The sequence below is a fragment of the Dorea sp. AM10-31 genome (assembly GCF_003435815.1).
Taxonomy (GTDB): Bacteria; Bacillota; Clostridia; order Lachnospirales; family Lachnospiraceae; genus Dorea_D; species Dorea_D hominis.
The window spans coordinates 1-115,343 of the sequence record NZ_QTUV01000001.1 but is presented as its reverse complement, the minus strand read 5'-3'; the positions used below and the strand labels follow the sequence as shown (position 1 = coordinate 115,343).

The window sequence follows — 115,343 nt, the reverse complement described above, 5'->3', positions numbered from 1 at the left end:
ATGAGGATAATCTCTGCAATATGTACACAGCACTTGGTGAAAAGGCATTGTGTAAGACGTGTAAGCGTTATCCAAGGCATATTGAAGAATTTGAGGGTGTCAGGGAAATGACGCTCTCTGTGTCATGCCCGGAAGTGGCAAAAATCCTGCTACAAAGAAAAGAACCGGTGCAGTTTCTGATTCATGAAGATGAGAAAGAAGAGTGCTGGGATGATGCATTTGATCCATTTTTATATTCCCTTCTGGCAGATGCAAGAACAATGATGATACGGATCCTGCAGAACCGTGAACTGTCATTAAATCTGCGCACCGGACTTGTGCTTGCAATCGCCCATGACCTGCAGATCCGGATTCAGAAGCAGGAAATATTTGACGGAGAAATGGTACTGGAAAAATACCGGACAGAAAAAGCAATGGATTATATAAAAGGACAGATCGCTAAGCTTTATACAGAAGAAGAGAAGCATAGGTTCTATGAATTTATGACAGAAACTTTCCGGGATCAGTACCGGTTAGAGAGACTTCGAGATAACTGGGAACCACATCTTTTGGAAGCAGAACAGTGGCTGTATGGAAAAGGTGAGGCTCACTACTATGAGCTTAGGAATGCGTTTGAAGGATGGATGGCAGAGAAGATGCCGGAATTTGAGATACAGAAAGAACAGCTTCTTGTGTATTTCTTAAGTACTTATCTGTGTGGTGCGGTTTATGATGGACATGCATATTCCAAGGCGCAGATGGCGGTTGTAAGTGTACTGCTTATGCAGGAAATTCTGATGGCGCAGTGGATAAAGAATGAAAAAGAGTTGTATTTTGAAGATCTTGTTGATACGGTATACCGCTTTTCAAGAGAACTGGAACATTCCGATCCGAATCTCAACCTGATGGAGCGTTTGATGAGTGAAAGACCGGTGCCGTGGTTTGCAAAGAAAGCTGCAGAAGAATAGAGTATAAATAAAGTTAGGAAGATAAGTAAATTGATAAATTGTTTATTTGTAGGTTTAGGTGGATTTATCGGAGCAGTCTGCCGTTATCTGATCGGTCTGCTTCCGGTTCAAAGTGAGAGCGGATTTCCATATAAGACGTTTTTGATTAATGTGGCAGGAGCTTTCCTGATCGGCTGCATTGCAACTTGTGCAGGAAAGCATCCGTCAGTGAATCCTCAGCTTGTGTTATTTCTGAAAGTTGGAATCTGCGGAGGATTTACGACATTTTCTACGTTTGCTTTTGAAACAACGGATCTGTTTCAGAGCGGACACACAGTGACAGCACTTGTATATGCCGTGCTGAGTGTAGTATCAGGCGTTCTGGCTGTGTTTGCCTCCCAGCTTCTGCTTCACTAGGAAGAAGAGACCGAGGAAAGATACAAGCAGTTCGGAGATCGGAAATGACATCCAGACACCGGTCATACCGAGAATATTTGCAAGTAATATAGATAACGGAACGATAATGAGCAGTCCGCGAGCCAGGGAAATGACCTGCGCCGGGACTGCTTTTTCAATGGATGTAAAGTAAAAGGAAAGCACGATATTGAATCCGGCAAACAGGATGCCGGCAAAATAAATGCGAAGTCCTTTTACGGCGATCTGCTGCAGAAGCGGGTTCTGTTCACTGTTAAATGCAGTGGTGATACCATCTGCGCCAAATAAAATTCCTGCATAAATAGTAACAGAAAGTGCCGCCATCAGAAAGAGTCCGTAGCGTCTGTATTGTAATGCATGCTGCCGTTCGCCGCGTCCATAGGCATGACTGATAAGTGGCTGGGTTCCCTGTCCGATACCAGTGAAAATGGCGATGACAACGAGAATGAGATTCGCAATCACACCATAGGCTGCAACAGCCGTATTTCCTTCAAGGCGCAGCATTAACATATTAAATACGATCATAACAACACCGGATGAAACTTCGGTTACGAGGGAAGAAAAACCAAGTGCAAGTGTCGAACCTGTAAGTGAAGCGGACAGTCCGGTACGGACAAAATGAAATTGATTTTTCCTGCGGATACGGTAAATGGACTGGATGAGCATACCGAAGAGTGGAGAACATCCGGTTGCAAGTACCGCTCCGAAGATTCCCATATGAAGCAGAAAAATAAAAATATAATCAAACAGGATGTTGGCAAGGCTGCCACCGACCATTGCATACATGGCGAGATGTGGAGCACCGTCATTGCGGACGAATGCCAGAAATACTTCATTAAATATAAATGCCGGAGCAAAGAGAAGAATGATACGCAGGTAGGTATACGTCATATCAAAGACTTCTGCATTGGCTCCAAGGATTCTTGCCAGGGGAGCAGCAAAAACAAGTCCCACACAGAAGAAAAATGTGGAAAATAAAGTGGCAAGAAGAATTGTATGTGTAAAAAATTTATTTGCATGGGCTGTCTTTCCCTGACTTTTGCTTACCGTATAGCGTGTTGCTCCGCCAAGACCGAGCATGAGTGCGCAGCCGTGGAGAAAATTATAGGCAGGAACTGCAAGGTTCAAAGCAGTCAGACCATCAGCGCCGACACCATTTGCGATAAAGAAAGTGTCAGCCAGTATATAGAGTGAAATTCCGAACATGCCAAGCACATTCAGACTGGCATAGCGGATAAACTGTCCGAAGATAGTAGGTGAAGTTTTAGTTACCTGCATAGTAATGTCCTTTCTGGTTAAATTACGGAAGTATGTATATCGTTCATTTTTGTGAATGTTTATAATGCTTATATTATATGTGTATATGTTCCTGCGGATTGCTCGTATTCTATACGTTTACAATCCACAAGAGTATAACAGAACAAAAATCTGTTGTCCAGAAGATTACACGGAGAAGAACTTGTAAATGAAACAACAGTAAATTATAATGATATCAGAGTTAAAAGATCTGAACCCATGTGAGCTTATATATAAGCGGGACAGGATCTCCCGGAAAGTGAGGAGTCAGCTTATGAAAATGAGAAAATGGATAATATCTGTACTGGCAGTGCTTCTCGTAATTGCGCTGGCAGGATGCGCGATAAAAGAAGAAAAAGCGAAACCAAAAAAAGCGCCAGAACCACTGGTGATCAATACAAAAGATAAGAAAAAAGATTACAGTGACAAAGAAGCAAAAGCCGCAGAAGCTGCAAAGAAAGCAAAAGAGGAACAGGCGAAGAAGGAACGTGCAAAGAAAAAGCAGGAAAAAAAGCGCCAGATGAATGGTAAACTTGTAGTGATCGATGCAGGGCATCAGGCGCGTGGCAACAATGAACAGGAGCCGGTGGGACCGGGAGCATCTCAGACAAAAGCTAAAGTTGCATCGGGAACAAGTGGTGTTTCCACAGGAAAACCAGAGTATCAGTTAACTTTAGAAGTTTCAAAGAAACTAAAAAATATACTGGAAGTGCGTGGGTATAATGTGAAGATGGTGCGCACAACGAATGATGTAAATATTTCCAATGCGGAGCGTGCAGAGGTGGCGAACAATGCGAATGCAGATGCATTTATCCGTGTTCATGCAAACGGAGCAGAGAACAGCAGTGCGAATGGAATGATGACGATCTGTCAGACGGCATCTAATCAATATAATGGCAGCCTGTATAAGCAGAGCAAGGCATTGTCAGAGGCAATTCTGGACGGTGCAGTGAAAACAACCGGAGCAAAGAGAGAACGAGTATGGGAGACAGATTCCATGAGCGGTGTGAACTGGGCAAAAGTGCCTGTGACGATTGTTGAGATTGGATATATGACGAATCCGGCGGAAGATCAGAAGATGTCTCAGGCAGACTATCAGAAGAAGATTGCATCCGGGATTGCAGATGGGGTGGATCATTATTTCGGAAAATAACTGCAGAGATAAATTTGCAAAATCTCTGTAAGATGGGTATAATGGGAAAGATTGTGAATACAGTCATTACTGAGTAAAAATAAGGGAAGAACAGGCAGGAGGAAGCGGAAAAATGGGAGCATTATTTTTCGATATAGATGATACGCTCTTAAGTGGTGTTACGAAGAAAGTTCCGGAGAGTGCACTGGAGGGAATCCGGAAAGTCAAAGAGAATGGGCATAAAGTACTGATTAATACAGGGCGGACGATATGCAGCGTTCCGCCGATTATTAAAAAGCTTGATGTAGATGGATTTTTATGTGGATGCGGAACCTATCTGATTTATAGGAATGAGGTGCTTTTTGAGAGCCATATATCTATTGAAGAAGGAAATCGTTATATAGATCTGATGAAAAAGTATCACATTGAAGGATTTCTGGAAGGAACGGATGACATGTATTTCTCAGAACGGGTAAGTCAGTGTGAACCCGTGGAAAGTACACGGAGATATATGGCGTCCATGGGGCTTGGCAGAGAGACAAGCATGGAGAAGAAGAATTTTGAATACGATAAATTATTGATCCATATTAATAAGAAAGATCCGAACTGCAGATATCAGGAATTTTTTGCATCGATTGAAGATGGCATAGATATCATTGATCGATTAAATGGGATGTATGAACTGGTGCAGAAAGGATATTCCAAAGCAACAGCGATTGAATTTATGAGACAGCATCTGGGACTTACGAAGGACGAGGTGTATGTGTTCGGCGACAGCAGCAACGATCAGTCTATGTTTGAATATGCAAAACATTCCATTGCAATGAAGAAGCACGATCCGGTGTTAGATCCATATACAGAGTATGTGACAGATACCGTTGAAAATGATGGTGTATACAAAGCAATGCAGCATTATGGTCTGATCTAAAGAAATAAAGAAGCAGATAGTAGAAAGAAGGTTGAAAACGTGGGTGAGCGTTTGACAGAAAGTGATGTATCCAAGATCAAAGAAGAGATTGAATACCGCAAACTGGTTGTGCGTAAGAAAGAACTGGAAGCGGTAAAAGAGGCAAGAGCACAGGGCGATCTGAGTGAGAATTTTGAATACAAGGCAGCAAAGCAGGACAAGAACCGGAATGAAAGTCGTATCCGTTATCTGGAACGTATGCTCAAACATGCGCAGATTGTTTCTGATGAGTCGAAAGCGGATGAAGTTGGCATTAATAATACAGTAGAAGTATATTTTGAAGAGGATGATGAGACAGAGACTTACCGGCTTGTGACAAGTGTGCGTGGCAATTCGCTGCAGGGACTGATCAGTATTGAATCACCACTTGGAAAAGCGATTCAGGGACATAAAGTTGGTGACCGTGTGTTTGTAAATACGAACGGTAATGCCGGTTATTATGTCAAGATCCAGAAGATTGAGAATACAACAGATGATTCGCAGGATTCGCTGAGAAAATATTAATATAAGCCATTTAACATGATGTTGAGGTTAAAAGATGCTATACGAATTGTTCCGTACTTCGTAGTTTTAGGCTTTTGATCCTGGCACCTTAACATATAAAGGAAAAGAGAGGGCAAAATATGAAACGAGAAAAATTCGGATCGCGTCTGGGATTCATTCTTGTATCTGCAGGATGTGCGATCGGTATTGGCAATGTATGGAAGTTTCCATACTTGTGTGGACAGATGGGAGGAGCAGCATTTATTCTGATTTATCTGGTATTCCTGTTGATCATGGGAGTGCCGGTTATGATCTGCGAGTTCGCCATCGGCCGCGGCAGTCATTTCAGTGTCGCCGCAGCATTTGAAAAACTGGAGCCGGAAGGAACAAGATGGCATATTTCCAAATGGATCGGCATTCTGGGAAGCTATCTGTTGATGATGTTTTATACGAGTGTAGGCGGATGGATGATGTATTACTGCTTCCGCAGCATACGTGGTGATTTTGTCGGAAACAGTGCAGAGGAAGTCGGTGCAAAATTCACAAAGATGCTTGCTGATGCGCCCAATATGGCATTCTGGACGATACTGATCTGTGTGATCGGATTTGCAATCTGCTGGTTTGGTATTCAGAATGGAATTGAAAAAGTATCAAAAGTTATGATGTCGGTATTGATGGTACTGATGATCATTCTTGCAGTACATTCTGTTTTCTTAAAAGGAGCCGGAGCCGGAATCCGTTTTTATCTGATTCCGGATTTCCGGAAAATGGCAGAAATTGGAATTGGAAATGTTATTTTCGGGGCGATGAGTCAGGCGTTCTTTACATTATCAATTGGTATTGGTGCTATGATGATTTTCGGAAGTTATCTGGAACGTAACCGGAGCCTTGCAGGAGAAGCACTCAGCATTACAGGACTGGATACATTCGTTGCACTGATGGCAGGATTCATTATTATCCCTGCATGTTTTGCATTTGGCATTGAACCGGGTGCAGGTCCGAGTCTGATATTTATTACCATTCCGAATATTTTTTCGCAGATGCTGGGTGGACAGGTATGGGGAGCGTTATTCTTCCTGTTTTTGACGTTTGCAGCATTTACAACGCTGGTAGCAGTATTTGAAAATATTATTTCTTTTGATATGGATCTGTTCCACTGGTCCAGAAAGAAAAGCGTAATTGTCAGTGCAATTTTGATTATTATACTGAGTATGCCATGTGTTCTTGGCTTCAATATTCTTTCTGGTATCCAGCCGCTAGGCGAAGGAAGTACAATTATGGATCTGGAAGATTTTATTGTTTCCAATAACTTCCTGCCACTTGGAAGTCTTGGCTATCTTCTCTTCTGTACGAGAGAGAATGGATGGGGCTGGGAGAAATTCCTGGAAGAAGCGAATACCGGAGAAGGAATCGGCTTCCCGAAGGGATTAAAAGGCTATGTAGGCTACGTGATTCCACTTCTTATCATCATTATTTATCTGAAAGGATATTATGATAAATTCAGCCCGCTTGGTACAACAACACTTGTAATCTGGATGGCAGTAGCTGTTCTGCTTCTTGGATTCGTGCTTTACTGTGCAGGTGGGAAAAAGAAAGAAAAGAATAAATAGAAATTAAAAGGTTTCTAATGAAATAATTTTACATAAAAGGAGGGCAACATATGAAATACCAGATTGTAGGCGATACCTTGCCGGCAGTTATCTGTCAGTTAGAACCTGGCGAGAAGATGATCACGGAAGGCGGCGGAATGTCCTGGATGTCTCCGAATATGCTTATGGAGACAACGTCGAATGGCGGTATTGGGAGTATGATAGGAAGAATGTTTTCCGGCGAGAAGGCATTTCAGAATGTTTATACCGCACAGGGAGGAGAAGGAATGATCGCATTTGCATCCTGCTTCCCGGGATCGATTCGTGCATTTGAAATCGCACCGGGACAGGAAATGATTTTACAGAAAAGTGCATTTTTGGCAGGCGAAGTCGGTATTGAAATGTCGGTATTCTTCAACAAAAAACTGGGAACCGGCTTTTTCGGTGGTGAAGGCTTTATCATGCAGAGGATCAGCGGACAGGGAACCGTATTTGCAGAATTTGACGGACATGTCGTGGAGTATGAACTTGCACCGGGACAGCAGATTGTTGTAGATACCGGCCATCTGGCTGCAATGACAGCAAGCTGCCAGATGGACATTCGAAGTGTGCCGGGCGTTAAGAATATGCTGTTTGGAGGCGAGGGCATATTTAATACAATTATTACCGGACCGGGACGTGTATGGTTACAGACTATGCCGATTAGTAATGTGGCAGGTGTATTGAGACCGTATATGCCGAGCGGAGATTAAAGTGAATGAAGAAACTTTTCTGTTACGGGGGACGGGGCTTTTCTAGAAAAGCCCCGTCCCCCTTTAACGTTTTCACAAAATAAACATATCTTTTCCACATTTTCTTCAAGCTTTCTTCTTATACTGTTACAAATATTGAACAGTATAAGGAGGATATGTATTTTGATCGAAGTGAAAAATCTGACCAAATGCTATGGAAAGCATCTGGCTGTAGATAACTTAAGCTTCACGGTACAGGAAGGGCAGATATATGGCTTCCTGGGACCGAACGGAGCCGGAAAATCTACGACTATGAATATTATGACGGGATATCTTGGCGCTACAAAAGGAGAGGTGCTGATCAACGGGCATGACATTTTAAAAGAGCCGGAAGAAGCAAAAAGCTGTATCGGATATCTGCCGGAGCAGCCACCGCTTTATATGGAAATGACAGTTCTTGAATATCTGACGTTCGCAGCGGAACTTAAGAAAATTCCGAAGGCGGAAAGAGAATCACAGATTCTGCGCGTAATGAGACTTACGAAATTAGATCCGGTAAAAGAACGGCTCATTCACAATTTATCCAAAGGATATAAACAGAGAGTTGGTCTGGCACAGGCAATTTTAGGATTCCCGGAGATCATCATTCTGGATGAGCCTACCGTTGGTCTTGATCCGAAACAGATTATTGAGATCCGTGAACTGATCCGTACGTTGGCAAAGAAACATACGGTAATTTTAAGTTCCCACATTCTGGCGGAAATCCGTGAAGTGTGCGATCATATTATGATCATTGCAGGCGGACACCTGGTGGCAAGTGATACACCGGAGAATCTGGAAAATCTGATGAGCGGCACCGGACATGTTGCGCTGGAGACAAAAGCTTCCAAGGAGCAGATGGAAGTGGTTTTAAAATCTGTTCCGGAGATCAGCTCTGTAAAATATGAAGAAACGGATGAGCATACAACACTGGCTTATATAGAGAGCAAAGACGGTACAGATCTGCGGGAGAAACTTTTCTATACATTTGCAGATGCAAGGATTCCGCTCCTTACACTAAGGCTGAACAAATCATCTCTGGAGGATATCTTCCTTGAGCTGACGCAGGGTGGTAAAAAACAGAAAGAGGCAGAGAAAAAATTAGCCGGTAAGGAGGAACAGAAGTAATGAGTGCAATTTATAAAAGAGAGTTGAAATCATACTTTCATTCGATGATCGGCTATGTATTTATTGCATTTCTGATCGCATTTACAGGAGTTTATTTTATGGCATATAACCTGAATTATGGATATCCATATTTCTCTTATGTGCTGTCCGGAGTTCTGATCGTATTTGTTATTGCAATTCCGGTGCTCACGATGAGAAGTTTTGCCGAAGAACGCAAAAGCCGTACAGACCAGATGCTATTAACAGCTCCGGTCAGCCTGTTTCAGGTCGTTATAGGAAAATATCTTGCAATGGTAACAATCCTGGCAATTCCATGTGCAGTATATCTGATTTTCCCACTGATCATTAAGACACAGGGAACGGCATATATACTGGCAGATGATATGGCGATTCTCGTATTTTTCCTGCTGGGCTGCACGTACATATCTGTCGGAATGTTTGTTTCGGCACTGACAGAAAGCCAGATTATTGCAGCGATTGGTTCGGTTGGAATCCTGCTTCTTCAATATCTGTGGAACGGAATTATGGATCTTCTTCCGACTTCTGCAGTCACAAATGTGATTGGAATCGGCGTTCTTTTAACACTGATTGTTCTTGCTATCTGGCATATGACAAAAAATATTGTGATCGTCGGAGGTCTGGAAGTGATCGTACTTGCTGGATGTGGGATTACTTACGCAGTAAAGTCAAGCATTTTTGAAAGCGCATTAAATACATTTTTCAGTAAATTTTATCTGGCAGGAACTCTTGATGACATTGTTTCCAATCATCTGGTAGATGTAAGTGGAATCATTATGTATTTTTCGCTTACAGCTGTTTTCATTTTCCTTACGATGCAGATGATACAGAAAAGACGTTGGAGTTAGGAGGGCAATATGTTAGAGAAAATAAAAAATACATTTAAAAATGTATCTTCCAGAAACGGAAGTTACAGTGTCGGAATGATTGCACTGGTTGTAGCAATTGTTGTCGTCGTAAATCTGATTGCGGGACAATTGCCTGAAAATGTAAAAAGCATTGATGTCAGTGATAAGAAAATCTATCAGATTTCAAAAACGAGTAAAAAGATCCTGAACAAACTAGATTCAGACATTACATTTACAGTCTATGCACAGAAAAAATCTACCGATGACAGAATCAAAGCGTTTCTGAAAAAATATGCAGCGCTTTCAGATAAGATTACTGTGAAATGGGTAGATCCGGTACTGCATCCGGGAGAACTGACAAAAAATAATGTGGAAGAGAATATGATTCTTGTATCGGATAAGAAAACGAAAAAGACAACGACGGTTTCGTTCAGTGATATCATTGTGACGGATGAGTATTCCTATTATACAACCGGCAGCAGTACGGAGTCTGAGTTTGACGGAGAAGGACAGCTTACCAGTGCAGTCAATTATGTGACAAGCGATACGCAGAAAAAGATTTACTACACGACCGGACATGGAGAAGGAACATTTTCTACATCGGTTACAGACCTTCTTGGAAAGAGTAACATTAAGCAGGAAGAACTGAATCTTGTTATGAAGAATAAAATACCGGATGACTGCGATTTGTTATTTATCTATGCGCCGACGAAAGATCTGACAAAAGATGAAGTAAAACTTCTGAACAATTACATGGACAATGGTGGGAAAATCTACGTTGTTCTCGGTGATGCGGATAAAGCACAGCCGAATCTTAAGAGTTTCCTGAAGAAATATGGTATTCAGGAAGTGAGTGGATACATCGCAGATACGCAGAGAAGCTATCAGGGAAATTATTATTATATCTTCCCGGAACTTACAGCAACAGGGGATCTGGCAAATGGCTTAAGTTCAGACATGGTTCTGCTTGTCAATGCGCATGGATTGAAAGTCTCTGATCCGGAAGATGATACTGTGACAACAACAGAATTTATGAAAACATCATCTTCGGGTTATGCAATAAGTGACAATGATCAGAAGCAGGGAACATATACACTCGGAGTTGTAGCAGAAAAATCAAAAAATGGTTCCGATGATTCAGACGGAGAAACAGACAGTTCAGATATAGCAGATACCGGAAGACTGACTGTAGTGTCTTCCGACAGCCTGATCAATCCGGATGTTACAGATAATATGTCCACACTGGAAAATCTGGATCTGTTTATGAATACAGTCACAGCAAACTATGACGATGTAGAGAATGTTTCAATCAAGGCAAAGAGTCTGCAGGTTACATATAATACGGTACACCATGCCGGAATTATCAGCCTGTTCATCATATTTGGAATTCCTGTGCTGATCCTCGTATATGGATTCATACAGTGGATGAAGAGAAGAAAAGCGTAAAAAGGATTTCAAAGAAAAGAGGGCATGTATGAAACAGAAAAAGAGAATGTTACTGCTTGTAGGAATTCTGGTTGTCCTTTGCGGCGCATATGGCGGAATCAAGGCATGGAACAATCAGATGAAGACGCAGAAGGCGGCAAAGAAAAAAGCACAGACCGTGCAGATCATAGATGCAGATGACCTGACAAAGATCAGTTATAAAAAAGGAAATAAAAATATGACTTTTGTCAAGAAAAATGATACCTGGGTGTATGAAAAAGATAAGACCATCAAATTAACCCAGAGTGCTGTTGAGCAGATTACAGGTACTGTGGAAAGTCTGACAGCAGAGCAGAAACTGGATGCTCCAGATGCGTTGGAGGATTATGGACTTGCGGATCCGGCATATAAAGTATCTTATGAGACAGCTTCCGGAGAAAAAGGAACGCTCGATATCGGTAATAATGTTGGAGAAGATTACTATGCGAAAATCGAAGAAGAAGATACAGTGTATACGATTGGAAGTACACTGGTAGAAAACTTACAGTTTCAGCTATCTTCCTTTGTGAGTCTGGATACTGTGCCGTCCATCAGCAGCGGCAATCTGAAAAAAGTTGCAGTTACGAAAAATGAAACGACAAAGACATACGATGATGAAGATGATCTGGCACAGCTTGCCGGAGGATTCGGAACGATTACGCTGACTGACTGTGCAGATTACCATGTGACAGATAAGACACTTGGCAAATATGGTTTGGAAATTGACAAACGGACAACAGCAACCGCTACATACAAAGATTCTTCATCCGGAAAGAAGAAAACGTACAGTGTTTACATTGGAAAAACAGACAAAGACGGAGAAAACCGGTATGTGATGCCGGAAAATTCAAAAATCGTATACAAAGTCAGCAAAGACGTTATTACAAATATGATTACAGTTTCAGATTCAGATAATTAAATTTTACTGGAAAAAAGACGACCTTCTATTTATAATGTATATGATACCAGAGTCCTAAGGTCTTAAGCCACATGAGCTTGTTCATAATTGGGAAGATTGTGAGAGTGCGCAGCACGGAATAATCTACGGGTATCATATAGCTATGAGAAAGTTATGGGAGGTATGTCTTGTGAGACACAATACACCGGACACGATTAAGCGTGCAGAGCGGTTTCAGATTATTTTAATAGGTGAAGGAATATTAGTTGGAGCAATCGCAGGACTGATTGTACTTTTGTACCGGATCTGTCTGGAATATGCGGGAAAATGGTTAAAGCAGATCCTCGCATATGCGTCAGGCAATCCGGTGCGGATGGCAGGATGGTTTGCGGTGCTCCTTTTGCTTGCCTGGATCGTGGCAAAACTGGTACAGTTTGAGCCGATGATATCCGGAAGCGGAATCCCTCAGCTTGAGGGCGAGATGGTAGGAAAATTAGATCAGACCTGGTGGCGTGTGATGCCGGCAAAGTTCCTCGGCGGCTTCTTATGCCTGCTTGGAGGACTGGCACTTGGAAGAGAAGGCCCATCGATCCAGCTTGGCGCCATGGTAGGAAAAGGGGTATCCAGAGGGCTTGACAGAGGAAAGACCGAAGAGAAGTTTTTATTGACCTGTGGAGCCAGTGCAGGACTTTCAGCAGCGTTTCATGCACCTCTTGCAGGAGTCATGTTTTCACTGGAAGAAGTCCATAAGAACTTTTCCGTATCGGTACTCGTATCCGTAATGTCTGCGTCGCTGACGGCAGATTTCTTATGTTCAAATGTGCTGGGAGTAAGTTCCGTGTTCCAGTTTGATATCTTGCATGCACTGCCAATTCATTCCTATGGAATGATCGTGGCACTTGGAGTGATACTTGGCGTGCTGGGTGCATTTTATAACTGGTTTACTTTGAAATCACAGGAAATCTATAATAAAGCAACGCTTTTACGACCGGAAGTGAAAGTCATGATTCCGTTCGTATGTGCCGGTATTCTTGGATTTACCGCTCCGGATCTTCTGGGAAGCGGACACGCTCTGATTGAATATCTTACAAACAGTGATGTGATGCTTAAGAGCGTTTTGTTTCTCCTGATCGGAAGATTCATCTTCTCAGCAGTAAGTTTTGGATCAGGAGCACCGGGAGGCATTTTCTTCCCGTTACTTGTCATCGGAGGCTATATCGGAGGCGCTTTTGCAACGATCAGTGTGCAGTATTTCGGACTGAATCCAATGTATATCAATAATTTTGTACTTCTGGCAATGGCAGGATATTTTGCCGCAATTGTGCGGGCGCCTCTGACAGGGATTATTCTTATTTTTGAAATGACCGGTTCCTTAAGTCAGATGCTGTCGTTATCGGTTGTATCCATTGTGGCTTATGTTGTAGCAATACTGATGAAGTCAAAACCGATTTATGAAAGTCTGCTGGAGCGTCTCCTGCAAAAGCGTGGAGAGTCTGTGACGGATGAGACCGGCGAAAAGGTACTTGCGAACTTTGTTGTGAAACAGGGATCTTCGATTGAAGAAGAACTGATCAGGGATGTGAAATGGCCGGATAACTGTTTGCTTGTAGCAATACAGCGAGGTACAGATGAGATTATTCCGAAAGGAAAGACAAAACTTCAGGCAGGAGATTTGATTGTAACGATGACAGACGAACGTGATATGGGAGTCATACATGAGAAGATGGAGGCGCTTTGTCAGGAACGATTTTGAAATTTTTTGATTTGGTACTTGCAATTTAAAAAATCCTGTGCTACCATAAACATAGTTTTTAAACAACAAAGCGATGAAGGAGACTCTGTTCTTGTGGAATTAACAGGAAGGAAGCACCGCCGACTGAGAGTGCATCTGAAGGAAGCAGAACAATAGGGAACACTCTGGAGCAGATCTGTTGAACGTCGGCAGGAGATTACCGGATGTAGATTATTAGGCAGATACGTAAGGCACACGTTACGTGCAAGAGATAAGTTCAAAGGCGAGCTTAATGCGGGTGGTACCGCGGATAACAAGTTTATATCCGTCCCGGAATACAAGTATGTATTCTGGGACGTTTTTTAGTACCGGAGGTTCGAAAGAATCTCTTTTTTTATTTATCAAAAAGATTTTTAGTGATAAATAAAATGGCTCTGCGAGGACGCACACTATTTTACCAAAAAGGATACCAAGGGAGGTCTGAATGATGGAATTTATGACAGGAGTAAAGAAAAAAGAGACAAAAGAAATTACAGAGTTACTTACCGGATGCGCAGAAGGAGAGGTTGTAAAAATCAATGGAGCTGTTCATGTCATTCGTGATATGGGAACCGTAGCCTTTGTGATCCTTCGTAAAAGAGAAGGACTTCTGCAGTGTGTATATGAGAAAGAAACTGCAGAATTTGATATAAAAATGATCAAAGAGGCAGCAACACTGGAAGTGACAGGTGTTTTAAAGCAGAATGAGAAAGCACCAAACGGAATCGAGATTACAATGCAGAAAGTGGAAATTTTAAGTGAGCCGGAGGCAGAGATGATGCCGCTTGCAATTTCCAAATGGAAATTGAATACTTCACTGGAAGCAAAATTAAATTACCGCTCCATTGCCCTTAGAAATATCAGAGAGCGTGCAAAATTCCGAATTCAGGAAGGACTTACAAGAGCATTCCGCGATTTTCTTTACAGCCAGGAATTTACAGAGATCCATACACCGAAGATTGGAGCAAAAGGAGCTGAAGGAGGAGCGAATATTTTCAAATTGGAATATTTCCACAGACCTGCAGTGCTGGCACAGAGCCCGCAGTTTTACAAACAGATGATGGTAGGTGTATTTGACCGTGTATTCGAGACAGCACCGGTATTTCGTGCAGAAAAACACAACACAAAAAGACATTTAAATGAATATACCAGTCTTGATTTTGAGATGGGATATATTGATGGATTCGAAGATATCATGGCAATGGAAACCGGGTATTTACAGTATGCAATGAAACTTTTGCAGAAAGAATATGCGAAAGAACTGAAAATCCTTGGAGTAGAACTTCCGGATGTATCCAGAATCCCGGCAGTCCGTTTCCACGATATTAAAGAAATCGTATCGGAAAAATATGGACATAAGATGCGTAATCCGTTCGATTTAGAGCCGGAGGAGGAGCAGCTGATCGGAAAATATGCAAAAGAAGAGTGGGGCAGTGATTTTGTGTTTGTAACTCATTATCCATCCAAAAAGCGTCCATTCTATGCAATGGATGATCCGGAAGATTCGAAATATACATTAAGTTTTGACCTGTTGTTTAAAGGACTTGAGATTACAACAGGCGGTCAGAGAATCCATGATTATCAGAAACTGATAGAAAAGATAGAAGCAAGAGGTATGGAGACAGATGGAATGGATCAGTATCTTGCAACCTTCAGACATGGAATGCCGCCACATGGTGGAATTGGAATCGGACTGGAACGACTGACGATGCAGCTCATCGGGGAAGACAATGTACGCGAGACTACGCTATTTCCAAGAGATTTAAGCAGACTGGAACCATAAAGAAATAGAAAATAGAAAGATGAAAAGGGGACAAAATTATGGCAAATCAGATCACAGATGAGACAATCGAATATGTCGGAATACTGGCAAAGCTGGAATTAAGCGATGCAGAGAAGGAAGAAGCAAAAAAAGATATGGAAAAAATGCTGGATTACATTGATACATTAAATGAGCTGGATACAGACGGAGTAGAACCGATGTCCCATGTATTTCCGGTGCATAACGTATTCCGTGAGGATGTTGTGACAAATGGTGACGGAAGCGCAGATACGCTTGCCAATGCACCACTTGCAAAAGACCAGAGCTTTAAAGTACCAAAGACAATCGGATAGTTTTCTGAAAAGAAAAAAGAGAGGAGAACGAAGGCATGGATATCACAAGTATGACAGCCGTTGAGATCGGAAAGAAAATAAAAGCAAAAGAAATAACAGTGGCAGATGCAGTAGAAGCAGCCATTGCACAGATAGAACGCGTAGAAGAGAATGTACATAGTTTTGTGCGGATTGATAAAGAAGGTGCAAGAAAACGTGCAGAAGAAGTACAGAAAATGATTAATGACGGTACACTTACCGGACCATTAGCCGGTGTTCCGGTGGCGATCAAAGATAATTTATGTACGAAGGGTGTGGAGACGACCTGCAGCTCTAAGATTCTGGAAGGTTTCAAACCAACCTTTACAGCGGAAGCAGTTGTAAATCTGGAAAAAGCAGGAGCTGTGATCCTTGGAAAGACAAATATGGATGAATTTGCCATGGGAAGTACGACAGAGACTTCTTATTATGGAGAAACAAAGAATCCATGGAATCTGGAACATGTTCCGGGCGGTTCATCAGGAGGTTCCTGTGCGGCAGTTGCGGCAGGAGAATGTGCATATGCACTTGGATCTGATACAGGAGGTTCCATCCGTCAGCCAAGTTCTTTCTGTGGAGTTGTTGGAATCAAGCCAACCTATGGAACGGTATCCCGTTATGGACTGATCGCATATGGCTCTTCGCTGGATCAGATCGGACCGATCGCAAAAGATGTCACAGACTGTGCGACAATTCTGGAGACCATTGCCTCTCATGACAGCAAAGATAGTACTTCTATTGCAAGAGAATCGTATGATTTCACAGAAGGACTGGTTGCTGAGGTAAAAGGAATGAAGATTGGCGTGCCGAGAGATTATTTCACAGAAGGTCTGGATCCGGAAGTCAAAGAACAGATTTTAAAAGCGGTCAAAGTGCTGGAAGAAAAAGGTGCGGTTGTGGAAGAATTTGACTTAAGCCTTGTACAGTATGCAATTCCGGCTTATTACGTCATTGCATCTGCAGAAGCAAGCTCGAACTTATCCCGGTTTGATGGTGTGAAATACGGATACCGTACTTCGGAATATGAAGGACTTCACAATATGTATAAAAAGACAAGATCCGAAGGCTTCGGACCGGAAGTAAAACGCAGAATTATGCTTGGATCATTTGTATTAAGTTCCGGATATTATGATGCTTATTATTTGAAAGCACTCCGGACAAAGGCGCTGATCAAAAAAGCATTTGACAAAGCATTTGCATCTTATGATGCGATCATTGCACCGGCAGCACCGACAACAGCACCGAAACTTGGAGAGAGCCTAAGTGATCCTTTGAAAATGTATCTGGGAGATATTTACACGATCGCAGTCAATCTGGCAGGACTTCCGGGAATTACGATTCCGGTCGGAAAAGATTCAAAAGGTCTTCCGGTTGGTATGCAGATCATCGGAGACTGCTTCCAGGAGAAGAAAATCATCCGTGCAGCCTATACATTTGAACAGACAAAATCATATGAGGCACCGGAACTTGCGAAAGGAGACAGATAGAGATGGCAAAACAATATGAAACAGTCATTGGACTGGAGGTTCACGTAGAACTTGCAACGAAAACAAAAATCTTCTGCTCCTGCAGTACACAGTTCGGAGGAGCACCAAATACACATACCTGTCCGGTCTGCACCGGTATGCCGGGATCTCTTCCGGTTCTGAATAAGCAGGTTGTTGAATATGCAATGGCAATCGGACTTGCAACAAACTGTGATATTACCCAGGTATGCAAATTTGACCGCAAAAATTATTTTTACCCGGACAACCCACAGAACTATCAGATTTCCCAGCTGTATCTTCCAATTGCAAGAAATGGATATGTAGAGATCGAAGTGGCAGGACAGAAGAAAAAAGTCCGTATCCATGAAATGCATATGGAGGAAGATGCCGGAAAACTGATCCACGATGAATGGGATGACACGTCACTGGTTGATTACAACCGAAGTGGCGTACCACTTGTGGAAATCGTATCGGAACCGGATATGCGCTCAGCGGATGAAGTGATTGCTTATCTGGAAAAACTGCGTACCATCGTACAGTATCTTGGCGCATCTGACTGTAAATTACAGGAAGGATCCATGAGAGCGGACGTCAACTTATCGGTGCGGGAAGTTGGTGCAGCAGAATTTGGCACAAGAACAGAGATGAAGAACCTGAACTCTTTTAAAGCTATCGCAAGAGCTATTGAAGGGGAAAGAGAGCGCCAGATTGAACTGATCGAAGAAGGGAAACAGGTTGTGCAGGAAACAAGAAGATGGGATGACAACAAAGAATCATCGCATGCTATGCGTTCAAAAGAGGATGCACAGGATTATCGCTATTTCCCGGAACCGGATCTTGTGCCGATCATTATCAGTGATGAATGGATTCAGAAAGTAAAAGACCGGCAGCCGGAACTTCGTTCTGAAAAGCTGGAGCGATATAAAAAAGAATATGATATTCCGCAGTATGATGCGGAGATTCTGACAAACTCTAAACATATGGCAGATATCTTTGAAGAGGCAGCAGCTATCTGTGGAAAACCGAAGAAAGTTTCCAACTGGCTGATGGTAGAGACGATGCGTCTTCTGAAAGAAAATGGAATGGAACCGGAAGACATTGATTTTGCACCAGAGAATCTTGCGGCTTTAGTAGAACTGACAGAAGCAGGAACGATCAACAGTTCAGTTGCAAAAGAAGTATTTGAGAAAATTTTTGCAGAGGACATAGATCCGAAAGCTTATGTAGAGGAGCACGGGCTGAAAACTGTAAATGATGATGGAGCATTGGAAGAAGTGTTAAAGAAAGTGATTGCAGACAATCCGCAGGCAGTAGCTGATTATCAGGGAGGCAAGAAAAAAGCGCTTGGAGCATTGGTCGGACAGACGATGAAAACGATGAGAGGAAAAGCGGATCCAGTAGCAATTAACAAGAAACTGCAGGAAATGTTATAGACAAAATCTTTACAGCATATTTCCTTTTGTGCTAAAATTGTATGATAACGGAGTAATTCGTGGTAAAAAGACAAAAAATTAACAAAAAAGAGATCATTACAGGCAAAAGGAGAAGGCTATGGGAGGATTTTTTGGAGTTGCATCAAAGCAGGATTGTGTGCTGGAGTTATTTTATGGAGTAGACTATCATTCTCATCTGGGAACAAGAAGAGGTGGAATGGCTACTTTTGGAGAAGACGGATTTTACCGTTCTATTCATAATATTGAAAATTCACCGTTCCGTACAAAATTTGACAGAGATGTCGGAGAGATGAAAGGAACACTTGGAATTGGCTGTATTTCGGATTTTGAACCGCAGCCATTACTGATCCAGTCAAAATTAGGAAGCTTTGCGATTACAACAGTTGGAAAGATTAACAATTATGAAGAGCTTTTAAATGAGTTGTATGAGAGTGCACATTCCCATTTCCATGAGATGACAAATGGACAGGTGAATGCGACGGAACTGGTTGCGGCGCTAATCTGTGAGAAAGAGACAATTCTGGAAGGTATCCAGTATGTGCAGGAACGTGTAGATGGTTCGATGACGCTGCTTCTGATGACAGAGAAAGGAATTTATGCAGCGAGAGACCGCTATGGAAGAACACCTCTGGTAGTTGGAGCAAAAGACGATGCGTATTGTGTTTCGTTCGAAAGTCATGCCTATATTAACCTTGGATATAAGGATTATAAAGAATTAGGTCCGGGAGAAATTGTTTTTGTTACCGCAAGTGGTGTGGAGACATTGAAAGCGCCGGGAAAAGATATGAAGATCTGTTCTTTCCTCTGGGTATATTATGGATATCCGACATCTGCATACGAAGGTGTGAATGTAGAAGAGATGCGTTATAAATGTGGAAGTATGCTTGCAAAACGTGATGGGGATTCGGTACATCCGGATATTGTTGCAGGAGTTCCGGATTCCGGAATTGCACATGCGATCGGATATGCCAATGAATCCGGTATCCCATATGCAAGACCATTTATCAAATATACACCGACATGGCCGCGTTCTTTCATGCCGACGAATCAGAGTCAGAGAAATCTGATCGCGAGAATGAAACTGATTCCGGTCCATGCGTTAATTGAAGGAAAGAAGTTGCTTCTGATCGATGATTCCATTGTAAGAGGAACACAGCTTCGAGAAACAACAGAGTTTCTTTATAGAAGCGGAGCGAAGGAAGTGCATGTCCGTCCGGCATGTCCACCATTGTTATATGGATGTAAATATCTGAACTTCTCCAGATCAAAATCAGAGATGGAACTGATCACAAGACGTGTGATCCGTGAAAGAGAAGGAGATGACTGCCCACAGGAGATCCTGGATGAATATGCAGATCCGACAACAGAGCGTTATGTACAGATGATTGAAGATATCCGCAAGCTGCAGAATTTTACATCCCTGCGCTATCACAGACTGGACGATCTTCTTGATTCAATTGGAATTGATCCGTGCAAGATTTGTACATATTGTTTTAACGGAAAAGAATAAAGGAAGATACAATAAAATCCCCAGATAGCAAAATCTGTTATCCGGGGATTTTATTATTGTATATTGATTGCTAATTCTGGACGCTCTGTCTGGAATCAGTTATAATTAATGTATAAATTACCGCGGAGGTGTATGATGTCTGCATTTGTTACATTAGAAGATGTAAAGAAAAGTTACCACATGGGAGAAGTGGAAATCCTTGCGGCAGCAGGGATGGATTTTACAATTGAAAAAGGAGAATTTGCAGTAGTTGTAGGTCCCAGTGGAGCGGGTAAGACAACCGTGCTTAATATCCTTGGAGGCATGGATACAGCGACTTCCGGCAATGTCTGGGTGGATGGTGAGAATATTGCCACTTATAAGGCAAAGAAACTGACGGCATACCGGAGAGATGATATCGGTTTTGTATTTCAGTTTTATAATCTGATTCCGAATCTGACAGCACTGGAGAATGTAGAGCTGGCGCTTCAGATCTGTAAAAATCCGATGGATGCCAGAGAAGTGCTGGAAGAAGTCGGACTAGGAGAACGGACAGACAATTTCCCGGCGCAGTTATCCGGTGGAGAACAGCAGCGTGTATCCATTGCAAGAGCACTTGCAAAGAATCCGAAACTGCTGCTTTGTGATGAACCGACGGGAGCGCTGGACTACAATACAGGTAAATCTATTTTAAAATTATTACAGGATACCTGCCGGAAAAAAGGCATGACAGTGATCCTGATCACGCACAATCAGGCGATTGCACCGATGGCAGACCGTGTGATCAAGATCAAGAACGGAAAAGTTGCAGAGATTGTGGAAAATAAGAATCCGGTATCAGTAGATACGATAGAGTGGTAGAAGAGTATGAAAGTAACGCACAAAGATTTTCTAATGGAATTAAAGAAAAGCCCGGGAAGATTCCTTTCTATGCTGTTTATCGTAGCATTGGGAGTTGCTTTTTTCTCCGGTATCCGTGCATCGGAACCGTCCATGCGTGTGACCGGGGATGCTTATTTTGACGGCGCAGATCTGATGGATGTGAAAGCAGTCAGTACACTTGGAATTACCGGGGAAGACATACAGGTATTTAACGAGGCAGATACGATAGAAAAGGCAGAGGGCGCATACAGTGCAGATGTACTGAGCGATACAAAAGATGACCAGTTTGTACTGCATATGATGACGCTTCCAAAGAATATGAACAAAGTGACTGTATCTAAAGGGCGTATGCCAGAGAAGGCAGGAGAATGTCTGGCGGATGAAGAGATGGATTACAAGATCGGCGACCGTATTGTTGTAAAGTCCGGGACGGATGATCCGCTTTCGGATACATTAACGACAGATACGTATACGGTAGTTGGAATTGGTAACAGCCCGTGCTATATTTCTTTTAACCGTGGCAGTACAACGATCGGCAAAGGAACGATAGATGGATTTCTCGTAGTAAGCGAGGATACCTTTGCGCTAGATACTTATACAGAGGCGTGTATGCAGGTAAAGGGTACAAAAACACTGACTGCATATACGGATGCATATGAGAAAAAAGTGGAAAAAGCAACGGATCAAATCGAAACATTGGGAAAAAAACGCGGCAGAATCCGAAGGCAGGAATTAGTTGATGAAGCAAATGATAAGATTGCAAAAGCAGAGAAGAAGTTAGAAAAAGGCAAAAAGACGTCCGGTGAAAAATTAAAAAAAGCGGAAAAGAAGATCAAAGACGGAGAAAAGAAACTTTCGGCTGGAAAGAAAGAATTAGCGGATGGCAGACAGAAACTTGTCAATGCCAGGAAAACACTGAAAGCAAAAGAAAAAGAACTGGATCAGGGAGAAAAAGAATACCGCGCAGGGAAAGCACAGTTAAGAGCCGGCAGACAGAAATTAAAAAAAGGCTGGAGTGAATATCGCGCAAATGAAGCGCAGTATGAGCAGATGTCAGCCCAGATGGCGGGGATAGAAGCGGCGACATCACAGCTTGCCGAGGCAAAAGCCAAGCTGGAAGCCGGAAAAAAGGAACTTGAGGCGTCCGAAGCAAAACTTACTGCAAGTGAGAGAAAACTTGCAAAAGCAAAATCGAAGCTTAAGTCCGGACGAAAGCAGATAAAGAATGCTTACAGGGAAATTTTGGAACAGGAAAAGAAGCTTACAAAAGGAGAGCAGGAGTTTACTGAGAGTGAAAAGAAATTAGAAAAAGCGAAAGCCAGCTACAAAAAAGGTAAAAAAGAAGCACAGGAGAAGATCAAAAAAGCAGAGAAAAAAGTATCCGATGCGAAAAAGAAGGTTGCGGATATCCCAAAAGCAAAATGGTATATCGCAGACCGGAATGACTTGCCGGAGTATACAGGCTATGGTGAGAATGCGGATCGGATGCGAGCAATCGGAAAAGTCTTCCCGGTGATTTTTTTCCTCGTAGCAGCGCTTATTAGTCTGACCAATATGACGCGAATGGTAGAAGAACAGAGAACACAGATCGGAACGATGAAAGCGCTTGGATATGGAAAAGCAGCAATTGCGTCAAAATATATCGGCTATGCATTGCTTGCTTCGGCGATTGGAAGCGTTATGGGATTTTTGATCGGTGAAAAGATCTTCCCGTTTATTATCATATATGCATACGGAATTATGTATTTACATATACCGGAGATCCTGATTCCGTATCACTGGGGCTATGCAGCGTTTGCTTCAGGTGTGGCAGTAGCATGCACATTGCTTGCAACGATAGAAGCCTGCTACCGGGAGCTGGGAGGAACACCGGCTGTGCTGATGCGCCCGCCGGCACCGAAGATTGGAAGAAGAGTCTTCCTGGAACGAATTGGATTTCTATGGAAACATTTAAGTTTTACTTGGAAGTCTACCGTCCGTAATCTGATGCGGTATAAGAAACGTTTTTTCATGACAATATTTGGAATTGGCGGCTGTATGGCATTGATGCTCGTCGGATTTGGACTCCGGGATTCCATCTTCGAGATTGCCGACTTACAGTACAGCGAGATTCAGTATTACGATGGAAGTGTCTATTTAAAAGAGAATCTGACGGAAAAAGAAATCGATAATCTGGATGATTTCCTTACAAAAGACTCGGATGTGATTCGTCATATGAAAGCGAAGATGCAATCCGTAACACTTGCAAAAGGAAAGAAAAAGCGGGCGACATATGAGTGCGTGTTTGGTGAGCCGGAAGATGTCAGAGACTACGTGCATTTCAGAGACAGAAGAAGCCATACGCCTTATAAACTGACAGACGATGGAGCAATTATCAGTGAGAAGACGGCGAAGCTTTTAAATGCGAAGGCAGGCGATACGATCCGGATTAAGGACGAGGAAAATGGAGATAAAAAAGTAAAGATCCTAAAAATCTGTGAGAATTACATGGGGCATTATCTCTATCTGACACCTGCCTGCTATGAGAAGATCTATGGCGAGAAGCTGGAGTATAACTGTTTCTTATTTACGATACGTGATGGATATTCCCAGAAACAGAAGGAAGATGCAGGAAAGAAGATACTGGCAAGGAAAGAAGTGTTGAATGTCAGTTATATGCATGAGATCAGAGAACAGCTTGATGATATGCTGAAAAGCCTGAATCTTGTTATTGTAGTACTGATTATTTCAGCAGGTATGCTTGCATTTGTCGTACTTTATAATCTGAATAACATTAATATTGCTGAGAGACAGAGAGAGCTTGCAACACTGAAAGTACTTGGATTTTATGATCAGGAAGTAGGAGCTTATGTGTATCGTGAGAATCTGATCCTGACGCTTATAGGAGCGGGTGTAGGAATTGGGATCGGAAGGATTCTGCATCTGTTTATCATCCAGACAGTAGAAGTGGATGCGGCAATGTTCGGACGCAATATCAATCCGCCGAGTTATCTGTACAGTTTCCTGTTTACGGTACTGTTTTCAATCATTATAAATGGTGTGATGTATTTTAAACTCCGCAAGATTGATATGGTAGAATCACTGAAAAGTGTGGAATAAAGATAAAAGCAGCATAATTTATAAAAACTTTATAAAGTTCAAAGAATTATTAGCACTCTGTTTAAAAGAGTGCTAATTTTCTGTTGACTTTTGAAAATGAGAGGCTTATTATATCCTTTAGAGAAGAATGGCGGGGAATCCGCATGATAAAAAATAGAAATAGGAGTGATTAAAATGGCAGCAAAAAAAGGTAGTTTATCGATCAGCAGTGAAAATATTTTCCCGATTATTAAAAAATGGGTATATTCCGATCATGATATTTTCGTTCGTGAGATGGTATCCAATGGGTGCGATGCGATCACAAAATTAAAAAAACTGGATATGATGGGAGAGTATCAGCTTCCGGATGGATATAAACCAAAGATTACTGTAGAAGTAAACCCGGAAGAGAAGACTTTGAAATTTACAGATAACGGTGTTGGAATGACAGCTGATGAAGTGGAAGAGTATATTACACAGATTGCATTTTCCGGAGCAACACAGTTTCTTGAGAAGTATAAGGACAAGACAACAGAAGACGATATGATCGGACATTTCGGTCTTGGATTCTATTCTGCATTTATGGTAGCAGACGCAGTGCATATTGATACTTTATCTTATAAAGAAGGCGCAAAACCGGTACATTGGGTAAGCGAAGGCGGCACAGAGTATGAGATGGAAGAGGGAACGAAGACAGAAATCGGTTCCACAATGACACTGTATCTGAACGAGGACAGCCTGGAGTTTGCAAATGAATATCGTGTCAGAGAAGTACTCGAGAAATATTGTTCATTCATGCCGGTAGAGATTTTCCTTTCAAAAGAAGGAGCAGAACCGGAATATGAGACTATCGATGAGGCAGATCTTAAAGAGGATGATGTTGTCGTAGAGCACATTCACGAAGAAGCCAAGATGGAAGAAAAAGAAAATGAGAACGGCGAGAAAGAAATGGTAGAGACAGAGCCGGCAAAAGAGAAAGTCAAGATTGAGAAGCGTCCGGTTTCTTTAAGCGATATACATCCACTGTGGACAAAACATCCAAATGAGTGTTCCGATGAAGATTATCAGGAATTTTACCGCAAAGTATTTCTGGATTACAAAGAGCCACTGTTCTGGATCCATTTGAATATGGATTATCCATTTAACTTGAAAGGTATTCTGTATTTCCCGAGAATCAATACAGAGTATGAATCCGTAGAAGGAACGATCAAGTTGTATAACAATCAAGTATTTATCGCTGATAATATTAAAGAAGTAATTCCAGAATTCCTGATGGTATTAAAAGGAGTTATCGACTGTCCGGATCTGCCACTTAACGTATCCAGAAGCGCTCTGCAGAATGATGGATTTGTAAATAAGATTTCTGAGTACATTTCCAAGAAAGTTGCAGATAAACTTGCCGGAATGTGTAAGACAAAGAGAGACGAGTATGAGAAATACTGGGACAGCATCAGCCCATTTATCAAATTCGGCTGCTTAAAAGATGAGAAGTTCTGTGACAAGATGAAAGATGCAATCCTGTTCAAGAACCTGGATCACAAATATCTGACGCTGAAAGACTGTATCGAAGAGAATGGCGGAGAAGTCGTAGAGCCGAACGATAAGAAAGAAGAAAATGGTGACGATAACAAAGTCGAAGAGATCAAGACAACCATCTACTATGTAACGGATGAGATCCAGCAGAGTCAGTACATCAACATGTTTAAGAATCAGGGACAGGATGCCGTAATTCTCGGACATAACATTGATTCTCCGTTCATCACACAGTTGGAGCAGAGAAATCCTACGATCCGCTTCCAGAGAATTGATGCAGATGTAACAGATACTGCAAAAGAAGAAGTTGCCGAAGAAGATCAGGAAACATTTAAGAAAACTTCTGACAGCCTGATCGAGATCTTCCGCAAGGAACTTGGAAACGATAAACTGGATGTGAAGATTGCCAAATTAAAAGACGAGAATGTAGCTTCCATGATCACTTTATCCGAGCAGAGCCGTCGTATGCAGGAAATGATGAAGATGTACGGTATGAATGACATGGGCATGGATCTTGGTGGAGAGAGTACTTTAATCCTGAATGCAAATCATCCACTTGTACAGTATGTTGTAGACCATGCAGACAGCGAGAATACAAGTGTGATCTGCAAACAGCTTTATGACTTGGCAATGCTTGCACACAAACCGCTGAATCCAGAAGAAATGACAGCATTTGTCAAGAGAAGCAATGAGATTATGATGTTGCTGACAAAATAATGAATGGTCAGATTTTGGAAGAAAAGCCAATAAAGATAAATAAAAGAAAATAAGATTAAAGTGCCGGGGAAGCAGGAATGTAAGATGATGTTCTGCTTTCCCGGTACTTTGATGCTGTGAAAATTTTTTATTATAATAGTCTGCACAATTCTGTCCTATATTCGCATATTGTGAAGTTTACACAGAGACTGACGTATCGAGATCACTTTCCAGCAAAAAAGAGCGGACATACTGATCCCACGCGTGTTCCAGAGACTTGTCCAGAGTGAAAGTGCGAAGTGAAGTCCCTGTAATGCAGTGAAGATCTGTACCGTCATAATGGAAATTCAGATACAGCCCCTGGATATCCCCGGCAGTGAATCCGGTAAGTTGCTCTTTCTTTAAAAAGGCATCAAAATGGGATGGAGCCAGAGAAAGGACAATCTTGAAATTCAAAGGGGTACGCTGACCGCGGATGATACGGAAGCAGTGTTCGCGCACATCTTTCCAACGGGCATGTGTCTCAGCCGGTTGTTCATCAAAAAAGTCTTTCTGTAAAAATCCATCTATTGTAAATCTGTTAAATGTTGTAATATCCGCTTCGATAAAGGAAAATTTGTCGAATGTTTCTTTGAGAAGCAGGTGTGACATAGAGACTTTCGCCTTGAGAGATAAAGTAATCATAGAAATCTCCTTTCTGAACTTTTATTATAACAAGAAAATGGAAATAATTCATCAAAAAGCATAAGAAATGCTCTCTTTTTTTTTGAATACAAATGTGGTATAATAAGTGTTTAGATTAGAAGTGGTATGCAAAAAATGAACGGGGTATGGGAATATGATCAGACTGAATAAATACCTCAGTGCAGCGGGAATCTGCTCAAGAAGAGAGGCAGACCGGCTCATTGAAAGCGGACGCGTTACTGTAGACGGAAAACGTGCAGTACCAGGCATGCATGTGTCCGAAAATCAGATTGTAAAAGTCGGTAAGAAGACGGTTCATACGGGCAATGAAAGAATCGTACTTGCAGTGAACAAACCGGTTGGAATTATCTGCACAGAGGACAGACGGACGAAGAATAATATTATCCGTTTTCTGGATTATCCACAACGGATTACTTACGCAGGAAGACTGGACAAAGATTCGGAAGGTCTTCTTATTATGACGAATGACGGAGATCTCATCAACCGTATGATGCGTGCAAGATATGCACATGAGAAAGAATACAAAGTAACAGTGGACAGACCGCTTACAGATGCTTTTATCCGGGAAATGTCGGAAGGCGTGCACATTACAGACAAAGAGAAGAAGCTGGATGCAGTAACAAGACCTTGTAAAGTAACAAAGATTGGGAAATATACATTTTCCATTGTTCTCACACAGGGGCTGAACAGACAGATCCGCAGGATGTGCAGTGCACTTGGATATGAAGTGAAGAAGCTGGTACGTACCAGAATCATGAATATAGAACTGAAAGATCTAAAGACAGGAGCTACTCGAAAATTAACAGATCAGGAGTTAAAAGAACTATATGAGCAGACAGAAACAGGAACGAATGCAGGAGCTGGTAACGCTTCTGAACCGCGCAGCTAAAGCTTATTATCAGGATGCGCAGGAGATTATGAGCAATCTGGAATACGACAGGTTGTATGATGAGCTGACAAAGCTGGAAGCGGAATTGGGGATTACTTTATCCGACAGCCCGACCGTGAATGTCGGTTATGAAGTATTGAGTGAACTGCCAAAAGAGCGGCATGAAAGTCCGATGCTTTCGCTTGATAAGACAAAAGAAGTTGAAGATCTGAAACGTTTTGTCGGTGACCAGAAAGCAATGATGTCCTGGAAGATGGACGGGCTGACGATCGTTCTGACATACAGAGACGGTACGCTTTTTAAAGCCGTAACAAGAGGCAATGGGGAAGTCGGAGAAGTTATCACGAACAATGCCCGCGTATTCAAAAATATTCCGCTTAAGATCAGCTATCAGGGCGAACTGCTTCTCCGTGGAGAAGCAATTATAGGATATAAGGATTTTGAAAAAATAAATGAAGAGATCGCAGATATCGATGCACGTTACAAAAATCCACGTAATTTGTGCAGTGGTTCTGTAAGACAGTTGAATAACGAGATTACAGCGAAGAGAAACGTCCGGTTTTATGCATTTACATTAGTACAGGCAGATGGTGTGGATTTCCATAATTCCAGAGAGAAACAGATGGATTGGCTGAGAGAACAGGGCTTTGAAGTTGTGGAACACGTCATGGTGACAAGAGATCAAGTAGAAGATGCTGTGGCAGAATTTTCCCGGAAAATCGTGGACAATGATTTCCCATCGGATGGACTGGTACTTGTTTATGACGATATTGCATACGGAAGATCGCTGGGAAGAACAGCGAAGTTCCCACGCGATTCCTATGCATTTAAATGGGCAGATGAGCAGGTGCGCACGAAGCTTCTGGAGATTGAGTGGAGTCCGTCGAGAACAGGACTTATCAATCCGGTGGCAATCTTTGAACCGGTAGAACTGGAGGGCACAACAGTCAGCCGTGCCAGTGTGCACAATATCAGTATTATGGAAGAGCTGGAACTGGGGATTGGCGATGAGATTGAAGTTTACAAAGCGAATATGATCATTCCACAGATCGCAGAGAATTTGACGAGAAGTGGCGTGCGTGATATTCCGGAAGTCTGTCCGGTCTGTGGCGGTAAGACAGAGATCCGCCAGGTGAGCAATGCAAAAGCACTTTATTGTACGAATCCGGAGTGTCAGGCAAAGCATATTAAATCGTTCTCTTTATTTGTAAGCAGGGATGCGTTGAATATTGAGGGATTATCAGAATCCACGCTGGAGAAATTCATAGACAGAGGATATGTAAAGGAATTTGCGGATTTGTTTCATCTGGATCGTTACGAAGAAGAAATCAAAGAAATGGAAGGTTTCGGCGAGAAATCTTTTAATAATCTTAAGGCAAGTGTGGAAAAAGCGAGAGAGACAACACTTCCGCAGGTGTTATATGGTCTTGGAATTGCCAATGTAGGACTGTCCAATGCGAAAGTTATCTGCAAAGAATTTAAAAATGATTTGGATGCCATGCTGCATGCAGATGCGGAACAGTTAAGTGAGATTTCAGGTATCGGAGCTGTGATCGCAGGAACATTTACGGCATATTTCCAGAATCCGGCACATGTAGGACAGCTTAAGAATCTGCTTGGAGAACTGAAAATTCACGCAGAAGAAGGAGAAGCAAAAGAGCAGATCTTTGGAGGCGTTAATTTTGTCATTACAGGCAGTGTTACACATTTTGCAAATCGTAAAGAAGTGAAAGAATTAATCGAAAGTCTCGGAGGAAAAGTAACCGGATCGGTGACTTCCAAGACGAATTATCTTATTAATAATGATATTACATCTACATCGTCGAAGAATAAAAAGGCAAATGAACTGGGAATTCCGATCATCTCAGAAGAGATGTTTCTTGAAATGCTGGACGGTCGGCAGGCAGGGGAATAACCATACACGATAGGTTGAAACAACAGATACAAATATAGATATAGAAAGGAAGAGACAATGCCAGATCAGAATAATAATAATGAATTTGAAGAACAGAAAGAAGAAGTAGAAAAAGTGGAAACTTCCGGTGTGGAATCTACAAAGGAAGATTCCGACGATGATTATGAGAAAATCTGCTTTATCTGCAGACGTCCGGAAAGTGTAGCAGGAAAGATGATCGAACTGCCGAATCATATCTGTGTGTGCAACGACTGCATGCAGAAGAGTTTTGATGCAATGAACAGCGGACAGATCGACTACAGTCAGCTTATGAACATGCCGGGTGTTCAGGTTATGAACATGGCAGATCTGGAAAATATGATTCCGAAACAGCAGAAAGTGAAGAAGAAAAAAGAAGGCGAAGAGCGTACTCCGCTTGTAGATATCAATAATCTTCCAGCACCACATAAGATCAAAGCCAAGCTGGACGAGTATGTAGTCGGACAGGAGTACGCCAAAAAAGCAATGTCTGTAGCAGTTTACAATCATTACAAACGTGTGGCAACCGATACGATGGATGATATCGAGATCGAGAAATCCAACATGTTGATGATCGGACCTACAGGTTCCGGTAAGACATATCTTGTAAAGACACTGGCACGGATTCTGGATGTGCCGCTTGCAATTACAGATGCAACTTCCCTGACGGAAGCAGGATACATAGGTGATGATATTGAGAGTGTCGTTTCAAAACTGCTTGCAGCAGCGGATAATGATGTGGAAAAGGCAGAGCAGGGAATTATTTTCATTGATGAGATCGATAAGATCGCCAAGAAGAAAAATTCCAGCCAGAGAGATGTCAGCGGTGAGTCTGTGCAGCAGGGAATGTTAAAACTGTTAGAGGGCAGTGACGTGGAAGTTCCGGTTGGTGCAAACAGCAAGAATGCTATGGTGCCACTGACTACGATCAATACAAAGAACATTCTCTTTATCTGTGGAGGAGCTTTCCCGGATTTGGAGAATATTATCAAAGAACGTCTGACAAAACAGTCTTCCATCGGTTTCGGAGCAGATCTGAAAGACCGTTTTAATGGGGATAAAGATCTTCTGTCGAAAGTAACAACAGAAGATTTAAGAAGCTTTGGTATGATTCCGGAGTTTTTAGGACGTCTGCCAATCGTATTTACCTTAAAAGGATTAGATAAAGATATGTATATCAAGATCTTAAAAGAGCCAAAGAATGCGATATTGAAACAGTATCAGAAGCTACTTGCTCTCGATGAGGTGGATCTGGAATTTGATGAAGGTGCACTGGAGGCAATTGCGGAAAAAGCAATGAAAAAGGATACCGGTGCCAGAGCACTCCGTGCGATCATCGAAGAATTTATGCTGGATATCATGTATGAGATTCCAAAAGATGACAGTATCGGGCGCGTTGTCATCACCAAAGCATATATTGAAGGTAACGGAGGACCTGTCATTACATTAAGAGGACAGGATGTACCCCGGTTATCATAAAGAAAGCCGAAGTATTTTCGACGAAAAAAACAACAAAAGGATGAGACAAAGGAGGAAATGAAAAATGGAAACAATCATCCCAGCATGGCTTTGCATCCCATTTGCAGGACTGCTTCTGTGCATTGCGGTTATGCCGCTTGTGAAAGCTACCTGGTGGGAGAAGAACCAGCCATTGGTTGTAGCTATGTGGTCACTGTTATTTGTGATTCCATATGCAGTGAAGTATGGAGTAGGGGATTCTGTAGAGACCGTATTAGAATGTGTACTCAATGATTACCTTACATTTATTATTCTGCTGTTTGGATTATTCTGTGTAGCAGGAAATATTACACTGGAGGGAGATTTCGCAGGATCACCGAGACTTAATGTCGCGGTACTTGCATTCGGAACACTTCTTTCCAGCTGTATCGGTACGACAGGAGCCAGTATGCTGCTTGTAAGACCGGTACTGAAAATGAACGCATGGAGAAGAAACAAACGCCAGCTTATGGTATTCTTTATCTTTCTGGTATCGAATATGGGAGGGTGCTTAACACCAATCGGTGATCCACCGCTTCTGATGGGCTTTATGCGAGGCGTACCATTTTTCTGGAGCTTACATTTATTACCGATACTGTTATTTAATATGGTAATTATATTGAGTATATTTTATTTTATGGACAGACGTGCATACCGGAAAGATATTGCAAGAGGTCTGAAACCGGATATCAGTAAACCGGGAACAGATTTTCGGATTTCCGGACTGCACAATGTTATTTTCCTTGTGATGATCGTTGCAGCCGTCATCTTAAGCGGAACACTTCCGAATATGCCGATGTTCCAGGATGCATCCGGAAATGTACGCGGACTTCACATTTTCCGTGAAGTAACATTAACTTATCCGGCAATCATAGAGATTGTCATTATCTTACTGGCAGCTTATCTGTCCTTTAAGACGACAGACGAGTCGATCCGTACGAAGAACCATTTTACATGGGGAGCAATCCAGGAAGTTGCAGTTCTGTTTGTAGGAATCTTCATTACTATGCAGCCTGCACTGATGCTTCTGAAATCTTACGGACCGAACCTTGGAATTACCAAACCGTTCCAGATGTTCTGGGCAACCGGAGCACTGTCAAGCTTCCTGGATAATACACCGACTTATCTGGTATTCCTGACAACAGCGGGTACGCTTGGATTTACAAAAGGTATGGTAACATCCGTAGGTACGATTTCTGTGAAAATGTTGACTGCAATTTCCTGCGGTGCAGTATTTATGGGAGCAAATACTTACATTGGAAATGCACCGAACTTCATGGTGAAGTCCATTTCTGATGAAAACGGTGTGCGTATGCCATCGTTCTTTGGATATATTATATGGTCACTGTTGTTCTTAGTTCCGGTATTCATTATCGACATGCTGGTATTCTTTATATAGGAGGTGCAGATTATGGAAGAGAATCAGAAGAAATGCTATGAGATTGCAGAACGTATCTATGATCTGGACGTAAAAGTATATGAAAGTGTGGGATCTGCACTTGGACGAACCTTTACGGATGACCGACAGACCTGTGTGGAGAATCTGACCAGATTAATGACGCTGCGTCCACAGGGACATCTGCTTCGAAGTGAGCTGGCACTGATCAGCAACATGGCAAGGACGATCAAAGACGAAGAAGTAAAAGCAGAAGTTATGACGGAGTATGATGCGATCTTGAAAGCAGTCGCAGAACTTCCGGACGGCTTTGGAAAAGTAGATATCCTGAATAAAAAACGTGCAAAACTGAATACAGCGCGCACGAAGAAAAAGTTTAAGAAGGGCGATCATCTTGTGATCTGTATCGGAAGAACACAGGGAAGCGCCGGAAATGATATTGGTTTCGCATTGGCAGATGCACTACACATTAATTATTATGATGTAGAGATCCTGCAGGAAGTATTAAAACGTCTGGATGTGACAAATGATGCGAAAGTCAGTGGCGATAAGGATCAGGACGGACTGATTGAAGACAAATATCAGAAAAATTTCGGTGAAGCCAAAGGATTGAAACAGAAATTACATGATTTTAATCGCTATCATGGACTGAATAAGGACGATGCAATTTTCTTTAACCAGAGCGATCTTCTCTGCAAGATGGCAAAAGAAGAAGACTTTGTTGTTATGGGACGCTGTGCGGATGTAATTCTTGCAAATAACCATATCCCACATATCAGTATTTTTATTACGGCGCCATTTGAACAGCGCGTAAAGAGATACATGGAGATCAACAATTTAAGTCTGAAACAGGCTGTTCATGAACTTAAGAAGATGGACAAAAAGCACAGGAAATATTTCCAGTTTTACAGTGGTGTAAAATGGGGAGACGCAGAGAATTACGATATCTGCTTTAACAGTGCAAGTTATGGAATTGAGGATTCGGTAGAGATCATTGAGCGTATGTTGAATAAGATTCCGGGTGTATCATGGAATAAGAAAGAGGCATAACGTTTCAGACTATATGGTGTCATAAAAATGACAGGCATAGAAAAAGAAAACTGTCTCATATACTTAGAAAAAAGTATATGAGGCAGTTTTTTATGAATAAAATGACATGCCGAGAGAAGATCCTATCCCAGGATTACTGGGATTTTATACTTCCGGGAGACCGGGGGAAAATGGCAGATAATATACCGGAGAATTCATACTGCAGGCAGCAGATGGATTTTGGCTATGAGAGTGTTTCGGTAGATAAAAGCTTGCTGTCCCCACTTAACATAGAAGAATACTGGTATAATTCCATTCCGAACTGTTATACACTTCTGGACAGTACAGGAACAAATAATGATGCATTAAACAGTGCAGGAATCCTGCAGGTGCAGAATTATCCAACACTCCGGCTGATGGGAGAGGGAGTTATGATCGGATTTCTGGATACTGGAATCGACTATCGGAATCCGGTGTTTCAAAATATTGATGGAAGCACCAGAATTGCCGGACTCTGGGATCAGACCATTCAGACGGGCAATGCGCCGAAGGCATTTGATTACGGAAGTGAATATAGAGAAGAAACATTAAATGAAGCATTGCGTTCGGAAGATCCACTGTCGATTGTTCCAACCACTGATACGAATGGACATGGAACTTATCTTGCAAGCATTGCTGCCGGAAATGCCGATGTAAATACACAGTTTCTTGGGGCGGCGCCAGAAGCAATCTTAGGAATTGTAAAATTAAAAGAAGCGAAGAATTATCTCCGGGATTTTTACTTGATCCGGGAGGATGCCGTCTGTTATCAGGAAAATGATATTATGGCGGGGCTTAAATATCTGAATGACCTTGCTGAAAATGAAGGTCTTCCGCTCGTACTGTGCATTGCGCTTGGAACGAATTTTGGCGGTCATAATGGAACGACACTATTATCGCGGATTCTGGATCAGTATGCACTTCAATTAAACAGGAGTGTTGTGATTGGTGGTGGAAATGAAGCTGCCATGCGCCATCATTTTTCTTATACAATTTCAGAAAAAATGTCACAGCCAGTCACAGCAGAGATTCGGGTTGGGAGTGGGATCAATGGATTTGTCGCAGAACTCTGGACGAAGCTTCCGATGGTTGTTACGATTGTGCTCATTTCCCCGTCCGGTGAGCGGACGAGGCAGGTGGCGTTCCGGCAGGGCTACCGCTATAATTTTGTATTTACCTTTGAACGGACAGAAGTTATGGTGGAATACAGGCTGTTGCTGGAAAATAACGATTCTCAGCTTCTATTTATGCAATTTAAAAATCCGGTTGCAGGAATCTGGAAAATAGAGATCGAATCCGCGACAGATGCAGGAGGTGAAGTGCATTTGTGGCTTCCGGTGCAGGAGTTTTTAGAAGGAGAAGTGTATTTTCTGGAAGCGAATCCGGATGTCACGCTGACAGAGCCGGGAAGCACAGAAAATGCAATGACAGTGGCGTATTATAACAGTGTGGATAATGCGGTTGATATTAATTCGGGAAGAGGTTATACTAGAAGTAATCTCATAAAGCCGGATTTTACAGCTCCGGGGGTGCGTATTACAGGTGCATCAGGGGAAGACCGGTGGGTTACAAGAAGTGGCTCTAGTGCCGGAACTGCAGTGGCAGCAGGTGCGGCGGCGCTGCTTACCGAATGGATACTGGAACAGCCGGGAGCGAAAGGCGTGAATTCCAGCCAGATCCGCAACATTATCATTCTGGGAGCGGAGAATCTTCCGGAGATGGAGCGACCGAACCGGCAGTGGGGATATGGAAAGATGGATGTCTATCATTCATTGGATACTTTACGAAGACTATAGAAAACGAAGGAGAATGACTTATGGTAGATTTTTTTGAAGATTTAGGAAGAAAGATATCCGATGTTGCAAATGATATTGGAAAGAAGACAGAGGACACGATTGAAATACAGAAACTGAAAAGTGATATGCGCACTCTGCGTCGTGCAAACGACAGAGATCTTATGGATATGGGACGTATGGTTTATGACAAATTTGTACAGGGGGAGATTTCCGACCTTGATTATGTTGCAGTATGTGAATCCATTGAAAAACGTGACGAAGAGATGAAGAAGATTGCAGAGGAGATTCAGCATATCAAAGGAGTTTTATAATGGGAAAGTTTGCAGCCGGTGGTATATTTGCCGGACTTCTTGGAATCGATCAGGCGGTGAAGCAGTATATAGAAGAAAATTATGATGAAGAACGGGAAGAGAAGACGAAGATTCCCGGAGTGCTTCTTAGGAAGTTTTACAACAAAGGGCTGATCTTCAGTAGTTTTGAAAAACATTCGGGACTGCCTTTGAAAGTGTCTTTGATCGGAACAGGAGTTATATTTCTGGCAGATGTGAAGGTATTTTTCTGTAAGGGGAGAAAGCTTTGCAAAGCAGGACTTACGCTTGTAACAGCAGGTGCCATCAGCAATACATATGACCGGATCATGAAAGGTGCAGTTGTGGATTATATTGGCTACGACGGAAAGCATAAGTTGCTTAGAAGCCTGACTGCGAATCTTGCCGATTTCTACGTAGTGATCGGGATTATGCTGGCACAGCTTGGACGTGGAAAGCGATAGGACAATTTCATAGATTTTAAAAGAATGTTATAAAGTACCGTTTTTGATTGTTATTTATAGTAGAACAGTGAAAACGGTACTTTATGTTTTAATGTCACGCAATCAGAATGGGATTAGCAGAGCGTATCCTGCTTGGTGTATAAAAAGACCATACTTCATATGAAGTATGGTCTTTCACTGAACACTTATTTTAGATATTTGAGCTGTCTACTTGACAGGGTGCATACCATAACTGCCGGAGCAGTTTAAATCTTCATATTATACGTTTATTTCTGGTTTTCATTTACTTCCTGCATTTTCATAGCACGAACTTTTAACGGCAGTCCGAACAGGTTGATGAATCCGTCAGCGTCATGGTGATCATACAGATCTCCGGTAGTGAAGCTTGCAAGAGATTCATTATACAGAGAGTATGGAGAAGTTGTTCCGGCTTTGATGATATTTCCTTTGTAAAGTTTGAACTTCACTTCACCAGTTACATATTCCTGTGTGCTCTCAATAAATGCCTGGATTGCTTCACGCAGTGGTGTAAACCATTTTCCTTCGTATACAACCTGGGATAATTTCTTAGCCATCTGCTCTTTTACTTCGTATGTAGCACGGTCTAAGATCAGCTCTTCTAACTGCTGGTGTGCTTCGTAAAGGATTGTTCCACCAGGAGTCTCATATACACCACGGGATTTCATACCAACGACACGGTTCTCAACGATATCAATGATTCCGATACCATGTTTTCCACCGAGTTCATTCAGTTTGCGGATGATGTCAGAAACTTTCATAGCCTCTCCGTTGATTGTCTTCGGAACACCTTTTTCAAATGTCATTGTAACATATTCGCCTTTGTCTGGAGCTTTCTCAGGTGTAACACCTAATACAAGCATGTCGTCATAGTTTGGCTCGCATGCAGGATCTTCCAGTTCCAGTCCTTCGTGGCTGATGTGCCATAAGTTACGGTCACGACTGTAGCTGTGGCTGGCGTCGAATGGAAGGTCGATTCCGTGTGCTTTACAATAAGCAAGCTCGTCTTCACGGGACTGCATTGTCCAGATGTCTGTCATTCTCCATGGAGCGATGATCTTGATGTCCGGAGCCAGAGCACGGATACTTAACTCAAAACGGATCTGGTCATTTCCTTTACCGGTAGCACCGTGGCAGATAGCAACAGCACCTTCTTTACGTGCAATCTCAACCAGCTTTTTAGAAATTGCCGGACGAGCCATAGCAGTACCAATCAGATATTTGTCTTCGTAAACAGCATTTGCCTGAACACAAGGAACGATGTAGTTGTCAGCAAAATCATCTACGATATCTTCAATATATAATTTGGAAGCGCCTGACATTTTAGCTCTCTCTTCCAGTCCGTCCAGCTCTTCTCCCTGTCCACAGTCTACGCAGCAACAGATAACTTCATAACCGAAAGTCTCTTTTAACCACGGAATAACTGCTGTTGTGTCAAGTCCACCTGAATAGGCAAGTACTACTTTTTCTTTCATATGTATATCCTCCTGAAATGTATTTTTATAAAATGCTTAATTATTTGCGATTGCAAAGTTAACTATACACTATATGTTATAAATATGCAAGGAAAAAATAGAAAATACTTGCATATTATACATGTTAGCTGTATAATTATTCACATACTAATGAAAAAGGGACAGGGGGATTTCAGTTTGGGACGGGGATTTTCTAAAAAAGCCCCGTCCCAAACTGGACAACTCCCGAAAATGGGTTTACTATAAAAAACACGAATGTTCAACTAGTAAGTATAAAAATACATCAGGAGGATGACGTATATGATTAAGGTGGGAATTATCGGAGCAACCGGATATGCCGGAGGCGAACTTGTGAGAATTTTATCTGCACATAAGGATGCGCAGATTGTATGGTATGGCTCCAGAAGTTATATAGATCAGAAATATGCAGATGTGTATCGCAACATGTTTGAGATCGTAGACGCAAAATGTCTGGATGATAATATGGAAGAACTTGCAAAGCAGGCAGATGTAATCTTTACGGCAACGCCGCAGGGTTTCTGTGCTTCGATGATGTCAGAGGAGATTTTGGCCCAGACAAAGATCATTGACTTGAGTGCAGATTACCGGATCAAGGATGTAGCTACTTATGAAAAATGGTATGGAATCGCACATAAGAGTCCACAGTTTATTAAGGAAGCAGTATACGGACTGTGTGAGATCAACCGTGAAGATGTGAAGGGCGCAAGACTGGTAGCGAATCCGGGATGTTATACAACATGTTCGATCCTGACAGCGTATCCGCTGGCAAAAGAAGGAATCATTGATATGAATACTTTGATCGTAGACGCCAAATCCGGTACGTCCGGAGCAGGAAGAGGGGCGAAGGTTCCGAATCTCTTCTGTGAAGTCAATGAGAACATGAAAGCATACGGTGTGGCAAGCCACAGACATACACCGGAGATTGAAGAGCAGTTAGGCTATGCATCCGGAGAAGAAGTGCTGATCAATTTCACACCGCATCTTGTGCCGATGAACCGCGGAATCCTTGCCACAGAGTATGCAACACTGAAAAAAGAAGTGACATATGAAGAGGTTAAAGCAATTTATGATAAATATTATAAAGATGAGAAATTTGTCCGTGTGCTTCCAAAAGATGTGTGCCCGGAGACAAAATGGGTAGAAGGAAGCAATTACGTTGATATCAACTTTAAGATCGATTCGAGAACAAACCGTATCATTATGATGGGCGCGATCGACAATCTGGTAAAAGGTGCAGCCGGACAGGCAGTACAGAACATGAATCTGATGTTCGGACTTCCGGAGACGGAGGGATTAGAACTGGTTCCAATGTTTCCATAAGGACAGGTTCAAACGAATTGTTTTGCCGGTTTGTCCCCAACGGAAAATACAGACAGAGGAGTAGAGAATATAGATGAATATAAGAGTAATGAAAATAGAAGATTTTGACCAGGTGCACGCACTCTGGATGAGCATTAAGGGCTTTGGTATCCGCAGTGTGGATGATTCCAGAGAAGGTGTGGAACGGTTTTTGAAGAGAAATCCAACCACAAGTGTAGTTGCAGAAGAGGATGGGAAAATCGTTGGAGCAATTCTCTGTGGGCACGATGGAAGACGAGGCTGTCTGTACCATGTATGTGTAGATGTGAACCACAGAATGAAGGGCATCGGAAAAGCCATGGTTGTATTTACGATGGAGGCACTGAAAAAAGAAGGAATCAACAAAGTATCCCTGATCGCATTTACACAGAATGATATCGGTAATGCATTCTGGAAAGAAATCGGCTGGACAAAAAGAGAAGATTTGAATTATTATGATTTTACACTGAATGAGGCAAATATTACAGCCTTCATACAGTAAGCAGTTTCATACAGATATGGCGAATAATAATCTGTGGGAATTATAGATGGAAGAACCGGCAGACGAGAACAAAAAAGAAAGGTGGAAGAAAGATGAAACAGGTAAAAGGCGGCGTAACCGCAGCAAAAGGATTTGAAGCAGCAAGTACAGCAGCAGGAATTAAATATAAAGACAGAACAGATATGGCATTGGTATACAGCCAGGTGCCATGCGTGGCAGCAGGAACTTTTACAACCAATGTTGTAAAGGCAGCTCCGGTAAAATGGGATCAGCAGGTTGTAAAGAGCGGTGCAAAAGCACAGGCAGTTATCGTAAACTCAGGAATTGCCAATGCATGTACCGGTGCAGAAGGATTTGGATACTGCAAAGACACTGCAGATGCAGCGGCAGCAGCACTTGGTGTGGCAGCAGACGGTGTCATGATCGGATCTACAGGTGTAATTGGAAAACAGATCCCGATCGATAAGCTGACAGCAGGAATCAAAGTACTGGCTGAGAAGAAAAATGACTCTCAGGAAAATGGTACAGAAGCAGCCAAAGCGATTATGACAACCGATACGTATGAGAAAGAACTTGCAGTCGAGATTGAAGTTGGTGGCAAGACTGTTACAATCGGTGGTATGGCAAAAGGTTCCGGAATGATCCACCCGAATATGTGCACAATGCTTGCATTTATTACTACAGATGCAGTCATTACAAAAGACGCGTTGCAGAAAGCGTTAAGCGAAGATGTCGGAGATACGTATAACATGATTTCTGTAGACGGAGATACATCTACCAATGATTCCGTTGTCCTTCTCGCAAATGGACTGGCTGAAAATCCGGAGATCACATACGGAACAGAAGATTATAAAAATTTCGCAGAAGCCTTACATACGATCAACGAATATCTGGCTAAAAAGATTGCAGGAGACGGCGAAGGCGCAACAGCATTATTTGAAGTAAAAGCAGTTGGCTGCGAGAGCGTAGAGCAGGCAAAGACACTTGCCAAATCCATCGTTTGCTCCAATCTTACAAAGACTGCAATCGCGGGACATGATGCGAACTGGGGAAGAATCCTCTGCGCAATGGGATATTCCGGAGCACAGTTTGATCCGGAGAAAGTAGATTTATTCTTCGAAAGTGCAGCAGGAAAGATCCAGATCATTGAAAATGGTACTGCCGTAGATTACAGCGAAGCAGAAGCTACTAAGATCCTGTCTGAGAAAGAAGTAACAGCAATCGCTGATGTGAAGATGGGTGAGAAAACAGCAACCGCATGGGGATGTGACCTAACACACGGATACATTGAGATCAATGCAGATTACCGTAGCTAATACGACAATAATTATGAATTTAAAGCGAGACAGATGATTCGATAAAAAGCAAAAATTACAGCCAGGGAAGGAGACACAGATGGAAAAATCAATGCAGAAATATCTGGATAAAGCAGAGGTACTGATAGAGGCACTTCCATATATCCAGCGTTTTAACCGTAAGATAATTGTTGTAAAATATGGCGGAAGCGCCATGGTAGATGAGGAACTGAAGGCAAGAGTCATTCAGGATGTTACACTTTTGAAATTGGTTGGTTTCAAACCGATCATCGTACACGGCGGTGGAAAAGAGATCAGCAAATGGGTTGGAAAAGTTGGCATGGAACCTCATTTTATCAACGGACTTCGTGTGACAGATGCCGATACAATGGAACTGGCTGAAATGGTGCTTGGAAAGGTAAATAAAAGTCTCGTCCAGCTTGTAGAAAGTCTTGGCGTCAGAGCAATCGGTATCAGTGGAAAAGACGGCGGGCTGCTGAAAGTAGACAAGAAATACGCAGACGGAGAAGATATCGGATTTGTCGGTGATGTAAAAGAAGTCAATGCAGATATTATTTTCGATCTGTTGGAGAAAGATTTTCTTCCGATCATTGCACCAATTGGTCTGGATGATGATTTTAATACTTACAATATTAATGCGGATGACGCGGCATGCGCGATCGCAAAAGCAATCAATGCAGAGAAACTTGCGTTCCTGACAGATATCGAGGGTGTTTACAAAGATCCAAAAGATCCATCAACTCTGATTTCTGAACTGAATGTATCAGAAGGAAAGAAACTGATGGAGGATGGATTTATCGGAGGCGGAATGTTACCGAAGCTTCATAATTGTATTGACGCCATTGAAAATGGTGTATCCAGAGTGCATATTCTGGACGGAAGGATTCCGCACTGTCTGCTTCTGGAGATCTTTACAAATAAAGGTATCGGAACTGCGATCAAGAATGATGTTGACGAGAGATATTATCACGGAGAATAAGCGATGAATAAATATATGAAAGAAACAAACGAGGCGTTACTGCACACCTACAATCAGTTTCCTGTTGTTTTAGAACACGGCGAAGGCGTGTATCTGTATGACACAGAAGGAAAGAAATATCTGGATTTTGCAGCCGGCTATGCGGTTTCTTCTCTTGGCTATGCAAATGAAGAGCTGAATACGGCATTGAAAGCTCAGATCGACAAGCTGTGCCACACGTCCAATCTGTATTATAATACCGTGTGTGGAAAAGCGGCAGAAGCACTGAAACGGATTACGAAGATGGATCGTATTTTCTTTACGAACAGTGGTGGGGAATCTGTGGAAGGTGCACTGAAAGCAGCGAGAAAATATGCATATAAAAAAGGAACCGGACGTTATGAATTTATTGCCATGAAAGAGTCTTTCCATGGAAGAAGTTTCGGAGCAGTATCCGTAACTGGACATGACGCATACAGAAAACCGTTTGGTCCGCTTGTACCGGGGGTGTCTTTTGCAGAATACAACAATCTGGACAGTGTGAAAGCACTGGTGACAGACAAGACTTGCGCGATTATTTTAGAACCGCTGCAGGGCGAGGGCGGTATCAATCTTGCAACAGAGGAATTTATGAAAGGAATCCGCGAGCTATGCGATAAAGAAGGAATCCTTATGATCTGTGACGAAGTACAGTGTGGTATGGGCAGAACCGGAGAAATGTTCTGCTGGCAGGGATACGGCATCAAACCGGATATTATGACAATGGCAAAAGCGATCGGAAGTGGTATCCCAGTTGGTGCATTTGCCATGACAGAGGAAGTTGCAGAGTATTCACTGGAGCCGGGAGATCACGGAACCACTTATGGAGGTAATCCACTGGCATGCACAGCAGTGAGCAAGACGGTTGAAATCTTTGAAAAAGAAAATCTGACCGCACATGTAAAAGAAATGGGCACATATCTGACAGAAAAGTTAGAAGCGTTAAAGGAGAAATGTGACTGCATAAAAGCGGTGAAAGGAACCGGACTTATGCAGGGAATCCAGATTACAAAACCGCTTGGTGAAGTGACAAATGCAGCATTGAAAGAAGGACTGCTTGTGATTGGTGCAGGCGCAGATGTCCTGCGTTTCGTTCCACCGCTTATCATTGAAAAAGAGCATGTGGATGAGATGATTGCAGTTCTTGAGAAGATTCTGTAAATCAGATCTGGAAAAATCAAGCCAGAAATATAAAAAAAGGTATAAAAGGCCAGTTGTTGGACATAGTATCTGCATAAGCAGGAGGTATGGATAATGACTGGTTTTTTGATTGCTGTTTTATCGGGAACATTGATGAGTGTGCAAGGCGTTTTTAATACACAGGTGACGAAAACCGCGGGAATGTGGGTGAGTAACGGATGGGTGCAGTTCAGTGCATTTATCATCTGTCTCATTGCATGGCTGGTAACGGGAAGAAATCCGGTAGGTGCACTTATGAAAGTCGAGCCGAAATATTTGCTCCTCGGAGGCGTGATCGGTGCCGGGATCACGTGGACGGTGATTAAGAGTATGGCACAGCTCGGTCCGGCGAAGGCAGCGCTTCTTATTGTAATCGCACAGCTGATCGTAGCTTATGTGATCGAGCTTATGGGACTGTTCGGAGTGGAGAAAGAACCATTTGTGTGGCGCAAAGCCATCGGCATGGGAATTGCACTTATAGGAGTTGCAATTTTTCAGTGGAAATAGTAATATAAGTATATCTAGGCATATGAGGGGATTCACAGTTCCGACCATTGTGGAGGCAAAATATGCATAGGAAGATTTTTAAAAATAACAGAAGATTTTTACTTGTGTGGTTCATAATATTTACCTGCCTGACTGGCTGTTCCGGTATTGGCAGACAGCAGGACACAGGAAATGAAAGTGCGCTGGAAGAAATAGAATTGTCAGAAGATGCTAAGAGTGAAACTGCCGGACAGAGGGAGCAGTCAGGGGCAGATGACGAGGATGAAAAAGTATCTTCGGGTGAGATCTGCGTATATGTATGCGGTCAGGTAAAGCATCCCGGCGTGTACCGGCTGGATGCAGACAGCAGGATCTGCGATGCGATCCGGCTCGCAGGAGGTCTGACAGGAAAGGCGGCATCCGTTTCTGTGAACCAGGCAGAGAAGATGCAGGATGGACAGCAGATTTATATTCCGTCAAAGAAGGAAGCAACTAATAATAACGGTGCTTCAGAAAAAACGGAAGGAGTAGCAGAGGGTGGCAGCAGTTCCGGCAGTACAGACGCACAGGGAACTTCCGGTAAAGTCAATATTAACACGGCGGGAAAAGAAGAGCTGATGACTTTGACCGGGATCGGCGAGGCGAGAGCGCAGGCAATCATAAAGTACCGGGAGATAAAAGGAAGATTTGGATCAAAAGAACAGTTGAAGGAAGTCGAAGGGATCAAAGACGGAATTTATGGAAAGTTGGAAGACCAGATCGAGATATAACAATAAAAAGAGACAGAAATAAGCGGAAGCTGACAGTAACAGGAGAGAGCGGGAATGGAAGATAAGAGAGTTCTGGTTGTAGATGATGAAAAATTAATAGTAAAAGGGATTCGTTTCAGTCTGGAACAGGAGGGCATGAAAGTAGACTGTGCTTACGATGGTGAGGAAGCACTGAAACTTGCAAAAGAGAATATATATGATATCCTGCTTCTGGATGTGATGCTTCCGAAGTATGACGGATTTGAAGTATGCAGACAGATTCGTGAATATTCGGATGTTCCGATCATTATGCTGACGGCAAAGGGAGACGATATGGATAAGATCCTCGGACTGGAATACGGTGCCGATGATTACATAACCAAGCCATTTAATATTCTGGAAGTGAAAGCAAGGATCAAAGCTATTTTAAGACGTACAGGAAGGAAGAAGACGGAGCGCGAAGACGATAAGATCATTGTAAAAGGTGAGATGAAGATCGACTGTGAGAGCAGGAGAGTTGTGATCGGAGAGCAGGAGACGAATCTGACAGCAAAGGAATTTGACCTACTGGAGCTTCTTGCTATGAATCCGAACAAAGTATACAGCAGAGAGAATCTGTTAAATATTGTATGGGGATATGAATATCCGGGAGATGCAAGAACGGTAGATGTACATATCCGGAGACTGCGTGAGAAGATCGAGACGAATCCGAGTGATCCGAAATATGTATATACAAAATGGGGAGTGGGATATTATTTTAAAGGTTAGATTTGGAAGATACGTAAAAACAGAAACATGGAAGAGTCTCCGCTTCCTGATTATCAGTCTGCTGGTATTATTTGCAATCATACCGGCAGTGATCATGGAGGCGGTGGTTCTGACCAGTTATGAGAAGAGAGCGGTCGAGGTGCGGACTGCCGAGATACAGAATCAATGCACCATTCTATGTAACCAGCTCAGTCAGGGCGGTTATCCAAAAGTAGTCACAACGGAAGCTATGAACGCAGAGATTACACAATTATCCAATATTTACAATGGAAGAGTGCTGCTTATCGATCAGGCATATTATATTCTGAAAGACACGTATGATATGGACGAGGGCAAAAGGATCGTATCCGGTGATGTTACCGGATGTATGAGCGGAAAAGGAACGACTTATTACGATTCAAAAAATCGTTATATAGAGGTAACTTCGCCGATCATGGATGCAGCGAAAGAGAAAGTCATTGGTGTAATGCTTGTAAGTGTGTCCACGGATTCCATTGCGGAAAGTAAGGGTGTGCTTGGCGGCAAAGCAAATGTTGTTGCAGTTGTTGCAGTGATCATTGCGCTTGTGCTTGCAATCGGTCTTGGATTCTTAATGGTGCGTCCGTTCCAGAGGATCACAAGGCGGATTGAGGCGGTTACGGAAGGATACCATGCTGATTATCTGCATGAAAATGCATATACAGAAACGAAGATTTTATCAGAAGCATTTAACAAGATGTTGGGACGTCTGAAAGCGCAGGATGATTCCAGGCAGGAATTTGTATCAAATGTGTCACATGAATTAAAGACCCCGCTGACATCTATGAAAGTGCTGGCAGATTCTCTGTTGATTCAGGAGAATGTACCGACAGAACTGTACCGGGAATTCATGGGTGATCTATCAGAAGAGATTGAGAGAGAGAATAAGATCATCAATGACCTGCTGTCGCTTGTGAAGATGGACAAGACAGCAAGTAATATGAATATCCAGTCTGTCAGCATGAATGAACTTGTGGAGAAGATATTGAAACGTCTGCGCCCGATTGCTACAAAACAGAATGTGGAGGTTGTGTACCAGAGCTTCCGCCCGGTTACGGCAGAAATTGATGAAGTTAAATTGTCACTTGCGATTACGAATCTGGTGGAAAATGCGATCAAATATAACAGGGAAGGCGGATGGGTTCACGTGACACTGAATGCGGATCACAAGTTCTGCAACATCGAAGTGGCGGACTCCGGCATCGGTATCGCACAGGAAGAGACAGAACATATTTTTGAAAGATTTTACCGAGTGGACAAATCCCATTCCAGAGAGATCGGAGGAACCGGACTTGGGCTGTCCATTGCAAGGAATGCGGTTGTTATGCATCGTGGAGCGATTAAAGTCTTCAGCCAGCCGGGCGAAGGAACCACCTTTACGATTCGTATTCCGCTTGTATATGTTGCACCGGAGCGGGGATAACTGTGTGTAAAAAGAAGGGATGAAATTATGAAAATAAAAATACGCCGGATTTTATCTGTGTGTCTTGCACTTTTAATGTTGATTAACGGAGTTACCGGATGCGGACGTCACAGAGAACCAAAAGAGGGCGAGACGGCACTTTATTATATCAATGCGGAAGGAACAGATCTGGTAAAAGAAGCATATAAGATTACGGGTGATTCCAGGAACTCCCGGATACGGTATGCTCTGAAATCATTAAAAAAAGAACCGGATACGATTGAGTATAAGAGCGCTTTCCAGAACCATACAGCGGTAAAAAGCTGGAGTGTGACAGCTGGGAAGCTGGATCTGCATCTGAATGATGCATTTGGGAAAATGAATACAACTTCCAGATTACTGCTGGAGGCAGCGGTTGTACAGACACTGACACAGATTGACGGTGTGGGATATGTGCGTTTTTATCAGGAAAACAAACCGGTAAAGGACGAACATGGCAAGCCGGAAGGATATTTATGTGCGGCAGATTTTGTACAGAATACCGGTTCGTCTCTTCACTCTTATCAAAGTGCGGATCTGCTTTTATACTATGCCAATGCCAAAGGAGACAAACTGAAAGAAGAGTCTGTGAAAGTACGGTATGACAGCAACACAGCTTTGGAGAAAGTGATCGTGGAACAATTGGTGAAAGGTCCGGAGGATGCTTCGGAGTATCCGGTAATCTCACAGGATACGGAAATCTTAAGTGTGTCCACGAAGGATGGTATCTGTTATGTAAATCTTGATGAAGAATGTCAGAATACAAAATATAAGATCGATCCAAGGCTCAGCATTTATGCAATTGTCAATTCCATTACAGCAAATGGAGCGGCAGGAAAAGTACAGATACTGATCGGAGGAAAGGCAAATGTACAATATCAGGGAAGCATAAACTTAAATAAACCATTTTCGGCAGATCCGGCAATCGTGGAGGAAGAACAGTGAGAAATAGACCATTATGTTCCGTGTGTCTGCTGTGGATATTTCTGATCGCGGGAATCGTATGGTTTGGAGGAGAGAAGGCAGAAGACTTTTTCTCTCCTTCGGATCTGGAAACCTGTGTAGAGGACAGAGAAGAAGTTTTGGTATCCGGAACCGTCTGGAAAAAAGAATTTACAGAAAACCGGCAGACTTATTATCTTACAAATGTATCGATACATATTCATGGGCGTTCGCTCAGAGAATCCAAAATTATTTTATACAGAAAAACAAACAGTAAAAAACAAACAGAAAATGAGATCTTCTGTGGAAATAAAGTGAAGGTGACAGGAAAACTGCGCTATTTTGACAGGGCGAGAAATCCGGGAAATTTCGATCAGAGAGCCTATTACAGGAGACAGAAGATCCATGCATCCGTATGGATAGACAAAGTTCTGAAGAACCGGGGCAAGCGGGAACAGTGGAGGGAACGAATCTGGCGCTTGCGGGAACACTGGAAAGAAATGCTGATCCGCCAGCTTGGCAAAGAAAAAGGTGGTGTGCTGACGGCAATGCTTCTCGGTGACAGAAGTGCCATGGATCCGGAAATCAAAGAGCTGTATCAGGTCAATGGGATCGCCCATATCCTTGCAATCTCAGGATTGCATCTGTCATTTCTCGGAACAGGATTCTATCAATTCCTGCGAAAAAAGAGCGGTTCCTATCCACTTGGTTGCGCAGGCGGGATTCTGGCACTTTCACTGTACGTGCTTCTCGTAGGCAAAAGCGTGTCGGTCATGCGTGCATTTATCATGTTTTTATTCCGCGTGGGAGCCGATGCGACGGGAAGAAAATACGACAGCTCGACAGCACTTGCGGTGGCAGCAGCATGTGTGCTTATCGGACAGCCGCTTTATCTTAAGGACGCAGGTTTCTGGATGTCTTTTGGAGCGGTGCTGGCAATGCTTCTTATCCTTCCTGTTTTTGTGGAATTGCCATTTCAGAATGTATGGGCGGGACTTAGTACGCAGATACTTCTGCTCCCGATTCTTCTGATGGCTTATTTTGAAATATCTCTGTTAAGTCTTGCGTTAAATCTGCTTGTTATTCCACTTTTGACGATTTTGTTGATGATGGCAGTATTGGCTAGTTTTCTATGGCTTGTTTTCTGGCAGGAATCAGTGCTGTTGCTAAAAGGCTGCGGATGGATTCTGGCAATCTACGAAAAAAGCTGTGATCTTGCGCTTATGTTTCCAGGGGCAAGAGTGACAACCGGGAAGCCTGATCTGTGGCAGTGTATGTTGTATTATCTGATTGTAGGGGGTGTGTTACTGTGGATAAAAAAAAGAAAGAAAACAGATGATATGAAAGAAGATAAAATAGGGAAAACTGTGGTAAAAGGTTGTAGGAAAAATCCTGACAGACAGAAAAAATTGAGGGGAAATGTAATAAGAGTCGGCAGAAAAAAGGCAGGCAGGGCAGAGAGAAAAAGTGACAGAAAAAGCAGGTGGGCAGCAGTATTGGGAATCGGTATCGTAACCGCGACAGCAGTTCTTACAATTCCCCAGAATTTATTTTCCGGAGTACAGGTGACCATGCTGGATGTAGGGCAGGGAGATTGCATTTTTATACGGACACCGGACAGGAGAGCATATCTGATTGATGGTGGCAGTAGTGATGTGAAAAATGCTGGAAAATACATAATTGAACCCTATTTAAAATCACAGGGAATCCACAAGCTGGATGCTGTTTTTGTGACACATGGAGATGAAGATCATATTGGAGCGATTGAAGAAATGTTAAAACGCAGAAAAATGGGTGTCAGGATTGTGAGACTTATTTTCCCACCGCAGTCTGTGTGGGATGAGAAGCTTTTCCGCCTGGCAGAAACCGGGCAGGGATGCGGTGCAAAGATTTGTATTATAGAGAAAGAAAAACAACTACTGGAAAAAAGTGGAAAAGAGATCTTCCGGATTGTTTGTCTTGGACCAGACACCGGTCAGAAAATGGAGCCTGGCAATGAAGCGTCCATGATACTGGCGATGGAATATCAGAAGAGACGTTTTCTCTTTACGGGAGATGTGGAAGGCACCGGAGAAGAAACGCTGACACAAGAATTAAAGGAGCACTATCAGAATGTACAGTGGGATTTTCTGAAAGCGGCGCATCACGGCTCGAAAAATTCAACGAAAGAGACGTTTCTTGAATCGGTATATCCGAAATATACGCTTGTTTCTTCCGGAAGAAATAACCGCTATGGACATCCGCACAAAGAGACGCTTAAGAGACTTGAAAAATATGGGAGCCGGATGTACGGCACAGCCAGCAGCGGAGCAGTGACAATCCGTGTGAATGGAAGAAAAGCGTGGTTGACGCAGACACTTGGAGCTTGTTATTATTAAACATAACGATGTATAATCAAAAGATTAGAGGAAAACTGACATAAAAGACAGAAAGAAGGAAGATACAATGAATTATCAGGAAATATTGGAAAATGCGAGAACCTGCATGGGACCATATTGCAAAGCATGTCCGGTCTGTAATGGGAAGGCATGCACAAGCCAGATGCCGGGACCGGGAGCCAAAGGAACCGGAACGGTTGCAATCCGCAATTATGAGAAGTGGCAGGATATCTGTGTGAATATGGATACGATTTGTGAAAATGGAAAAGTAGATACTTCTTTTGAAATATTCGGACGGACCTATAAAGCACCAATCTTTGCAGCACCGATCGGGGCAATGAAATTGCATTATGGCGATAAATACGATGATCTGGAATACAATAACATTCTTGTACCGGCATGTGCGGATGCAGGAATCGCGGCATTTACCGGAGACGGTGTGAATGCTGCGGTTATGCAGGGTGCTACGGAAGCAATCCGTGCAAAAGACGGGAAAGGGATTCCAACGGTTAAACCATGGGATGTCAATACATTACAGGAAAAACTGGAACTGATCAAAGCATCCGGTTCTTTTGCAGTGGCGATGGATATAGATGCGGCAGGACTTCCGTTCCTGAAAAATCTGACTCCGCCTGCAGGAAGCAAGACGACAGAAGAACTGGCAGAGATTGTAAAAGCTGCAGGTGTACCATTTATCCTTAAAGGGATCATGACAGTAAAAGGAGCTTTGAAGGCAAAAGAAGCCGGAGCTTCTGCGATTGTTGTATCGAATCATGGCGGACGTGTGTTGGATCAGTGTCCGGCGACAGCGGAAGTACTGGAAGAGATTGTGCAGGCAGTTGGAAAAGATATGAAGATCTTTGTTGACGGGGGCTTAAGAAGTGGCGTGGATATTTTTAAAGCACTGGCGCTTGGAGCAGATGCCGTGTTGATCGGACGCCCATATGTGACAGCTGTCTACGGCGGCGGCGCCGAAGGCGTTGCAACCTATACAGAGAAACTGACCACAGAGCTTGCCGATACGATGACCATGTGCGGAGCACACAACTTAAGTGAGATCAGCCGGGAAATGGTACGTGTATGAAAAGTTTAAACGAAGACATTAAGAACGGACAGTGGAAACCGGTATACTTGCTCTATGGAGAGGAAGCCTATTTAAAAAAGCAGTACAAAGACCGGATGACAAAGGCAATCCTGCCGGATGGAGATACCGTTAATTATGCTTATTACGAAGGAAAAGGAATCAATCCGGGAGAGCTTATTGATCTTGCAGAGACAATGCCATTTTTTGCAGAACGGCGTCTGATCGTTGTGGAAAATTCAGGCTTTTTCAAAAATGCGGCGCCGGAGCTTGCCGATTACATCAAAACGATGCCGGATACCGCATGCTTTATTTTCGTGGAAAATGAAGTGGATAAGCGGAACAGGCTTTATAAGGCTGTCAAGGATAAAGGCCGTGTCGTGGAACTTGGAAGACAGGACGAGAAGACACTTCTGTACTGGATCGGAGCACAGGTAAAGCGGGAAGGAAAGCTTATCAAGACTTCCACAGCGCAGTATCTTGTAGAAAAGACCGGAACAGATATGGAGAATCTGGAAAAAGAACTGGAAAAGTTGTTTGCGTATACATTGGATGAAAAGGAGATTACACCGGCTGCCATTGATGAAATCTGCACCGCGCAGATTTCCAATAAGATTTTTGAAATGGTAGAAGCAGTTGCTGCAAAACATCAGAAAAAAGCGATGGATCTGTATTACGATCTTCTTGCATTAAAAGAGCCTCCGATGCGGATTTTATACCTGCTTTCCAGACAGTTTAAGCAGCTGATGGAAGTAAAAGCATTATGCATAAAAGGAATGGATAAGTCACAGATTGCAAAGACGGTGGGCATTCATCCATTTGTAGCAGGAAAATATATGAGCAGGTGCAGGAGCTTCGGCTTAGAAGAGCTGCGCAGCATTATGGAAGATGCCGCAGATACGGAACAACTGGTGAAAACAGGACGCTTAAGCGATGTGATGAGTGTGGAACTTTTCATTGTAAAATACAGTTCTGTATGATATATTCAGATAGGTAATAACAGAGAAAATTCAAACTAAGGGGAACGATAGAATTGTCAATGGATCAGAGTAAAATCAGAAATTTTTGTATTATAGCCCATATCGATCACGGTAAATCAACACTGGCAGACCGTATCATTGAGATGACAGGTCTTTTGACCAGCCGTGAGATGCAGTCACAGGTGCTGGACAATATGGAGCTGGAACGGGAGCGTGGAATTACGATCAAAGCGCAGACTGTCCGCATTGTATATAAAGCGAAAGACGGAGAAGAATATATCTTTAACCTGATCGACACACCGGGACATGTCGATTTTAACTATGAAGTATCCCGGAGCCTTGCAGCATGCGACGGAGCGATTCTTGTCGTGGATGCAGCACAGGGTGTGGAGGCACAGACTCTTGCCAACGTATATCTGGCACTGGATCACGATCTGGATGTTATGCCGGTTATTAATAAGATCGACCTTCCAAGTGCAGATCCACAGCGTGTGATTGAAGAAATTGAAGATGTGATCGGAATTGAAGCGGAAGATGCACCGCAGATTTCCGCAAAGACAGGACTTAATGTAGAACAGGTGTTGGAGCAGATTGTTGAGAAGATACCGGCGCCGGTTGGAGATCCGAAAGCACCGCTTCAGGCATTGATCTTTGATTCGCTGTATGATTCCTATAAGGGAGTCATCGTATTTTGCAGAATCAAAGAAGGAACTGTAAAAAAGGGCACACCGATCCTGATGATGGCAACCGGAGCAAAAGCAGAAGTTGTGGAAGTCGGATATTTTGGTGCAGGACAGTTTATTCCGTGTGAAGAATTAAGTGCCGGAATGGTTGGTTATATTACAGCAAGCCTTAAGAATGTAAGAGATACCCGTGTCGGAGATACAGTGACGAATGCACAGAATCCTTGTGCCGAGCCGCTTCCGGGTTATAAAAAAGTCAACCCGATGGTGTACTGCGGATTGTATCCTGCAGATGGAGCAAAGTATCCGGATCTTCGGGATGCGCTGGAAAAATTACAGTTAAATGATGCGTCTCTGCAGTTTGAGCCGGAGACATCTATTGCACTGGGATTTGGTTTCCGCTGTGGTTTCCTCGGACTTTTGCATCTGGAGATCATTCAGGAACGTCTGGAGAGAGAATACAATTTAGATCTTGTAACAACAGCACCGGGTGTTATTTACAAAGTATACAAGACGAACGGCGATGTGATCGAACTTACCAATCCGTCCAATCTGCCGGATCCGTCTGAAATCGAATATATGGAAGAGCCGATGGTAAAAGCAGAGATCATGGTGACATCTGAATTTATCGGAGCGATCATGGATCTTTGTCAGGAGAGACGAGGCGTATATGAAGGCATGGAATACATTGAAGAGACGCGTGCCGTGCTGCGCTATCATCTGCCACTCAATGAGATCATTTATGATTTCTTCGATGCACTCAAATCCCGCTCCAGAGGATATGCGTCCTTTGATTATGAGCTGGACGGCTATGTAAGATCGGATCTTGTGAAGCTGGATATTCTGATCAACAAGGAAGAAGTGGATGCGCTGTCCTTTATTGTGCATGCAGATACTGCGTATGAACGTGGACGTAAGATGTGTGAAAAATTAAAAGAAGAGATTCCAAGACAGCTTTTTGAGATTCCGATCCAGGCAGCGATCGGAAGCAAGGTTATTGCAAGAGAGACTGTAAGAGCAATGCGTAAAGATGTTCTTGCAAAATGTTACGGTGGTGATATCAGCCGTAAGAGAAAGTTGTTGGAGAAACAAAAAGAAGGAAAGAAGCGTATGCGCCAGGTGGGCAATGTCGAGATTCCACAGAAGGCATTTATGAGCGTACTGAAGCTGGATGATAAATAAATGAAAGCATTAGAATTATATATTCATATTCCTTTTTGTGTAAGAAAATGTAAATATTGTGATTTCTTGTCAGGTCCTGCTACCAGAGCTGAACAGGAAATATATGTAGAGAGCCTTTGCCGGGAAATCTGTTCCTATACAGATCTGGCGAAGGCTTATCGTGTTGTCAGCATTTTCCTTGGCGGTGGGACACCGTCCACGCTGGAAGCAGAACAGACGGAGAGCATATTTGCAGCAATTAACAGAACATTTACAATCGCAGAAGACGCAGAGATTACAACCGAACTGAATCCCGGAACAGTAGATGAAAAGAAACTCCGTGCATATCAGAAATGCGGGATCAACCGCCTGAGTATTGGTTTGCAGTCGGCAGATGACAGAGAACTCCGGATGCTTGGCAGGATCCATACATATGAGGAATTTTTGCATACTTACAGGCTGGCAAAAGAGGTTGGATTTACAAATATTAACATTGATCTGATGTCAGCAATTCCGGGACAGAATCTTTCAGACTGGGAGCGGACGCTTCGTACGGTCGCAGAACTTTCACCGGAACACATTTCGGCATACAGTCTGATCATTGAAGAGGGGACACCGTTTTATGAGAGATATGGAAATCAGGAAGACGAACTGGAAAGAGGCAGACGGATACCGGCAGAAGAGCGGCTTCCGGATGAAGATACCGAACGTCGGATGTATTGGCGGACAGAGGAAATTCTGAAAGAATACGGATATGAACATTATGAGATTTCCAACTATGCGAAGCCGGGAAAAGCATGCAGACATAACATTGGTTACTGGTATCGGACAGAGTATCTGGGGATTGGTACGGGAGCAGCGTCACTTATTAATAACTGTCGCTTTACTTATGAACCAGACCGTATGCATATGAAAGCGGACGAAAAAGAAATACTGTCTGTGCAGGAACAGATGGAAGAGACGATGTTTTTAGGACTCCGGATGATGAAGGGCGTAGGAAGAAAAGAATTTTCAGAATGTTATGGAAAAGAACTGGATGAAGTGTACGGAGATACGATCCGTACACTAAAGGAAGAAGGGCTTCTGGAAGAAAAAAACAGCCGGGTATATTTAACCCGGCGTGGAATCGATATCAGCAACTATGTGATGAGTGAATTCTTAAAGTAGATGCGCCATAACCATAGCATACACTTCCTGGTTTTTCTTTGCCCAGTTGTTGGAGATTGTCTCTGCTTCTGCTTCTGTAGGGGCAGTTATGGTTAAGTCGATCAGAGGAAGACCTTTTTCAAAAACCTGGCAGCGGACAGAATACTCCCCCGTGCTGAGCTGGTAATAGTCGGCTTTTACAGCTACTTCGTTCTTCAATTCGTAGTGTTTTTTCTGTAAAAATGTATCGATGTCGCTCTGGATTGCAGGCGATATATCATTTTCAAAATACCGGATTGTAGATTCGCCGTCTTCGGTCAGATGATAGAAAGTACGGCTGTGTGTTGCTTCTTCGCGGATAAAACCGGAAGAGAGAAGTTCAGAGAGAGCCTGCTGTAACTTGAAGTAAGTTGTGTATCCCTGATCTAGGATAAATTCGGAAATCTGTGAATTTGTAAGCGGAAAATCCACTTTATTTAACATATATAAAATGATCAGTTTATACAGTTTAAATGATTCAGCCATTATGAATACTCCTTTCCCTGCCAGATGTCGTGTGCCTTGAAATAAGATTGCATCTGGTTCAGGACATATCTTTTGTTCGCGCTCCAGCAAGGTGCGACGAGCAAAGGTTTCGGACCGTCACCGGTAAGCCGGTGGATCACAATATCAGGTCTTAAGTGGCAGATACACATGCCGAGAAGTGCAAAATATTCTTCCATGGAAGGAACATAAAAAGGATGAGCTTCATAGATATCGGCAAGATCCGTTCCTTTCAGAATGTGAAGAAGCTGTAATTTGATACCCTGGATATCAAAACGGTTCAGATAGTGGATCGTATCCAGCATCATCTCCGGCGTCTCGCCCGGAAGAGCAAGGATCGTATGTACGATTACAGAAATATTGCGGGCGCGCAAATGCTGAACGGCATGTTCGAAAACCGGAAGATCATAGCCTCTGCGGATAAAAGCTGCGGTCTTCGGGTGGATCGTCTGAAGCCCGAGTTCAATCCAGACTGGTTTGATCTGGTTCAGTTCACCGAGAAGATCCAGAATTTCTTCGCTTAAACAGTCAGGTCTTGTTGCAATGGAAAGAATCCGGATATCTGGATGATGGATCGCTTCCGTGAAGAGTTCACGTAGTCTGGATACAGGTGCATAAGTGTTCGTAAATGCCTGAAAATAAGCAATATATGAAGAACCTGTCTGTTTGGATGCTACAAGTGCTTTTGCCTGCTCAATCTGCTCTGTAACAGAAACTGCGGAGTCAGCAGCAAAATCACCGGAACCGCCCCGGCTACAGAAAATACAGCCTCTCGTGTCCAGTGTGCCGTCCCGGTTCGGACAGGTCATACCGCCATTTAAAGAGAGCTTATATAATTTTTCCCCGTAGTTCTCTTTCAGATAATAATCCAGAGAATAATATCTTTTTTCGTTCCAGTGTATTGTCATCTTGTTACCTGCCTTATTCACTATTCATTATCATATCATCCTTAATGGGGCAAATCAAGAAAATAGCAGTGAAAAATAATTTGGTAACCCCTTTAAAAATTAAAAAAAGTGTAGTATAATGAATGAATATTTCAGGAAAGTCAACTCAGACAAAGATTCCCACAACAGATGTGAAAGGATGAATAAAGCATATGATGAGAGAAAAATATGAATCTCTTCCATTAGCTACGCTTAAAGAGCTTGCGAAAGCGCGTGGCCTGAAAGGCATTTCAACAATGAAAAAAGCAGAGTTGATTGAATTAATGCTGAAGGAAGATGAAAAAGAAAAAAAGGCATCCCAGGAGAATGTAAAAGAGATGTCGGCAAACACTGGCGACAGAGAACTGCATGATATTGACAAACTGGACAGCGGTGTTGTCGCAAATGGAATTCTGGAAGTTATGCCGGATGGATATGGATTTATCCGAAGTGATAATTATCTGCCGGGTGATCATGATGTATATGTATCTCCGTCACAGATCCGTAAGTTTAATCTGAAGACAGGAGATATTCTGGAGGGGCATACAAGAATCAAGACACAGCAGGAGAAGTTCAGTGCACTTCTTTACCTGTCAAAGATCAATGATATGGATCCGATGAAAGCGATCCACCGGAAGAACTTTGAAGATATGACACCGATTTTCCCGGATGAGAGAATGCGTCTGGAGAGCGGACAGACAAGCACAGCGATGCGTATTGTGGATCTGCTTTCCCCAATCGGTAAAGGACAGCGCGGTATGATCGTATCACCTCCGAAAGCAGGTAAGACAACTCTGCTTAAGCAGATTGCACTTTCTGTCAGAAAGAACAATCCGGAAGTACACCTTCTGATCCTTTTGATAGATGAGCGTCCGGAGGAAGTTACAGATATTAAAGAAACGATTGAAGGCGACAATGTAGAAGTTATTTACTCTACTTTCGATGAGTTACCGGAGCACCATAAGCGTGTGTCAGAGATGGTGATCGAGCGTGCCAAGAGACTGGTAGAACATAAAAAGGACGTTATGATTCTGCTTGACAGTATCACAAGACTGACAAGAGCATATAACTTAACTGTACCGCCGTCAGGAAGAACACTTTCCGGTGGTATCGATCCGGCTGCACTGCATATGCCGAAGCGCTTCTTCGGAGCAGCGAGAAATATGCGTGGCGGAGGAAGCCTTACAATCCTGGCAACCGCGCTTGTAGATACCGGAAGCAAGATGGATGACGTCATTTATGAGGAATTTAAAGGAACCGGTAACATGGAACTTGTTCTTGACCGCAAGCTGTCTGAAAAGAGAATGTTCCCGGCTGTAGATATTCCAAAATCTGGTACACGAAGAGAAGATCTCTTACTTACACCGGCAGAGCAAGAAGCAGTCGATACGATGCGCCGTGCACTCAATGGTATGCGCGCCGAAGACGCTGTGGATAATATCCTCAACATGTTCTCCAGAACAAAGGATAATGGAGAATTTATCCAGTTGATGAAAAAGACAAAATTAGTCTAGACAAGCTGTGTTTTTTGTGATACAATAACAAAGCTGTTTAGAAAACGAATCATAATCGCGAAAATCGCGTGAAAGTAAAAAATAAAAAGAAGAGGTGAAAATCATGAAAGAAGGAATACATCCAGCATATTATCAGGCAACCGTAACTTGCAACTGTGGTAACACATTCGTAACAGGATCAACTAGCGAGGACATCCACGTAGAGATCTGTTCTAAGTGTCATCCGTTCTATACAGGACAGCAGAAAGCAACTCAGGCTCGTGGCCGTGTTGATAAGTTCAATAAGAAATACGGAATGAACAAATAAGTTCGCAGGTTTTGGGTTGAGGTTTTGTAATCTCAACCCTTTTTTCGTTATAAAAGTTTTAAAGGAGGCTTTATGAAGTCATCAGAAATCGGAGGCCAGGCAGTCATCGAAGGTATTATGATGCGCAACGGAGATGAATATGCCGTGGCAGTGAGAAAGCCGGACGGAGAAATCCATGTGAAGACGGAACATTATGAAGGGATTTCCGGTAAATGTGGGATACTTTCTAAGATTCCATTTATCCGGGGGATTTTTAAATTTGCAGATTCTATGGTTCTTGGAATCCGGACATTAATGTATTCGGCAGAATTTTTTGAGGAAGATGAAGAAGAACAGAAAAAGGAGCTGACAGCAAAAGAACAGGAGAAAAAAGAAAAACAGGATGCATGGGCAATGCGCGGTATGCTTGCGTTTTCTCTTGTATTTGCTGTTGTGATCTTTATGATGGTTCCGTATTTTCTGTCTTCATTGTTCAAAAATGTTATTCCGTCATACGAAATCCGGACACTGCTGGAGGGAGTGGTACGGATTCTGATATTTATTTTATATCTGGCACTGATTTCCAGAATGGAAGATATACAGCGCACGTTCATGTATCATGGTGCAGAGCATAAATGTATCAACTGTATTGAACATGGAATGGAACTGAATGTTGAAAATGTCCGCAAGAGTTCCAGACAGCACAAACGTTGCGGAACCAGCTTCCTGTTCCTGGTTCTTGCAATCAGTATTATTTTACTGCTTCTGATCCATGTGGATTCCATGGGGATGCGTGTTGTTGTAAGACTCCTGCTTCTGCCCGTAATTGCCGGAATTTCTTATGAGATCCTGCATCTGGCGGGAGACAGTGACGGTGCACTTATCAATCTTGTGAGCAAACCGGGACTTGCGATCCAGAAGCTGACAACGAAAGAACCGGATGACAGTATGATCGAAGTCGCGATCCAGGCAGTAGAAGCAGTGTTTGATTGGAGAGATTATGAACGGAAAAATTTTTAATCTGGAAGAGCTTTTTCGAAGTGGCAAAGAGAGACTGCGCGAAGCACAGATTGAAGAAGCAGATCTGGATGCGTGGTATCTGTTGGAATATATTACCGGAGTTACGAAGACGGCATATTATGGTAACCCCAAAGCAGATGTGCCGGAAGAACAGGCAGAAGAATACGAAGTCGCACTTGCAAAGCGCGCAGAGCACATTCCGTTGCAGCATATTACCGGGAGACAATACTTTATGGGATATGAATTCCTTGTAAATGATCAGGTACTTGTTCCTCGACAGGATACCGAGAATTTGGTAGAAGAAGCATATTGTCATATAAAAGAAAAATTAAAAAAAGAGCCGAATAAGAAAGTACAGGTTTTGGATGTGTGTACCGGCTCTGGCTGCATTTTACTAAGTCTTATGAAGCTGTGCGGACAGATCGAAGGAACTGGTGTGGATATATCCGAAGGCGCACTGGAAGTAGCGCGACAGAATGGAGAGAGACTTAAGGCGGATGCTGTATTCAGGAAGAGTGATTTGTTTGAAAATGTGGAAGGAGCATACGATATCATCGTTTCCAATCCACCGTATATCCGGAGTGCCGTAATCGAAGAGCTTGCCGATGAGGTAAAATTACATGATCCGTATATTGCGCTTGATGGGAAAGAAGACGGACTGTATTTTTACCGGAAGATTATTGCTCAGGCAGGAAAATACCTGAAACCGGGCGGATGGATCTTATTTGAGATCGGGCACGATCAGGCAGAAGAGGTATCCGCGCTTCTTGCGCAGGCGGGATACGACAAAATTGATGTGAAAAAGGATCTGGCAGGACTTGACCGTGTTGTCAGTGCAATGTACAATAAAGGGTAGCCTTGAAACAGGTGTGAAGAGAAGAAACAGGAGGAGAAAATATGTTTGACAAATTAGAAGATTTGCTCATTCGATTTGAAGAAATATTAAGCGAGCTTCAGGAGCCAGATGTTGCAAATGATCAGAACCGTTTCCGTAAACTGATGAAAGAGCAGAATGATTTGACTCCGATCGTTGAGGCTTATAAGGAATATAAAGCCTGCAAGCAGGCAATTGCAGATAGTCTTGAGATGTTAGATGAAGAGTCTGATGAAGAACTGAAAGAACTTGCAAAAGAGGAACTAAGTGAGTCCAAGAAGAGAGTGGAAGAATTAGAGCATGAGCTGAAGATCCTTCTTCTGCCTAAGGATCCGAACGATGACAAGAACGTTATAGTCGAAATCCGTGCAGGAGCAGGGGGAGATGAAGCTGCTTTATTTGCTGCTGAGATTTACCGTATGTATCTGCATTATGCAGAAGGACGCCGTTGGAAAGTTGAGATGATTTCATTAAATGAGAATGGAATCGGTGGATTCAAAGAGTGTGTATTTATGATCACAGGACAGGGCGCATATTCCCGTTTGAAATACGAAAGCGGTGTACATCGTGTACAGCGTGTGCCGGAGACAGAGAGCGGCGGGCGTATCCATACATCCACGATCACGGTAGCGATCATGCCGGAGGCAGAAGATGTAGACGTAGTGATTGATGACAAAGATATCCGTATTGATGTTATGCGTGCATCCGGTAACGGTGGACAGTGTGTCAATACAACAGACTCTGCGGTACGTCTGACTCACTACCCGACAGGAATCGTGATTTACAGCCAGACAGAGAAATCCCAGTTACAGAATAAGGAAAAAGCTTTCCGTTTGTTACGTTCCAAATTATACGATCTGGAGATGGAGAAGAAACAGGCATCTGAAGCAGAAGCAAGAAGAAGCCAGATCGGTACAGGAGACCGTTCTGAAAAGATCCGTACTTACAACTTCCCGCAGGGACGAGTAACAGATCACCGTATCAAGCTGACACTGCATAAACTGGACTCTATTCTGAATGGAGATCTGGACGAGATCATCGACAGCCTTACAGCAGCAGACCAGGCAGCAAAGCTTGCGAATATGAACGAAGAGTAAAAATTATACGAATTGTTTATAACGAGATAAATGAACAAAATATAGAAGGAAGATTATGGAAGAATATCAGTTTAAAAAGGCAGCACTGGAAGACAAAGAGATCATTGATCACTATTTCAGGCATCATACCAGCCGGAGCTGCGAGAGAACTTTTGTAAATCTGTATCTCTGGTCAAGACAGTATCCGGTAAAATGGGCAGTCATAGAGAATACACTTGTATTCAAAAGTGAGGACGAGAATCACATTGCCTTTGCTTTTCCGGCAGGAAAAGATGAGGATGTGAAGAATGTGATCCCGGTTCTGGAAAGATACTGCGAAGACCGGGGACGTACATTTTCCATGTATAATGTGACACCGGATAATTTTGAACGTTTGCAGGAATGGTTCCCGGACAGATACCAGATCGAGTATGACCGTGACCAGGCGGATTATGTTTATGAGACTGAGAAGCTGGCAACCTTATCCGGTAAAAAATTACATGGCAAGCGGAACCATATTAATAAATTTAAAATTATGTATGAAGACCGCTGGAGCTACGAACCGATGACAAAGGATAATGTGGAAGACTGTTTCCAGATGGCATTAAAATGGAGAAATGAAAACGGTTGTGAGGAAGATCTGGAGAAGAATGCAGAGATCTGTGTGACACTGAATTCACTCAGATTGTTTGAAGAACTGGGTCTGAAAGGCGGTGTACTCCGTATTGATGGAGAAGTAGCAGCCTTTACGGTAGGAGAACCAATCTGTTCAGATACTTTTGGTGTGCATATTGAGAAAGCATATGCAGAAGTACAAGGGGCATATCCTATGATCAACCAGCAGTTTGTATCACATGAGTGCATGGATTACAAATATGTAAACAGAGAAGAAGATACCGGGGCAGAAGGCTTAAGAAAGGCAAAGATGTCCTACCGTCCGGTGTTCATGGTGGAAAAAGGCACTGTGACAAGAAAATAAATAATAAAAAGGAGTGTGTAACATGATTGCAGAGAAGATGAAAGGAATGGTAGCAAACAGTTCTGCCATTCGTGCGATGTTCGAAGAAGGTAACAGACTGGCAGAGATATACGGGGCAGAGAACGTTTTTGATTTCAGCCTTGGCAATCCGAATGTGCCGGCTCCGGAAGCAGTAAAAAAAGCGATTATCGAGCTTGTAAGTGAGAGTGATCCGATCGTACTGCATGGCTACACAAACAGCAACAGCGGTTATGCAGATGTAAGAGAGACAATTGCAAATTCGCTGAATGAGAGATTCGGAACTTCTTTTGAAGGAAAGAATATCATCATGACAGTAGGGGCAGCAGGTGGCTTAAATGTTATTTTGAAGACACTATTAAATCCGAGAGATGAAGTAATTGCATTTGCACCATATTTCGGAGAATACCGTTCTTATACGAACAACTTTGACGGAGTACTGGTTGAAATTTCACCAGATAAAGAGACGTTCCAGCCGAAGCTTGATGAGTTCGAGCAGAAGATCACAGCAAAAACAAAAGCAGTCATTGTGAACACACCGAACAACCCGACAGGTGTTGTATATTCAGAAGATACAATTAAAAAAATGGCAGCGATCATGGAAGCAAAACAGAAAGAATTCGGAACAGAGATTTATCTGATTTCTGACGAACCATATCGTGAACTTGCATACGATGGAGTGGAAGTGCCATATCTGACGAAGTATTATGACAATACGATCGTAGGATATTCTTACAGTAAGTCGTTATCACTTCCTGGAGAACGCATTGGATATCTTGTGATTCCAGACGAAGTAACAGACAGTGAAACGGTATTGTCAGCAGCTAATGTAGCAAACCGTATTCTCGGATTTGTAAATGCACCGACATTGCAGCAGAAAGTCGTTGCAAAATGCATTAACGAGAAGACAGATCTGTCTTTCTATGACAGAAACAGAGAGACTTTATACAATGGACTTCTGGAGTGCGGATTTGAGTGTATCAAACCACAGGGAGCATTTTATCTGTTTGTAAAATCCCCAATTGCAGATGAGAAGGAATTTTGCAGCATTGCGAAGAAATACAATCTGCTCCTCGTTCCGGGAAGCTCTTTCGCATGCCCTGGATATGTAAGACTTGCATACTGTGTATCTTATGAAACAATTGTAAATTCTCTTCCGAAGTTCAAAGAGCTTGCAAAAGAGATGAAATGTATCTAGGCAGTTGTTAATGATGTACAGATAAAGGAGAGTCTATGTATTCATTTGAAGAGAATATAAGGAAAGTAGAACCGTATGTTCCGGGAGAACAGCCGACCGGAAAAGTAATTAAATTAAATACAAACGAGAATCCGTATCCGCCGGCAAAAGGTGTGACAGAAGCGCTGGAGTCTATGAATACGGATCTTCTCCGCAAATACCCGGATCCGACAGCAGATATTCTTGTGAAAGAACTGGCAGATTTTTATAATGTCGGAGAGGAACAGGTATTTGTAGGAGTGGGATCGGATGATGTGTTATCCATGTGTTTCCTGACATTTTTTAATTCGGATAAGCCAATCTTTTTCCCGGATATCACGTATTCATTTTATGAAGTATGGGCGAACCTGTACCGCATCCCATATACGTGCAAGGAGCTGGATAAGAATTTTGAGATTGTTCCGGAAGATTATTACGGAGAAAATGGAGGTGTGATCTTTCCGAATCCGAATGCGCCGACCGGGCTTTATCAGGAACTTGATAAAGTGGAAGATATTATCCGACACAATCCGGATGTGATTGTAATTGTAGATGAGGCATATGTTGATTTTGCAGGAGAGTCAGCACTTTCATTGATTGACAAGTACGATAATCTGATCGTTGTGCAGACCTTTTCAAAAGCAAGATCCATGGCAGGCATGCGGATCGGATATGCGATCAGTAATCCGCATCTGATCAAATGCCTGAATGATGTAAAGTATTCATTTAACTCTTATACGATGAACCAGACATCATTGGTCTGCGGTGTCGAAGCTGTAAAAGACCGTGCACATTTTGAAGAAACGGTGCATAAAATTATCGAGACAAGAGAATGGGCAAAAGAAGAGCTGGCAAAACTTGGATTTGAGTTCCTTGATTCCAAGGCGAACTTTATCTTTGCAAAACATCCCGAATACGATGCAAAAGAACTTTTTGAAGCAATGAAAAAAGAGAATATTTATGTGCGTTTCTGGGGAAGCAGACGGATCGAGCAGTACATGCGGATTACAATAGGAACAAAAGAAGAGATGGAAACAATGTTTTCATTTCTTAAGAGATATATGAATAAATAGGAGAAGAATATGACAGAAACTTTAGTGCAGGGCCTGATACATGCCCTTAGAGGAAGCATGGGAAAAGAAGCAATCGTCTTTATCATTTCCATGATTCCGATCGTAGAACTTCGTGGTGCATTACTTGTTGCAGGACCAATTCTCGGTGTGCCGGTAGCAGAAGCAATTCCGCTTTCAATTATTGGAAATATCGTGCCGGTGCCTTTTATTCTGCTTCTGATCACACCGATCTTTGCATGGATGAAAGGAACGAAGAAGCTGAAACCACTGGTGGAAAAGCTGGAAACAAGAGCAATGAGCAAAAAAGACCAGATCGAGAAATATGAGTTCTGGGGACTTGTACTGTTTGTTGGTATTCCACTTCCGGGAACCGGAGCGTGGACAGGATCTCTGATCGCAGCGCTTCTGGGAATAAAATTTAAAAAAGCGTTTCCGGCAATCATGCTTGGAATCTGTATGGCAACTGTCATTATGTGGTTTGTTTCTTATGTCCTGCTTGGCGGCGTACATTTGCTTGGATAGAGAAAAGAAGAAAAACGGGAGAGACTATTATGGATAAGATTTATGACGTAACAGCGATGGGCGAGATGCTGATCGATTTTACGAAAAACGGAGAGAGTGAACAGGGAAACGGTCTGTTTGAAGCATGTCCGGGCGGAGCGCCATGCAATGTTCTTGCAATGCTGAACAAGCTTGGCAGAAAGACTGCTTTTATTGGAAAAGTTGGAAATGACCAGTTTGGAAGACTTTTAAAAGATACGATCGATGCGATCGGGATTGAGACAAAAGGTCTGATCTTGGATGAAGAGATTAAGACAACACTTGCCTTTGTTCATACATTTCCGGACGGAGACAGGGAATTCTCTTTTTATCGTAAACCAGGTGCAGATATGATGCTGGAAGAAAAAGAAGTTGATGAAGAATTGATTCGCGGATCAAAAGTATTTCATTTCGGTACATTGTCCATGACAGATGAGCCGGTTCGCACAGCGACAAAGAAAGCGCTTGAGACTGCAAAAGAAGCAGGATGTCTGATCACATTTGATCCGAATTTACGACCACCGTTATGGAAATCTCTGGATGAAGCAAAAGAGATGATGGAATATGGATTTACACAGTGTGATGTGTTAAAAATATCTGATAATGAGATCCAGTTTGTATCCGGAAAAGAAGACTATGATGAGGGAATTCAGTATTTACAGGATAAATATCACATTCCACTCATTTTCCTGACAATGGGAAAAGACGGAAGCCGTGCATATTACAAAGATATGCGTGTAGAAAAAGCGGGTTATCCGGTGAAAGCGATAGAGACAACCGGAGCGGGGGATACATTCTGCGGATGTGCGATCAATGGTGTGTTAAAATATGGAATCGATAATCTCACAGAAGAAAATCTGGAGGAAATCCTTCAGTACGCGAATGCCGGCGCAGCGCTTATTACATTAAAAAAAGGAGCTATCCGTTCCATGCCGGAACCGGAACAGATAGAAGAGATGATAAAAAATGGCAGTCAGAATTAATAAAGAACTTCCGTCACCGGCGGAATTAAAAAAAGAATATCCATTGTCGGATAAATTAAAAAACATTAAAGAAAAAAGAGATGAGATGATCAAGGATGTATTTGCCGGTAAATCCGATAAATTCCTTGTAATTGTCGGACCGTGCTCCGCGGATAATGAAGATGCGGTATGCGAATATGTAAACCGTCTTGCGAGAGTTAATGAAGAGGTCGAAGATCGTCTGATCCTGATCCCGCGTATTTATACAAATAAACCGAGGACAACCGGGGAAGGATACAAAGGAATGCTGCATCAGCCAGATCCGGAGAAAGCACCGGATCTGTACGCCGGAATCCTTTCCATTCGTAAGATGCATTTAAGAGCAATGGAAGAGACAGGGCTTACAGCGGCAGATGAGATGCTCTACCCGGAGAACAGAAGTTATCTGGATGATATTTTATCTTATGAGGCGATCGGTGCAAGATCTGTGGAAAATCAGCAGCATAGATTAACAGCAAGTGGAATGGACATCCCGGTAGGAATGAAGAATCCGACCAGCGGAAATCTCGAGGTTATGCTAAATTCCATTGTTGCAGCACAGAAAGGACATCGTTATATTTATCGCGGAATGGATGTGTCTACAAGCGGTAATCCTTATGCACATGCGATTCTGCGTGGTGGTGTAGATAAATACGGAACCTGTATTCCGAACTATCATTACGAAGACTGCATCCGCTTATATGACTTGTACCAGAAAAAAGATCTGGAGAATCCGGCAATTATTGTAGATGCCAACCATTCAAATTCGAATAAGAAATTCAAAGAGCAGATCCGTATTACAAGCGAAATTCTGCACAGCAGAAGATACAATCCGGCTCTCAAAGATATGATAAAGGGTGTTATGATTGAGAGCTATCTGGAAGAAGGAAGACAGGACATCTGTGATCATATGACTTACGGAAAATCAATTACAGATCCGTGTCTTGGATGGGACGATACAAGAGATCTGATTCTGAAGATAGCAGAAGAATGTTAATAGGAAAATAAAAAATACGTATACTAAAATCTCGGTTTTGGTATACGTATTATTGTATTTTTAAGTGGGAAGTTGTTTCCCAGGACTCTAAGAGTTCCAAGTAATGTAACAACTCCTTTTTCGATTGGAGTGACAGCTTACGGTATCTTGTAAGCAGGAGCGCTTCGGTCTGCGAAGTGTGCGGCTCATCAAAAGTGGTAATTTCAACAGGGGAATCATCAAGCAGATAATCTACACTGACATGGAACAAATCTGCCATAACATTCAGTTTGTCATGGGAAGGTTCTCGGCTTTTTGTTTCATATCCGGCAACAGTAGAACGTGCAACATTTAAAGCGGCGGCAAGCTGAGCCTGTGTCATATGATTTTGCCCGCGTAAAGCTTTTAATTTTTCAGCGAATGATGCCATAATACGTTACCGCCTTTCTGGATATTGGATAATATATATGTATTTTAACAATTGTTTCGATAAAGAACATAGAATGTGCCGAGACTCAACAATAAGCAGAATAAAAGTTCCGAAACGCAACACAAATGAGACATGAAAGGAACAAATCAGCTGGCATCATAAATTTATTATATGGAAAGGAAGCGATATTATGCGTCAGGAAAGATTTAAGATGGAAAGAGAAGGACTGGTTGAAGAAGGTCAGGAGGTTGTGATCAGCGAAAGAAGCGCCGTGACCGGTCAGTATACTTATCTGGTAGAGCCGTCAGTTGCAATGTCCGGCATTTACCGTACAAGAGAGCGTATTATGTCCCGAAAAGGGGTTATCAAGGAAATCGAGAAGACAGAGAGAGGCTTTTATCTCGTAGTGGAGATGGAGGAATAAAGTTATTTATACAGGGACAGACAAGAAATTTCACCGGATGCTAATTCCCCAAAATAAAAAATCTCCATTATGACTAAGAAAATTCAATAGAGGGAACATTATTTTGGAAAAGACACAAGGCGCTTGCCATTGACACCCGATTGGAAAAAACTTATAATTTGTATAAAGCATATTAGTATTATACGGAAGGACGAAGATAGATGTTTATAGCAAAGAATGATGAAGAACAAAGAAGCAGAATCTGGAGGGCAGTCGTACTGGTTTCAACTGCGCTGATCATCCTGATTGCAATCTTCCTGCTGACGAAGATGTTCACTTCCAATCCGGTAGAAGGAAACTGGAAGGATGAGAATGGAAGAATGGATCTGAGTATCCATGGCAGCGGTTCGGCAGATGTGACGCTGTTAGATTTCCAGGAGCAGGACAAAGTAGAAGTGCCTTTAGCTTATTCGATTGATAAGGATGCGAAGACGATTACATTTTCCTATGATGACGCGAAGTTAAAAAGCGTAGCTGATAAGTCTAAGGGTGCATATAGCGAAAATGATCTGGAGACAGCTCTTGAATCGCTGGCATCGACTTACACGTACAGTGTTGACCGGGAATGTCTGACACTTACGGAGAGCGAATATGGCGATCAGATGGTATTAGATAAGGAATAATTAAGATCCCTCTATTTTTCCTGTTCAAAGAAACGGGTGATAGAGGGTTTTTCCGACATTTAGAGAGAAAAGAAACAGAATAATTGCGGTTAAGGAGAGAAATTATGACAAGAGAACGTACGAAAGTAGTACAGATTGGAAATGTGAAGATTGGTGGAGGAAATCCGATTGCAATTCAGTCTATGACGAATACGAAGACAGAAGATGTAGATGCAACGGTTGCACAGATCCATGCGCTGGAGAAAGCAGGATGTGAGATTATTCGTTGCGCTGTGCCGACGATAGAAGCGGCGGAAGCACTTGGAAAAATCAAGAAGCAGATTCATATTCCATTGGTGGCGGACATTCATTTTGATTACCGGTTGGCGATTGCTGCGATTGAGAATGGCGCAGATAAGATCCGTATCAATCCGGGAAATATCGGGGATGCATCCCGCGTGCAGGCAGTGGTAGATAAGGCAAAAGAACATGGCATCCCAATCCGTGTCGGGGTAAACAGCGGTTCTCTGGAGAAGAATCTGGTAGAGAAATACGGTGGCGTTACAGCTGAAGGCCTGGTTGAGAGTGCCATGGATAAAGTACATATGATTGAAGAGATGGGCTATGACAATCTGGTTGTCAGCATCAAATCTTCCGATGTACTGATGTGTGTGAAAGCGCATGAGCTGATCGCTGACCAGTGTAAATATCCATTACATGTAGGTATTACAGAGTCCGGTACTTTACTTGCCGGAAATATTAAGTCATCCATTGGGCTCGGTCTGATTCTGCATCAGGGAATCGGAGATACGATCCGTGTATCACTGACCGGAGATCCGACAGAAGAGATCAAGTCTGCAAAATTAATTTTAAAGACACTCGGACTTCGTAAAGGTGGAATCGAAGTTGTGTCCTGTCCGACCTGCGGAAGAACGAAGATCGATCTCATAGGTCTTGCAAATCAGGTAGAGCAGATGGTAGCTGATATTCCGCTTGATATCAAAGTTGCGGTGATGGGCTGTGTCGTAAACGGACCGGGAGAAGCAAAAGAAGCAGATATAGGAATCGCCGGAGGAATCGGAGAAGGACTTCTGATCAAGAAGGGCGAGATTGTGAAGAAAGTAAAAGAAGATGAGTTGTTAGAAACATTAAGATGGGAGCTTTTACACTGGAATGAATAAAAAATTTTTTGAAGTATTTCCAACATTAAAGGTGAAAGATGATATGCGTCTGTTATTACAGGACGTAGAAGTTAGCAAAGTCACGACGAATTCTAATCGTGACTTTGTCCGTATTCATATAGAAAGTGCACATTTGCTTCAGAAGAAGATGATCTACCGTGTGGAATCTATGGTAAAGGAGCAGTTATTCGGAAAAAACAGACTCCAGATAGAGGTAAAAGAGCAGTATCATTTATCGGCACAGTATACGCCGGAGAATCTGCTTAACGAGTATCTGGACAGTATTCTGGAAGAACTGGGGACGGAGAGTGTCGTAGAGCGCAGCATGATGCAGAGCGCTACGTGGTCTTTTGATACGGAAAATGTACTGAGACTCCAGCTTACAGATACAATTGTTGCAAAGGGCAAGAAAGAGCATCTCGTACATTATCTGGAGCGGATATTTGCAGAGCGTTTTTGCTGTCCGATTGAAGTACACGTTACATATAAGAAAGCAAAAGACAGCAAATTAAAATATAATGACCAGAAGATTCAGCAGGAAGTAGAAGCAATTCTGGAACACACAGCGGCAGTGAGAGAAGAAAATGCCACTCAGGAAGCGGAAGCTTCAGACGAAGATAAGAAAAAAGAAACGAAAAAAGAGGAAAAGAAAGCAGCAGCGGTGCAAAAGTCTGCATCAAAACCAATGACTGGTGGAAAGGGTAAGAAATTTTCCGGAAACTTTGGTAAAAAAGAGCGGTTTTCTCCATTTAAGCGGAATCCGGACGATCCGAATCTGCTCTATGGACGTGATTTTGATGATGATCCGATCGAGTTATCCACAGTTGTAGGTGAGATGGGTGAGATTACCTTCCGTGGCAAAGTCATTGAATTTGATACCCGTGAGATCCGTAATGAGAAGACAATTGTCATGTTCGCAGTGACAGATTTTACCGATACGATCATGGTTAAGATGTTTGTAAGAAATGAGCAGCTCCCAGATGTATTAGGTGATATCAAGAAAGGCGCTTTTCTGAAAATCAAGGGTGTAACAACGATCGATAAATTTGACGGAGAACTGACAATCGGTTCGGTAACCGGAATCCGCAAGATCAGTGATTTCACAGAATCCAGAATGGATACTGCGCCGGAGAAACGTGTGGAGCTTCACTGCCATACAAAGATGAGCGATATGGACGGTGTCTCTGAGGTAGTTGATATTCTGAAGCGTGCCCATGAATGGGGACACAAGGCGATCGCAATCACAGACCACGGCGTGGTACAGGCATTCCCAATTGCCAATCATTTTATTGAAGGATTGGATAAAGACGATCCATTTAAGGTGATTTACGGAGTGGAAGGTTATCTGGTTGATGATCTGCAGGATGTTGCAGTGAATGAAAAAGGGCAGAGCCTGAATGACACATATGTAGTATTCGACCTTGAGACGACCGGATTCAGCTCAATCAAGGACAAGATTATCGAGATTGGTGCTGTAAAGGTGGAAAATGGAGTGATTACTGACAAATTCAGTACATTTGTCAATCCGAAAGTGCCGATTCCGTTTGAAATTACGAACCTGACGGGCATTACCGATGACATGGTTATGGAAGCGCCGGATATCGAGACGATCCTGCCTCAGTTTCTCGAATTTGTCGGAGATGCGGTACTGGTGGCACACAATGCAAGCTTTGATGTAAGCTTTATTGAACAGAATTGCAGATATCAGGACATCACACCGGATTTTACATCGGTAGACACGGTAGCGATGGCGAGAATCTTACTGCCGACTTTATCGAAGTTTAAGTTGAATGTTGTGGCGAATGCACTGCACATTTCTCTGGAAAATCATCACCGCGCTGTTGATGATGCGGGAGCGACGGCAGAGATTTTCGTAAAATTTGTGGAAATGCTGCGCGCCAGAAATATTAAGACGTTGACGAAATTAAACCAGTTTGGAGCGCAGAATAAGGATGCGATCAGGAAATTACCGTCCTATCATGTAATTATTCTTGCAAAGAACCAGACCGGTCGTGTGAATCTTTACAAACTGGTGTCGGAGTCACATCTGGACTTTTATGCGAGACGCCCGCGTATTCCGAAGAGTGAGTTGTCAAAATACAGAGAAGGCTTGATTGTAGGAAGCGCCTGCGAAGCGGGAGAGCTGTATCAGGCAATCTTAAATGATAAGTCTGAACAGCGGATTTCCAGAATTGTCAACTTCTATGATTATCTGGAAGTACAGCCGCTTGGAAACAACGAATTCATGATCGACAGCCCGAAGATTACGAAGGTAAACAGTGAGGAAGATTTGCGTGAGATCAACCGGAAGATTATTGCGTTAGGTGAAAAGTTCAATAAGCCGGTTGTGGCAACCTGTGATGTGCATTTTCTGAATCCGGAAGATGAAGTGTACCGCCGGATCATTATGGCGGGTAAGGGATTCCCGGATGCGGATAACCAGCCGCCGCTGTATCTGCACACAACGGATGAGATGTTAGAAGAATTTGAATACCTCGGTTCTGCGAAAGCAAGAGAAATCGTAATAGAGAATCCGAACCGGATTGCCGATATGATCGAACGGATTTCCCCGGTGCGTCCGGATAAGTGTCCGCCGGTTATCCCGGATTCGGATAAGACGTTGCGTGAGATCTGTTATAATAAAGCGCACTCCATGTATGGAGAGGAACTTCCACCGGTTGTTACGGAACGTCTGGAGAGAGAGCTGAACTCTATTATTTCCAACGGATTCGCTGTTATGTATATTATCGCACAGAAGCTGGTATGGAAATCAAATGAGGACGGCTATCTGGTAGGTTCCCGTGGATCCGTAGGATCTTCTTTCGTTGCTACGATGGCGGGAATCACGGAAGTTAATCCGCTAAGCCCCCATTATTACTGCCCGAATTGTCATTACAGTGATTTTGATTCGGATGAAGTGCGTGCGTATGCCGGAGGCTGTGGATGGGATATGCCGGATAAGAACTGCCCGGAATGTGGCACACCGTTGATCAAAGATGGTTTTGACATTCCATTTGAGACTTTCCTTGGATTCAAAGGAAATAAAGAGCCGGATATTGACCTGAACTTCTCCGGTGATTATCAGAGTAATGCGCATAAATATACAGAAGTTATTTTCGGAGCAGGTCAGACTTACCGTGCCGGAACGATCGGTACGCTGGCAGATAAGACAGCGTTCGGTTATGTGAAGAATTATTATGAAGAGCGCGGACAGGGAAAGAGAACCTGTGAGATCAATCGTATTGTAGGTGGATGTACCGGTATCCGCAGAAGTACCGGACAGCATCCGGGTGGTATTATCGTACTTCCACTGGGTGAGGATATTAACTCGTTCACTCCAGTGCAGCATCCGGCAAATGATATGACAACAGATATTATCACAACACATTTTGATTACCATTCCATCGATCACAACTTATTGAAGCTGGACATTCTCGGACATGATGATCCGACAATGATCAAGACGCTGGAGGAATATATCAGCTCACCGGCGATGGACAATGAATACAATGAAACAGATCACAAATTTGTAGCGACGGATATTCCGCTGGATGATCCGGACGTAATGTCACTCTTCCACGATACATCGGCGCTTGGAATCGCACCGGATGATATCGGAGGCTGTCCGGTTGGCTGCCTTGGTATTCCGGAGTTTGGAACGGATTTCGTTATCCAGATGGTTGTCGATACGAAACCAAAGACGTTATCGGATCTGATCCGTATCTCCGGTCTGTCTCACGGAACGGATGTATGGCTGAATAATGCGCAGGATCTTATCAAGAGTGGCAAGGCAACGATTTCCACAGCAATCTGTACGCGAGATGATATTATGACGTATCTGATCAATAAAGGACTGGACAGTGAGGAATCCTTTACGATTATGGAACGTGTGCGAAAGGGAACAGTAGCAAAGGGAAAATGTAAGGAGTGGCCAGACTTTAAGAAAGATATGATCGACCATGATGTACCGGACTGGTATATCGGTTCCTGCGAGAAGATCAAATATATGTTTCCGAAAGCCCATGCGGCTGCATATGTCATGATGGCATACAGAATTGCTTATTGTAAAGTTAATTATCCGCTGGCATATTATGGCGCTTATTTTGGAATCCGTGCTAATGCATTTTCTTATGAAAAAATGTGTCAGGGTAAGGAAAAGCTGCAATATTATATCAATGACTATACAAGAAGATCTTCCTCGCTTACGAATAAAGAGCAGGATGAGATGAAGGATATGCACATCGTGCAGGAAATGTATGCGAGAGGATTTGAATTTATGCCAATCGATATTTATAAAGCGAAAGCGACAAAGTTCCAGATCATTGACGGAAAACTGATGCCGCCGTTCTCTACGATTGATGGAATGGGAGATAAGGCTGCAGAGGCAGTAGAAGTTGCCGCAAAAGATGGTCCATATCTGTCCAGGGATGATTTCAGACAGCGTACAAAAGCAAGTAAGACGGTTATTGATACGATGAATGATCTTGGATTGTTTGGAGAACTGCCGGAATCCAACCAGTTATCATTGTTTGATTTTTAAACGGATATTTTAAATCATCATTACAGAAATATAATGAAAAGAAAGTAAAAAAGATAAAGGAGTCAGTAAGACATGGAAAGTAAGAAACGGTACAAAGGAATTATATGTATTATCATGTCAGCTTTTTGTTTTGCATTGATGAGTTTCTTTGTACGAATGGCAGGAGATCTACCACCGATACAAAAAAGTTTCTTTAGAAATTTTGTGGCGGCCATTTTTGCCGGCATTATATTAATGAAGAATGGAGTACCATTTCACTGTAAAAAAGAAAATTTAGGCTATATGCTTGGAAGATCCATCTGTGGAACGATTGGAATCCTCTGTAATTTCTATGCAGTAGATCATCTAGTGCTGGCAGATGCATCGATGTTAAATAAGATGTCTCCATTTTTTGCAGTAATCTTCAGCTACTTTCTGTTAAAAGAAAAGATTACGGTGCCACAGGGATTATTTGTAATCGGTGCGTTTGTGGGAAGTTTATTTGTGATCAAACCGACATTCAGCAATATGGATCTGCTCCCTTCCCTGATCGGACTGTGTGGAGGAATCGGTGCAGGAGCGGCATATACGATGGTAAGAAAACTTGGAGAGCGGGGAGAAAAAGGACCGTTTATTGTATTTTTCTTCTCTACCTTTTCCTGTGTAGTGACGTTGCCATGGCTGCTTTTTGACTATCATCCGATGAGTCTTGCACAGATCGGGATTCTGCTGTTTGCAGGATTGTCGGCGGCAGGAGGCCAGTTCTCTATTACAGCAGCATATTGCTATGCTCCGGCGAGAGAGATCTCTGTTTATGATTATTCACAGATTATCTTCTCGGCAGGACTTGGATTTTTCTTCTTCGAACAGATTCCGGATCTGTTAAGCTGGATCGGCTATGCAGTCATCTGTCTGATGGCAGTAGCAATGTTTTTATATAACAATCGCAGAACGGAGTAAAAGATATGAGACAGTCACAGATTACACAGTGGTGTCAGGCGATCATAGAATCGCAGGCAGTAAAAGAAGGCCTGTATATCGATGCAACAATGGGAAAAGGTGGAGATACCGCCTTCTTATGCAGACTTGCAGGTGAAAATGGACATGTTCTTGCATTTGATGTGCAGGAAGAAGCGCTCCATCTTACAAAAGAGCGTCTTACAAAAGAAGAACTTGCAGACCGGGCAGAGCTTTGTCTGTGCGGACATGAGCATATGGCAGAATATGCAGGAGAAGAGACTGTGGATGTGATCTGCTTTAATTTTGGATATCTGCCGGGGGGAGATCATAAGGTTGCAACCCATGCTGAAACCAGTATGCAGGCAATCCTGCAAGGATTGAAACTTTTGAAGCATGGAGGGATGATGAGTCTCTGCATATACAGTGGCGGCGATACCGGTTTTGAAGAAAAAGATGCAATTCTGAATCTGCTGCGTACACTGCCGTCAAGAGAATATACAGTGATCGCAAATGAGTATTATAATAGAAAAAATAATCCGCCGATGCCAGTGTTTATTTTTAAATCATGATATACGAGTAGAATTGTGGAAGTGTGAAGTATGGAGCAATTCGTATGGCATAATAATATACAGGAAGAAGGGAGTTCACAAGATGAGAAGAACAGACAGAGAAGTCACAGACAGAGAAAAACAGATGGAAATCCTGCATGTATGTAAAGTAGCAAGAATTGGAATCCAGGATGGAAAGGGCGTATATGTAGTGCCTGTAAACTTTGGGCTTGTAATAGAAACAGATAAATTGACAATGTATGTGCATGGAGCAAAAGAAGGCAAGAAACTGGACTTAATAAAAGAAAATCCATATGTTGGATTTGAGATGGACTGCAAGGATGAACTCGTTGAAGGAAAAGTTGCATGCCAGTACAGCTACTATTATGCAAGTATTATCGGCAGTGGCAAGGCATCTGTCGTAGAAGATCAGGAAGAAAAATGCAAGGCTCTGGCAGCGATCATGAAACATCAGACCGGTAAAGAGTTCAAAGACTTCAGTGAGAATCCGAAGCTTGCAGATGCAGTTGGAGTTTTCAAAATCGAAGTTGATGAATATACATGCAAGCAGCATGCATAAAAAGGTGTCTGTAAAGTGCCTTTTGTTCAATTAATGCTTTAAACTACGAAAGTAATGTGCTATACTATAACAAGTGGCAGGCGTAAAGGTTTTGCGCCTGTTTTCGTAATATTGGGGAGAAGAATCCCGGTAGCATGAAGGAGGATGTAACATGATTTGGGCAAAGGAAGAAACCCTGCCAAGAGCTGAGATTGAGAAGATCCAGCTGGAGCGGTTAAAAGAGACCGTACATTATATTTATGAAAAAGTAGAACCATACCGTGAGAAGATGGATGCAGCAGGTGTGAAACCGGAAGATATTCAGACGCTGGATGATCTGAAGAAGCTGCCATTTACATATAAAGCAGATTTCAGAGATCATTATCCAACAGGACTGTTTGCAGTAGATAAGAAAGAACTGGTACGTTTCCATGCAAGTTCCGGAACAACCGGTAAACCGACCGTTGTAGGATATACAAGAAAGGATCTGGATACATGGCTAAATAACGTGGCACGAATCGCCTGTATGGGCGGTGCGACACCAGACGATATCGCACAGAATGCATTTGGATATGGAACATTTACCGGAGCGCTCGGACTGCAGGGCGGATTGGAGAAGATCGGAGCAGCAGTCATCCCGATGTCATCCGGTAATACAAAGAAGCAGATTATGTTTATGCAGGATGTTGGAACAACACTTCTGATCGCAACACCATCTTATGCATTGCATCTTGGAGAAGAGATTCGTGCAAGAGGACTGGATCCGGAGAAGGATCTGCATGTCCATATCGGTCTGTTCGGCGGTGAGGGTATGACAGAACCTATGCGTGATGAGATGCACAAAGTATGGGGGGAGAATTTCCTCTGCACACAGAATTATGGTATGAGTGAATTATGTGGACCAGGTGTTGCAGGTGAGTGTGAACAGCTCTGCGGTATGCATATTAATGAAGACTGGTTTATCCCTGAGATCATTGATCCGAAGACAGAAGAAGTACTCCCACCGGGAGAAAAAGGAGAACTGGTTGTAACTTGTCTCGGAAAAGAAGCGCTTCCGCTTGTCCGTTACAGAACCGGTGACCTGACCAGATTATTTTACGAACCATGTAAATGTGGAAGAACTACAGTGCGCATGGAGAATTTATCCGGTCGCGCAGATGATATGCTTGTTATCCGTGGTGTCAATGTATTCCCGACACAGATTGAAGAAGTGATGTTACAGATTCCGGAGATCGGACCACATTATGAGATCGTAGTAGAGAGAAAGAACCGTCTGGATGTTATGACGATTACTGTAGAATTAGTAGATGACAGACTGCTTGACAGCTACAGCAAGTTAAGCGAACTGGAGCAGAGAATCAAAAAGGGATTAAAAGCACAGCTTGGACTTGCGACACAGATCAAACTGGTTGCGCCACATTCTCTGAAACGATTCGAAGGAAAAGCAAAACGAGTAACAGATTTACGAAAGGATGGACTGTAAAATGGCAGAAAATAAAAAAGTAATTATGCTCGGCAATGAAGCGATTGCCAGGGGAGCATATGAAGCGGGAGTGAAAGTTTCCGCAGCATATCCGGGAACACCGAGTACAGAGATCAGTGAGAATCTGGTAAAATATAAGGATTCTCTGTACTGTGAGTGGTCACCGAATGAGAAAGTTGCAACGGAGGTTGCAATCGGAGCTTCCGTTGCAGGTGTCCGTGCAATGTCCTGTATGAAGCACGTTGGATTTAACGTGGCGGCAGATCCGGCTTATACTGTTTCCTATATGGGAGTTAACGGCGGACTGGTTATTGTTGTCGCAGACGATCCGGGACTTTACAGTTCCCAGAATGAGCAGGATACAAGAATGGTAGCGCGTGCAGCACAGCTTCCGGTACTGGAGCCTTCTGACAGTTCAGAAGCAAAAGAATTTATGAAAATGGCTTTTGATTTAAGTGAGAAATATGACAGACCATTTGTATTCCGTACAACAACAAGACTCGCACATTCACAGGGACTGGTAGAGTTATGTGATCCGGTAGAAGTGCCGGACAAACCGTATGTAAAAGACATCCGCAAGACGGTTATGATGCCGGGCAATGCGAAGCTTCGCCATGTCGAGATTGAAAAACGCAATCTGGAACTCGCTGAAGTTGCAAATACACTTCCAATCAACCAGGTAGAGATGAACGATACGAAGATCGGTGTGATCACAAGTGGTATCCCGTATCAGTATGTAAGAGAAGCAATGCCGGATGCATCTGTTCTGAAACTGGGAATGGTGAATCCGCTTCCGAGAAAACTGATTGAAGATTTCGCTTCCAAAGTAGAGAAGTTATATATCGTAGAAGAGCTTGATCCGGTGATCGAAGAACAGGTAAAATCCTGGGGAATCAAAGCAACAGGTAAAGAGATCTTCACTGTTCAGGGCGAATACAGTGCCAATATGATCCGTGAAGCAATTCTCGGAGAGAAGCTGGATCTGAAACAGCCGGCGCAGGCACCGGGAAGACCGCCAATCTTATGTCCGGGATGTCCACACAGAAGTGTGTACTATGTACTGAATAAATTAAAAATGCATGCGGCAGGAGATATCGGATGTTATACATTAGGAGCCGTTGCACCGTTAAGTGTAGTAGATACAACAATCTGTATGGGTGCAAGTATTTCCAGCTTACATGGTATGGAGAAAGCAAAAGGTAAAGAATATATCAAAAATTGGGTAGCTGTTATTGGTGATTCTACATTCCTTCATACAGGAGTCAATTCCCTGATGAATATGATGTACAATAAAGCAACAGGAACGGTTATGATTCTTGATAACTCTACAACCGGTATGACCGGACATCAAGATCACGCTGCAACCGGCAAGACACTGCAGGGAGATCCGACTTATGCAATCGATATTCCGGCACTTTGTCGTGCAATCGGTGTGAAGAATGTAATTGAAGTCAATGCATTTGACATTGAAAAATTGGAACAGGTTGTCAAAGAAGAAGTTGCGAAAGATGAAGTTTCCGTTATCATTACAAAGACACCTTGCGTACTGCTCAGCAAGAAGAAAAAACCATTATACGTGGCACATGCAGACAAATGTAAGAAGTGTGGAATGTGTATGAAACCGGGATGTCCTGCAATGACAAAGAATGAGGACGGAACGGTTCATATTGATGATACAATGTGTACCGGATGCGGACTGTGTGATAGCTTATGTAAATTCGGAGCAATAGAATTAGTAAAGGAAGGTGAGAAATAATGGCAGTAAAGAATATTATGATCGTCGGAGTCGGCGGACAGGGAACCCTTCTCACCAGCAGAATCCTTGGCGGACTGGCAATTGCAGGAGGTTATGATGTTAAATTATCCGAGGTACACGGAATGGCACAGCGTGGAGGAAGCGTTGTAACATTCGTCCGTTACGGAGATAAAGTAGCAGAGCCGATCGTGGAAGAAGGACAGGCAGATGTGATCATCGCATTTGAGCGTCTGGAAGCACTGCGCTATGCACATTTCCTCAAAAAAGATGGTGCACTGATCGTCAATGATTGGCGAATCGATCCGATGCCGGTTGTGATCGGAGCAGCTGAATATCCGGAGAATATTCTGGAGAATCTGAAAAAAGATTACCGTGTCTATGCAGTGGATGCTACAGAGGAATCTAAGAAACTTGGCAATCCAAGAGTATTTAACTTAATTGTACTCGGAATTGCAGCACAGCACATGGATTTTTCCAAAGAGCTCTGGTATGATGTGATAGAGAAGACGGTACCGCCGAAAACAATTGAGATTAACAAAAAAGCCTTTGACGTAGGCTATCAGTTATAGGAGGTGTCTTATGATCAGACAGGTATCAGTATTTGTAGAGAATAAACCGGGAAGTCTTATGGATGTAACTTCCAGACTGACAGAAGCAGGAGTGAATATCCGTGCAGTGGCAACATTTGACACACCGGAATTTGGAATTTTGCGAATGGTTGTAGATAAGCCGGATGAAGCAAAAGAATATCTGACAAAACTTGGGTATGTTGTGCGTATCCATGAAGTCATGGGAGTCGCACTGGAAGACAAGAAAGGCAACTTAAATCAGATGCTTGCAATTCTTGCAAAAGGTGAGCTGAACATCAATTATATTTATTCGTTTATTATCCGGGATGGCAAAGAACCGGTTATGGTGTTTAATACAGATGATTTTGCGAAAGCAGAGAAAGTATTAAAAGAAGCAGAGGTTAAGATTGTAGAAGAAGCCGATTTATAATACAAAGGTATTTTACAAGTACGAAGGAGGAGAGTTAACACGACATGGCAGCAGTATCATTAGAAAACTGGAAAGAACAGATCAGAGATCCGAAAATCGAGTGCATGAGCAGAGATGAGATGACAGCACTTCAGAGTGAAAGACTGATAAAACAGGTTGAAAACGTATATGAGCATGTTTCATTTTATCGTAAGAAGATGGATGAGATGGGAGTTTTGCCGGGAGATATCAAAGGAATCGAGGACATTAATAAGCTTCCATTTACAACAAAAGAAGATCTGAGAAATAATTATCCGTTCGGTCTGCTTGCAGTTCCGCAGGATAAGATCGTCAGAGTGCAGGGAACGTCCGGAACAACCGGAAAGCTTACACTTGCATCTTATACACAGAAAGACGTAGACGTCTGGGGTGAATGTGTGGCAAGAGGTCTTACGATGGCTGGACTTACCGCAGAAGACAGACTTCATATCTGTTATGGATACGGACTTTTTACCGGAGGTATGGGACTGGATTTCGGAGCAAGAAAATTAGGCGCTATGGCGATCCCGATGTCAGCAGGTAATACAAAGAGACAGCTCATGTGTATGGAGGATTTCGGAGCAACTGCATTTGCATGTACACCGTCTTATGCATTATATCTTGCAGAAGCAGCAAGAGAAGCAGGAGTTGTGGATCGTTTACAATTAAAGGTCGGAATCAACGGAGCTGAGCCTTGGACAGAAGAGATGCGTCACAAGATCGAAGAACTGCTGAATGTCAACTGTTTTGATATTTATGGATTATGTGAAATCACAGGACCAGGTGTTGCGTTAGAATGTATCCATCATAATGGTATGCATGTTTATGAAGATTACTTCTATCCGGAAGTACTGAATCCGGCAGATAATTCTGCATGTGCAGACGGAGAGACAGGAGAACTTGTATTTACAACACTTGCAAAAGAAGGTATGCCATTACTCCGTTACCGTACAAAAGACCTTACAAGCATTGATCACAGCACTTGTGCATGTGGAAGAACACTTCCTAGAATCCAGAAGTTCAAAGGACGTACCGATGACATGAAAGTTATCCGTGGTGTTAACGTATTCCCGACACAGGTTGAGACCGCGCTTCTGTCCATTGGTGGCGGTGTAGCTCCACACTATATTCTGATCGTAGACCGCGAGAATAATCTGGACGTTCTTACAGTTATGGTAGAAGTAGATGAGAAATACTTCTCTGATGAGATTCGTAAATTGGACGAACTAAAAGCAAAAGTCGGTGCAGTCTTAAAACAGGCACTGGGCGTTGCAGTCAGAGTTAAACTGGTTGAGCCAAAGACCATCCAGAGAAGTGAAGGAAAAGCAAAACGTGTCATTGACAACAGAGAGATGTAAAAGGAGGGGACAATATGGGAATCAGTAATACAATCCAGCAGTTATCAGTATTTCTGGAAAACCGCGAAGGACGTATGGACGAAGTGCTACGTGTCCTTGCAGAAAATGATGTCAATATCGTTGCACTGAGTCTTGCAGATACATCCGATTATGGTATGCTTCGTATGATCACATCGGATCCGCACAAAGGACGTGCAGCTTTAAAAGAAGCAGGAATCACAGCAATGCTTACAGATGTTGTGGCGCTTCGTGTACCGCACGAGACAGGATCACTTGCAAAAGCGATGCACCAGATCGTGGAAGGAGAAGTCAACATCGAATATATGTATGCGTTCGCAAATGGTGTGGATGCGGCAGCAGTATTAAAGAGTGACGATCCGGGACGCGTGATCGATATTCTGAAAGGCAGTGGATTCGACGTATACAGCGCAGATGAAGCTTACCACGCAACTGACAGTTAAGGAGTCGTTGATTATGGAAAATGATTTAGTAAAGATCTATACAGCGTATGATCATATCCAGGCAGAGATGGCAGTTGGTGCGCTGGAGAATCAGCAGATTCCGGCACTCAGAAAAGAACTTGGAAATGCCGGTCTTCTGAATATTTACGGAACCAACTCCATGAGCGGGGAAGAGATCTATGTACCGAAAGAGAGCAAAGAGAAAGCAAGAGAAGTTCTGATCGCGATAGGATTTTTAGAAGAGGAATAAAAGAAAATGGAGGGATGTCTTACGACAGGACCTCCATTTTCGTGTGTGACAGAGGCATTGGAGAAAGAAAAATGAAAGCAGAAAAGGGAAATAATCTTGAGAAAGAATTGCAGAAAATGCTCACAGCAATCCATCCGGCGGATCCATGTGTGGCAGAAACCGCACTGAAGCGCTGGAATTCAATCGCAAAGCCGTTGCACAGCCTTGGAAAACTGGAAAAAGACATCATCCAGATTGCAGGGATGACCGGTGATCCGAATGTACATCTGGACAAAAAAGCATTACTTGTGATGTGTGCGGATAATGGTGTAGTTGAAGAAGGTGTCACACAGACGGGACAGGAAGTGACCGCCATTGTTGCTGAAAATTTTCTGACCGGCAATACAAGCGCTGCGATCATGTGCAGACAGGCTGGTGTGGATCTCTTTCCGGTTGACATTGGCATGGTTACAGATACAAAAGTCCCAGATGTTAAGATCCGCTATGGAACAGCAAATTTCGTAAAAGAACCGGCAATGACGAGAGGAGAAGCAGTGCGTGCCATCCTGACCGGAATACAGATTGCCCGGGATAAGAAAAAGGAAGGCTATCAGATCCTCTGTATCGGTGAGATGGGGATTGGCAATACAACGACAAGCAGTGCTGTGGCATCTGTGCTTCTTGGAAAAGAACCGGAAGAACTGACAGGTCGTGGCGCCGGGCTTGACGACAGCGGTCTGCAAAAGAAGATACAGGCAATCTGTACGGGAATTGAAAAACATCATCCGCGGGCAGATGACCCGGTGGATGTACTTGCAAAAGTGGGAGGGCTGGACATTGCAGGAATGGCAGGCATCTGCCTTGGTGGTGCAATTGAGCATATTCCTGTCATGCTGGATGGATTTATTTCGGATGTGGCGGCGCTTCTTGCTGTGCACCTGTGCCCGGCTGTAAAAGACTATCTGTTGATTTCACACGTATCAAAAGAACCGGGGGCCGGGATGGTATTGCGAGAGCTGACAGCGGAAAAAGCCAGTGATGTCCACGGCATGAATCTCGGTATGTGTTTAGGAGAAGGAACCGGAGCAGTCGCATATTTACCGGTTCTGGAACTTGGATTATCCGTGTATCAGGAAATGAGCACATTTGCAGAGAATCAGATTGAGGACTACAAGGATTATACGAAAGAAAATCCGGCAAAGGATTCTCCGGAAAAAACAGAAGCAAATATAGGAGGAACGCCATGTTGCATGTAATTACCGGAGGAAGCGGAAGTGGAAAATCAGCCTATGCAGAGAACTGGCTGCTTGAACAACGCGAGAAAAATCTGTATGATGAAAATAGCGAAAATACGAATCCGTCTGCGCCATTCTATATTGCGACGATGATTCCATATGGAAAAGAAGGGGAAACAAAAGTTATAAGACACAGGAGACTGCGCGCGGGAAAAGGATTCCGGACATTTGAATGTTACCGGGATCTTGCGAAAGCAGACATTCCGGTAAATACGGGGATTCTGTTAGAGTGCATGTCGAATCTGACGGCAAATGAGCTGTATGACGAAGCAGGAAACATGAATAAACCTGAAAAAGTAAAAAGACAGATACTGGAAGGAATCCGGCATGTGATAGAAAAGACGGATTTACTTGTCATCGTTACAAATGAAGTTCAGGGAGATCAGATGGAATACAGCGAAGAGACGAAGATTTACCAGCGAGTACTGGGGGAAGTAAACCAGAGCCTTGCCGGACTTGCAGAGAAAGTAACGGAAGTCGTATATGGGATTCCGGTGGAGATAAAATAGATGAAGAAATTATGGAACAGTTTTAAAATTGCATTTGCAATGTACAGTAAAATACCAATGCCACAAAGCGAGTGGACGGAAGAAAATATGTCCTATGCTATGTGTTTTTTCCCTTGGGTGGGAGCTGTGACAGGCGGCATGTCCTATCTGGTCGTGTTGTTTGCAGATCTGTTAAAAGAAAGAGAAATCTCATTTGGCAGCCTGTTCTTTCCGGCAGTACTGACGGTGTTACCGGTTTTGATCAGTGGTGGCATCCACATGGATGGATTTCTGGATACGCAGGATGCATTAAGCTCCTGGCAATCGGAAGAGAAGCGTCTGGAAATCCTTAAAGATCCCCATGCAGGAGCATTTGCAATCCTGTCCGGCTGCGTTTATTTCATCTTGAGTCTTGGCATATATTCCGGCGTGACAGAGGAGAGCATGCGGCTGATCGGGATGGGATTCATACTATCCCGGACACTAAGTGGCATATCCGTACTTCGGTTTCCTCAGGCAAGGAAAAACGGTCTGGTTGCAGTATTTGCTGAGCGTGCAGATAAGAGAAGAACCTTTCGTGTATTGATCATCTATCTGGTGCTGGAAATTGTAGCATTGTTATGGGCAGGAAGAGGAGCAGGGCTTTGCTGCGTGATTGTTGCAGGACTTCTTTTTTTGTATTATCATCATATGGCATGTGCAAAATTTGGCGGAGTTACCGGAGATCTGGCAGGGTATTTTCTGCAGATCTGTGAACTTGGAATTGCAATGGCAGCGGTAATTGTGACGAGTGTGTAGATGATGCCAGCGGCAAAAGCACGCGAAGTCCTATGGGTTGCAATAGCGTTTGGAGAAGGTTGTTAGTGGCAGGTTTTGGTGGGAGAATAACAGGAGAGAAAAATGATATTAATAACAGGCGGAGCCTATCATGGAAAACGAAATTATGCAAAACAGATGTACCCTGGTATAGAGTTTGTAGATGGAATATCATGCGCAGAAGAGACAATCTTTGCATGTCAGGGAATGGATCATTTCCACAGTTATATTGAAAACCGGATGCGTGAGGGGAAAAAGCTTCCGGAACTTTTAAAAATAGTGGAAAAGTTAAAGTGTGAAAATTCAGAGATAGTGTTGATCACAGATGAAATTGGATATGGAATCGTTCCGACAGATGCATTTTACAGAGAATATAGAGAGACGCATGGTAGAGTATGCACGCAGATTGCGGCAGAAGCAAAAGAAGTGCACAGGGTAATCTGTGGAATAGGAACGGTGATCAAAGGATGAAAATCTATCTGATACGACATGGAAAGACAAAAGGAAATCTGGAAGAGCGCTATATCGGAAGGACAGATGAGCCTTTGTGCGAGGCTGGAAGAGAAAACTTGAAGAAATACCAGTACCCGCAGGTGGAGATGGTGTTTACCAGTCCCATGAAACGCTGTATGCAGACCGCAGAAACGATTTATCCGGGGCAGCAGTATCAATGCATAGAAGAATTAAGAGAGAGCGATTTCGGTGCATTTGAAGGCCACACATATAAAGAATTGTCCGGTGATGTCAGATATCAGGCCTGGATTGACAGTGGCGGTACATTGCCATTTCCGGGCGGAGAGAGCAGGAAAGAAGTGCGCGACCGCTGCATCCGTGGAATCGAGACCGCATTGAAAATCGCGGAAAAGGAGCATGCTTCACAGATTGCATTTGTCGTACATGGTGGAACGATCATGAACGTGATGGAGAAATATGCAAGACCGCGGGGGCAGTATTATGATTTCCAGGTGAAAAATGGGGAAGGCTATGTGCTGAATCTGAAAAGCAAGACGGAAAATAACCAGTGTAATTACAGGAAGTGTAGCTTTGATAAAAAAACGGAGTGTAAAAATCTGGTTGAAAGCTGAAAACTTAATTGAAAAAATAATTTGAAAAATTGAAAAAATAGTTGCAATTTATAAGAATCTATGATATCATAATTTTCGTTGCAGAGAGCAACAAAAATGAATGCGGGTGTAGTTCAATGGTAGAACACCAGCCTTCCAAGCTGGATACGTGGGTTCGATTCCCATCACCCGCTTTTTTATATATGATGAACCAAGCAAAAGAGCAGAATCATTACTTATGTGAATCCTCACTTTGTAATAATTCTGCTCTTCTTTTGAGCTTTCATAGCCTGTTAAAGAGCAGGCTTTTCGTGCTATAAAATATTATTTATTCATAACGTTCGTCAATTACACGTTTCGTTTTCTTCTCACTTCTCGGAAGAAGACCGATTTCCACAACTTTTACAAGCGGAGTAAATCCGATCTTGCTCTTTACACGTGTAGCAATGCGGTCTGCAAGATCAAGGAAATCAACGGTTCCGTTTGTCTCGACGTAGATACGCATCGTGTCTTTGCCGTCCAGATGAGAGATGCGGATCTGATATTCGCTGGATACTTCCTTGAATTCTTTCAGAATCTCTTCAATCTGGCTTGGGAATACATTTACACCTTTGATCTTCATCATGTCGTCAGTACGTCCCATGATCGTATCCAGACGCGGAAATTTGCTTCCACAAGGGCATTCACCCGGAATAATGCGGGAAAGATCATGTGTACGATAACGGATCAGCGGTGCGCCCTCTTTTACAAGAGTAGTGATTACAATCTCACCGAGTTCGCCGTCCGGAAGAACTTCACCTGTTACAGGATCAATGATTTCAATGTAAATATAATCATCCCAGTAATGCATACCGCAGTCATGTGAGCAGCTGATACCGATTCCCGGACCGTAGATTTCTGTCAGTCCGTAAATATCATACAGCTCGATGCCGAGTTCTTCGGAGATACGTTTCCGCATCTTTTCGCCCCATCTTTCAGAACCGATGATACCTTTCTTCAGATGAATCTTATCTTTGATACCGCGACGTTTAATCTCTTCTGCGAGAAGCAATGCATAAGAAGAAGTAGAACCAAGGACTGTCGTTTTCATGTCCATCATCATCTGTAATTGTTTGTCGGTATTACCAGGTCCCATAGGAATGACCATAGAACCTAATTTCTCAGCGCCTGCCTGAAAACCGATTCCGGCAGTCCACAGTCCGTATCCCGGGGTAATCTGGATGCGATCCATATTTGTCATGCCAGTCATTTCGTAGCAACGTTTGAACATAATCGCCCAGTCGTCTACGTCTTTGGCTGTATACGGGATGATGACCGGAAGTCCGGTTGTTCCGGAAGAAGAGTGGATGCGGACGATCTTCTCCTCCGGTGCAGTCATAAGTCCGAGTGGATAGGCATTTCTTAAGTCACTTTTCTCGGAAAATGGAAGCTTCTGGAAATCTTCCACACTGGAAATGTTTGAAACACCGGCTTCGTCCAGTTTCTTTCCATAGAAACTCTCAGCTTTGATAAGAGCCTGAATCTGTCCGTTTACCTGTGCAATTTGTGTTTCTGTAATTTTCATAGGTCTGTCCTTTCTGTTATGTAAATGAAATGTTTCATATCCGGTTATTTTGTATAATTTAATGCCTGAAGGTTCATGGCGTGGAATTTTTCCGGAAGTGTCCGGAGCATTACATGTTCGATGTCTTCTAAGTTGAAGTCAAGTACACCGGTACGAAGTGCAGTTCCAAGGAGAATCATGTTCAGGACTTTGGATGAACCGATTTCCGCACAGGCTTTGTCAGCATCGATCAGTGTAAGATTCGGAACGTTTTGTTTTAAATATTCAAGCATTGGTTCGGAATCATAATTGCTTTCTGAAAGTGTTGCAGTTACCGGCTTGATCGCGCGAGTGCTTACAACAACATGACCACCTTCTTTTAAGTATGGAAGCATACGGACCGTTTCGCCCGGTTCAAATCCAATGATCAGATCGGCAGTTCCGGCGGCGATCATCGGGGAATAGAGCCCTTCACCGATACGCACATGGCTGAATACACTTCCGCCACGCTGCGCCATACCGATCGTTTCGGCACTCATAACCGGAATATTCTGTTCCATAGCTGCGGCAGCAAGAAGTTTGGATGCAAGGACGGTACCCTGTCCGCCAACACCGCAGAGTACAATATTTTTAATCATGCTGTTTACCTCCTTTGATCGCATGAACCGGACAGATTTGACTGCAAAGTCCACAGCCGGTGCACATAGATGAATCAATGGAAACATTTCCGTCTTCTGTAATGATTGCAGGACATCCCAATTCCCGGATGCATTTCTTGCAATGGATGCAGGAGGAAATATCTACATGCATCGGGGTGCCCGGTTTTGTGACAGCAATGCATGGCGATTTGAAAATGATCGCTTTTACACCCGGCTTATCTGCGAGCTCTTTTACGCAGGAGACAGCCGCCTCGTGATCCAGTGGATTTACTGTTTCTACATCCTGCACGCCGATACCGCGAAGAACCTGTTCGATATTGATTTTCTGGACGATTTCGCCCATAACAGTGCGGCCGGTACCGGGATGCGGCTGGTGTCCGGTCATGGCAGTGGTTGAATTATCCAGAACAACAAGTGTCATATTCGCCTGATTATAGACCGCATTGACAACTCCGGTGATCGCAGAAGCGAAAAACGTAGAATCTCCGACAAATGCAAAGCAGGCAGTATCCGGTTCAATTTTTTCCACACCCTGTGCGATATTCAGACCTGCACCCATGCAGAGGCAGGTATCTACCATATCAAGTGGCCTGGCATTGCCGAGTGTATAACAGCCAATATCACCACAGAAAATAGTCTTGCGACCCTGCATTGCTTTTTTTACTGCGTAGAAAGAAGCACGGTGCGGACATCCTGCACACAGAACCGGCGGACGTACCGGAAGTGGAGGGACATCTGTAAGTTTTTGCTGTTCCTTTACCGGAAGATCAAGAAATGTGCGGATATAGGTATCTACGCTGTCTCTTGTATTTTCTCCGGCGTTGGCAGTATTGTGTGTCAGTTTTCCGAGAATTTTTACCGGAAGGTGATATTTTCCACAAATATAAGTAAGCTCCCGCTCAATGACAGGATCTAATTCTTCCAGACAGAGTACTTCGTCGAGTCCGTCTAAGAACTGGGCTGCCAGCTTTTCCGGAAAAGGATGCGGAGTCGAAATCTTCAAATGGCGGACCATACCGGTTTCAATCAGTGTTTCCATCGCATAAGTAAAACTGATACCGCCGGATACGATTCCTTTCCTGCTGTCTGCAAAAGTGTCACAGGCAGGATAGATTTTATTTTTCTCATAGGAAGAAAATATATCTGCTAATTCAACATTTCTGGCTTCTATTTTCTGATGGTTCTGGTAAGAAAGCCGTGGGAAAATAACCCAACGCTTTGAGTCTTTGACAAAGCCTTCCGGCGTATGTACAGTATATTCTTCCGGATCTTTGACAGATACAGAAGCATAGCCGTGACAGACGCGGGTAGTCGGGCGCAAAAATACAGGAGTGTTATATTTTTCAGAGTATTCATACGCTTCCTGAATCATCTCATATGCTTCCTGTGCAGAAGACGGATCAAAACAAGGTAGCTTGGAAAATGCTGCGAAATGTCTGGTATCCTGCTCTGTCTGCGAGGAAATCGGTCCTGGATCGTCGGCGACAAGAATTACCATACCGCCCTTAACTCCGATGTATTCCAGACTCATCAGAGGATCGGAAGCAACGTTTAAACCAACCTGTTTCATTGTGACGAGTGTTCTTGCGCCACTGTAGGAGGCGCCTGCGGCTAGCTCCATTGCTGCTTTTTCATTAACCGACCATTCGACATAGACATCATCCGGACGGTGTTTGGCAATTGTTTCAAGAACTTCCGTGGATGGAGTTCCGGGATATCCGGCAACAACATTGACACCGGAAGCAACAGCACCAAGTGCAATCGCTGCATTTCCCATTAAAAATTCTTTATGCATGATCTCACCTCAAGTTCGTTAAAAATAGTAATAATTAAAAATAAGTATAGTCTGTTTTGAAGTGAAATTCAATGAAATTCATACAAAGGGTTGTATAAATATTCAAATCATAAGCGAGATCGGACGCTTTTGTAACAATGTATATGCATCAAAAAAAGCACAGTCATGATGGCTGTGCTTATAGTGCTTTTATAGCATTTTGCTGCAAGATATAATGGATAAGAAGCTGCCGGTGGCATATTCTTTTTTATTCCATACAGTTTTCCAGCGACTGGAAGAAGTCAGGATAAGACACATCCACGCACTGGCTGTCCAGAATCTGTGTTGTACCGTCTGCGATTAACCCAGCAACTGCAAATGACATGGCAATCCGGTGATCAAGATAACTGTTAATCTTAGCGCCTTTTAATAGCTGTCCACCGCTTTGCGGGCTGGAACCCTGAATGATCATGCCGTCTTCCGTCGGAGTAATAGTGGCGCCCATCGCACGGAGACCTTCTGTAACAGTATCGATACGGTTCGTTTCTTTTACTTTCAATTCAGCAGCATCTTTGATGATGGTTGGGCCTTCCGCCTGTGATGCCATAACTGCAAGAATCGGAATCTCATCGATCAGCGTCGGAATCAGATTTCCTTCAATAGTAGTGCCTTTCAAATGGCTGGTGCGGACAAGCACATCAGCACGGCCTTCGCCGCCCTCGTAAGTCTGGTTTAACAGTGTGATATCAGCGCCCATGCCTTTGCAGACTTCTAAAAATCCGGCGCGGGTAAGATTCGTGCCGACATTCTTTACAAGCAGTTCACTGTCTGGAACGAGAAGCCCTGCAGCGATAAAATATGCAGCGGAAGAAATGTCACCCGGCACACAGATCTTCTGTCCGTAAAGCTGTTCACATGGTTCTACGTTGGCAGTTGCACTTCCGTCCGGGTGCATAGTAGAAGCGACTTCAGCGCCGAAACTTTGTAACATCAGTTCTGTATGGTTTCGGGAAAGCGCCGGTTCTGTCACCGAAGTAGTACCGTCACCGTAAAGCCCGGCAAGAAGAACTGCGGATTTTACCTGCGCAGAGGCAACCGGTGATGTATAGGAGATTGCGTGAATCTTCCCCGGTGTGATGCGAAGCGGAGCACAGTTATTTCCGCCTATACTCGTAACATTTGCCCCCATCAGATTTAACGGAGTCATAATTCTTCCCATTGGTCTGGAATTTAAAGAATCATCACCGGACATAACAGAAGCAAAATTTTGTCCGGCAAGAATACCGGACATCAACCGGGTTGTTGTACCGCTGTTTCCGACGTTCAGAATGTCGGCAGGTGCAGACAGACCGTGAAGTCCTTTGCCGTGGACAAGGATACTCTGTGGTGTTTCTTCTATTTCAATGCCCATCTTCCGGAAACAGTCGATGGTTGACAGACAGTCGGCTCCCTTCAGAAAATGTGTGATCTCTGTTGTGCCAAGAGAGATTGCTCCTAACATGATGGAACGATGGGAGATCGATTTGTCGCCCGGAATCGTAACTTCGCCTCTTAAACCTTTTACTGGATAGATTTCTTTAACGCTCATAAACAATATACCTGAATTTCTGCAAGAGTGCGCCGGCTTTTTCCTGTGAAGCCGCATCGTAGAACTCTATACGCAGAACCCCCTCTTCAAATTCTCTGTTGTGTACAATGCCGATATTTTTAATACTGAGATTATTGGAAGCAAGGATAGTTGCAATTGCTGCGATTCCACCTGCTTCATCAATGATGTCACAGTAAACGGCAAAATTTTTCTTGATCGGACCTGCCGATGTTTCACTGATCGAGTTCCGGTAAGTACGGGAAGAATCAAAAAGATTGTAAACACCTTGTTCGTCTCCGGCGTCTACCAGTTCTTTTGCTTTTGTAAGTGTTTCAATATAGGAGCCAAGGATCTGGCTGATATTCTCCTTGTTCTGTGTGCAGATATTCTGCCACATTGTCGGAGAGGAAGAGGCGATTCTTGTGATATCTTTGAATCCTCCGGCGGCAAGATGCTTCATCAGCTCGTCTTTCGTATCGGTATCTTTTACAAAGTTGACAAGACTTGCTGCAATAATGTGCGGCAGATGACTGATCGTACCGGTTACGTAGTCGTGTTTTTTATAGTCCAGAATTACCGGCAGTGCCTTCAGTGCAGTGACAAATGATTCATAGCGCGCTATCTTTTCATCGGAAACTTCTACAGATGGTGTCAGCACATAGTAAGCATTTTCAATGAGCATTGCTTTGGAATTGCTGTAACCGCTCTTCTCGGAACCTGCCATAGGATGTCCTCCGATAAAATATTTACCAAGCCCCAGAGTTTCTGCCTCTTCGTGGATGTTTGTTTTCACACTTCCAACATCTGTAAGAATACAGTCCTCATGCATATAGCAGGTAAGCTGCTTCAGATATGCACTGTTAAAAGAAACCGGTGCACATAAAAATATGTAAGAACAGTGATAGAAATTATCATCAATCGTAGTCGCTGCAACGTCGATCACAGATTCCTGTGTAGCGAGTGCCAGCGCTTCTTTATTTTTGTCGAATGCAACGATCTCGTAATCCGGGAAATACTGGCGTATCGCTTTCGCAATAGAACCACCGATCAGACCAAGACCGATGAATCCGATTTTCTGTTTGTCCATAGTAACTCCTTCCATAGATAAAGCCTGTTATTGGATTGAAAAAACAGGCTTTGAAACTTCTGAAATTTATTATATTTTCTTTTTTTGTGTTTGTCAATGCTATGATGCTTTAAAGCGAAAAAGTAAAGAAAGAAAATTGTAAAAAATGTATAAAAGAGTTGTAATTAGTCAGAAAATTTAGTACAATATACCCATGATAATTTACTATAGTAAGGAGGCAGCTTAATATGAAAGTATACAGGACGGATGAGATTAGAAATGTTGTTCTATTAGGACATGGAGGAAGCGGTAAGACAAGTCTTGTGGAAGCCATGGCCTATGTATCAGGGGCAACTACTCGTATGGGAAAAGTTGCAGACGGTAATATGATCAGTGATTTTGATAAAGAGGAACAGAAGAGACAGTTCTCAATCAGCACATCACTGGTACCGATCGAATGGGAGAAAGCGAAGATCAATGTTCTCGATACACCGGGATATTTTGACTTTGTCGGAGAAGTAGAAGAAGCAGTCAGTGCAGCAGATGCAGCAGTTATCGTTGTTTCTGGAAAAGCAGGTGTTGAGGTTGGAACAGAGAAAGCATGGGAATTATGTGACAAATATAATCTGCCTCGTATGGTATATGTTACAGAGATGGACGTGGATGATGCAAGTTTCCGTCAGGTAGTACAGGATCTGACAGATAAGTATGGTAAAGTGATTGCACCGCATTTCCAGCCAATCCGTGAGAATGAGAAGTTAGTTGGTTACGTTAATATTATTAAGAACGCAGGAAGACGTTATACTGGTATCGGAGAGAGAGAAGAGTGCGAGATCCCGGATTACTGTAAACCAAACCTGGAGATCTACCGTGAGAAACTGTTAGAAGCAGTTGCGGAGACAAGTGATGAGTTTATGGAGCGTTATTTTGCAGGAGAAGAGTTTTCTGTAGAGGAGATTCGTTCTGCAATGAGAACAGAAGTTATGGACGGAGATATCGTTCCGGTTGCTATGGGATCGAATATCCAGGCACAGGGAGTTGCAAACCTCCTTTCAGATATTGTAAGATTCTTCCCAAGCCCGGATAGCAGAAAATGCGCCGGCATTAACCGTAAGACGAACGAGATCTATGAAGCAGATTATGATTTTGCAAAAGCAAAATCCGCATATGTCTTCAAAACTATGGTAGATCCGTTTATCGGAAAATATTCTTTCGTAAAAGTATGCTCCGGTGTATTAAAGGGGGACGATGTGCTCTACAATGCAGAGTCCGAAGCAGAAGCCAAACTTGGCAAGATTTATACAATGTCAGGCAACAAACCGGTAGAAGTCAGCGAATTATTTGCGGGTGATATCGGTGCGATCGCCAAACTTGCCAATACAAAGACCGGTGATACACTTTCAGCAAAGACAACGCCGCTGATGTTTGGAAAAACAGAATATTCCAAACCATATACATATATGAAATATGTTGTTAAGAACAAAGGCGATGAGGATAAAGTATCCCAGGCGCTGCAGAAGATGATGGCAGAAGATGTGACACTTAAGAGTGTTAACGACAGTGAGAACCGTCAGACACTGATCTATGGTATGGGTGACCAGCATCTGGAAGTGACGGCAAGCAAACTTGCTGCAAGATACAAATGTGAGATCACACTGGAGACACCGAAAGTGGCATTCCGTGAGACAATTAAGAAGAAATCAGACGTAGATACGAAGTATAAGAAACAGTCCGGCGGACATGGACAGTATGGACATGTCAAGATGAGATTCGAACCATCCGGAGATCAGGAGACACCTTATGTATTCGAAGAAGAAGTTGTGGGCGGAGCTGTTCCGAAGAACTACTTCCCGGCAGTTGAAAAAGGTCTTCAGGAATCTGTACTTAAAGGGCCTCTGGCAGGATATCCGGTTGTAGGTGTGAAAGCAGTTCTGTATGATGGATCTTACCATCCGGTAGATTCTTCTGAGATGGCATTCAAGACAGCAACGATCCAGGCATTTAAGAAAGGCTTCATGGAAGCCGGGCCGGTTCTTTTAGAGCCAATCGCTTCTGTGAAAGTTACAGTTCCGGATGATTATACCGGAGATATTATGGGTGATCTGAATAAGAGAAGAGGTCGTGTGCTTGGTATGAATCCATTAAGCGGCGGATATCAGGAGATTATCGCTGATGTTCCGATGACAGGTATGTTTGGATACTGCACAACACTTCGTTCCATGACCGGTGGACGTGGCAATTATTCTTATGAATTTGCACGTTATGAGCAGGCTCCTTCAGACATTCAGGAAGCAGAGATTGCAAAGAGAGCAGCAGAAGAATAAATCTTTGATAAAAATTTGATTATGAAATAAGAAAAAAAGCTCTGGGAAGGGCTTTTTTTCTTATATTAAAAGTGCTATAATCGTGGTTGCTATTTATATTAGGAAAGAAATTTTGTCAAAGGAATATATGTGAGGAAAGAAAAATGAAAATAGTAATCATTGGTGATGGCAAGGTTGGCCATAAGCTGGCAGTCCAATTATCGGAAGAAGATTACGATATTGTGCTGATTGACCAGAACGAAGGCAAGTTAAAAGCCGCGTTGAACCAGCTTGATATTTTCTGCATTACCGGTAACGGTGCAGATGCAGAGGTTCAGAAACAGGCGGACGTACCACATGCAGATCTGGTAATTGCATGCGCATCAACGGACGAGATGAATATGCTGAGTTGTCTTCTGGCAAAAAGGCTGGGAGCAAAACATACGATAGCCAGAGTACGCAACCCAATTTACTACAGACAGATGGATCTTCTGAAGGAAGACCTGCATCTGAGTATGGCGGTTAATCCGGAGCTGACTGCGGCGAATGAGATTGCCCGTGTGCTTTTGTTCCCGGAGACGAGTAAAGTTGAGACTTTTATGAAGGGAAAAGTAGAACTTGTTGAATATCCGGTACGTGAGAACAGTCCACTGGTGGATATCGCACTTTCAGAGCTGTACCGGAAATTCCAGATCAAAGTACTGGTATGTGCAGTAAAGCGCAAAGGAGAGGTTTACATTCCGGATGGTGATTTTGTCTTAAGAGAAGGAGACAAGTTACATATCGCGGCCGCACATCAGGATCTGAAATCATTTTTTAAATCATTAGGAAGAAAGCGTACTCGTGTGAAGAATGTTCTGATCTGCGGAGGAGGGCATTTATGCTTCTATCTTGCAAATCAGCTTCTGCAGGCAGGAATGCAGGTGAAGATCATTGAGATCAAAGAAAAAAAATGTGAGAATCTCTGTGAATTACTTCCAAAGGCAACGATCATTCATGGTGATGCAACAGATCATGATCTGCTGCTGGAAGAAGGAATTGCCGAAGCAGATGCGATGGTTTCACTGACTGGTCTTGATGAAGAGAATATTATTTTATCTCTATTCGCAAAGACGCAGGGCGTGAATAAGATTATTGCAAAAGTAAATGAAGATTCCAGGGCACAGATGGTGGAAGGACTCGGCATTGACAGTATTATTTCGGCGAAGAGTGCAACGGCGGATGCAATCATGCGATATGTTCGTGCTCGTAAGAATTCTTACAGTAATGCCAATGTAGAGACGATGTATCGTCTTGTGAACGGAAAAGTAGAAGCGCAGGAATTTATCATTCGAAAGGAATGTGAATATACATCCGTCCCACTGAAAGAGCTAAGAACAAAGAAAAATACACTGATTGCATGTATCGGCAGACATCGCCAGGTTATCATCCCGAATGGTGATACAACGATGAAAGTTGGTGACAGCGTTATTGTCGTTACGAAGAATCATGTGATCCGCAATCTGAATGAGATACTTTTATAGGAGCCGGTGGAAATATGAATAGAAGAATGATTTTATATATTCTGGCAAAAATGATGGGAGTAGAAGGTGTGCTTTTGCTCCTTCCTGCTTTTGTCGGACTTTTATATGGAGAAAAAAGCGGAGCCTGCTTTTTATTTCCGGCAACAATATTGGCATTGATTTATATTATATTCGGAATCAGAAAGCCGAATAAAACGAAGATTTATGCAAAAGAAGGTATGATCATCGTTGCCAGTGCATGGATTTTATGGTCGATGTTTGGAGCAATTCCGTTTACGCTGGGAGGATATATCCCGAACTATCTGGATGCGTTTTTTGAGACAGTATCCGGATTTACGACAACAGGTTCTACAATTTTAAATGATATTGAATCGCTGTCACACTGTATGCATTTCTGGAGATGCTTCACACACTGGATCGGTGGTATGGGCGTGCTTGTATTTGTACTGGTTCTGACTTCTCTTGATAAGAAGAATATGATGTATTTGATGCGTGCGGAAGTACCGGGACCAGAGAAAGATAAGCTTGTGCCGAAAGCGATGGCAACAGCGAGAATTTTATATGGAATGTATTTTGCACTGACAGCAGTAGAAATTGTATTGCTGCTTTTTGGTGGTATGTCCCCATTTGACAGTATTATCCATGCATTCAGTACTGCAGGAACCGGAGGATTTTCGAACTATGCTAATAGTATCGGACAGCTTGACAGTGCATATATTGACGGTGTGATCACGGTATTTATGATCCTGTTCGGTATCAATTTTAACCTGTTTTATCTGTTGTTGTTAAGACAGTTCAAACCGGTATGGAAAAATGAAGAACTGCGGACGTATCTGGCGATCATAGCAACAGCGATTGCCTTGATCACATGGAATATTACATCGATATATGGCAATCCGTTAAAGGCATTCCGGTATGCGGCATTTCAGGTCGCATCCATTATTACGACAACCGGATTCTCGACGGCCGATTATATGAAATGGCCGACGATGTCACAGACGATCATCATCATACTAATGATCATTGGTGCGTGTGCTTCATCCACAGGCGGTGGTATCAAAGTTTCAAGATTCTTGATTGTTGTTAAGAGTATTAAGAAAGAACTGAAACAGATGGTCCATCCGAAATCTGTCAACCTGATCCGTATAAATGGCAAGAAGATGAATCCGGACATTGTACAGAATGTATTCGTATATCTGGTTGCATATGCGGGAATTGCCGGGTTATCCGTATTATTGGTTTCTATAGATGATTTTGATTTTGCCACAAACCTCGGATCTGTAATGGGAACTTTGAATAATATCGGCCCGGGACTTGGTGTATCTGGTCCGGCAGGAAACTTTGCACAGTTTTCTCCATTTTCAAAACTGGTATTTTGTATTGATATGTTGATTGGACGTCTGGAAATCTTTCCATTCCTGATGCTCTTTACATCAATATCTTGGAGAAAGAAATTTTAGAATGGGAGGGTGTTATGAAAAAGAGAAGTAAATTTGCGATTGTTGTTATTTTGCTGGCGATTGCGGCGATTTATTATTATGTGTCAATTCCGGCAGTCAATATCCATTCGGCGCAGACATGGTTTTTCGTGATGACACTGTTTGTTGTCCTAATCATTTACTATGCGGTCAGAAAGCGTGTAACACGTGTGGAACTTGGGACGAATAAGATTTTACGTTCCATGATCGGACTGTTGGTTGTGTTTGGAATTGTGTATCTGGCAGGTTCTGTACTGTCATCCCCGATTATCAATGCGAAAAAATATCAGAAATTGATGAAAGTGAAGACTGGAGAGTTCAGTAAAGATGTAAAAGAATTGTCTTATGACAGAATTCCGCTTCTGGATAAAGATACTGCAGCACTTCTCGGAGATCGTAAGATGGGAAGTATGGTAGATATGGTATCTCAGTTTGAGGCAGATGACATTTACAGCCAGATCAATTACAAGAATAATCCGGTCCGTGTAACGCCACTGAAATATGCGAATCTGATTAAGTGGTTTACAAACCGCAGAGAAGGAATTCCGGCATATATCCGGATCAATATGGCTACACAGACAACAGAACTTGTGAAATTAAAAGAAGGAATCAAGTATACGACCAGTGAACATCTGAACCGTAATATTTACCGTCACTTAAGATTTGCACATCCGACTTATATATACGGAGAGTTAAGTTTTGAGATTGATGAAGCCGGAGTACCATACTGGATTGCACCGGTGAAGAAATATAACATCGGTCTGTTCGGTGGTGAAACAGTCGGAAAAGTCGTACTCTGTAACGCAGTAACTGGTGAAACGAAGACATATGACATCAAGGATGTACCGTCATGGGTAGACCGTGCGTATTCGGCAGATATTCTTGTACAGCTTTTTGACTATTATGGCACATTGAAACATGGATTTTTGAACAGTGTGCTGAGTCAGAAGGACTGTCTGGAGACAACGGATGGATATAATTATCTTGCACTGGATGATGATGTCTGGATGTATACAGGTGTAACTTCTGTTAATGGTGACCAGTCCAATGTTGGGTTCGTGCTGGCAAATCAGCGGACGATGGAGACAAAGTATTACACAGTAGAAGGCGCAACCGAAGCGTCAGCGATGTCTTCAGCGGAAGGTCAGGTGCAGAACTTAAAGTACGAGGCAACCTTTCCGCTGCTGCTTAACATTTCCAAGGAACCGACTTACTTTATTGCATTAAAGGATGATGCCGGCCTGGTGAAAAAGTATGCTATGGTAAATGTCCATAAATACCAGATTGTAGCGATTGGTGATAGTGTCAGTCAGTGTGAAGAGAATTACCGGAATCTGCTTGGTGAGAATGGTCTCAAAAAAGCAGAAAAAGACACACGGGATGTGAAGAAGATTACCGGTAAGATCACGAAGATTGCACAGGCAGTCATAGATGGAACATCACATTACTATGTTATGTTGGAAGGATCCGATGACATTTTTGATACATCGGTTGTAGATTTTATCGATATCGTAAAATGCGAAGTCGGACAGACGATTTCACTGGAGTACAAAGAAGGCGATAAGGCGAATACAGTAATGTCTCTTAAAACGGAGACTGACAAAGAAAGCAATACACAGGATAAGGATACAGAGAATATAAACAAATAGATAAAAAGGGAGAACAGAATGGAACTAAGTATCTTACTGGCAGAACAAATTTTATCCATGTTTCTGACAATGATTGTTGGATATATCATTGTCAAGATTGGATTATTCAAGGAGACAGACAGCAAGATCATTTCCAATATGGTAGTTTACATCTGTTCTCCCTGCGTAATTATTGATGCGTTTCAGATTGAGTTAACCGATGATAAATTACAAGGATTATTGATTGCTGTTGTGGCAGCAATTTGTGTTCATATTGTTATGATTGGTGGGACGAAGCTAATGGAAAAACCACTGCATTTTAACCGGATTGAGAAGGCATCTGTCATTTATTCAAATTCAGGTTATCTGCTCATTCCGTTGGTAGGGAATGTTCTTGGAAAAGAGTGGGTATTTTATACAACCGCTTATAATCTGGTACAGACTGTACTACTCTGGACGCATGCAGTCGGAATCATCAGCAAAAAAGACGAAAAGAATTATAAAGAGATATTCCTGAATCCGAATATGATTGCTATGTTTCTTGGAATGCTTATGTTCATATCCAGGATTCGGCTTCCACAAGTGATCGGAACATGTGTAAGCAGTTTCGGAGATATGATCAGTTCGGCAAGTATGCTGGTAATCGGAATGGTGATTGGAAATGTTGATTTAAAGTGGGTGTTCCGTCAGAAGCGACCGTATCTGATCTGTTTTATCCGGTTAATCTTTTATCCGGTGATCGGTGCGGTCGCATTTGGAGTCCTTGGCAGTATGGAAATACACCCGGATGCAGAATATATTCTTATGATCGTATTTCTCGCAACAGCCGCACCAGTTGCAGCAATGGTAACGCAGCTTGCACAGATTTACGACCAGGATGTCAAATACGCAAGTGTCATCAATGTGATGTCAGTGATATTCTGTATTATCACAATGCCATGTATGGTGATGCTGTACGAGAGTTTCTTTTAAATCTATAACATTTAGTGGAGGCTGCCAGTGGCAGATTTTGCAGTAAAAATAGTTTAATAAAATAACAAAGAAGGAAGAGCCGTTGAAAATGATATGTACCCCCTTTGCTGGACGAACCAGTAAGGGGGTATTTTTACAAGACGATTTCGAAGTAAAATCAGAGAATGGATTTGGATTGAAGAATTATATGGAAAAACAATTATAGAAAACACGAATATATAGAGTTGATTATCAATAATACCGATTGGTTAAAAAATCAACAAACCACTATAATGAAAGAATACCACTTGTACGAAAAAAGGAGGAAGGATTATGAGAGGAAGAATCCAGAAAACACTTGCCGTTATGGCTGCTGTGGCAGTAACGGTAACATCCACAGGAGTTGCATCTGTGGATGCACAGGCAGCAACTGTGAAACCGAAAAAACTGACCGTAACATCGTCGGTTTCCAGCAAAGTTATTGATGTGAAGGGGACAACAAAGATTTCTGTAAAACGTGTCAGCCCGAAGAATGCAAGCAAAAGCGTTACATACAAGTCAAGTAATACGAAAATTGCTTCTGTATCCAGCAAAGGTACAGTAAAAGGAAAGAAAACCGGAAGTGTAACGATCACAGCAACATCCAAAGTAAACAAGAAAGTAAAAGCTTCTGTAAAACTGAAAGTAAAGGATCTGAAACCAAGTAAGGTATCCATTCCGGCAGCTCTCAGTCTTACAAATGGAAAGAAAGCAATTGTTAAGGCAACAGTAAGTCCGTCGGGAGTATATGCACCTGTAAAATTCAGTAGCAGTAATACAAAAGTTGCAACTGTATCTTCCACAGGAACGGTAACAGCAAAAAGTGCTGGTAAAGCAGTAATTACAGCAAAGCTGACTCAGAAAAGCAGCAAGGGTAAATATCTGACAGCAAAAACAACTGTAACAGTAAAGAAAGCAGAGACAAAACCGGAAGAAGTTCCAAGTGCAAAGAAAACAGATGTATTTGTATCACCTGCATACATTAAGAGCGTTATGGATGGAAAACAGGAAGAATCCAAGAATTATGTGATTCTTGATACATCTACAGAGGCTGCGCCATATAATGAAGGACATATTCCAGGAGCTTATCACTGCTCTGTGCGTCAGGTAGAGTCAAGTACTTATGCGGCATATGCAAATAATACAATTGACTATACAGATGAGAATCTTGGAAATCTGCATGAGCCTGCAGAATTGGCTGCATTATTGAAAAAATATAATATTACAAAAGATACCATGGTAATCTTATATGGTGCACATCCGGCAACAGAGCGTGTAGCATTCTGTTTCCTGTATTGTGGAGTTGAAAATGTAAAAGTGTTAAATGGTTCGCTTACAAACTGGAAAAATGCAGGATATGAAGTAGAGACAAAAGTTAATACACCTGTAACAGATGCAAATTATGATTTCGGAACAACAGTTCCGGCACATCCGGAATATATTGTTTCCAAAGAAGAACTGAAAGATAAACTTGCAAATGATAAGAATTTCCGTCTTGTAAGTATCCGAAGCCTGGATGAGTTCAAGGGATTATCGGATGGAAACTATCCGATGCTTCAGGAAAAAGGTGAGATTGCCGGAGCAGTATTCGGACGTGCAGGGAATGATGCGAACACAATGGAAGAATATATGAATGCGGACGGAACTTTGATTTCTTATGAGAGATTCAAAGGTTTTATGGCAGATAGCTATGTATATCCGACAAATGAGGTGTGCTTCTTCTGTGGAACAGGATGGAGAGCAACAATGCCTCTTCTGATGGCATATGAAAAAGGCTGGAAAGTAAGTCTGTATGATGGAGGTTGGTGGCAGTGGACCAGAGATCTGGAGCACAATGCGATCCAGATGCTGACACCGGAACAGGCAAGAACATGCAGCAGCTTTGAGTATACAAATATGGATGTAAAACTTCAGGTAGGAGATACTTATAAGAATAGTGATATTCATATCTTCCCTGCAAGTGGAACACTTCCAACTGTACGTTTCAAATCTAACAATACCAATGTTGCAACTGTAGATGCAGATGGAAATGTAACAGCTGTTGGCGTAGGTACAGTGAATATTAAGATGATTGCAACAGATTTCTCAGGAAGAAATACATCTTACACTGTAACTGTCACAGAGAAGCAGGCAGTACAGAGCACAAAAAAAGCAGAGAAGACTGTGAAAACAGAAGAGCCTTCCCAGACAGATGCTCAGGCAGATGATAAATAAAAGAAGATTAAAACTGACTTAGAGATTAACACAAAAAGTGGTAGAAAAAGAACCGGCGCGTGTGTGCCGGTTCTTTTGTGCCATTACAGTCCAAATGAAGACAGTCTTCAATACTTGGGACATCGGTAAGTGTTCTTATAAAAATTTAGGATTCTACAATCCATCTACAGTATCAGTAGAGGAATCCGTTGTACCTGTCGAGTCTGTTGTGCCGCTGCCGGAAGAATCCGATGCGCTGTCCGGCGAACTATCCGTGGAACTGTCTGAGCCGGCATCTGATGAAGTGTCAGATGTGGTATCTGTCGTTCCGGAAGTAGAATCGGAACTGTCGCTTGCAGGTGTTTTAAATTCTCCGTTTGCAATCGCTTCGTTATAGTTTTTAATCAGATCCAGAAGTGCCTGATTCTGATCTCCTTCTAGTGGTGTCGGACAATAATCGTTGCGTACTGATGTGGAAGAGATTGAGCAAGGAATGATATTTTCTTTCGCATTTTTCTGAACTTTTCCCTTTTTGAAAGAGAATGTCTGCTGATAGATCATCGTATTCTTATCAGCTGGGTTGGAGTTTCCGCCAAAACAAAAGTTTCCAAGACTGTAGACAATGGATTTGCCTTTGTAGTATTCAATACCCTGCAAAACATGTGGGTGATGTCCGATAACGAGGTCAGCACCCTGATCTACTGCCAGGTGTGCAAGTGTCTGCTGGTTCGTGTCCGGACTGGTTTCTTTTTCCGTTCCCCAGTGGAAATTTGCAATGATCAGATTTGCGCCGTGTTCTTTTAAAGCCTGGATATTCTGTTTTACCTGTTCTTCGCGATCCAGATGATCATTCAGTTCATAAATACCGATAAGTCCGACTTTGATCTTGCCGATTTTAATGATATCAACGGTATCGTATCCGAATGGAGCGATACCGGCATCGGTCAGGTTTTTGATTGTATCGGTATAACTCTGTTCGCCGTAATCAGAGCTGTGATTGTTCGCTGTATTGGCAGCTTCTACCGAATTGTTTGACAGAATCTGTGCATATTCCGGTGGCGCCTTGAAGGCGTAACTTTTATTTTCTCTCGTTGTCTCTGTAGTCAGTGTTCCTTCAAAATTCACAATAGAAAGATCATCCTTTTCCAGAATGGATTTTACATTTTTGAAGAAATAATCAGCGCCGTATTGATTATAGTAAGTCGGCAGGCTGGTCGAAGAATCAAAATGTTCATCTGTGCCAAGTGTACAATCTCCCATGGAACTTATAGTCAGGGAAGTTGTGGAAGGATTACTCTTTCCTTTGATCGTAAATTCATTCACGGTTACACCGGAAGTGTCAATTGAAGGTGCCTTCTTTTTCTTTTTTTGAGCTGTCTGTTCCGTCTTCGGACTGGAGCCGGTAATTGCATGTACAATTGCTTTGATTCCGGAAAAGATTCCAAAGCAGATCAGAAGCAGAATCAGAATTACAACAGCGCGTCTGACGTGAAGATAGATTCTTCTAAGCTTCCGTCGGCGGCGCCTCAGTCTTTGTCTTTCGTTCTTGTCCATTGTTTGTTCCTCTTTTTCATTCTTTTAAATAAGCGTTATAATGTGCATCCTGTCGGAGGTTTTTTACATGATGGGGAATGCAATTTCCTATCATATAAAAACAGGCAGCTTCTGAATACAAAAAGCCGCCTGCTGTTGTCCTGATCAGATCATTAATTTAAAAATGTGCAACCGTCAGTATTAACTGCGGATAAATCGTCTTTGGCAGCACTGATGCTTACATAAAAGTCAATGTTGCATTCGCTAGAGAGTTTTTTCAGTCGTTCGATAAATTCTGGAATATTTTCCAGAGAAATGTCAGCATGTTTTAAAATACCATCGATAAAGATACACTCGATATCATGGTTAGAACTGTACATACCATATAAGAATCCGATATATTCATCTGTGTTAGTAATTGTTGGAAAATCATCCATACAGATTGTACGGATATCAAATGCTACACTTGCTGTGTCGCGATGTGTTTTTTTGATAAAAACAACATTTCCGTTGCATCTCTTAGCCTGCGCATTAGCCTGCTCAATCATTGTTTGTGTTTTTCCGCTGCCTTTTGGGCCTGTTAATAAATTTACCATGGCAAACTCTCCTTTATGTATCAGATTTACTGAATAATATCAGTATGAGTACTTGAGCTTATTATACACGAAATGACGAAAAGGAACAACTATTTTTTAGATTTTTATATAAAATTCTGAAAATTGTACATACGACTTGACAACTGAAAAAACGTACACTAAACTAAACCGCATGAAAGCAAAGGCGCTTCGAGATTATTCTCGAAGCGCCTTTGCTTTCTGATAATCATTACAGGGATAAAGAACACAAAGGTGTAGATTTTTGGATGTCGACGACAGAAATCCATGCCTTTCTTTATTTCATGATTTTTCAGACAGGTAATGAGAGAAGGAGGACGATTATGACAAAAGAGATAATGACAGCAGTTACAATGACGATCGTGTTTAAAGTGATCGATAGAACATTGGGACTTCAGGTTTCGGAAGAAGAGGAAATTATCGGTCTGGATGCAACGGAACATGGACTTTCTTCTGCTTATGCAGGATTCAGTTTAATGGATGTTACAGGCGGAGGTATGAATGTAAATGAAAATACAGAACTTGGTGAGAACGATTATGATGCGGCATCAGAAGTACAGCGTGCAGCGGCAGTGAAGGTAACTACGCCTGTAGATGCAGAGACAGGTATTCATAAAGTTGTAATTATTGCAAAACTTTCCCGTTATGAAAAACTGAAAAATGCATTAAATACACTTGGTGTAACCGGAATGACTGTAACACAGGTTATGGAATGTGGTATCCAGAAAGGCGCCGGAGAAAAATATCGTGGTGTAGAAATGGATGTAACAGTGCTTCCGAAGGTAAAAGTTGAAGTAATAATAGGAAGTATTCCGGTTGAAAAAGTAGTAGAAACCGTAAAGAAAACATTGTATACAGGACGTGTCGGAGATGGCAAGATCTTTGTTTACAACGTACAGAAAGTCATTAAAGTCCGTACCGGAGAAGAAGATCTGGATGCGCTGAAAGATGTAGAATAAAAAATATCGTTTTGGAGTGGTGCAATCTTAAGATAGGGGTTGACTTATTTTAACATTCTTCATATAATAGATGGGAATAACGCAGAAACGTTGAAGAGGAATATTAAGAGATCATCGTTTTTCAGAGAGCTGTCGGTTGGTGTGAGACAGCAAGCGTAATCTCCCAACTCGCCTCGGAGTTCTATTATTGAACAGGAGTAGATAATAGCGGGTCTTCCCGTTACAGAAGTGAATGAGTGCATCCGGTATATCCGGGTGAAGAAGAGTGGTACCACGGAAATCAAGCCTTTTCGTCTCTTAGAGATGAGGAGGCTTATATTTTTATATAATAAGAATTTCAGTTTCTATTATACAAAAAGCCTCCGGCAGGCTCTGAAGGTGGAAATCAAACATAAAAAGTTATTTAGAAAACAGGAGGAATGGAAAGATGTCAAAGATCCCTTATAATCATAAGGCAATCGAGAAAAAATGGCGCGAAAACTGGGAAAAGAACCCGGTCAATGTGACAACGAACGATGACGGAAGCAAAAGAGAGAAATATTATTGTCTGGATATGTTCCCATATCCATCAGGAAATGGACTTCATGTAGGACACTGGAGAGGTTATGTAATCTCTGATGTATGGAGCCGTTATAAATTGCAGCAGGGCTATTACATCATTCATCCGATGGGATGGGATGCATTCGGACTTCCGGCTGAGAACTATGCAATTAAGATGGGTGTACATCCGTCTATTTCCACAGAAGCAAATATTAAAAATATCAAGAGACAGATCAACGAGATCGCAGCTTTATATGACTGGGATCGTGAAGTAAATACAACAGATCCGAATTTCTATAAGTGGACACAATGGATTTTCGTGAAGATGTTCAAAGAGGGCCTTGCATATGAGAAAGAGTTCCCAATCAACTGGTGCCCGTCCTGCAAGACAGGTCTTGCAAACGAAGAAGTTGTAAATGGTAAATGTGAACGCTGCGGAGCAGAAGTTACCAAGAAGAATCTGCGGCAGTGGATGTTAAAAATCACAGCATATGCAGACCGACTTTTAAATGATCTGGACAAATTAGACTGGCCTGAGAAAGTTAAGAAGATGCAGACAGACTGGATCGGTAAATCTTATGGTGCAGAAGTTGACTTCCCGGTAGAAGGAAGAGAAGAAAAGATCACAGTATATACAACCAGACCAGATACATTATATGGAGCAACCTTTATGGTACTGGCTCCGGAGCATGAACTTGCAAAGAGCCTGGCTACAGATGAGACAAGAGAAGAAGTTGAGAAGTATATTTACGATGCATCCATGAAGTCTAATGTAGACCGTATGCAGGATAAGGAAAAGACAGGTGTATTTACAGGAAGTTATGCGATCAACCCGTTAAATGGCGAGAAGACACCAATCTGGTTATCTGATTATGTACTTGCAGATTATGGTACAGGAGCAATCATGTGTGTACCGGCTCACGATGACCGTGACTTTGAATTTGCAACAAAATTCGGCATCCCGATCATCCAGGTTATCGCAAAAGACGGAAAAGAAATTGAAAATATGACAGAAGCATACACAGAAGCTTCCGGAACAATGATTAATTCCGGTGAGTGGAATGGTATGGAATCTTCTGTACTGAAAAAAGAAGCACCACACATTATCGAAGAACGTGGAATTGGTCGAGCTACTGTTAATTACAAACTGCGTGACTGGGTATTCTCACGTCAAAGATACTGGGGAGAACCAATCCCGATCGTACACTGTCCAAAATGTGGCAATGTTCCGGTACCGGAAGAAGAACTGCCGTTACGTCTGCCGGATGTAGAGTCCTACGAGCCGACAGGAACAGGAGAATCTCCGCTTGCTGCAATTGATGAGTGGGTAAATTGTAAATGCCCGCAGTGTGGCGCTGATGCGAAGAGAGAGACAAATACAATGCCACAGTGGGCCGGATCTTCATGGTATTTCTTGAGATATGTAGATAACCATAACGATAAGGAATTAGTATCCAGAGAGAAAGCAGACGCAATGCTTCCGGTAGATATGTATATCGGTGGTGTAGAACATGCGGTACTGCATCTTTTATACTCCCGTTTCTATACCAAATTCCTTTGTGATATTGGAGTGATTGACTTTGATGAGCCATTCCACAAATTGTTCAACCAGGGAATGATCACAGGTAAGAACGGTATCAAGATGAGTAAATCCAAGGGAAATGTTGTATCTCCTGACGATCTTGTAAGAGATTACGGATGCGATTCCCTGAGAATGTATGAACTTTTTGTAGGACCACCGGAGTTAGATGCTGAGTGGGATGACCGCGGTATTGACGGAGTAAACCGTTTCCTGAAGAGATTCTGGAATCTGGTTATGGACAGCAAAGATGCAAACATCGAAGCTACCAAAGAGATGATCAAAGAACGTCATAAGCTTGCAAAAGATATCACAACCCGTCTGGAAAGCTTCAGCCTGAATACAGCGATTTCCGGATTTATGGAGCATAATAACAAACTGATCGAGATTGCGAAAAAAGCAGGCGGAATCGATACAGAGACATTATCTACAATGGCAGTACTGCTTTCACCATTTGCACCTCATATCGCAGAAGAAGTTTGGGAGCAGTTAGGTCATGAAGGCAGTGTATTCAAAGCCGGATGGCCAACATACGATGAAGAAGCCATGAAAGATGATGAAATCCAGGTACCTGTACAGATCAATGGTAAGACAAGAGCAGTTATCTCTATTGCAGCAGAAAGCAGCAAAGAAGAAGCGATTACAGCAGGAAAAGAAGCAATTGCAGACAAACTGACCGGAAATATCATCAAAGAGATCTATGTACCGAAGAAGATCATTAATATTGTAATGAAATAATAATAGAATTGTGGGAGTACGAAGTACGGAACAATTCGTATGGTATTTTTTAACTTTAACATTATATATAAGAGAATTACAGATAAGACAAGGACGGTTATTGTACAAATTGCAGTAGCCGTCCTTCTTTTCCCTTTCTTTTTAGTCTATGAAGTGGTATGCTTGTGGATAGAAAACGGATCGATAAAGGAGATAGCACAAATATGAATTACAATGAGATGGCATTAAAAATGCACGAAGAACACAAAGGAAAAATCAGTGTCACATCAAAAGTAGCGGTAAAGACAAGAGATGATCTTAGTACGGCGTATACTCCGGGTGTTGCAGAACCTTGCCGGAAGATCAGAGATGATAAATCAGAAGTGTACAGATATACAGCAAAAGGAAATCTCGTAGCAGTTGTATCTGATGGGACGGCAGTTCTGGGACTGGGAGATATCGGCCCGGAAGCGGCAATGCCGGTTATGGAAGGAAAATCCATTTTGTTCAAAGAATTTGCAGGAATTGATGCATTTCCAATCTGTCTGGATACGAAAGACACAGATGAGATCGTGGAGACTGTTAAACGTCTTGCTCCTACATTCGGTGGAATCAATCTGGAAGATATTTCCGCACCGAGATGCTTTGAAATCGAGAGAAGATTAAAAGAAGAACTGGATATTCCGGTATTCCATGACGATCAGCACGGAACAGCGATCGTTGTATCCGCAGGTCTTACGAATGCTTTGAAATATGTCGGAAAAGAATTTTCAGAAGCAAAAGTAGTCATCAATGGTGCCGGATCTGCAGGAATTTCTATCTGTAAATTATTATTAGAGCTGGGAGTCGGTGATATTGTCCTTGTTGATAGGAACGGAATCCTTGCAGTCGGTGAAGAATGGATGAATCCTGCACAGAAAGAGATGGCAGAAAAGACAAATAAAGAACAGATTCATGGAGATTTAAAAACTGCAATGCAGGGTAGAGATGTATTTGTTGGTGTATCTGCTCCGAACATAGTTACAGCAGAGATGGTAAGTACAATGGCAAAAGATGCGGTTGTATTTGCAATGGCGAATCCAACACCGGAGATTATGCCGGATGAAGCCAAGAAAGGCGGAGCCAAAGTTGTTGCAACCGGAAGATCCGATTTCCCGAATCAGATCAACAATGTGCTTGTATTCCCTGGAATTTTCAGAGGTGCGCTTGATGCAAGAGCAACCGATATTACGGAAGAGATGAAGATAGCCGCAGTGAAAGCAATTGCAGACATTATCAAGCCGGAAGAACTGACAGAAGATTATATTATACCGGGTGCTTTTGATGAAAGAGTTGCTGATAATGTGGCAAGAGAAGTTGCAAAAACAGCAATAGAGACCGGAGTTTCTAAGTTGAAAAAAGCAGAATAATTGCGAAAGAGGAATTGGTTATGTTATTAGTAAAAAATGCAGAGGTATACGCACCAGAATACCTGGGGAAAAAGGATGTTTTGATCTGCGGAGGAAAAATTGAAAAGATTCAGGATGAAATTGGTTCGCTTCCAGTTGAATGTGAAGTGTTAGATGCCGAAGGAAAGATGCTGACGCCAGGGTTTATTGATCAGCATGTACATATTACCGGTGGAGGCGGAGAAGGAAGCTTTCATACGAGAACACCGGAATTACAGCTCTCTGAGTTAGTGGAAAATGGTATAACTACAGTCATAGGGCTTCTGGGAACAGATGGAATTACAAGAAGTGTGGAGAATCTTTATGCAAAAACCAAGGCTCTTTGCGAGGAAGGCGTAAGTGCATATATGCTTACGGGAGCTTATGGCTATCCGAATCCGACAATTACCGGAGAAGTTGATCGAGACATTGTATTCATCGACGAGATACTCGGTGTGAAGCTTGCTATTTCCGATCATCGTGCACCGAATGTGACAGAAGAGGAACTGATCCAGATCGCAAGCAAAGTAAGAGTTGCCGGTATGCTCAGCGGGAAACCGGGGATTGTTGTGTTGCATATGGGAGACGATGAGGCTGGATTACAACCGGTATTCCGTGCGTTGGAGAAAACGTCTATTCCTACTCGCATTTTCAGACCAACACATGTAAATCGAAATGAACATCTGTTGGAGGATGGATATGAATTTTTAAGAAGAGGCGGATATGTAGATTTGACTTGTGGCATGCATTCTTCTCCGGGAAGTTATGTTCTGGAAGCAAGGAAAAGAGGAATTCCTACTGAACATATTACGATGAGTTCGGATGGACATGGAAGCTGGTCTCACTATGCGGAAGATGGAACCCTTTTAGAAATTGGAGTGTCCAGTGTAGATGCACTTTATAAAGAATTAAAATATATGGTGAAAGAGCTTGGAATGAAGCTTGAGGATGCATTACCTTATATGACAAGCCATGTGGCTGAGGGGCTGGATCTGCTTCCGAAAAAGGGATGGATAAAAGAAGGAGCAGATGGAGATGTTCTCCTGTTTGATCAGAATATGGAGCTGGATACTTTTATAGCAGGTGGTCGTATTCTCATGAAAAACAAGGAAATCCTTCAAAAAGGAACTTATGAAAAATAATAGAAATTAATAGCGTAAACAAAAAACAGGAGATATGGATAGGAAAATCCGTATCTCCTGTTTTTACTAGGAAGATAATGTATTTATAAAATTCTGTCGTTCGGACGGAGAAATGCTGTCAATGACGAGACAGGATGCCAGGATATTCAGCATGGCAATTGGAATTGTCATTGAATTATAAAACATTTCTGTGGAAGTAGGGCAAATAAGGAGCAAATCACTGTGGCATGCAGCCGGGGAAGCATCGCTGTCGGTGATCGTTAAAATCGGGACACCGGATTCGGAAGCTTTTTTTGCAATATTTCCTATCGGAAAATAGTAGCGCGGGAAAGAGAATAAAATTACAAGATCTCCCTCTGTAAGTTTTCGTAATGTTTTCTGTGTTTGCTCCAAATCGGACAGGTCAATCAGAATGACGTTGTAATACAAGATTAAGAGTCGCAATTTTAAAAATTCTCCAGGCACTTTCGATATATCATGTGCAAAGATAAAAATACGATTACTGCGTCGAATCTTATCAGAAGCTGCCAGAATGGTATCCATAGGCAAATCAGAGATAAACTCGGAAAAGGCACTCACTTCCTGGCTACAGATTTCTAAGAGCATTCGTTCGCGCTCGGGTGCTTTGCCAGCTTCTAATTCTGGAACGAAATAAGTGGAAGAGGATGCGATTCGAATCATCTTCTGTGTATAATCACGGAATTGTTCTTTCAAGCCAACAAATGTGGAACAGCCCAGTTTCTGGCAAAAACGAAGAAGTGTCAATTCGGAGGATCGTGTCTGCTGACTGAGCTGAGCCAGAGTGATGTAGCTTATTTCTTCTGGGTTGGCAATCAGGTAATCTGCGATTGTTTTTTGTTTTTTTGTAAGTGTCGGATATAATTCCTGAATATGTTCTAAAATGTCCATATAGTTTCCTTTCGCTTTTACAGTAAAATGTTTCGTGATATTTTACAAAATATAAGTGATGACTTTACAAATCTATTATAACATGTATAATGAAAAATAGAAAGTAAAGTATATACTTAACTAAAAGAAAATTTATAAGTACCAAAAAGGAAAGAGGAGGACAAGGCTATGAAAAACAGTTTGAAGAGCACTTCGAACGAACCTGGCTGATTATTTTTTTATTTATGTTCGTGATCATTATGATTCCATTTCCATTCTTTTACAGTGAAACATACATCCCTTCATTTGGCGGGGGTCCGTTGTTCCTGTATGGATGGTTTATTCACACTGCGATTACATTTGCATTGATCATCAAGTATTATCGCATGTGTATGAAGCGAAAAGAATATCACACCTATGATGAGGAGGAGAAGTAATTATGAACGGAGCAGCAATTCAGCCTTCACCAGGCCCTTTCTATACGGTGCTGGTACTTTATCTTGGAATTATGGCATTTATTGGTTGGTATGCAGGACGCTATGATGACGGACGTAATCCAGGGTTCCTTGATGATCGCAACAGCAATTGTAACTTTTATTGTTTCTATTGTATGTAATGGGAGGAGGCTTTGGCAATATCAATCATACACTTCAGAGTATGAATGAAGCTTATCTTGCATTTCCGGGTGCCAATGGCTATATGCCTTGGGCATATTATGTATCCAATATTGTATTGTGGTCTTTCTTTACAATGGGACAGCCACATCTATTTACAAAATTCTTTGCAATGAAGGATCATAAGACAATGTTTAAAGCAATACTTCTCGGTACAGCCGGTATGTTCTTCTCTGCAACTTTGATTGAGTGGACCGGTGTAAATGGAATTGCTACGATCCAGAATATCGAGAAAGCAGATCAGATTGTTCCGATGATTTTGCAGAGAGGTCTGAATCCGTTTTTAGCTTCTATTTTCATTGCTGGAATTGTAGCTGCCGGTATGTCTACTATTGATGGTATATTAGTAACGAAAACCGGTGCGGTTACGCGTGACATTTATCAGAAACTCATCAATAAAAAAGCAACAGATGAGAGTGTAATGAAGCTTTCGAAAGTAGTAACTATTCTGATCGATATTATCGTAATTTGTTTCGGCGTATTCCAGCCAGGCAGTATTTTCGAAATTAACCTGTTTGCGTTCTCGGAAATGGCAATTTTTGTAGTGCCGATTCTATTTGGTATTTACTGGAAGAAAGCAACTGCACAAGGAGCGATTGCAGCGGTAGTAGTAGGTGTAATATCACTGTTACTCTTCACGTTGAATCCAACTATAAAAGCATTTGCGTTTGGATTCCATGCATTGTTCCCGACAACAATCATTTCATCAATTGTAATGGTTGTTGTAAGCAAATTCACAAAAACACCACCGCAAGAAGCAATTGAGCGTCATTTTGCGGTGTAGTATAAAGGAGGAAATGAAAATGTATCTTGCAAAATTAACTACAGCACAGGCAAAAGAAGCCTTCAAGAAAGATCCGATTGTTGTAATCCCGGTAGGAAGCACGGAGCAACACGGTACACAGAGTGCACTCGGAACAGACTTCATGGTTCCGACATATCTGGCGGATCATGTGGAGGACATCGAAAATGTCATTATAGCTCCAACAGTTCCGTATGGTGTATGTCCATATCATTTAAGTTTTGAAGGAAGCATCAATATTGGATATGAAGGACTTTACCTCGTACTTCATGGCATTATGGATTCTCTTATGCAGCACGGAGCAAAACGTTTTGTAGTTTTAAATGGTCATGGCGGAAACACACCTTCTATCGACCGTGCGGCTTTAGAGGTATATCATAAGGGCGGTGTATGTGCCAGCGTTGACTGGTGGAGTCTGGTTGCACAGTTAGATAAGAAGTTTGAAGGCGGCCACGGTGACGTACTGGAAACATCTGCAATGATGGCAATTTGTCCGGAGTCTGTTGATCTTGAACTGAGTCAACCGATCAATGCACAGGATCCAACTGAAAATATGAAGGCTGCATATATCCAGGCAGTAAATTTCAAGGGCGGTATTGTACGTCTTGTTAGAGATACGAAGGAAATTGCTCCAAGCGGTTGGTTTGGACCTTTTGATCCGAAAGAATCATCAGCTGAACTGGGACAGCAGGCATTAGATCTCGCAGTATCTTATATCCGTGATTTCTTGGAGGAAATGAAAAAGATAGAATTATAAGTATCTAAATATAAGTAAAAGTAGAAAACTGTTGTTTTGCGATTGGAAAATTGCGAAGCGACAGTTTCTTTTTATTATGTTCTTGCAGCAATAAAGTTATTCAAATTTATCTCAGTCGAGAAGATTCCCACCTCTTTTAGGTGGTGAGTAAATGCAAATTCGTCGCAGTGGGAGTCCAATCTCCGACTGAGATAAACGCTCCGCGAGGATGCGCAGTGATTCTGATAGGAATATGTCAGCTTTGCTGACCAGAATCACGCGCCAAGTCTCACGAACGTTCGACTTGAATTGTTTTACTGGTCTTTACTAAATTGTATAAAATGACACAAAAACATAAAAAATAACAGGTTAATTGTATTAAATATCTAAATTGCAGAAAATATAAAAACATTGTTGACAATTCCGACCTTCGGTGTTATTCTAATATAGTTGTCGCGTGAGACACACCTGAGAAGCGTAGATGTCACACGGAAGACAACAAAG

General features: G+C 42.6%; 99 protein-coding genes, 1 tRNA gene, 1 pseudogene and 1 other annotated feature (1 of these 102 running past the window's edge). Of the genes and pseudogenes, 87 read left to right on the top strand and 14 right to left on the bottom strand.

Annotated elements, in window-relative coordinates; all coding sequences use genetic code 11:
* Window positions 1–947, top strand: the 3' portion of a protein-coding gene (fliB, locus tag DW125_RS00510; protein WP_117536786.1) for a flagellin lysine-N-methylase. 217 nt of this gene lie to the left of the window's left edge; 947 of the gene's 1,164 nt are visible here — the last part of the coding sequence; the start codon falls outside the window, past its left edge; the stop codon is at window positions 945–947.
* A gap of 30 nt (window positions 948–977) precedes the next feature.
* Window positions 978–1,343: a fluoride efflux transporter CrcB gene (crcB, locus tag DW125_RS00505; RefSeq protein WP_117536785.1), complete on the top strand. Its 366-nt coding sequence runs from the start codon at window positions 978–980 to the stop codon at window positions 1,341–1,343.
* On the opposite strand, the gene DW125_RS00500 is transcribed toward crcB, so the two are convergent.
* Window positions 1,299–2,639, bottom strand: coding sequence for an MATE family efflux transporter (locus DW125_RS00500; protein WP_117536784.1), 1,341 nt, complete (start codon window positions 2,637–2,639; stop codon window positions 1,299–1,301). The genes crcB and DW125_RS00500 overlap by 45 nt on opposite strands.
* Window positions 2,640–2,931: 292 nt before the next feature.
* On the opposite strand from DW125_RS00500, the gene DW125_RS00495 reads away from it, so the two are divergent.
* The 18 genes from DW125_RS00495 (at window position 2,932) to htpG (ending at window position 26,498) form a co-directional block, all read left to right on the top strand.
* On the top strand, window positions 2,932–3,810 hold the full coding sequence (locus DW125_RS00495; RefSeq protein ID WP_330411760.1) for an N-acetylmuramoyl-L-alanine amidase family protein: 879 nt from the start codon (window positions 2,932–2,934) through the stop codon (window positions 3,808–3,810).
* 112 nt (window positions 3,811–3,922) lie between these two features.
* The gene (locus DW125_RS00490; protein ID WP_117536783.1) at window positions 3,923–4,717 is read left to right on the top strand and encodes an HAD family hydrolase; all 795 of its coding nucleotides are present in this window, start codon (window positions 3,923–3,925) and stop codon (window positions 4,715–4,717) included.
* A 39-nt stretch (window positions 4,718–4,756) separates the two neighbouring features.
* Window positions 4,757–5,260 carry a transcription elongation factor GreA gene (gene greA / locus DW125_RS00485; RefSeq protein ID WP_117536782.1) on the top strand — a complete coding sequence of 168 codons (504 nt, stop codon included), beginning with the start codon at window positions 4,757–4,759 and terminating at the stop codon, window positions 5,258–5,260.
* A 119-nt stretch (window positions 5,261–5,379) separates the two neighbouring features.
* Entirely contained in the window at window positions 5,380–6,849 is a 1,470-nt protein-coding gene (locus DW125_RS00480) for a sodium-dependent transporter (protein WP_117536781.1), read from the top strand.
* A gap of 50 nt (window positions 6,850–6,899) precedes the next feature.
* Window positions 6,900–7,580 (top strand): TIGR00266 family protein, encoded by a 681-nt coding sequence (locus DW125_RS00475; RefSeq protein WP_021860858.1) that lies wholly within the window; start codon window positions 6,900–6,902, stop codon window positions 7,578–7,580.
* Between the two features lie 162 nt (window positions 7,581–7,742).
* Window positions 7,743–8,726, top strand: coding sequence for an ABC transporter ATP-binding protein (locus DW125_RS00470; protein WP_117536780.1), 984 nt, complete (start codon window positions 7,743–7,745; stop codon window positions 8,724–8,726).
* Window positions 8,726–9,592 carry an ABC transporter permease gene (locus DW125_RS00465; RefSeq protein ID WP_117536779.1) on the top strand — a complete coding sequence of 289 codons (867 nt, stop codon included), beginning with the start codon at window positions 8,726–8,728 and terminating at the stop codon, window positions 9,590–9,592. Before DW125_RS00470 ends, DW125_RS00465 begins: the two co-directional genes overlap by 1 nt.
* A gap of 9 nt (window positions 9,593–9,601) precedes the next feature.
* Complete coding sequence (locus DW125_RS00460) at window positions 9,602–11,038, top strand: GldG family protein (protein WP_117536778.1); 1,437 nt, start codon at window positions 9,602–9,604, stop codon at window positions 11,036–11,038.
* 28 nt (window positions 11,039–11,066) lie between these two features.
* Window positions 11,067–11,975, top strand: a complete 909-nt coding sequence (locus DW125_RS00455; RefSeq protein WP_117536777.1) for a DUF4340 domain-containing protein — start codon at window positions 11,067–11,069, stop codon at window positions 11,973–11,975.
* 169 nt (window positions 11,976–12,144) lie between these two features.
* A complete protein-coding gene (locus tag DW125_RS00450; RefSeq protein ID WP_117536776.1) occupies window positions 12,145–13,707 on the top strand; it encodes a ClC family H(+)/Cl(-) exchange transporter in 1,563 nt (520 codons plus the stop codon).
* Between the two features lie 466 nt (window positions 13,708–14,173).
* Window positions 14,174–15,508, top strand: a complete 1,335-nt coding sequence (gene aspS, locus DW125_RS00445) for an aspartate--tRNA(Asn) ligase (RefSeq protein ID WP_117536775.1) — start codon at window positions 14,174–14,176, stop codon at window positions 15,506–15,508.
* Between the two features lie 38 nt (window positions 15,509–15,546).
* On the top strand, window positions 15,547–15,840 hold the full coding sequence (gene gatC, locus DW125_RS00440; RefSeq protein WP_117536774.1) for an Asp-tRNA(Asn)/Glu-tRNA(Gln) amidotransferase subunit GatC: 294 nt from the start codon (window positions 15,547–15,549) through the stop codon (window positions 15,838–15,840).
* Window positions 15,841–15,875: 35 nt separating this feature from the next.
* Entirely contained in the window at window positions 15,876–17,345 is a 1,470-nt protein-coding gene (gene gatA / locus DW125_RS00435) for an Asp-tRNA(Asn)/Glu-tRNA(Gln) amidotransferase subunit GatA (protein WP_117536773.1), read from the top strand.
* 2 nt (window positions 17,346–17,347) lie between these two features.
* Window positions 17,348–18,778, top strand: coding sequence for an Asp-tRNA(Asn)/Glu-tRNA(Gln) amidotransferase subunit GatB (gene gatB / locus DW125_RS00430; protein ID WP_117536772.1), 1,431 nt, complete (start codon window positions 17,348–17,350; stop codon window positions 18,776–18,778).
* A 118-nt stretch (window positions 18,779–18,896) separates the two neighbouring features.
* Window positions 18,897–20,309, top strand: coding sequence for an amidophosphoribosyltransferase (locus DW125_RS00425; RefSeq protein WP_021860848.1), 1,413 nt, complete (start codon window positions 18,897–18,899; stop codon window positions 20,307–20,309).
* A gap of 135 nt (window positions 20,310–20,444) precedes the next feature.
* On the top strand, window positions 20,445–21,149 hold the full coding sequence (locus DW125_RS00420; protein WP_021860847.1) for an ABC transporter ATP-binding protein: 705 nt from the start codon (window positions 20,445–20,447) through the stop codon (window positions 21,147–21,149).
* A 6-nt stretch (window positions 21,150–21,155) separates the two neighbouring features.
* Entirely contained in the window at window positions 21,156–24,269 is a 3,114-nt protein-coding gene (locus DW125_RS00415) for an ABC transporter permease (RefSeq protein WP_117536771.1), read from the top strand.
* A 174-nt stretch (window positions 24,270–24,443) separates the two neighbouring features.
* Window positions 24,444–26,498 carry a molecular chaperone HtpG gene (gene htpG, locus DW125_RS00410; RefSeq protein ID WP_021860845.1) on the top strand — a complete coding sequence of 685 codons (2,055 nt, stop codon included), beginning with the start codon at window positions 24,444–24,446 and terminating at the stop codon, window positions 26,496–26,498.
* Between the two features lie 177 nt (window positions 26,499–26,675).
* Here the strand turns inward: htpG and DW125_RS00405 are convergent, their stop codons facing one another.
* Window positions 26,676–27,161, bottom strand: coding sequence for a DUF5721 family protein (locus tag DW125_RS00405; RefSeq protein WP_117536770.1), 486 nt, complete (start codon window positions 27,159–27,161; stop codon window positions 26,676–26,678).
* Between the two features lie 154 nt (window positions 27,162–27,315).
* Between DW125_RS00405 and DW125_RS00400 the strand changes: the two genes are divergently transcribed.
* From DW125_RS00400 to DW125_RS00365, 8 genes are all read left to right on the top strand, one after another.
* Complete coding sequence (locus DW125_RS00400) at window positions 27,316–28,071, top strand: pseudouridine synthase (RefSeq protein ID WP_117536769.1); 756 nt, start codon at window positions 27,316–27,318, stop codon at window positions 28,069–28,071.
* Entirely contained in the window at window positions 28,034–29,986 is a 1,953-nt protein-coding gene (gene ligA, locus DW125_RS00395; RefSeq protein ID WP_199537815.1) for an NAD-dependent DNA ligase LigA, read from the top strand. Before DW125_RS00400 ends, ligA begins: the two co-directional genes overlap by 38 nt.
* A gap of 57 nt (window positions 29,987–30,043) precedes the next feature.
* Window positions 30,044–31,483: an ATP-dependent Clp protease ATP-binding subunit ClpX gene (gene clpX, locus DW125_RS00390; protein ID WP_021860841.1), complete on the top strand. Its 1,440-nt coding sequence runs from the start codon at window positions 30,044–30,046 to the stop codon at window positions 31,481–31,483.
* A 64-nt stretch (window positions 31,484–31,547) separates the two neighbouring features.
* Complete coding sequence (locus DW125_RS00385; protein WP_117536767.1) at window positions 31,548–32,900, top strand: sodium:proton antiporter; 1,353 nt, start codon at window positions 31,548–31,550, stop codon at window positions 32,898–32,900.
* 12 nt (window positions 32,901–32,912) lie between these two features.
* Complete coding sequence (locus tag DW125_RS00380) at window positions 32,913–33,947, top strand: cytidylate kinase-like family protein (protein WP_117536766.1); 1,035 nt, start codon at window positions 32,913–32,915, stop codon at window positions 33,945–33,947.
* A gap of 92 nt (window positions 33,948–34,039) precedes the next feature.
* Window positions 34,040–35,761, top strand: a complete 1,722-nt coding sequence (locus DW125_RS00375) for a S8 family peptidase (RefSeq protein WP_117536765.1) — start codon at window positions 34,040–34,042, stop codon at window positions 35,759–35,761.
* A 20-nt stretch (window positions 35,762–35,781) separates the two neighbouring features.
* On the top strand, window positions 35,782–36,072 hold the full coding sequence (locus DW125_RS00370; RefSeq protein WP_117536764.1) for a hypothetical protein: 291 nt from the start codon (window positions 35,782–35,784) through the stop codon (window positions 36,070–36,072).
* A complete protein-coding gene (locus DW125_RS00365) occupies window positions 36,072–36,533 on the top strand; it encodes a signal peptidase II (protein ID WP_117536763.1) in 462 nt (153 codons plus the stop codon). Before DW125_RS00370 ends, DW125_RS00365 begins: the two co-directional genes overlap by 1 nt.
* A gap of 266 nt (window positions 36,534–36,799) precedes the next feature.
* Here the strand turns inward: DW125_RS00365 and DW125_RS00360 are convergent, their stop codons facing one another.
* Complete coding sequence (locus DW125_RS00360) at window positions 36,800–38,026, bottom strand: argininosuccinate synthase (RefSeq protein WP_021860827.1); 1,227 nt, start codon at window positions 38,024–38,026, stop codon at window positions 36,800–36,802.
* A 300-nt stretch (window positions 38,027–38,326) separates the two neighbouring features.
* On the opposite strand from DW125_RS00360, the gene argC reads away from it, so the two are divergent.
* The 15 genes from argC to hemW all read left to right on the top strand — a co-directional run bounded on the left by argC (window position 38,327) and on the right by hemW (window position 55,233).
* Window positions 38,327–39,367, top strand: coding sequence for an N-acetyl-gamma-glutamyl-phosphate reductase (gene argC, locus DW125_RS00355; protein ID WP_117536762.1), 1,041 nt, complete (start codon window positions 38,327–38,329; stop codon window positions 39,365–39,367).
* Between the two features lie 73 nt (window positions 39,368–39,440).
* A complete protein-coding gene (locus DW125_RS00350) occupies window positions 39,441–39,887 on the top strand; it encodes a GNAT family N-acetyltransferase (protein ID WP_117536761.1) in 447 nt (148 codons plus the stop codon).
* 92 nt (window positions 39,888–39,979) lie between these two features.
* Window positions 39,980–41,203: a bifunctional glutamate N-acetyltransferase/amino-acid acetyltransferase ArgJ gene (gene argJ / locus DW125_RS00345; protein WP_021860824.1), complete on the top strand. Its 1,224-nt coding sequence runs from the start codon at window positions 39,980–39,982 to the stop codon at window positions 41,201–41,203.
* A gap of 79 nt (window positions 41,204–41,282) precedes the next feature.
* A complete protein-coding gene (gene argB / locus DW125_RS00340; protein ID WP_117536760.1) occupies window positions 41,283–42,182 on the top strand; it encodes an acetylglutamate kinase in 900 nt (299 codons plus the stop codon).
* A gap of 3 nt (window positions 42,183–42,185) precedes the next feature.
* On the top strand, window positions 42,186–43,361 hold the full coding sequence (locus tag DW125_RS00335) for an aspartate aminotransferase family protein (RefSeq protein ID WP_117536759.1): 1,176 nt from the start codon (window positions 42,186–42,188) through the stop codon (window positions 43,359–43,361).
* 93 nt (window positions 43,362–43,454) lie between these two features.
* Entirely contained in the window at window positions 43,455–43,886 is a 432-nt protein-coding gene (locus tag DW125_RS00330; protein WP_021860821.1) for a DMT family transporter, read from the top strand.
* Between the two features lie 62 nt (window positions 43,887–43,948).
* Window positions 43,949–44,635 (top strand): helix-hairpin-helix domain-containing protein, encoded by a 687-nt coding sequence (locus DW125_RS00325; RefSeq protein WP_117536758.1) that lies wholly within the window; start codon window positions 43,949–43,951, stop codon window positions 44,633–44,635.
* Between the two features lie 54 nt (window positions 44,636–44,689).
* Window positions 44,690–45,382, top strand: coding sequence for a response regulator transcription factor (locus tag DW125_RS00320; protein ID WP_021860819.1), 693 nt, complete (start codon window positions 44,690–44,692; stop codon window positions 45,380–45,382).
* The gene (locus tag DW125_RS00315) at window positions 45,339–46,823 is read left to right on the top strand and encodes a sensor histidine kinase (RefSeq protein WP_117536757.1); all 1,485 of its coding nucleotides are present in this window, start codon (window positions 45,339–45,341) and stop codon (window positions 46,821–46,823) included. The genes DW125_RS00320 and DW125_RS00315 overlap by 44 nt, the downstream gene beginning before the upstream one ends.
* A gap of 27 nt (window positions 46,824–46,850) precedes the next feature.
* The gene (locus tag DW125_RS00310) at window positions 46,851–47,786 is read left to right on the top strand and encodes a GerMN domain-containing protein (RefSeq protein WP_117536756.1); all 936 of its coding nucleotides are present in this window, start codon (window positions 46,851–46,853) and stop codon (window positions 47,784–47,786) included.
* Window positions 47,783–50,161 (top strand): ComEC/Rec2 family competence protein, encoded by a 2,379-nt coding sequence (locus tag DW125_RS00305; RefSeq protein WP_117536755.1) that lies wholly within the window; start codon window positions 47,783–47,785, stop codon window positions 50,159–50,161. Before DW125_RS00310 ends, DW125_RS00305 begins: the two co-directional genes overlap by 4 nt.
* Window positions 50,162–50,228: 67 nt before the next feature.
* Window positions 50,229–51,245 carry an alpha-hydroxy-acid oxidizing protein gene (locus tag DW125_RS00300; RefSeq protein WP_117536754.1) on the top strand — a complete coding sequence of 339 codons (1,017 nt, stop codon included), beginning with the start codon at window positions 50,229–50,231 and terminating at the stop codon, window positions 51,243–51,245.
* Entirely contained in the window at window positions 51,242–52,222 is a 981-nt protein-coding gene (holA, locus tag DW125_RS00295) for a DNA polymerase III subunit delta (protein WP_117536753.1), read from the top strand. The genes DW125_RS00300 and holA overlap by 4 nt, the downstream gene beginning before the upstream one ends.
* A 59-nt stretch (window positions 52,223–52,281) precedes the next feature.
* Window positions 52,282–54,087 carry a translation elongation factor 4 gene (gene lepA, locus DW125_RS00290; RefSeq protein WP_021860813.1) on the top strand — a complete coding sequence of 602 codons (1,806 nt, stop codon included), beginning with the start codon at window positions 52,282–52,284 and terminating at the stop codon, window positions 54,085–54,087.
* Window positions 54,088–55,233 carry a radical SAM family heme chaperone HemW gene (hemW, locus tag DW125_RS00285; RefSeq protein WP_117536752.1) on the top strand — a complete coding sequence of 382 codons (1,146 nt, stop codon included), beginning with the start codon at window positions 54,088–54,090 and terminating at the stop codon, window positions 55,231–55,233. It abuts the gene before it with no gap.
* Here the strand turns inward: hemW and DW125_RS00280 are convergent.
* Both DW125_RS00280 and DW125_RS00275 read right to left on the bottom strand, forming a co-directional pair.
* Entirely contained in the window at window positions 55,225–55,737 is a 513-nt protein-coding gene (locus DW125_RS00280; protein ID WP_021860811.1) for a DUF4364 family protein, read from the bottom strand. The two genes, hemW and DW125_RS00280, sit on opposite strands and share 9 nt — an antisense overlap.
* Complete coding sequence (locus DW125_RS00275; protein ID WP_021860810.1) at window positions 55,737–56,663, bottom strand: TIGR01212 family radical SAM protein; 927 nt, start codon at window positions 56,661–56,663, stop codon at window positions 55,737–55,739. The genes DW125_RS00280 and DW125_RS00275 overlap by 1 nt, the downstream gene beginning before the upstream one ends.
* 194 nt (window positions 56,664–56,857) lie before the next feature.
* Here DW125_RS00275 and rho point away from each other — a divergent pair, with 194 nt between their 5' ends.
* The 11 genes from rho to DW125_RS00220 all read left to right on the top strand — a co-directional run bounded on the left by rho (window position 56,858) and on the right by DW125_RS00220 (window position 67,275).
* A complete protein-coding gene (rho, locus tag DW125_RS00270) occupies window positions 56,858–58,195 on the top strand; it encodes a transcription termination factor Rho (protein WP_199537814.1) in 1,338 nt (445 codons plus the stop codon).
* A gap of 103 nt (window positions 58,196–58,298) precedes the next feature.
* A complete protein-coding gene (rpmE, locus tag DW125_RS00265) occupies window positions 58,299–58,502 on the top strand; it encodes a 50S ribosomal protein L31 (protein WP_021860808.1) in 204 nt (67 codons plus the stop codon).
* A 72-nt stretch (window positions 58,503–58,574) separates the two neighbouring features.
* A complete protein-coding gene (locus tag DW125_RS00260; protein WP_117536751.1) occupies window positions 58,575–59,501 on the top strand; it encodes a DUF1385 domain-containing protein in 927 nt (308 codons plus the stop codon).
* Window positions 59,482–60,357, top strand: a complete 876-nt coding sequence (gene prmC / locus DW125_RS00255) for a peptide chain release factor N(5)-glutamine methyltransferase (protein ID WP_117536750.1) — start codon at window positions 59,482–59,484, stop codon at window positions 60,355–60,357. Before DW125_RS00260 ends, prmC begins: the two co-directional genes overlap by 20 nt.
* 41 nt (window positions 60,358–60,398) lie before the next feature.
* Window positions 60,399–61,472: a peptide chain release factor 1 gene (gene prfA / locus DW125_RS00250; RefSeq protein ID WP_021860805.1), complete on the top strand. Its 1,074-nt coding sequence runs from the start codon at window positions 60,399–60,401 to the stop codon at window positions 61,470–61,472.
* 55 nt (window positions 61,473–61,527) lie between these two features.
* Window positions 61,528–62,430: a DUF2156 domain-containing protein gene (locus tag DW125_RS00245; protein WP_021860804.1), complete on the top strand. Its 903-nt coding sequence runs from the start codon at window positions 61,528–61,530 to the stop codon at window positions 62,428–62,430.
* 22 nt (window positions 62,431–62,452) lie between these two features.
* Window positions 62,453–63,646: a pyridoxal phosphate-dependent aminotransferase gene (locus tag DW125_RS00240; protein ID WP_117536749.1), complete on the top strand. Its 1,194-nt coding sequence runs from the start codon at window positions 62,453–62,455 to the stop codon at window positions 63,644–63,646.
* 35 nt (window positions 63,647–63,681) lie between these two features.
* Complete coding sequence (gene hisC, locus DW125_RS00235) at window positions 63,682–64,737, top strand: histidinol-phosphate transaminase (RefSeq protein ID WP_021860802.1); 1,056 nt, start codon at window positions 63,682–63,684, stop codon at window positions 64,735–64,737.
* A gap of 9 nt (window positions 64,738–64,746) precedes the next feature.
* Window positions 64,747–65,259, top strand: a complete 513-nt coding sequence (locus DW125_RS00230) for a COG2426 family protein (RefSeq protein WP_117536748.1) — start codon at window positions 64,747–64,749, stop codon at window positions 65,257–65,259.
* A gap of 29 nt (window positions 65,260–65,288) precedes the next feature.
* Window positions 65,289–66,260, top strand: coding sequence for a carbohydrate kinase family protein (locus DW125_RS00225; protein ID WP_117536747.1), 972 nt, complete (start codon window positions 65,289–65,291; stop codon window positions 66,258–66,260).
* On the top strand, window positions 66,244–67,275 hold the full coding sequence (locus DW125_RS00220; RefSeq protein ID WP_117536746.1) for a 3-deoxy-7-phosphoheptulonate synthase: 1,032 nt from the start codon (window positions 66,244–66,246) through the stop codon (window positions 67,273–67,275). The genes DW125_RS00225 and DW125_RS00220 overlap by 17 nt, the downstream gene beginning before the upstream one ends.
* Before the next feature lie 49 nt (window positions 67,276–67,324).
* Here the strand turns inward: DW125_RS00220 and DW125_RS00215 are convergent, their stop codons facing one another.
* Window positions 67,325–67,684, bottom strand: a complete 360-nt coding sequence (locus DW125_RS00215) for a helix-turn-helix domain-containing protein (RefSeq protein WP_117536745.1) — start codon at window positions 67,682–67,684, stop codon at window positions 67,325–67,327.
* 190 nt (window positions 67,685–67,874) lie between these two features.
* Here DW125_RS00215 and DW125_RS00210 point away from each other — a divergent pair, with 190 nt between their 5' ends.
* From DW125_RS00210 to DW125_RS00115, 20 genes are all read left to right on the top strand, one after another.
* The gene (locus DW125_RS00210; RefSeq protein WP_117536744.1) at window positions 67,875–68,108 is read left to right on the top strand and encodes a hypothetical protein; all 234 of its coding nucleotides are present in this window, start codon (window positions 67,875–67,877) and stop codon (window positions 68,106–68,108) included.
* 200 nt (window positions 68,109–68,308) lie between these two features.
* Window positions 68,309–68,770 carry a hypothetical protein gene (locus DW125_RS00205; protein ID WP_117536743.1) on the top strand — a complete coding sequence of 154 codons (462 nt, stop codon included), beginning with the start codon at window positions 68,309–68,311 and terminating at the stop codon, window positions 68,768–68,770.
* Between the two features lie 104 nt (window positions 68,771–68,874).
* On the top strand, window positions 68,875–69,930 hold the full coding sequence (gene ispG / locus DW125_RS00200) for a flavodoxin-dependent (E)-4-hydroxy-3-methylbut-2-enyl-diphosphate synthase (RefSeq protein WP_021860795.1): 1,056 nt from the start codon (window positions 68,875–68,877) through the stop codon (window positions 69,928–69,930).
* Window positions 69,923–74,470 carry a PolC-type DNA polymerase III gene (locus DW125_RS00195; protein ID WP_117536742.1) on the top strand — a complete coding sequence of 1,516 codons (4,548 nt, stop codon included), beginning with the start codon at window positions 69,923–69,925 and terminating at the stop codon, window positions 74,468–74,470. The genes ispG and DW125_RS00195 overlap by 8 nt, the downstream gene beginning before the upstream one ends.
* A 72-nt stretch (window positions 74,471–74,542) precedes the next feature.
* A complete protein-coding gene (locus DW125_RS00190; RefSeq protein WP_117536741.1) occupies window positions 74,543–75,409 on the top strand; it encodes a DMT family transporter in 867 nt (288 codons plus the stop codon).
* A gap of 5 nt (window positions 75,410–75,414) precedes the next feature.
* Complete coding sequence (locus DW125_RS00185) at window positions 75,415–75,978, top strand: tRNA (mnm(5)s(2)U34)-methyltransferase (protein WP_021860792.1); 564 nt, start codon at window positions 75,415–75,417, stop codon at window positions 75,976–75,978.
* Between the two features lie 82 nt (window positions 75,979–76,060).
* Complete coding sequence (locus DW125_RS00180; protein WP_117536740.1) at window positions 76,061–76,537, top strand: pyridoxamine 5'-phosphate oxidase family protein; 477 nt, start codon at window positions 76,061–76,063, stop codon at window positions 76,535–76,537.
* Window positions 76,538–76,688: 151 nt separating this feature from the next.
* A complete protein-coding gene (locus DW125_RS00175) occupies window positions 76,689–77,999 on the top strand; it encodes a phenylacetate--CoA ligase family protein (RefSeq protein ID WP_021860790.1) in 1,311 nt (436 codons plus the stop codon).
* A gap of 1 nt (window position 78,000) precedes the next feature.
* Complete coding sequence (gene iorA / locus DW125_RS00170; protein ID WP_021860789.1) at window positions 78,001–79,755, top strand: indolepyruvate ferredoxin oxidoreductase subunit alpha; 1,755 nt, start codon at window positions 78,001–78,003, stop codon at window positions 79,753–79,755.
* Window positions 79,755–80,324, top strand: a complete 570-nt coding sequence (locus tag DW125_RS00165) for an indolepyruvate oxidoreductase subunit beta (RefSeq protein WP_117536739.1) — start codon at window positions 79,755–79,757, stop codon at window positions 80,322–80,324. Before iorA (DW125_RS00170) ends, DW125_RS00165 begins: the two co-directional genes overlap by 1 nt.
* 10 nt (window positions 80,325–80,334) lie before the next feature.
* A complete protein-coding gene (locus DW125_RS00160) occupies window positions 80,335–80,754 on the top strand; it encodes an ACT domain-containing protein (protein WP_021860787.1) in 420 nt (139 codons plus the stop codon).
* Window positions 80,755–80,798: 44 nt separating this feature from the next.
* On the top strand, window positions 80,799–82,130 hold the full coding sequence (locus DW125_RS00155) for a phenylacetate--CoA ligase family protein (protein ID WP_117536738.1): 1,332 nt from the start codon (window positions 80,799–80,801) through the stop codon (window positions 82,128–82,130).
* Window positions 82,131–82,144: 14 nt separating this feature from the next.
* Window positions 82,145–82,591 carry a hypothetical protein gene (locus DW125_RS00150; RefSeq protein ID WP_021860785.1) on the top strand — a complete coding sequence of 149 codons (447 nt, stop codon included), beginning with the start codon at window positions 82,145–82,147 and terminating at the stop codon, window positions 82,589–82,591.
* A 13-nt stretch (window positions 82,592–82,604) separates the two neighbouring features.
* Window positions 82,605–82,841, top strand: a complete 237-nt coding sequence (locus DW125_RS00145) for a putative signal transducing protein (protein ID WP_021860784.1) — start codon at window positions 82,605–82,607, stop codon at window positions 82,839–82,841.
* Between the two features lie 71 nt (window positions 82,842–82,912).
* Window positions 82,913–84,076: a nicotinate-nucleotide--dimethylbenzimidazole phosphoribosyltransferase gene (gene cobT, locus DW125_RS00140; protein WP_199537809.1), complete on the top strand. Its 1,164-nt coding sequence runs from the start codon at window positions 82,913–82,915 to the stop codon at window positions 84,074–84,076.
* A complete protein-coding gene (locus DW125_RS00135) occupies window positions 84,064–84,624 on the top strand; it encodes a bifunctional adenosylcobinamide kinase/adenosylcobinamide-phosphate guanylyltransferase (protein WP_117536737.1) in 561 nt (186 codons plus the stop codon). The genes cobT and DW125_RS00135 overlap by 13 nt, the downstream gene beginning before the upstream one ends.
* Complete coding sequence (locus DW125_RS00130) at window positions 84,625–85,401, top strand: adenosylcobinamide-GDP ribazoletransferase (protein ID WP_117536736.1); 777 nt, start codon at window positions 84,625–84,627, stop codon at window positions 85,399–85,401.
* 102 nt (window positions 85,402–85,503) lie between these two features.
* Entirely contained in the window at window positions 85,504–85,890 is a 387-nt protein-coding gene (locus DW125_RS00125; RefSeq protein WP_117536735.1) for a bifunctional adenosylcobinamide kinase/adenosylcobinamide-phosphate guanylyltransferase, read from the top strand.
* Window positions 85,887–86,504: a histidine phosphatase family protein gene (locus DW125_RS00120; protein ID WP_117536734.1), complete on the top strand. Its 618-nt coding sequence runs from the start codon at window positions 85,887–85,889 to the stop codon at window positions 86,502–86,504. Before DW125_RS00125 ends, DW125_RS00120 begins: the two co-directional genes overlap by 4 nt.
* 102 nt (window positions 86,505–86,606) lie before the next feature.
* Window positions 86,607–86,677, top strand: a tRNA-Gly gene (locus DW125_RS00115).
* Window positions 86,678–86,811: 134 nt separating this feature from the next.
* On the opposite strand, the gene DW125_RS00110 is transcribed toward DW125_RS00115, so the two are convergent.
* From DW125_RS00110 to DW125_RS00090, 5 genes are all read right to left on the bottom strand, one after another.
* Window positions 86,812–88,047, bottom strand: a complete 1,236-nt coding sequence (locus tag DW125_RS00110; protein ID WP_117536733.1) for a phenylacetate--CoA ligase family protein — start codon at window positions 88,045–88,047, stop codon at window positions 86,812–86,814.
* Between the two features lie 44 nt (window positions 88,048–88,091).
* Window positions 88,092–88,664 carry an indolepyruvate oxidoreductase subunit beta gene (locus DW125_RS00105; protein WP_021860777.1) on the bottom strand — a complete coding sequence of 191 codons (573 nt, stop codon included), beginning with the start codon at window positions 88,662–88,664 and terminating at the stop codon, window positions 88,092–88,094.
* The gene (gene iorA / locus DW125_RS00100; protein ID WP_117536732.1) at window positions 88,657–90,480 is read right to left on the bottom strand and encodes an indolepyruvate ferredoxin oxidoreductase subunit alpha; all 1,824 of its coding nucleotides are present in this window, start codon (window positions 90,478–90,480) and stop codon (window positions 88,657–88,659) included. The genes DW125_RS00105 and iorA (DW125_RS00100) overlap by 8 nt, the downstream gene beginning before the upstream one ends.
* 247 nt (window positions 90,481–90,727) lie before the next feature.
* Complete coding sequence (gene aroA, locus DW125_RS00095) at window positions 90,728–92,047, bottom strand: 3-phosphoshikimate 1-carboxyvinyltransferase (protein WP_021859536.1); 1,320 nt, start codon at window positions 92,045–92,047, stop codon at window positions 90,728–90,730.
* The gene (locus DW125_RS00090; protein ID WP_117537095.1) at window positions 92,037–93,134 is read right to left on the bottom strand and encodes a prephenate dehydrogenase; all 1,098 of its coding nucleotides are present in this window, start codon (window positions 93,132–93,134) and stop codon (window positions 92,037–92,039) included. The genes aroA and DW125_RS00090 overlap by 11 nt, the downstream gene beginning before the upstream one ends.
* A 227-nt stretch (window positions 93,135–93,361) precedes the next feature.
* Here DW125_RS00090 and DW125_RS00085 point away from each other — a divergent pair, with 227 nt between their 5' ends.
* The 6 genes from DW125_RS00085 (at window position 93,362) to DW125_RS00060 (ending at window position 103,249) form a co-directional block, all read left to right on the top strand.
* Complete coding sequence (locus DW125_RS00085; protein WP_117536731.1) at window positions 93,362–95,437, top strand: elongation factor G; 2,076 nt, start codon at window positions 93,362–93,364, stop codon at window positions 95,435–95,437.
* Window positions 95,438–95,580: 143 nt separating this feature from the next.
* The gene (gene trkA / locus DW125_RS00080; protein WP_021859539.1) at window positions 95,581–96,939 is read left to right on the top strand and encodes a Trk system potassium transporter TrkA; all 1,359 of its coding nucleotides are present in this window, start codon (window positions 95,581–95,583) and stop codon (window positions 96,937–96,939) included.
* 14 nt (window positions 96,940–96,953) lie between these two features.
* Window positions 96,954–98,399 (top strand): TrkH family potassium uptake protein, encoded by a 1,446-nt coding sequence (locus DW125_RS00075; protein ID WP_117536730.1) that lies wholly within the window; start codon window positions 96,954–96,956, stop codon window positions 98,397–98,399.
* A 14-nt stretch (window positions 98,400–98,413) separates the two neighbouring features.
* Window positions 98,414–100,066, top strand: coding sequence for a CvpA family protein (locus DW125_RS00070; protein ID WP_117536729.1), 1,653 nt, complete (start codon window positions 98,414–98,416; stop codon window positions 100,064–100,066).
* A gap of 18 nt (window positions 100,067–100,084) precedes the next feature.
* A complete protein-coding gene (locus tag DW125_RS00065; protein WP_117536728.1) occupies window positions 100,085–101,017 on the top strand; it encodes an AEC family transporter in 933 nt (310 codons plus the stop codon).
* Between the two features lie 312 nt (window positions 101,018–101,329).
* The gene (locus DW125_RS00060; protein WP_117536727.1) at window positions 101,330–103,249 is read left to right on the top strand and encodes an Ig-like domain-containing protein; all 1,920 of its coding nucleotides are present in this window, start codon (window positions 101,330–101,332) and stop codon (window positions 103,247–103,249) included.
* Window positions 103,250–103,402: 153 nt separating this feature from the next.
* Here the strand turns inward: DW125_RS00060 and DW125_RS00055 are convergent, their stop codons facing one another.
* On the bottom strand, window positions 103,403–104,782 hold the full coding sequence (locus DW125_RS00055) for a CapA family protein (protein ID WP_117536726.1): 1,380 nt from the start codon (window positions 104,780–104,782) through the stop codon (window positions 103,403–103,405).
* Between the two features lie 152 nt (window positions 104,783–104,934).
* Window positions 104,935–105,357 carry a hypothetical protein gene (locus DW125_RS00050; RefSeq protein WP_117536725.1) on the bottom strand — a complete coding sequence of 141 codons (423 nt, stop codon included), beginning with the start codon at window positions 105,355–105,357 and terminating at the stop codon, window positions 104,935–104,937.
* Between the two features lie 359 nt (window positions 105,358–105,716).
* Between DW125_RS00050 and DW125_RS14320 the strand changes: the two are divergent.
* The 4 genes and pseudogenes from DW125_RS14320 to iadA form a co-directional block, all read left to right on the top strand.
* Window positions 105,717–106,334 (top strand): annotated as a pseudogene (locus tag DW125_RS14320) (P-II family nitrogen regulator); the annotation flags it as partial.
* Window positions 106,335–106,415: 81 nt separating this feature from the next.
* Window positions 106,416–106,635: a binding site (T-box leader), on the top strand.
* Window positions 106,636–106,761: 126 nt separating this feature from the next.
* On the top strand, window positions 106,762–109,191 hold the full coding sequence (leuS, locus tag DW125_RS00035; RefSeq protein ID WP_117536723.1) for a leucine--tRNA ligase: 2,430 nt from the start codon (window positions 106,762–106,764) through the stop codon (window positions 109,189–109,191).
* Window positions 109,192–109,394: 203 nt separating this feature from the next.
* A complete protein-coding gene (locus DW125_RS00030; protein WP_021859548.1) occupies window positions 109,395–110,579 on the top strand; it encodes an NAD(P)-dependent malic enzyme in 1,185 nt (394 codons plus the stop codon).
* 20 nt (window positions 110,580–110,599) lie between these two features.
* Window positions 110,600–111,739 (top strand): beta-aspartyl-peptidase, encoded by a 1,140-nt coding sequence (gene iadA / locus DW125_RS00025; protein ID WP_021859549.1) that lies wholly within the window; start codon window positions 110,600–110,602, stop codon window positions 111,737–111,739.
* A 66-nt stretch (window positions 111,740–111,805) separates the two neighbouring features.
* Here the strand turns inward: iadA and DW125_RS00020 are convergent, their stop codons facing one another.
* Window positions 111,806–112,648, bottom strand: coding sequence for a MurR/RpiR family transcriptional regulator (locus DW125_RS00020; protein WP_117536722.1), 843 nt, complete (start codon window positions 112,646–112,648; stop codon window positions 111,806–111,808).
* A gap of 418 nt (window positions 112,649–113,066) precedes the next feature.
* Between DW125_RS00020 and DW125_RS14140 the strand changes: the two genes are divergently transcribed.
* From DW125_RS14140 to DW125_RS00005, 3 genes are read left to right on the top strand one after another with little or no spacing between them, the layout of a single operon-like run.
* On the top strand, window positions 113,067–113,243 hold the full coding sequence (locus DW125_RS14140) for a hypothetical protein (protein WP_242992872.1): 177 nt from the start codon (window positions 113,067–113,069) through the stop codon (window positions 113,241–113,243).
* A gap of 41 nt (window positions 113,244–113,284) precedes the next feature.
* Window positions 113,285–114,085 (top strand): sodium:solute symporter family protein, encoded by an 801-nt coding sequence (locus DW125_RS00010; protein ID WP_242992871.1) that lies wholly within the window; start codon window positions 113,285–113,287, stop codon window positions 114,083–114,085.
* A gap of 19 nt (window positions 114,086–114,104) precedes the next feature.
* Window positions 114,105–114,860, top strand: coding sequence for a creatininase family protein (locus DW125_RS00005; RefSeq protein ID WP_021859552.1), 756 nt, complete (start codon window positions 114,105–114,107; stop codon window positions 114,858–114,860).
* Window positions 114,861–115,343 lie beyond the last annotated feature (483 nt).

Excerpts from the sequence above, each read along its gene's own strand:
- DW125_RS00215 (WP_117536745.1), bottom strand. The coding sequence starts at position 67,684 with ATGGCATCATTCGCTGAAAAATTAAAAGCTTTACGCGGGCAAAATCAT.
- DW125_RS00330 (WP_021860821.1), top strand. The coding sequence starts at position 43,455 with ATGACTGGTTTTTTGATTGCTGTTTTATCGGGAACATTGATGAGTGTG.
- argJ (WP_021860824.1), top strand. The coding sequence starts at position 39,980 with ATGAAACAGGTAAAAGGCGGCGTAACCGCAGCAAAAGGATTTGAAGCA.
- DW125_RS00480 (WP_117536781.1), top strand. The coding sequence starts at position 5,380 with ATGAAACGAGAAAAATTCGGATCGCGTCTGGGATTCATTCTTGTATCT.
- DW125_RS00260 (WP_117536751.1), top strand. The coding sequence starts at position 58,575 with ATGAAGTCATCAGAAATCGGAGGCCAGGCAGTCATCGAAGGTATTATG.
- trkA (WP_021859539.1), top strand. The coding sequence starts at position 95,581 with ATGAAAATAGTAATCATTGGTGATGGCAAGGTTGGCCATAAGCTGGCA.
- DW125_RS00165 (WP_117536739.1), top strand. The coding sequence starts at position 79,755 with ATGGCAGTAAAGAATATTATGATCGTCGGAGTCGGCGGACAGGGAACC.
- hisC (WP_021860802.1), top strand. The coding sequence starts at position 63,682 with ATGTATTCATTTGAAGAGAATATAAGGAAAGTAGAACCGTATGTTCCG.
- DW125_RS00310 (WP_117536756.1), top strand. The coding sequence starts at position 46,851 with ATGAAAATAAAAATACGCCGGATTTTATCTGTGTGTCTTGCACTTTTA.
- iorA (WP_021860789.1), top strand. The coding sequence starts at position 78,001 with ATGGCAGAAAATAAAAAAGTAATTATGCTCGGCAATGAAGCGATTGCC.
- DW125_RS00125 (WP_117536735.1), top strand. The coding sequence starts at position 85,504 with ATGATATTAATAACAGGCGGAGCCTATCATGGAAAACGAAATTATGCA.
- DW125_RS00455 (WP_117536777.1), top strand. The coding sequence starts at position 11,067 with ATGAAACAGAAAAAGAGAATGTTACTGCTTGTAGGAATTCTGGTTGTC.
- DW125_RS00195 (WP_117536742.1), top strand. The coding sequence starts at position 69,923 with ATGAATAAAAAATTTTTTGAAGTATTTCCAACATTAAAGGTGAAAGAT.
- DW125_RS00180 (WP_117536740.1), top strand. The coding sequence starts at position 76,061 with ATGAGAAGAACAGACAGAGAAGTCACAGACAGAGAAAAACAGATGGAA.
- DW125_RS00405 (WP_117536770.1), bottom strand. The coding sequence starts at position 27,161 with ATGATTACTTTATCTCTCAAGGCGAAAGTCTCTATGTCACACCTGCTT.
- hemW (WP_117536752.1), top strand. The coding sequence starts at position 54,088 with ATGAAAGCATTAGAATTATATATTCATATTCCTTTTTGTGTAAGAAAA.
- holA (WP_117536753.1), top strand. The coding sequence starts at position 51,242 with ATGAAAAGTTTAAACGAAGACATTAAGAACGGACAGTGGAAACCGGTA.
- DW125_RS00120 (WP_117536734.1), top strand. The coding sequence starts at position 85,887 with ATGAAAATCTATCTGATACGACATGGAAAGACAAAAGGAAATCTGGAA.
- DW125_RS00090 (WP_117537095.1), bottom strand. The coding sequence starts at position 93,134 with ATGGACAAACAGAAAATCGGATTCATCGGTCTTGGTCTGATCGGTGGT.
- DW125_RS00335 (WP_117536759.1), top strand. The coding sequence starts at position 42,186 with ATGAATAAATATATGAAAGAAACAAACGAGGCGTTACTGCACACCTAC.
- DW125_RS00420 (WP_021860847.1), top strand. The coding sequence starts at position 20,445 with ATGTCTGCATTTGTTACATTAGAAGATGTAAAGAAAAGTTACCACATG.
- gatB (WP_117536772.1), top strand. The coding sequence starts at position 17,348 with ATGGCAAAACAATATGAAACAGTCATTGGACTGGAGGTTCACGTAGAA.
- ispG (WP_021860795.1), top strand. The coding sequence starts at position 68,875 with ATGACAAGAGAACGTACGAAAGTAGTACAGATTGGAAATGTGAAGATT.
- DW125_RS00060 (WP_117536727.1), top strand. The coding sequence starts at position 101,330 with ATGAGAGGAAGAATCCAGAAAACACTTGCCGTTATGGCTGCTGTGGCA.
- DW125_RS00475 (WP_021860858.1), top strand. The coding sequence starts at position 6,900 with ATGAAATACCAGATTGTAGGCGATACCTTGCCGGCAGTTATCTGTCAG.
- DW125_RS00175 (WP_021860790.1), top strand. The coding sequence starts at position 76,689 with ATGATTTGGGCAAAGGAAGAAACCCTGCCAAGAGCTGAGATTGAGAAG.
- DW125_RS00145 (WP_021860784.1), top strand. The coding sequence starts at position 82,605 with ATGGAAAATGATTTAGTAAAGATCTATACAGCGTATGATCATATCCAG.
- DW125_RS00065 (WP_117536728.1), top strand. The coding sequence starts at position 100,085 with ATGGAACTAAGTATCTTACTGGCAGAACAAATTTTATCCATGTTTCTG.
- DW125_RS00280 (WP_021860811.1), bottom strand. The coding sequence starts at position 55,737 with ATGGCTGAATCATTTAAACTGTATAAACTGATCATTTTATATATGTTA.
- leuS (WP_117536723.1), top strand. The coding sequence starts at position 106,762 with ATGTCAAAGATCCCTTATAATCATAAGGCAATCGAGAAAAAATGGCGC.
- prfA (WP_021860805.1), top strand. The coding sequence starts at position 60,399 with ATGTTTGACAAATTAGAAGATTTGCTCATTCGATTTGAAGAAATATTA.
- DW125_RS00500 (WP_117536784.1), bottom strand. The coding sequence starts at position 2,639 with ATGCAGGTAACTAAAACTTCACCTACTATCTTCGGACAGTTTATCCGC.
- DW125_RS00240 (WP_117536749.1), top strand. The coding sequence starts at position 62,453 with ATGATTGCAGAGAAGATGAAAGGAATGGTAGCAAACAGTTCTGCCATT.
- iadA (WP_021859549.1), top strand. The coding sequence starts at position 110,600 with ATGTTATTAGTAAAAAATGCAGAGGTATACGCACCAGAATACCTGGGG.
- DW125_RS00225 (WP_117536747.1), top strand. The coding sequence starts at position 65,289 with ATGGATAAGATTTATGACGTAACAGCGATGGGCGAGATGCTGATCGAT.
- DW125_RS00220 (WP_117536746.1), top strand. The coding sequence starts at position 66,244 with ATGGCAGTCAGAATTAATAAAGAACTTCCGTCACCGGCGGAATTAAAA.
- DW125_RS14140 (WP_242992872.1), top strand. The coding sequence starts at position 113,067 with ATGAACGGAGCAGCAATTCAGCCTTCACCAGGCCCTTTCTATACGGTG.
- DW125_RS00055 (WP_117536726.1), bottom strand. The coding sequence starts at position 104,782 with ATGGACAAGAACGAAAGACAAAGACTGAGGCGCCGCCGACGGAAGCTT.
- DW125_RS00020 (WP_117536722.1), bottom strand. The coding sequence starts at position 112,648 with ATGGACATTTTAGAACATATTCAGGAATTATATCCGACACTTACAAAA.
- rpmE (WP_021860808.1), top strand. The coding sequence starts at position 58,299 with ATGAAAGAAGGAATACATCCAGCATATTATCAGGCAACCGTAACTTGC.
- DW125_RS00495 (WP_330411760.1), top strand. The coding sequence starts at position 2,932 with ATGAAAATGAGAAAATGGATAATATCTGTACTGGCAGTGCTTCTCGTA.
- DW125_RS00275 (WP_021860810.1), bottom strand. The coding sequence starts at position 56,663 with ATGACAATACACTGGAACGAAAAAAGATATTATTCTCTGGATTATTAT.
- argB (WP_117536760.1), top strand. The coding sequence starts at position 41,283 with ATGGAAAAATCAATGCAGAAATATCTGGATAAAGCAGAGGTACTGATA.
- clpX (WP_021860841.1), top strand. The coding sequence starts at position 30,044 with ATGCCAGATCAGAATAATAATAATGAATTTGAAGAACAGAAAGAAGAA.
- rho (WP_199537814.1), top strand. The coding sequence starts at position 56,858 with ATGAGAGAAAAATATGAATCTCTTCCATTAGCTACGCTTAAAGAGCTT.
- DW125_RS00150 (WP_021860785.1), top strand. The coding sequence starts at position 82,145 with ATGGGAATCAGTAATACAATCCAGCAGTTATCAGTATTTCTGGAAAAC.
- prmC (WP_117536750.1), top strand. The coding sequence starts at position 59,482 with ATGAACGGAAAAATTTTTAATCTGGAAGAGCTTTTTCGAAGTGGCAAA.
- iorA (WP_117536732.1), bottom strand. The coding sequence starts at position 90,480 with ATGCATAAAGAATTTTTAATGGGAAATGCAGCGATTGCACTTGGTGCT.
- DW125_RS00380 (WP_117536766.1), top strand. The coding sequence starts at position 32,913 with ATGGAAGAGAATCAGAAGAAATGCTATGAGATTGCAGAACGTATCTAT.
- DW125_RS00415 (WP_117536771.1), top strand. The coding sequence starts at position 21,156 with ATGAAAGTAACGCACAAAGATTTTCTAATGGAATTAAAGAAAAGCCCG.
- ligA (WP_199537815.1), top strand. The coding sequence starts at position 28,034 with ATGCAGGAGCTGGTAACGCTTCTGAACCGCGCAGCTAAAGCTTATTAT.
- argC (WP_117536762.1), top strand. The coding sequence starts at position 38,327 with ATGATTAAGGTGGGAATTATCGGAGCAACCGGATATGCCGGAGGCGAA.
- htpG (WP_021860845.1), top strand. The coding sequence starts at position 24,444 with ATGGCAGCAAAAAAAGGTAGTTTATCGATCAGCAGTGAAAATATTTTC.
- DW125_RS00160 (WP_021860787.1), top strand. The coding sequence starts at position 80,335 with ATGATCAGACAGGTATCAGTATTTGTAGAGAATAAACCGGGAAGTCTT.
- DW125_RS00315 (WP_117536757.1), top strand. The coding sequence starts at position 45,339 with ATGTATATACAAAATGGGGAGTGGGATATTATTTTAAAGGTTAGATTT.
- gatC (WP_117536774.1), top strand. The coding sequence starts at position 15,547 with ATGGCAAATCAGATCACAGATGAGACAATCGAATATGTCGGAATACTG.
- DW125_RS00185 (WP_021860792.1), top strand. The coding sequence starts at position 75,415 with ATGAGACAGTCACAGATTACACAGTGGTGTCAGGCGATCATAGAATCG.
- DW125_RS00350 (WP_117536761.1), top strand. The coding sequence starts at position 39,441 with ATGAATATAAGAGTAATGAAAATAGAAGATTTTGACCAGGTGCACGCA.
- DW125_RS00030 (WP_021859548.1), top strand. The coding sequence starts at position 109,395 with ATGAATTACAATGAGATGGCATTAAAAATGCACGAAGAACACAAAGGA.
- DW125_RS00155 (WP_117536738.1), top strand. The coding sequence starts at position 80,799 with ATGGCAGCAGTATCATTAGAAAACTGGAAAGAACAGATCAGAGATCCG.
- DW125_RS00005 (WP_021859552.1), top strand. The coding sequence starts at position 114,105 with ATGTATCTTGCAAAATTAACTACAGCACAGGCAAAAGAAGCCTTCAAG.
- DW125_RS00075 (WP_117536730.1), top strand. The coding sequence starts at position 96,954 with ATGAATAGAAGAATGATTTTATATATTCTGGCAAAAATGATGGGAGTA.
- cobT (WP_199537809.1), top strand. The coding sequence starts at position 82,913 with ATGAAAGCAGAAAAGGGAAATAATCTTGAGAAAGAATTGCAGAAAATG.
- DW125_RS00365 (WP_117536763.1), top strand. The coding sequence starts at position 36,072 with ATGGGAAAGTTTGCAGCCGGTGGTATATTTGCCGGACTTCTTGGAATC.
- DW125_RS00085 (WP_117536731.1), top strand. The coding sequence starts at position 93,362 with ATGAAAGTATACAGGACGGATGAGATTAGAAATGTTGTTCTATTAGGA.
- DW125_RS00400 (WP_117536769.1), top strand. The coding sequence starts at position 27,316 with ATGATCAGACTGAATAAATACCTCAGTGCAGCGGGAATCTGCTCAAGA.
- DW125_RS00010 (WP_242992871.1), top strand. The coding sequence starts at position 113,285 with ATGAATGAAGCTTATCTTGCATTTCCGGGTGCCAATGGCTATATGCCT.
- DW125_RS00360 (WP_021860827.1), bottom strand. The coding sequence starts at position 38,026 with ATGAAAGAAAAAGTAGTACTTGCCTATTCAGGTGGACTTGACACAACA.
- lepA (WP_021860813.1), top strand. The coding sequence starts at position 52,282 with ATGGATCAGAGTAAAATCAGAAATTTTTGTATTATAGCCCATATCGAT.
- DW125_RS00370 (WP_117536764.1), top strand. The coding sequence starts at position 35,782 with ATGGTAGATTTTTTTGAAGATTTAGGAAGAAAGATATCCGATGTTGCA.
- DW125_RS00460 (WP_117536778.1), top strand. The coding sequence starts at position 9,602 with ATGTTAGAGAAAATAAAAAATACATTTAAAAATGTATCTTCCAGAAAC.
- DW125_RS00110 (WP_117536733.1), bottom strand. The coding sequence starts at position 88,047 with ATGAAAATTACAGAAACACAAATTGCACAGGTAAACGGACAGATTCAG.
- DW125_RS00465 (WP_117536779.1), top strand. The coding sequence starts at position 8,726 with ATGAGTGCAATTTATAAAAGAGAGTTGAAATCATACTTTCATTCGATG.
- DW125_RS00385 (WP_117536767.1), top strand. The coding sequence starts at position 31,548 with ATGGAAACAATCATCCCAGCATGGCTTTGCATCCCATTTGCAGGACTG.
- aroA (WP_021859536.1), bottom strand. The coding sequence starts at position 92,047 with ATGAGCGTTAAAGAAATCTATCCAGTAAAAGGTTTAAGAGGCGAAGTT.
- DW125_RS00325 (WP_117536758.1), top strand. The coding sequence starts at position 43,949 with ATGCATAGGAAGATTTTTAAAAATAACAGAAGATTTTTACTTGTGTGG.
- DW125_RS00490 (WP_117536783.1), top strand. The coding sequence starts at position 3,923 with ATGGGAGCATTATTTTTCGATATAGATGATACGCTCTTAAGTGGTGTT.
- DW125_RS00130 (WP_117536736.1), top strand. The coding sequence starts at position 84,625 with ATGAAGAAATTATGGAACAGTTTTAAAATTGCATTTGCAATGTACAGT.
- DW125_RS00205 (WP_117536743.1), top strand. The coding sequence starts at position 68,309 with ATGTTTATAGCAAAGAATGATGAAGAACAAAGAAGCAGAATCTGGAGG.
- DW125_RS00135 (WP_117536737.1), top strand. The coding sequence starts at position 84,064 with ATGTTGCATGTAATTACCGGAGGAAGCGGAAGTGGAAAATCAGCCTAT.
- DW125_RS00050 (WP_117536725.1), bottom strand. The coding sequence starts at position 105,357 with ATGGTAAATTTATTAACAGGCCCAAAAGGCAGCGGAAAAACACAAACA.
- aspS (WP_117536775.1), top strand. The coding sequence starts at position 14,174 with ATGGAATTTATGACAGGAGTAAAGAAAAAAGAGACAAAAGAAATTACA.
- DW125_RS00320 (WP_021860819.1), top strand. The coding sequence starts at position 44,690 with ATGGAAGATAAGAGAGTTCTGGTTGTAGATGATGAAAAATTAATAGTA.
- DW125_RS00230 (WP_117536748.1), top strand. The coding sequence starts at position 64,747 with ATGACAGAAACTTTAGTGCAGGGCCTGATACATGCCCTTAGAGGAAGC.
- DW125_RS00070 (WP_117536729.1), top strand. The coding sequence starts at position 98,414 with ATGAAAAAGAGAAGTAAATTTGCGATTGTTGTTATTTTGCTGGCGATT.
- DW125_RS00190 (WP_117536741.1), top strand. The coding sequence starts at position 74,543 with ATGGAAAGTAAGAAACGGTACAAAGGAATTATATGTATTATCATGTCA.
- DW125_RS00375 (WP_117536765.1), top strand. The coding sequence starts at position 34,040 with ATGAATAAAATGACATGCCGAGAGAAGATCCTATCCCAGGATTACTGG.
- DW125_RS00210 (WP_117536744.1), top strand. The coding sequence starts at position 67,875 with ATGCGTCAGGAAAGATTTAAGATGGAAAGAGAAGGACTGGTTGAAGAA.
- DW125_RS00105 (WP_021860777.1), bottom strand. The coding sequence starts at position 88,664 with ATGATTAAAAATATTGTACTCTGCGGTGTTGGCGGACAGGGTACCGTC.
- gatA (WP_117536773.1), top strand. The coding sequence starts at position 15,876 with ATGGATATCACAAGTATGACAGCCGTTGAGATCGGAAAGAAAATAAAA.
- DW125_RS00245 (WP_021860804.1), top strand. The coding sequence starts at position 61,528 with ATGGAAGAATATCAGTTTAAAAAGGCAGCACTGGAAGACAAAGAGATC.
- DW125_RS00425 (WP_021860848.1), top strand. The coding sequence starts at position 18,897 with ATGGGAGGATTTTTTGGAGTTGCATCAAAGCAGGATTGTGTGCTGGAG.
- DW125_RS00300 (WP_117536754.1), top strand. The coding sequence starts at position 50,229 with ATGAATTATCAGGAAATATTGGAAAATGCGAGAACCTGCATGGGACCA.